Genomic DNA, 113,484 nt, shown 5'->3' on the forward strand with positions numbered 1-113,484 from the left:
GAACAGTTCCTCATCGGGCGCTGGAGCGAGGGACGTTTCCTCGAACTTCGGGAGCGCTCCAAGGAAGGGCCCGGCCGATTGCTCGCGGTGGCGGTGACCGATGTCGTGGAAGACGCGCTGTCCGCAGTCTATACCTTCTACGAGCCCGAGGCCGCCTTCCGCGGGCTGGGCACGCTGGCGATCCTCAAGCAGATCGAATGGGCGCGCCGGGAAGGGCGCGACCACCTGTACCTGGGCTACTGGATTGGCGGACACGGCAAGATGGATTACAAGAAGCGGTTCCGCCCGCTGGAGGGCTTTGACGGCCGTGCCTGGCGCGACCTCGATTTCGGAGACACTGCATGAAGCTGCCGCTTCGTCCGCCTTGCCTGGCCCCGTCGAACACCCGGTTCCGGAAGGCACTCGCCCCGCTGGCCATGCTGGTGGGGACGGTACTCCTGTCGGGCTGCCTGCGGGTGGCGGTGCACGGCGACCCGGAGGCCTACATGGACAATGCCGACAGCCCCCCCGGACAGGCCCTGCGCGTGGCGACCTACAACACGTCGCTGTATGAGAATGAGGCCGGCGGCCTGGTGCGCCGGCTTGCCGCACAGGATCCGGAGGCGCGCCGCATCGCGGCCCTCCTGCAGCGCACGCGGCCGGACGTCGTGCTGCTCAACGAATTCGACTACGACGCCAATGGGCGGGCGGCCGACCTGTTCCAGCGCGACTACCTCGAAGTCGCCCAACCGGGAGGCGGAGAACCACTGAGTTACCGGTATCGCTACCTCGCCCCCGTCAACACCGGCGTGCCCAGCGGGCTCGACCTGGACGGCAACGGCGAGGTCGGCGGCGCCGGTCGCGAACGTGGCAACGATGCCTGGGGCTACGGGTTGCACCCGGGGCAATACGGCATGCTGGTGCTATCGCGCCATCCGATCGACGAAGCGGGAGTTCGCACCTTCCAGCAGCTTCGCTGGAGTGCCATGCCTGGCGCACGTCGCCCGGTGGATCCGGTGACGGGCGCATCTTGGTATCCGGAACCGGTGTGGAGCCAGCTGAGGCTGTCGTCGAAATCACACTGGGACGTGCCGATCCGCAGTCCCTTGGGCACGGTGCACCTGCTGGCCGCCCACCCGACGCCGCCGGTCTTCGATGGTCCCGAGAACCGCAATGGCCTGCGCAACGCGGACGAGATCCGCCTGTGGGCCGAGTACATCGATCCCGCCCCGGCCCCGTGGATCTGCGACGACCGGGGACGCTGCGGTGGACTGGCGGAAGACGCGTCGTTCGTGGTGGCGGGTGACTACAACGCCGACCCCTCCGACGGCGACGGCGTAGCCGGTGCGATGGCCCAGCTGCTCGATCACCCTCGGGTCAATGCCGGCTTCGTGCCGCGCAGCGAGGGTGCGGTGCAGCGGGCAGCCGAACGGAGCGTGCCCCGGGACGGTGACGTGGCCGCCCATACCGGGGATTTCGGGCCGAAGGCAGGCACCCTGCGGCTGGACTACGTGCTGCCCTCGGCGGATCTGCAGGTGGTCGACGGCGGCGTTTTCTGGCCGCGCCCGGACCAACCAGAGGCCGCGATCGCCGGTGCCAGCGACCACCACCTGGTCTGGCTGGACCTCAAGCGCCCGGAGTAGCCTCGGGGTCCGGCACCACGGGCTTGCCGTCCGAAGCCTGTCGGGTCGACTCCACCGCGATGCGCGGGCCGAAGCCGAACGACTCGTCGCTGCGCGCGGACACCACCATGCGCACCATGCTGGTGGGTACCATCAGCTCGAGCTCGACCGCGGCACCGGAGGTGGTGCGGCCGTCCAGGACCATCTTCGCCAGTGCACCGCCGGTGTCGACGTTGCGGCAGATCACGTGGGCGCCGTCTCCTTCGCCCTGGAGGTAGGGCTTGATCGCCTCCCCCAACGCTTCGATGGCCTGGGGGAAAAAGAAGATCGCGTAACCGTTGTTGTCCATCAATGACTCCGTGTGGGGCTGCGCTATCGCAGCTCGATGTGCAGGCATGCGGCGGCGTCACGCGCTTTCCGCCTGGCCTGCTCGATGTCGTCGCCCAGCGCCAGCGTCACCGCGACCCGGCGCTGCCCGTCGACGCCAGGCTTCCCGAACAGGCGCAGTTGCGTATCGGGCTCCTGCAGCGCGGCATCCACGCCCGAGAAGATGGGCACCCCTTGGCCGCGGGCCAGTACCGCACAGGAGGCGGCCGGGCCGAGCGAGCGAATCGCCGGGATCGGCAGCCCGAGGATCGCGCGGGCATGCAGTGCGAACTCGCTCAGGTCCTGCCCCGCCAGGGTCACCAGGCCGGTGTCATGCGGCCGGGGCGATACCTCGCTGAACCAGACCTCGTCGCCGCGGATGAAGAACTCCATCCCGAACACGCCCCAGCCGCCGAGATCATCGGCCACCCGGCGCGCAATGTCGCGGGCCCGTTCCAACGCCAGGGCGGACATCGGTTGCGGCTGCCAGCTCTCGCGGTAGTCACCGTCTTCCTGGGTATGGCCGATGGGTTCGCAGAAGCTGGTGCCGCCAGCGTGGCGCACGGTGAGCAGGGTGATCTCGTAGTCGAAGTCCACGAAACCTTCGACGATGGCCCGGCCCGCGCCGGCCCGCCCCCCGCTCTGCGCGTACGCCCAGGCCGCATCGATCTCTCCACTGCTTCGCACCGTCGACTGGCCCTTGCCCGACGAGGACATCACCGGCTTGACCACGCAGGGCAGGCCGATCGCCTCGACCGCTTCGCGGTAGTCCTCCAGCGTGTCCACGAACCGGTACGGGGAAGTCGGCAGCCCCAGCGTCTCCGCGACCAGCCGCCGGATCCCTTCACGATCCATGGTCAGGCGGGCTGCACGCGCGGTGGGGATGATCCGGACATCGCTGCCACGCTGGGCGAATTCACGCTCCAGTGCCACCAGGGTCTCGGTATGGATGGCTTCGATCTCGGGCACGATCAGCGCGGGCCGCTCGGCGGCGACCAAAGCACGCACCGCTGCACCGTCGAGCATGTCGAGCACGTGGCTACGGTGGGCAACCTGCATCGCAGGGGCATTGGCGTAGCGATCGGCCGCGATCACTTCGGCGCCGAAACGCTGCAGCTCCAGCGCGACTTCCTTGCCGAGCTCGCCCGAGCCGAGCAGCAATACGCGGAAGCCATGGGGAGACAGTGGAGTGCCGATGGTGACCATGGAGCGCCGGAGGATGAAGGAAGCCCACAGTCTAACTTCCGTGCCCGCACCGGCGGCTGTCCATGCACGGCGACCCCGTGCCATCCTTCCGCCATGCTCCGCTCCAACCACCCGGTGATCCGCTCTGCTGGCCGCGCCATGGCCACGGGCCTGTTGATCCTGGCGGCCGCCTGCACGCAGCCGGTCGAGGAGGAGCGCCTGCCCGAACCCCGCCTGGAGGGCGTGCTGCTGGACATGCAGCTCAGCGAGGTCAGCGGGCTTGCCGCCTCCCGGCAACATGAAGGCATCGTCTGGCTGCACGACGATGGCGACAACCCTGCGCGGCTTTTCGCGGTGAATACCTCCGGACGCCGCGTCGCCACTTTCGGCATCGACGGCGTCACCAAGACGGATTGGGAAGACATCGCAGCGTTCGAGCTTGAGGGCCGTCATTACCTGCTGCTGGCCGACACTGGCGACAACGGCGGACTCCGGCGCACCCTGCAACTGCACGTGATCGAAGAGCCCGGCAGCTTGACCAATGCCCGCCTCACGCCGGCCTGGTCGCTTGCTTTCCGCTGGCCGGACGGTGCCCGCGACTGCGAAGCCGTGGCGGTCGATGCCGAACGGGGCGAAATCCTGCTGGTATCCAAGAAACGCGAGCCACCGGAGCTGTTCACGCTCCCCCTGCGCCCCGGGAGCCAGCGATTGCTGACCGCGCGCCCTGCAGGCTTGCTCGCGGGTGTGCCCAACCCAACACCGGGGCCGGACGGCGGGCAGCCATCCGGCCGCTCCCGCTACGATGCCCAGGTGACCGCCGCGTCGGTCTCGCCGGATCGTCTTACGCTCGCGGTGATGACCTATCGGCACCTGCTGCTCTATTCCCGCGAACCGGGCGCGAACTGGACCTCCGCCGTCGAGTCGCAACCGGCCACCAGCGAGCTGCCCTGGCTCCCCCAGGCCGAGGCGCTGGGCTGGTCCGCCGACGGTAGTGCCCTGTACGCCACCGGCGAGTTCATCCCGGCACCGCTGTATCGGATACCGGCGCAGCCAGCCGACTGAACGGCGTCTCCTTGCTCCGCCTGCGCGCGAGCGGGACAATGGCCCACTTGCCGTCCGATGCCGTATTGATGATCGATCCGCAACAATTCCCCCGCCTGTCCCGCATCGATCTGCCGGCCGACCTGCGCCAGTTCCCGCAGGAGGAGCTGACCGCCGTCGCCGACGAGCTGCGTGGATACCTGATCGAACAGGTCGCCCAGTCCGGCGGCCATTTCGGCGCGGGCCTGGGCGTGATCGAGTTGACGGTCGCACTGCACTGGCTTTACGAGACCCCCCGCGATCGCCTGGTCTGGGATGTCGGCCACCAGACCTATCCGCACAAGATCCTCACCGGACGCCGCGACACCATCCGCACCGTCAAGCAGAAGGACGGCGTCGCCCCGTTCCCCAAGCGGGAAGAATCCGAATACGACACCTTCGGCGTCGGCCACAGCTCCACCAGCATCTCCGCCGCGCTCGGCATGGCCATTGCCAGCGCACGCGCCGGCGACGACCGCAAGGTGGTGGCGGTGATCGGCGACGGCGCAATGACCGCCGGCATGGCGTTCGAGGCGCTGAACCACGCAGGTGGCATGGATCCGGAGCCGAACCTGCTGGTGGTCCTCAACGACAACCAGATGTCGATTTCCGAGAACGTTGGCGGGTTGACCCAGATGCTCGGACGCCTCACCGGGAGCCGCACCCTCAACGCGCTGCGCGAAGGGGGCAAGAAGCTGCTGGGCGACAAGAACAAGCCCGCGGCCCGGTTCGTGCGGCGCTGGGAGGAGCACTGGAAGGGCATGTTCGTGCCCTCCACCCTGTTCGAAGAGATGGGCTTCCACTACACCGGTCCCATCGACGGGCATGACATGGACGCGCTCGTCGCAACGCTCAAGACCCTGAAGGGACTGGGCGGACCGCAGCTGCTCCACATCATCACCACCAAGGGCAAGGGCTACGAGCTGGCCGAGGGGGACCAGATCGGCTACCACGCCGTGGGTCCGTTCGACCCCACCCGTGGACTGGTCAGCAAGCCGAGCGTCAAGAAACCCACCTACACCGATGTCTTCGGCGATTGGCTCTGTGACATGGCCGCGGCGGACGAGACGCTGCTGGGCATCACCCCGGCCATGCGCGAGGGCTCGGGCCTGGTGCGCTTCAGCCGGGAATACCCGGATCGCTATTTCGACGTCGCCATTGCCGAACAGCACGCGGTGACGCTGGCGGCCGGCATGGCTTGCGAGGGCGCCAAGCCGGTCTGCGCGATCTACTCGACCTTCCTGCAGCGCGGTTACGACCAGCTGGTCCACGACGTGGCCCTGCAGGAGCTCGACGTCCTGTTCGCGATCGACCGCGGCGGCGTGGTGGGGCCCGATGGCGCGACCCACGCCGGCAACCTCGACCTCAGCTACCTGCGCTGCGTCCCCAACATGGTGGTCATGGCCCCGGCGGACGAGAACGAATGCAGGCAGATGCTGTCCACCGGCTTCCGGTTCAACGGCCCGGCGGCAGTGCGCTATCCCCGCGGAACCGGCCCGGGCGTTGAGGTCCGGCCTGCGCTGGACGTACTGCCCATCGGCAAGGCGGAGGTCCGCCGATCCGGCGGCCCGATCGCCCTGCTCGCCTTCGGCGCGCTGGTGCCGGCTGCCGAACAGGTCGCCGAGGAACTCGGGCTGACGGTGGTCAACATGCGCTTCGTCAAGCCGCTGGATCGGGAGTTGCTGTTGGAGCTGGCGAAGAGCCACGAGGGTTTCGCGACGCTCGAAGACAATGTCGTCGCCGGTGGCGCGGGCTCGGGCGTCGCCGAGCTGCTGTCGGCGGAAGGCATCGTGCTGCCAGTCCTGCACCTGGGCCTGCCAGATGTATTCCAGCACCATGGCAGCCGGGAACAACTGCTGGCAGAGGCAGGCCTGGACGCAGCAGGCATCCGGGCGTCGCTGGTGGCGCGCTGGCCGCGGCTGCTCGAGTCCCCGACGACGCGAAGCGTCGCCAGCTGAGACCGCCATCGCGTACAGCCGTGGCGCCACAAACAGAAACGCCTGGCTTGGAGGCCAGGCGTTCTGCATCTTGATTGGTCGGGACGGCCGGATTTGAACCGACGACCACCTGTCCCCCAGACAGGTGCGCTACCAGGCTGCGCTACGCCCCGAATGTCTTGCTGCCCACCTTGCGGCGGGCGGTGAGTATAGCCGACTTGCGCGCCGACCGGCACCTGCCGGACGGCCGTTTTCTATCGCTTGAGCAACTGCAGGACTTCTTCCAGCTCCATGCGCACCTGCTTGATGATCTGCGAGCTCAGGGCCGATTCGTCACGGCCCGCCTCGCCCTCCAGCCGCAGGCGCGCGCCACCGATGGTGTAGCCCTGCTCGTACAGCAGTCCGCGGATCTGGCGCACCATCAACACCTCGTGGCGCTGGTAGTAGCGTCGGTTGCCGCGTCGCTTGACCGGGTTGAGCGTCGGGAACTCCGTCTCCCAGTAGCGGAGCACGTGCGGCTTGACGTCGCACAGCTCACTGACTTCACCGATGGTGAAATAGCGTTTGGCCGGGATCGGCGGAAGCTCGCGGTTGCTGCCGGGATCAAGCATGTCCGGCACCGCCATAGGCTTCCACGCGTTCCTTCAGCTTCTGGCCCGGACGAAAGGTCACCACCGTGCGCGCGGAAATCGGGATTTCCTCGCCGGTCTTGGGGTTACGGCCGGGGCGCTGGTTCTTGCGACGCAGGTCGAAGTTGCCGAACCCCGACAGTTTCACCTGACGGCCGCTCTCCAGCGCCTGGCGCAGGGAGTCGAAAAACGCATCGACGAATTCCTTCGCCTCGCGCTTGTTCAGCCCTACTTCGTCGAAAAGTCGCTCGGCCATCTCGGCCTTGGTCAATGCCATCGCCCTGTTCCTTCCATCCACTACGTGCCGACCCGGTCTAGCAGGCCGGTCGCCCTGTCATCCGCGGATCGTAGCCCCGTGCTCGCGCTGCAACGCGGCGGTCACCGAGGCCACCACCGCATCCACATCGGCGTCGGTCAGGGTGCGCGATTCTTCCTGCAGAATCAAGCCCATAGCGAGACTCTTGCACCCGGTTTCCACGCCTTTACCCTGGTACACGTCGAACAGCACCAGGTCGCGCAGGATCGATCCGGCGGCGCCTCGTACGCAGCCTGCGAGCTGCCCCCAGGACACCGCCTGCGGCACCACGAAGGCGAGGTCGCGCCGCACCGAAGGATATTTGGAACGGTTCCCGGCCTTCGGCAGCGGACGCGCCAGAAGCGGCACGAGGTCCGCTTCGAACACCACCACCCCGGTGTCGATCTCCAGTGCCTTCAGCAGGCGCGGGTGCAGCTCCGCCACCCACCCAATCCGGACCTCCTGACCGCCATCCACCCGGAACACCTCCGCGCACCGCCCCGGATGCGCCCACGGCGCCTGCGCCGGGCGACACTCCAGTTCGGCGCGGGCAAGCGCGGCCAGGCTGGACAGGTCGCCCAGCAGGTCGTGGAAGCCGACCGAGCGCTCGTCGCCGTCCCACTGCTCGCCCCTGGCAGTGCCGCTGGCCACCGCGGCGACCCGCGGAACATGGCTGAACCCATCCGCGGTACGGGCGAAGACATTACCGAGCTCGAACAGCCGCACCCGGGACTGCTGGCGAGCTGCATTGCGGCCGAGTGCGGCGACCAGGCCCGGCAACAGCGACGTGCGCATCACCCCGAGTTCCGCACTGAGCGGATTCGCCAGTGGCACCACGCCCTTCTCCAGCCCCCAATCGGCCAGCAGCGCGCTGTCGACGAACGCGTAATTGATGGTTTCCAGGAAGCCTCGGGAGGCGAGGTGGCGGCGGGCAGTGCCTTCCCCGACCCGGGTCTCGCTGGGCACCTGCAACGGCGCCGCCCCGGCCGGGAGCTGGACCGGGATCGCGTCGTAACCGTGGATGCGGGCGACCTCCTCGATCAGGTCCTCCTCGATCGCCAGGTCGAAGCGGCGGCTGGGAGGCGTGACCAGCCAACCGTCGGCGTTGGTCTCCACCGCCAGGCCGAGCGCGCCGAGGATGCGGGAAATATCCGCATCAGCGATCGTCATCCCGAGCACACGCGCCACGCGGGCCCGGCGCAGCAGGATCGGCGCGGGCGCCGACAGGTGTTCCGCCAGCTCCGTTTCGACCACAGGACCTGGCAGGCCACCAGCGGCCTCCATGATCAACCGGGTGGCATATTCGATCGCTTCGCGCGGCAGCCTGGGATCCACCCCGCGTTCGAAGCGGTGGGCGGCGTCGGTATGCAAGCCGAGCCGGCGGCTGCGGCCGGCGATCGCGGCCGGCGCGAAATGCGCCGCTTCCAGGAAGATGTCGCGGCTTTCGCCGGTCACCCGCGTGTCGAACCCGCCCATGATGCCCGCGAGCGCGACCGGCCGGTCGGCATCGGTGACCAGCAGGAACTGCTCGTCCAGCGCCACCTCGCGCCCGTCCAGCAACTTCAGCGATTCGCCTGCGCGTGCGCGGCGTACGCCGACCGGACCGGAAAGCGCTGCCCTGTCAAAGGCGTGCATCGGCTGGCCCAGCTCGAGCATCACGTACTGGGTCACATCGACAAGCAGCGAAACCGGCCGGACGCCACTGCGGCGCAGGCGTTCGGCCATCCAGGCGGGAGTCGCCGCGGCAGCGTCCACGCCCTGGATCACACGCCCGCAGTACCGAGGCGCATCGACGCCGGCAGACAACTCGATCGCCAGTGCGGCATCGTTGGCAGGCGCCACGGGCTCCACCTCGAACGGCACCACGGCACCTCCAGTCGCCGCAGCCACGTCGAAAGCGATGCCGCGGATCCCGAAGCAGTCGGCGCGGTTGGGGGTGAGCTTGATCTCGATGCTGGCATCCGGGAGCCCGAGCACCTCGACCACCGGTTGCCCCGCGGCGGCATCGGCCGGGAGTTCGAGCAATCCCGAACCATCGCTGTCGATGCCCAGTTCACGGGCCGAACAGAGCATGCCGAAGGACTCGACGCCGCGGAGCTTGGCCGGCTTGATCTTCATGCCGCCCGGGAGCACCGCGCCCACGGTGGCCAATGGCGCTACCAGCCCGGCACGGGCGTTCGGCGCCCCGCATACGATCTGGACGGTGCCCGCCGCGCCGGCATCGACCTCGCAGATCTGCAGGCGGTCCGCTTCCGGATGCGGCGAGGCCTTGATGATCCGGCCCGCGACGACGCCATCCAGGGACTCGCCCAGTGCGGTGACCTCTTCGACCTCGAGGCCGATGGCCGTGAGGGTGGCGACCAGTTGGTCGCGGCTGGCGGCGGTCGGGATGTGCTGGCGAAGCCAGTTCTCTGAAAACTTCATCTGTTCGGTCCAGGCAGGTCAGGCGAACTGGCGCAGGAAACGCACGTCGTTGTCGAAGAAGCTGCGCAGGTCGTCGACGCCGTAGCGCAGCATCGCGAAGCGCTCGACACCCAGACCGAACGCGAAGCCGGTGTGGCGCTCCGGGTCGATGCCGACGTTGCGCAACACGTTCGGGTGCACCATCCCGCAGCCCAGAACCTCGAGCCAGCGGGTGCTGCCGTCCGGCTGCTGCCAGGCGATGTCGACCTCGGCGGAGGGTTCGGTGAAGGGAAAATAGCTGGGACGGAAGCGCATCTCGAAATCGCGCTCGAAGAAGGCGCGCACGAGCTCCGCCAGCGTGCCCTTCAGGTCCGCGAAGCTGGCGTGCTCGTCCACCAGCAGGCCCTCGATCTGGTGGAACATCGGGGTGTGGGTCTGGTCGCTGTCGCTGCGGTAGACCTTGCCGGCGGCGATCATGCGCAGGGGCGGCGTGCCGCCCCGGGCCAGCAGGTCCTGCATGTAGCGCACCTGCACGCCCGAGGTGTGGGTGCGCAACAGGTGGCGGCCCGCTTCGCCCCCGGCAGCGGGAGCATCGACGTAGAAGGTGTCGTGCATGGCCCGGGCGGGGTGGTGCGGCGGGAAGTTGAGCGCCTCGAAGTTGTGCCAGTCGTCCTCGATTTCCGGGCCGTCGGAGAGCTCGAAGCCGAGGCGGGCGAAAATGTCGACGATGCGCTCGAGCGTCCGCGTGACCGGGTGGAGGCCGCCGCGTGCCGCATCGATGCCCGGCAGGGTGACATCGATGGTTTCGGCCGCGAGCCGCGCGTCCAGCGCTGCGGATTCCAGCGAGGCCTTGCGCTCCGACAGCGCCTGCGACAGCGTGTCGCGGGCGCGGTTGATGGCCTCGCCGGCCGCCTTGCGCTGGTCGGCCGGGAGCGTGCCGAGTTGTTTGAGCTGCGCGGTGACGGTGCCGGACTTGCCGAGCAGCGCCACCCGCAATGCCTCGATCGCCTGCGGCGAATCGGCGGCTTCGATGTCGGCCAGCGCCTGGGCGGCCAGTGCTTCGATGTCACTCATGCTGGAGTTCCTGTCACAGCCACAATCGGTCGGGCCCTTGTAGGAGCGGCTTCAGCCGCGATCGGATGTGCGATCGACTGCGCCGGTTTCAGCTCGCGGCTGAAGCCGCTCCTACAGATGCAGATCTGCTGGCCCCAAAAACGAACATGGGGAAGGACTTGCGCCCTTCCCCATGCGTGTACTTCGTTGTCCGACCGCGATCCGCCGGGAAACCGGCGGCCGCGATGCGACACCTTACGCTGCGAGCGCGCCCTTGGCCTTTTCGGTCAGCGCGGCAAAACCCGCCGCATCGTGCACGGCGATATCCGCCAGCACCTTGCGGTCCAGGGTGATGCCGGCCTTCATCAGGCCGTTCATGAAGCGGCTGTAGCTGATGCCGTTGGCGCGGGATGCGGCGTTGATACGCGCGATCCACAGCGAACGGAAATTGCGCTTCTTCTGCTTGCGGCCGATGTAGGCGTACTGCAACGCCTTCGTGACCGCCTGCTTGGCGACGCGGAAGACCTTGCGACGGGCGTGGTAGTAGCCCTTGGCCTGCTTCAGGATCTTCTTGTGGCGCCGACGCGCCTGTACACCACGTTTGACTCGTGCCATGTCTCAGTCCTCCTCAGGCGTACGGCAGCATGCGGGCGATACGGCCTGCATCCTCGGGACGGACGTGGTTCGTCTGCCGGAGGTTGCGCTTCCGCTTGGTCGCCTTCTTGGTGAGGATGTGGCTACGGTTGGCGTGGCCGCACTTGAACTTGCCGGATGCGGTCTTGCGAAAACGCTTGGCCGCCCCGCGATGGGTCTTGATCTTGGGCATTGCGAATGTCCTTTCGGGTTCTTGTCACTGGCCTGGGCGGTGGCTGCGCCACACTTTCCGTCCTGCCCGTGCCGGCTTGTAAGTCGTTGATCCAGAAGGAATCCGCGACAGGTCCTGGCAATACGTGAAACACCCCGGCGAACCGGGCCGGCCATTATGCCGGTGCGGGAGGGCTGCGTGCAACTCGTTGGCTCGGGCGCGCTGTGGCGTTGCGTCCCCGGCTGCCGTTGTAGGAGCGGCTTCAGCCGCGATCGTGGAGCCGGCGCGAGCGACCGGTCATATGTTCGCGGCTGAAGCCGCTCCTACAAAAGCATGGGGAGGCGCGGCAAAGCCTCCCACATGGAAAAGGCGCCTTTCGGCGCCTTTCCGGGACTGCGCGCAAAACGGGCACTCAGGTCTTCTTCTTCGGGGCGATCATCATCACCATCTGCCGCCCTTCCAGGCGCGGGCGGGACTCGATGACGATGTCTTCGCCAAGGTCGGCCTCGATCCGGCCGGCCATCTCGCGACCCAGCTCCTGGTGGCTCATCTCGCGGCCACGGAAGCGGATGTTGACCTTGATCTTGTCGCCTTCCTCCAGGAAGCCGCGCATCTTGCGCAGCTTGATCTGGTAGTCGCCCTCATCAGTGACGGGACGGAACTTCACTTCCTTGATCTCGACCTGCTTCTGCTTCTTCTTGGCCGCATTGGCCTTCTTCTGCAGGTCGAAGATGTACTTGCCGAAGTCCATCACCCGGCAGACCGGCGGGTCGCCATGGGGCTGGATTTCGACCAGGTCGAGTCCTTCTTCCTGGGCAAGGCTCAGGGCTTCGTCGCGGGACAGTACGCCGACCATCTCGCCGTCGCTGCCGATCACGCGCACCTTGGGTACACGGATCTCCTGATTCTTGCGGTTCCGCTTTTCGGGGGTACTGATATTGCAATCTCCGTTGTCGAACGTGCCGCCCGCTGGGCGCGGACGGGGCTGTATCTAACCTGCTTGATCTGGACCTACATTGCCTCAGGCGGCGTTTTCATCGCGTAAACGCGTGGCGAATTCCGAGACCGGCATCGATCCGAGATCCTCCCCTCCACGCGAACGCACCGCCACGTGCCCGTTTTCCTTCTCGCGGTCACCGACCACCAGCAGGTACGGCACGCGCTGAAGCGTGTGCTCGCGAATCTTATAGCCGATCTTTTCGTTGCGCAAATCAGCCTGGACCCGGAACCCTTGATCTGCAAGGGATTTCCGCACCTGCTCCACCCAGTCGGCCTGCGCATCGGTGATGTTGGCCACCACCGCCTGCACCGGCGCCAGCCAGGCCGGGAACTGGCCGGCGTGGTGCTCGATCAGGATGCCGATGAAACGCTCCATGGAGCCAACGATGGCGCGGTGCAGCATGACGGGGTGGCGCTTCTGGCTGTGCTCGTCCACGTATTCCGCGCCCAGCCGGCCCGGCATCATGAAATCGACCTGCATCGTGCCCAGCTGCCACGTACGTCCGATCGCGTCGCGCAGGTGGTACTCGATCTTGGGGCCATAGAAGGCACCCTCGCCCGGCAGCTCTTCCCATTCCACGCCCGCCGACCGGAGGGCCGACCGCAAGGCGTCCTCGGCCTTGTCCCAGGTGGCGTCGTCGCCCAGGCGGGGCTCGGGGCGCAGCGCCAGCTTGACCTGCACGTCGGTGAACCCGAAATCGGCGTACACCTTCATCGCCTGCTGGTGGAAGGCGGTGACCTCCGGCTCCACCTGCCCTTCCGTGCAGAACACGTGGCCGTCGTCCTGGGTGAAGCCGCGCACGCGCAGGATGCCGTGCAGCGCGCCCGACGGCTCGTTGCGATGGCAGGCGCCGAACTCGCCATAGCGAATGGGGAGATCGCGGTAGCTGTGCAGGCCGTGGTTGAACACCTGCACATGGCCCGGGCAGTTCATCGGCTTCAGCGCGTAGGTGCGCTTCTCCGACTCGGTGAAGAACATGTTCTCCTTGTAGTTGTCCCAGTGGCCGGACTTCTGCCACAGGGTCACGTCGAGGATCTGCGGGCAGCGCACCTCGTCGTAGCCGGAGTCGCGGTAGACCTTGCGCATGTACTGCTCGACCACCTGCCAGATCGACCACCCTTTCGGGTGCCAGAAGATCAGGCCCGGGGCTTCTTCCTGCAGGTGGAAGAGATCCTGCTGCTTGGCGATCTTGCGATGGTCGCGCTTCTCGGCCTCCTCCAGCTGGTTCAGGTAGGCCTTCAACTCCTTGTCGTTGAGCCAGGCGGTGCCATAGATGCGGCTGAGCATCTGGTTGTTGTGATCGCCTCGCCAATAGGCGCCGGCGACCTTCATCAGCTTGAAGGCGCGAAGTTTGTCGGTGGAAGGCACGTGCGGTCCGCGGCACAGGTCGGTGAACTCGCCCTGGCTGTACAGCGACAGGTCCTCGTCGGCCGGGATCGACTCGATGATCTCGGCCTTGTAGTGCTCGCCGATGCCCTTGAAGAATTTCACCGCCTCGTCGCGCGATTTGACGCTGCGGCTGACCGGCTGGGCTTCCTTGACGATCTTCTTCATCTCTTCTTCGATCGCCGGCAGGTCCTCGGGTGTGAAGGGACGCTCGAAGGCGAAGTCGTAGTAGAAGCCGTTGTCGATCACCGGGCCGATCGTGACCTGGGCCGCGGGATGCAGGCGCTGCACGGCCTGGGCCAGCAGGTGCGCGGTGGAATGGCGCAGGACCTCCAGCGCGTCGGGGTGCTTGTCGGTGACGATCTCGAGCGAAACGTCGCGATCGATGCGGAAGCCGGTGTCCACGAGCTTGCCGTCGACCTTGCCCGCCAGCGCGGCCTTGGCGAGGCCGGGACCGATCGAGGCGGCGACCTCGCCGACGGAGACGGGGGCTTCGAATTCACGGCGGGAGCCGTCGGGAAGGGTGATCGCGATCATGGGCGTGGTGTCTTGGCTTTACGTAGGAGCGGCTTCAGCCGCGATTGGATAATCGGTCGCTTGTACGGCCCACGGATCGCGGCTGAAGCCGCTCCTACAAGGAAAAGAAGAAGCGCGGGCTGCACAAACAAAGGCGCCACGAGGGCGCCTGCGCAATGCGGAAGCCTCGGGCGGAGTCAGCGATGGGCGGTGGTAGTGTCCATGTCGCACGCTCGGCCGGCGGTGTTGCCGCGGGCCACCTCGGGTTTCAGGCCCAGCCGGTTGCTGCGCCACGTGGCCATAATAGTGGACCAGCGGGATGCGAAGTCAATTCGGGTGGCGTCCTAGTCCCGCTCCACCATCTTGAAGAAGCGGCTGCGTTTTCCGTCGGCAGTCTGCTCCTGGTACAGGAACGCCAGGTCGTCGTCCTCGAACCTCTCGAAGAACTCGTCCCAGCTGATTCGCTTCAGGGCCGGGTCGTCGCGGAACGAAATCCGCAACAGCGCGATTTCGTCACCATCTTCATCCACGCCCTTGGCGCTCACGGGGACACCGTCGCGGGCCTCGGCCCAACGCCGGATCTCCTCATGGTTGATCGTCGTTTTCGCTTCGTGCTTCGCTGTCATCCGCCGCCTCCGGAGCCCATCGCCGGGCTGATTGTTTCACAGCGGATTCCGGCGGCGCATGCATTTCCGTGACGAGGGCACACCGTACATGGTGGACGGTCGCACCGGTTACCGCAAAAGCAAACGGCGGGACCCGAAGGCCCCGCCGCTGGCGTGGATGTGGTGGGCGGTACAGGGTTCGAACCTGTGACCCCTACCATGTCAAGGTAGTGCTCTACCGCTGAGCTAACCGCCCTTTCGCCATGACAACCCGGCGAGAGGCCGCGCAGTTTATCCCGGCACGGGGCCGCCGGCAATAGCCGGGTTACCCTGCGAAACCCTGCTCCTTGAGCTTGTTCAGCTGGTCACGTACCGAGGCGGCCTGTTCGAACTCCAGGTCGCGGGCGTGCTGGTACATCTGCTGCTCGAGCTTCTTGATGCGGGCGGAGAGTTGGGCGGGGCTGAGTGCTGCGTATTCGGCGGCTTCCTCGGCGGCCTTGCGGGCCTTGCCGCGGCCCTTCAACGCGTCGGGGTCGACCCGGGCGCCTTCCATGATGTCCACCACCGGCCGGTTGATCGACGCCGGCGTGATTCCGTGCTCGGTGTTGTACTCGACCTGCTTGGCCCGGCGCCGGTCGGTCTCCTCGATCGCCTTCTGCATCGAATTGGTGATGCGGTCGGCGTACAGGATGGCCTTGCCTCGCACATTGCGGGCCGCGCGGCCGATGGTCTGGATCAGCGAGCCGGCCGACCGCAGGAAGCCTTCCTTATCCGCGTCGAGGATCGCCACCAGCGACACCTCGGGCATGTCCAGTCCCTCGCGCAGCAGGTTGATGCCGACCAGCACGTCGAACTTGCCCAGGCGCAGGTCACGGATGATCTCCACGCGCTCGACCGTGTCGATGTCCGAATGCAGGTAACGCACCCGCACGCCGTGCTCGCCCAGGTACTCGGTGAGGTTCTCGGCCATGCGCTTGGTGAGCGTGGTGATCAGCACGCGGTCGCCCATGGCGGTGCGCTTGCTGATCTCGCCCAGCACGTCGTCGACCTGCGTGGCCACGGGACGGATCTCGACTTCGGGATCGATCAACCCGGTGGGGCGCACCACCAGCTCGGTGATCTCGCCTTCCGAATGTTTGAGCTCGTAAGGCCCGGGCGTCGCGGACACGAAGATGGTCCGTGGCGAGCGCCCTTCCCACTCCTCGAACTTCAGCGGCCGGTTGTCCAGCGCCGACGGCAGCCGGAAACCGAATTCCACCAGTGTTTCCTTGCGCGAGCGGTCGCCCTTGTACATGGCTCCGACCTGCGGAACCGTCACGTGCGACTCGTCGCACACCAGCAGCGCGTCCGGCGGCAGGTAATCGAACAGGCACGGCGGCGGCTCGCCCGGCATATGACCGGTGAGGTGGCGGCTGTAGTTCTCCACGCCGTTGCAATAGCCCACCTCGGCCAGCATTTCCAGGTCGAACTGGGTGCGCTGGGCCAGGCGCTGGGCCTCGACCAGCTTGTTCTGCGCGTACAGTTGCTCCAGCCGCACCTTCAGCTCGTCCTTGATCGCATCGACCGCGTCGAGCACCGTCCGCCGCGTTGTCACGTAGTGCGACTTCGGATAGATGGTGTAGCGCTGCAGCTTGCGCAGGCTCTCGCCGGTCAGCGGGTCGAACAGGCTGACGTTCTCGATCTCGCCATCGAACAGCTCGATTCGCACCGCCTCCATTTCGGACTCGGCCGGGTGCACGTCGATCACTTCGCCGCGCACCCGGTAGGTGCCCCGGCGCAGCTCCGTGTCGTTGCGGCTGTACTGCATCTCGGTGAGGCGCCGGATCAGCTCGCGCTGGTCGATCCGCTCGCCCTTCACCATGTGCAGGACCATCCGGAAGTACTCGTTGGGGTCGCCCAGGCCATAGATCGCCGAAACCGTGCAGACGATGATGCAGTCACGCCGCTCCAGCAGTGCCTTGGTCGCCGACAGCCGCATCTGCTCGATGTGCTCGTTCACCGAACTGTCCTTCTCGATGAAGGTGTCCGATGACGCCACGTAGGCCTCGGGCTGGTAGTAGTCGTAATAGCTGACGAAGTACTCCACCGCATTGTTCGGGAAGAACGACTTGAACTCACCGTACAGCTGGGCCGCCAGCGTCTTGTTCGGCGCCATCACCAGGGTCGGCTTCTGCACCTGCTGGATGACGTTGGCGATGGTGTAGGTCTTGCCCGAACCGGTCACGCCCAGCAGGGTCTGGTGGGCCAGGCCGTTCTCGAATCCGGCCACTAGCTTCTCGATCGCCTGCGGCTGGTCGCCCGCAGGGGAGTACGACGAGACGAGGTGGAAGGTACCTTCGGTCGGCGGCGCGGGAATGTGGCTGTCGTTCATCGGGTCGCGGCGGGGGCAGAACCCCCAGTGTAGGGCGACTGGGTGGATGGGGGCGCGCGTGGGGAAACCCTACCCCCGCGCGGGCCGTTGGCGGATCGCCGTTCATCGCGCGTGCGGCCAAGCTGCGCCGGTCCCGAAAGGAATCGGAGTCATCCATGCCCACGCCCCGGCGCCACGGCTTCACCCTGGTCGAGCTCATGGCCACCCTCGCGGTCCTGGTGACCCTGCTCACCCTCGGAGTGCCGGCGTTTGCCGGTCTCCAGCAACGCATCCGCGTGGCCACGACCTTCCACCTGTTGAGCGCCTCCCTCGCCAGCGCCCGGATCGCGGCGGTGAAGCACGGAGGCGCCGTGGCCGTCTGTCCCAGCAGCGATGGCCGGACCTGCCGCGGAAATACCATCTGGGACGACGGCTGGATCCTGTTCCGGGACCCTGCCAACGCTGGCCGGCCCTTGGCCGCCGACGATGTACTGCAGGTGTTCGACGGGGTCGGGGGCGGCCTGGCCCTCCGCAGCACCCGCGGTCGCGTCCGGGTGAGGTTCACCCCCGACGGATGGGCCTACGGCAGCAACATCAGCATCCGCCTGTGCGACGTACGGGGCGAGCGGCGGCATCTGGGCAGCGTCGTGGTCAACAATGCGGGCCGCACCCGCAGCGAGCGCCTGGAGGCTACGGCCTGCCCGTTCTGATGCGCTGGAGGCTTGACCGGGCCGCCCCAGCGCTTACAATGCGCATCCCCGCCCGAATAGCTCAGCTGGTTAGAGCACTTGACTGTTAATCAGGGGGTCGTTGGTTCGAGTCCAACTTCGGGCGCCAAGATCATAAGAAAAAGGCCTGCATCGCTGCAGGCCTTTTTTGTTATGCCGGATTCTTTCCCTACCAGCACTCGCTAGCCGTGCCGACAGAATCCTTCGCGCCTGTGTGGGTAAGGGTCATCGCCCCGCATTTATCACTCGCTTGCGGCCCACCGGCCACTGGGGTTGCCGTAATCGTATAGGTGCGGGCAGCTTGGTTAGCCAGCCCGAATGCGTAATGAGGAGCCAAATCTCCTGTGCATTCGGTCTGGGGCAGGCCCGTCCCAGCATACGTCAGGTTAGTGGTGTAGAAGCGCTCCATGAACTGGGCCATCTCGATCGCACACCCGGCCGCCGCATTGCGCCGCGTCTTCATCACGTGGTTCTGGTAGCTCGGGATCGCGATGGCCGCGAGGATCGCGACCACGGCGACCACGATCATCAGCTCGATGAGCGTGAAGCCCCGCGCGACAGGGTGGCGCGGGTAAAAGGTGGGCGCAGCGGGATTGGTCATCATCTGGTTCCTCATTGTTCATCGCCTCTGCATTTCGCGCCACGAGATGCGCCCGGATGCGCTGGGAACGCCTGTCGGGGTGTCCTCGGGAGGACCACCAGCCGAACCGCCAGCAGCGAGATAACCGGTTCCTGCGCCATTATCGATTAGGACCGCATCGGTCACCATGCCCAATCCCAGATCGATGGAGCCGACAGGATTGCCACCAACCTGGTCGTTGCTGGGATTACCATCACCATCGAGGTCGAAAAAGTGCTCACCCACACTCGCGCCGGTGAATGCATTGAGCGCGTTGATGTAGCCACGTCCTCCGGGTACGCAGGGGTCTTGGCTTGGGATGATGCTCGATGTGAGCAGCACCGAAGCCATTACCTGTGGGTTACCGATCACGCGCTCGCCTTCCGCCTGACTCGACGGTGGCGTGAGCATATCGATGAACCAGCCACGCTTGTTTACCCCAATACTGTCCACGGCGGTCTCAAAGCTCCGCACCGGGGTGCCATCCGCGGCCGCACCAGTGGTCTCGATAGATCGCTCCACCAGCCCATTGGCATCACCTTGGCCGTCGTTCTGGGCACGGGTGCCGATGGCAGCGTTATCGTCGATGATGCCGTACATGGATTGGATGCTGAGGTTTGGCGAACCATCGTTGTTCCACAGGTCGTCTTCGTTGAGCAAGCGACCAGTGCCGAAGAATATCCAGCGGCGGTAGGTCACTGGATCGATACCAATCGACACTCCACCCGTGATCGGCTGGGGGTTGCCCGAGGCATCCGTGGCCGTGAACAGCGGTTGGGGATTGTTGCCACCAATCGCGACGTCCCATTGGCTCTTGTTGGTATGTGACAGGTCGAACTTCCACAGATTCCCCTTCTGGTCGCCGGCGTAAAGCAGGTCAACATCCCCGTCGCCATCGGAGTCCCAACCACGGGGTGCGGACAAGCCGTTGTCGCCGCCGACCCCGGTGTCGACCTTCTTGACTGCGCCATTGTCCACATTGATAACCCACAGAACTGCGCGACCATTGGTGCTGTTGATGCCATTGCCAAAGATCGCGCTCACGCTGCCGTCGTTCAACTTGGCGATGATTGGTGCGCCGGTCACCAAGCCCATGTCGCCATCACCTGCCGTATCGAAAAGCACGTCCGTGGCATTGAAACCGCCCGGATTGGATACGTCGAGGGCAAATACGCCCTTTCCGCCTCGTCCGAGGGTGCCTACCAACAGGTCCCGTCCATTCGGATGGGTGGCTGTCTGCGTCAAGGCGCGATCGGAAACGACCACGGGACCATCCACGAAATACCGATGCTCGTAATCGAGCGCTGCCAGCTCCTTCAATTCGGACATATCCACACCACGCGGCACATACGCGAAGCGTTCCCGCCCGTTGGTGCCGTTGAATGCGTGCAACATGCCGTCGTTGGCACCGACGTACACGGTGTCGGTCGGCGCAGCGTAGTAAGGAGAACTATGGATGATGTCGCCCAGCAGCGACGACCGCGCCCGCAGGTCGCCGTTGTTGTTGGTGGTCTCACCGGAATCGTCACCCTTGATGTAGTCCGCGTAACTGTGGCCGTTGGAGCTACTGCCAAGCTCAGATTGCTGCGTCGCGGTCGGGAAGGATCCCTTTGCGCCCGTCGAGTCCGTCGTGTAGATGCGGCGATCACCCCAGTCAGGCAGCTGTTCTGATGCCTCCCAGACGGGGCTGAGCGAATTCACCCCCGAGCTGGTGACAGGGTACGCAATCAACTCGCCGCTCCAGTCCCCGCTCAGATACCTGGCTTGGAATAGCTTGGTGTCGCTTCCGACGGACGTGCTGCTGGCTGCGACGTTCGAGGCTGAACTGGTGCGATTGGCAATTACACCAAGCGCATCCTTGAGCCCTTCGGCGAAAGCCGCAGGATCGGCGGCGGCCACGAACTCTCCGCGACCGTTGACTGCCGCATGCAGCAGGTCGTCGATCCGCGCGGGATTGCTCGAGTGGGGGTTCGGCCACGACGCATAATCCACGGGAACATCGTCGACGCTGTCAAACCCGGTGCTGCCACTAAGACCGATCGAAAGGCTGAACGTTACCATGTGCTGCCAGAAGGCCGGATTGGCGACCGACACCGGCACGACGTTCTCCATCCCCGGCCGCAGGTCGGACTTCCAGTACCGCATCGCCACGTCGGCAAGTGTGTCTGACTGATTGTCCTGATATGGAGCGGCTGGCTGATAGCTGTATATCCGGCCTGCGGATCCATCGGGATTGTCGGGAGCGCGATGCTCATCGCCCGCCGTATTGTCCGCATTTCCCACTGAGCTCGGTGAGCCGCCATTCCAGTAGCCATCGCTCGTGAGGATGGAGAAGTTCTGCCGGCACTGGAACTGCTCGCCCTGAGCATTCAAGTCCCCGCCGTACGGGCCATCGACAGCACTGCTACTAAAATAGTCGCCCGCACTCTGCAGAGCACGCCTCAGGGGGGTCGTCGAGGAGCTGCGAGCGCCAAACAGTCGACCGAACCAGGTCTCCCGGTTGTCCCCGCGGAATAGACCGTTGTCGGAACCCACCGGAATATCAAGCTTGTCCCTGCCCCAGATCGTTGTGAATCCAACCCGGTACCTATCTTCCGGCAAACCGCCGAACGCTTCGCTCGCCCCGGCTTTGGCCGCCTTCATCCGCGTGCGATGGTAGGAGAACCAAGTGGCGTAGTTGTTGCGCTCGTCCTGTTCCGACCGACGAGGCTTCCCACCACTGCGCGAAGGAGTCTGCCGCACCTCGTTCCCTGTCCCGTCCTGATCCGATCGGATGATCTGGAGGTTCGACTTGATGGTGAAGCGATAGTAATTATCGGCGTTGTTCAGATACGTGGTGTCGGTACGGGTGAGATCCTTGGGCACAAAGAATACCTGGTCTCCTCCGCAAATCTCGATATCGGAATCATTCTCGCGAGAGGTACCACAGCTATGCATGTTCGAAAGGTCGATCGGCTGGGAAGCATAAACAGCATCCGCCAAGGCCTCTCCATACGACGTACCTTCGCTTTGGCGGCTCCCAGTCCAGTCCATCCATGCGCGGTAGTCGATGTCAGGGTTGTAGTACAGAACATTGTGGACGTACGACTTGTCCTGGATCCTGTCACTGAACTGGTTGGAACGGCGCTCCGCCGGCATGGCCGGATAGCTCATTGAACCCGAGTCATCCAGGATGAACAGGATATTGGGAGGAATGCCGTTGCCGGAGCTGGGTGGCACCGGCGGCACTTCGACAGCCGCGTGAACCGGCATAGCCATCAGCGTCGCGAGCGCGACAACCAACACTTGGGAGAACGTATTGCGCGGCTTCGGCCGGGTGGTCATGGTGGACTTCATGTCGTTCTCCGATCAGGTTCCGGCAAAGCTGGACTGCAGGACGACGAATGCACGGCCGTCTCCAGCATTACTACGGGCGGTAATGCGATAACGCGGCTTCATGCATGCCGGGTGGCGGGGAATCAGCCGGTCACACATGGCCCAACTGGGCGCTTCGCCCATGTATTCGACGAAGTACTGGGGCGTCCCCACCTTGTCGACCGGCAGTGCGTCCACCCAACCATTGAAGTTGGGGTTGTCCGCGCGTTCCGGCACGCCTTCGGCCGGTATCGGCGTGGAGCACAATCCGTCAGCGCAACCCCCGCCGGCTGCGGGGAACGAGGCCACGATTCCCGGCGCGCGCAGGCGGTTCTCGGCGTGTCGCAGCGCGGCTTCTGCAGCCTGAAAGCTCAGGCTGCGGTCATACATGTTGGCGCTCATGCGCTCTTCCATCAGGGTACCGCGCAGGCTCGCCAGGCCCAGCAGCGTCATCATCAGCAGCAGGACGAGCACCACGATGAGGGCTGCACCCCGTTGCGGTGCGGGAAGTCGACCATGTTGATTGTTCATAGCGTCCTGTTCCGAAGGTTCACGACGTGCTCGATGTCACGCTGCAACGCCTGCCCGTCCGTACCTTCCCGACCGGGGCCTTCCACCTGCAGCGCAATCTTCGCCGCGACGACCTGCGACCAGTCGAGTCCCGCGGCGGCCGGGACGTAGTTCACGCTGCCGTTGAGCAGATACTCGACCTGCATGTCCTGCACACCTTCGGCGATCTCTTCCGACTGTCCCGCGGGATTACCCTTGTCCATGGCGACACGGTAGAGCGAGCGCCCGCCGCGGCCGTTGTCGGCAACGAACCAGCGTGCGGCCTCGAGCTTTGCGACCACCGAGTTGGGTGCATAGGACTTCGGCGTTCCGTTGCCGCCGTCGCAGATGAGGGGCACTCCAAGTCCCTTGGTGCAGTTCCCGCCACCCGTGTTGTGCCCGATCGTCATGCTCGAGGGATTGCCGGTCACCTGGAAGATCGACCCCTGCGTGTAGTCGCAGACAATGAGGATGTCACCGGTCTCGAACCCATGGTCGCTGGTGTTGACCTTCAGGTTCGCCGCATTCGGGTTGGAAGCGGTGTCGATAACAACTCCCCCGTTTGTGGCAGAGAGTAGATCGATCGCGTCGGTTCCCGCCGCCGTCCCGGCCAACGCACCGTTTTCGTAACCGACAACGCCATTGCCCAAGTCGGACCACCAGGTGGATCCGACGCTAAGCACATTGACGATCGGCACCCCGTTCGAGCACGCATTGCCCCCAGCCTCGCGCACCTCGCGTGCCATCAGCTCGAATGCAGCCCGCGCATTCTCCTGAACCCGGGAGAGACTCTCGGTGGCACGGTAGGTCCGCTGGTTGGACAGGAAGGCGCCGACCGCGCTGCCCACCACGAGCAAACCGAGCAGCATCGCAATCATCAGTTCGATCAGGCTGAGGCCGCGCTGGAAAGAACGCCGCGCCCGCCGTTCCGGCAGCGACCCGATGGGGAAAGCGCTCATATACGGGTCTCCGTGCTGAATTCCTGCTGCGCTTCGCCTTCAAGCCCGCGCACATCGTTCCAGCGCACGGTGATGGTGCAGTACTGCGTCGCGAGCACGCACTGGATCTGACCGCAGGCATCCGCACCCATCCCCCCTGTCTGCATAGATGTCAGCCAGCGCGCGACGTCTCGTTGAGCCAGAGTGCCGGCGTCGGGGTCCCCGGCGGCGCACTGCATGCCGCCGGTGTCGTACTGACCTGCCCGCGCGGCCACCAAGTTGGCACGCATCGAGTCGAGAATGCCGTAGGTATGGATCACCGCTTGGCTGCGCTCGAGCGAGCTTTGGCTGTTCTTCAGCGCCGTGGCCTGTAGCGCGGCGATGCCGAGCAGGCCGACGGCGAAAACGAGCACGGCGATCATGACTTCGACAAGGCCAACGCCTTTCTGCAGCGCGGCAGCGCAGCGTGGGGTGATCATTTGTTGCGCTCCTTGCACTTCTTCTTCTCCTCCTTGTCCTTAATCTTCGCGCAGTCGCTGTTTCCCGGACCTCGGCCGTCTCCGTCGTCGTCCCCGCTGTCGTCGTCGTTTCCGGGATCCCCTCCGCCCGTGTCACCACCACCGCCCGCGTCGCCGCCGCCCGTGCCGCCTCCACCAGTGCCGCCTCCACCAGTATCGCCGCCGCCCGTGCCGCCGCCGGCAGAACCACCATCGTTGCCGCCACCAGCTCCAGAGCCACTGCCAGCGCCGCCGGGGGTTCCGCCGGCACCGCCGCCGCTTCCGTTCCCATTGCCGCCGCCGTTGTTCCCACCGTTCCCGTTCCCGCCGCCCGGACCACCGCCGCCACCGGCGACGGGAGGCACGGCTGCCCCGGCCGCGGCATTGGCCGGGACGATGCAGTTGCCACCGCCATCGGAAGGCGATGTGGAGAAACGGCTACCCGAGGCAATCGATACGAAACGGATGTTCTCCTCCGGGCGCTCGGTGGGAATGCAGACCGCGAGGGTGCCGTTCATCAGTGCACCCGCTGCCGTGTAGGCGCGGCCATCGGAGCGGAAGGCAATCGGGTTGCCACCAATGTTGCCGCTCGCCAGCACCTGCACGGGGGCGCGGGTCTCGCCAGTGCGGACGGTCTCATCGACCGCACCGTCCTGGTTGGTATCTACGCGAACCAGCCATTGGGACCAGTCATTCCCGCCGCAGGTCGCGCCATCCGCGCTCGCGCATACTTCCGTGCGGGCGTTGAGCCTGACCGCCTCCATGCGCGCCGACTGGAACGAGCCCACCAGTTCATTGGCGGCACTCGTCAACCGGTTGCTGTTCGCGATGGCCGTGAAGCTCGGCGTGGCAATGGCCAACAGCACGGCAGCCACCGCGATGGTGACCATGAGCTCCACCAGCGTGAACCCGGCCGGTCCGGCAGGCCACTTACGGCCTCGCGCAGTCTGGAAATGCATGGTTCTTCCCCCCAAGGACGTTGACCGGACCTTAACTTGGCTGTTCCCGTGACATCCACTGATGGCCGACCAGCGGACGGGTCCGGGGCATGAATGGCCCCGTGCGCTGGCCTGTCCGGGAGGGCATCATGGTGATCCACTCGCCAACGCCGTGCCGGATGCACAATTCCGAGAGGTCACCGCTCCCCCTTGATGCCCTGTGGCAGGCACGGGCAATCCTTTGGGCGATGCTTGCCGGCGAGTGCCTTGCGCTCGTCCTGGCGCTGGCCCCGGGGACGACGGGCGACCGCTGGATGGTGTTCGGACTCGGGTCGCTCGCCATCCAATGGGTCTCGCTGCTCACCCTCGGCGCCCTCTACCTGCTGCGGAATCAGCTCGACCGCCTCCCGCGCCAGAATGTCGGGTGGCTGGCCATCCTCCTCCTGCTCTCCAACGCCTGGCTGGTCGTGGGAGCCGCACGGTTGTTGTCCGGAGCCGCGTGGCCGATGCAGTCTGCTGAGTGGGGAGAATTGCTGCTGAGGGTGACCGGCATCGTTCTGGCGGTGGGCCTGCTGGGCCTGGCGGCCCTCCACAACCACTGGCGTGGCCGGATGCATGCGGTCAGGGCGAAGCAGGCAGAACTGCAGGCACTGCAGGCCCGCATCCGCCCTCACTTCCTGTTCAATACCCTCAACACCGGTGCAGCGCTGGTCCACCAGCGCCCCGGGGAAGCCGAGCGCCTGCTCCTGGACCTCGCCGACCTGTTCCGCGCCGCCCTGGCCGGGCCGCGCGAGATTCCCTTGGCGGAGGAACTGGCGCTCGCCCAGCGCTACCTGGAGATCGAGGCGCTGCGCTTCGGCGACCGGCTGGTGGTGCGCTGGGAATTGCCGAAGGACCTGCCCGATGTCAGAGTTCCATCGCTTTCGATCCAGCCGCTGGTTGAAAACGCCATACGCCACGGCGTCGAACGCATGGCCCACGGGGATATCGAGGTCACGGTTTCCACCACACCGGACATCGTGCTGGTACGCATCAGCAACCCGTTGCCCGAAGACGAACACGGCGTTTCGCACGGGCACCAGATCGGGCTGAACGCGTCGCAGGTGCGAATCCACGCACTCACCGGCGGGCGTGGCCGCGTCCACACCGGAATCAGCGACGGCCGCTACATCGCCACCGTCCGCCTACCGATCGAAACCGGTCAGGCCACCACGCGGTAGCAGGGCTTGTAGTCGCCGGCGATCTTCATGCGCCGCTGCTCCACGAAGGCACGCAGCAGCGCGTCCAGCGAAGCCATCATGTCCGGGTCCCCGTGGATCTCGAACGGACCGCGCTCCTCGATCCGGCGCAGGCCCTCTTCCTTGACGTTGCCGGCGACGATGCCGGAGAAGGCGCGGCGCAGATCGGCGGCCAGCTCGTGGGCAAGCCGCCCCTGGTGCAGGTCGAGACCCGCCATGGCCTCGTGCGTGGGATCGAAGGGACGCTGGAACTCCAGCGGAATGTTGATCGACCAGTTGAAGAAGAACGAGTCGCGTTGCGCGATGCGGTGTCCACGGACCTTGCGGATGCCGTCCGCCATCAGCCGCGCGGCTTCGACCGGGTCGCCGATGACGATCTCGTAGCGCTCCGCGGCACCGTCGCCCAGGGTCAGGCGGATGAAGCGGTCGATCTGCTCGAAGTAGGGTGCGGCGGACGTCGGCCCGGTCAGCACCAGGGGGAACGGAACGCCACGGTTCTCCTCGCGCAGCAGGATGCCCAGCAGATAAAGGATCTCCTCTGCGGTGCCCACGCCACCCGGGAACACGATGATCCCGTGGCCAAGCCGTACGAAGGCTTCAAGGCGCTTCTCGATGTCCGGCATGATCACCAGGTGGTTGACGATCGGATTCGGCGACTCGGCCGCGATGATGCCCGGCTCGGTCACGCCGATGTAGCGCATGCGGCGCTTGCGCTGCTTGGCATGGGCGATGGTGGCGCCCTTCATCGGCCCCTTCATCGCGCCCGGTCCGCACCCGGTGCAGATATCGAGGCCGCGCAACCCGAGCTCGTAGCCGACCTCCTTGGTGTAGAGGTATTCCTCGCGGTTGATCGAATGGCCGCCCCAGCAGACCACCAGGTTCGGCTCGACCGGCTCGAGCACTCGGGCATTGCGCAGCAGCCCGAACACGGAGTCGGTGATGCCTTCGCTGCTGGACAGGTCACGGGAGCCGCCCTCCCCCAGCTCGATGGCACGGTAGGCGAGGTCGCGCACGACGGCCGCAAGCAGCTCAGCCACGCCGCGGATGATCTCGCCATCGACAAAGGCCATTGCTGGAGCGTGATGCAGATCGATGCGCACGCCGCGATCCTGCTGGTGCACCTGGATATCGAAGTCCGGATACAGCTCCTGCGCGGCCCGGGGATCGTCCGAGGCGCTGCCACTGGTCAGGACCGCGAGCGCGCACCGGCGCAGGAGGTCGTGCATGCCACCGGCGGATGCATCTGCAAGCTCTGCGACTTCGGCGCGCGACAGGATGTCCAGGCCGCCGCGGGGGTGGATGCTGGCATCGACCGTGGGGAGCCGGGCGTTGGAAGGAGCGTTCATCTGGAGGGTGTTCCTGTCATTGTCCGTTTCAGCCGATCGACTTTAGAGGGCTTGCGGGCAAAAGAAAACGGCCGGGTCGCCCCGGCCGTTTCCGTGTTGCGGCGTAACGTGGATCAGAACTCGTAACGCAGGGTCAGCAGCACCGACCAGCGCGAGACCAGGCGCGAAGGATTGCGCGAGTCGGCATCGTAGGTGTTGAGCTCCTGCCAGGACGGGTTATCGTCCGTGCCCAGATTGTAGACATAGCTGCCGTCGGCGTTGATCCCGCCCAGGCGCGCCAGGTAGCGGGTGTCGAAGCCGTCAATCTGCTTGGTCAGTCCCCAGTCCTTGTTGAGCATATTGAGGAAGTTGTAGATGTCCAGGCGGATGATCGACTTGTGGTCGGCGGAGAAGCCCGGAAGCTCCTGCTGGATGCCCAGATCGAGCTGGTTGACCCACGGCATGTTGTCGGCATTGCGACCGGCGATCTGGCCACGCTGCCCCTGCAGGTGCGGATTGTTCGCGATGAACTCGTGGAACGCCGCGATCTGATCCGGCGTCGCCGAGCCGTAGCTCACGTTCGGGTCGTTGACCAGCGGAATGTATGCCGGATCCTGGAAGATGCCGTCGCCATTCAGGTCGCCGTCGACCAGCCACGTGTACGGAAGTCCATCACGACCGTTGTAGTAGGCGGTGATGCTGGTCTTGTAGTCGCCGAAGAACGCGCGCTCCCAGCCCAGCGAAGCCTTGATCGAGTTCTCGATGGCACGGCTGGCCGGGGTAGCGATCTCCTGGTTCGGATTGACGCGGGAGACGTACTGGTAGCTGGACCACGCCTGCGAGCTGGCGTCCGAACCCACTTCCTCGGCATCCGTATAGGTATAGCTGAGGCTGCCGAACCAGTTGTTGGACATCGGCTTGTTCAGCGAGAAGGTCACCGAGTTCGAGAAGCCCTCGTCGGTGTTGCCCAGCACGGTGGACTGGTTGCTGAAGCCAGGGTTGCGGCCGCAGTTCTTGTTCGAGCTCGAGGTCGAACCGCCGATGTCGCACCAGTAGCTGAGGCGACCGTCGGCCATCACGCCAGTCGGCGCATCGTAATAGCCGGTAGCCGGGTTGTACGCACCGATGTTGATCGCCTGGTAGAAAGCGGCATCACGCGCGCGGATGGACTGCAGCTCGACCGAACCCACCAGTCCGTACCACGGCAGCTCGCGGTCGTAACCCAGGCTGGCCTTCCAAACGGTTGGCAGCTTGAAGTCGGGATCGATGGTGTCGATCGCGAAACCACGGCCGCCATCGGGCACGTTCTGGTTGTACGGGTCCGGGCTGAACGGGGTCTCCGCCGGATCATCCGACTGGTAGGACAGCAGGGTCACGCCGTTGTTCTGGTACGGGTTGCCCAGCCACACGAACGGCGGCACGCTCTGGAACGCACCGATACCGCCGCGCAGCTGCGAGTAACGCTCGGTGTCGAAGCTGTAGTTGAACGATACGCGCGGCAGGATGACGCGGTTGTCGGAGCCCAGCTTGTAGGCGTTCGAGTACCCAAAAGCTTCTTCGAAGCCGGGTGCTTCTTCCGGCGCCTCGTCGGCCTTGGGGATGTTGACGCGCACGCCGTAGGTCAGCGACAGCTGGTCGTTGACCTGCCAGGTGTCCTGCAGGAACGGGCTGATCTGGGTGTAGACCAGCGCTGCGGCGATGTCATCGACCTCGTATCCCGGGGCCGGCGTGCGCAGGTCATAGCGGTAGTAGTTGCCGTTCTCGAAATCCTCGACGCTGGCGAACCGGTAAGAGCCGTGGAGGTCGCGGCCGTACAGGTTGAAGACGTCGTGGCGCAGGTAGTCCAGACCACCCTTGATGACATGGTCACCAGCGTAATAGGTGCCGGAGATGGTCGCGGCCAAGCGCTCGGTGTTGATCTGGTTCTCGTGGCGATTGTTGTCTTCGCCGATGAAGATCGAGCCGCCGTTGGCGGTCTCCACTTCCACTTCCGGCTGGTTGACGGCGTTGCCGTTGACCTGGTCGAAGGTCTGGTGGCTGAGCTTCACCTCGGTGGAGAAGTCCATGGTCCAGTCACTGAACAACTGCAGCGAGGTGTTCTTGGTGATGTTGTCGATGTCGTACCAGTGGCTGGTCAGCACGACGTTTTCGGCGAAATCATCGTACGGCGACGGACGGAATTCCTCGGTCTGCTGGTAGGTCAGGCTGGCGCGGTGGTTGTCGTTGATGTTCCAGTCAATCTTGCCGAGGTACCGCTTGTTGTCGAGGTTGACGCCAGTTGCGCCATACTGGCCAGGCTGCAGGCCCAGCTCATTGGCGATGCGGATCGCCTCCTGGACCTCGGTGGTGGTGACGTTGCCGTTTGCAACGCCGTCGGAAGAAGACTCTCCACCGAAGTTCTTGATGGTCTGCTCTTCATACGAGACGAAGAAGAACAGCTTGTCCTTGACGAGCGGCCCGCCAATCGTGGCACCGGCGGTGGTGTCGGTATCGAACAGCGCGTAATCCTCGCCGTCGCGGTCGCCGACCATGTTCTCGGCGTCCTTGTAGACGTAGTACGCAGAGCCGTGGAACTCGTTGGTACCGGACTTGGTGACGGCGTTGATGGTCGCGCCGACAGTGTCGGAGGCGACGTCGTAGTCGGACACCTTCAGGTCGTAGGCGGCAATGGTGTCGACCGAGATCGGCGAGCCGGTGTAGGGCATGCCGTTGGCGTTGAGGCCGAACGGGTCGCCCTGCGACAGGCCATCGACGGAGATGGTGTTGAAGCGGTTGTTCACGCCCGCGACCGAGATCGCGCCGGATGCCTGGTCGGTGACCTGGATGCGCGGATCAAGACGGGCGATGTCGTCGACGGAACGGCTGCTCTGCGGCGCCAGTTCCAGCTGACGGCCGGCAACCGAGGTGCCAACGCCCTTGTTGTCCGGATTGAAGGTCGCTACCAGGCGCGTGCCGGTGACGGCAACCGTTCCGAGGGTGGTTGCGTCGCCCGTCTGCAGCTGGGCATCGACGTTGCTGACCTGGTTGAGCGCCAGGTAGACACCCTCTTCCGTATCGGTACCCGCGCCTTCCTTCGTCACGGTAATGGAGTACGGGCCACCCACGCGCAGGCCGCGCGCGTTGTAGCGACCCTCGGCATCCGTCACCGCACGGCTGACCGTACCCGATTCGGTGTGGACGATGGTCACCTCTGCACCGGCGACGGGCTGGCCGTCGGACCCGACGACCTGGCCACCCACACCGGCGGAGGTGTTCTGGGCGAACGCGGGAGCAGTGGCGAGAGCGACGAGCAGACCGAGCGTGAGCCTGGACATGCGGGCGCGGCTGGGGTGATTCATGGCGAAGGGCCTCGGGATTGGAATGGCACTGATCCCGGGGCAAGCCTGCAGCCGGCCACCGGGCACGTCGGACACGACAAACCGGCGCCTGACGCCGGTTAACGTGAGTTTAACACGACGCAATACTAATGCGGATGGTTGACGGATTTGTTACAGCTGAGGCCTTGTCCGACCCCGCCGCCGTTAGCATCCGTCCAGTCCGGGGTCGCTATCGCGACAATCCGGTGACAGTCAGGCAGGCGCCAGCTGCAGGTAGCTCGCCAGCCCGTCCATGAACATCTGGACCGAAATCGCCACAAGCAACATGCCCATCAGCCGCTCCACCGCAGTCAGGGCCCGGCGGCCCAGCCACTTGTAGAGGATCGTGGCCGAAAACAGGATCGCCGCGGTGGCCCCCCAGGCGATCAACAGGGCGATGCTCCACTCCCCCAGCCGGTTCGGCTCGTTGCTGCCCATCAGCATCACTGCCGCCATTCCGGAGGGACCTGCCACCAGCGGGATCGCCATGGGGACGATGAATGGTTCACCGTCGGGGATCTCGCCCATCAGGCCTTCCGGAGGCGGGAAGATCATCCTGATCCCGATCAGGAACAGGACAATGCCGCCCGCAATCGAGACCGACTCCTGGCGCAGGTGCATGACTTCCAGTGCGTACTTCCCCCCCCACAGGAACGCCATTAGCACGCCCAGGGCGATCAGCAGTTCCCGGGCGAGCACGATCCGCTGGCGCTCAGGGGGGAGCGTACGCAGCAGGCTGAGGAAGATCGGGATGTTCCCCAGCGGGTCCAGGATCAGGAACAGCAGCAGCGCGGCCGAGGCGATTGTCACCTCCATGCGTCACCCGCCCCGGGCATCCAGACCTGCCCACGATGTGCCGCGCCCGCAGGGGACAGCAACTCGACGCAGGCGGCCCCGAACTCTTCCGGCGAGCGCGCCGTCGGATCCGCATCATCGGCGTAAGCCCGCGCGCGCAGTGCCGTCCGCATCGGCCCCGGACACAGGCCGGCGATGCGGACCGGCGAATTGGCCAGCTCGGCGTGCAGCATGCGCACCAGCCCGGCGAGCCCGTGGTGGGAGATGCCGTATCCGCCCCAGAAGGGCTTGCCGACGCGTGCCAGGTCGTCGACGGCGAACACCACGGAAGCGTCCGCGGCCTTCGACAGCAACGGCAGGCACGCCTGGGTCAGCCACCACGGCGCCGTCAGGTTGACGTGGATCGCGCGCGCGAAGGCCCCCGGGTCGGTGTGCATCAACGGCGTCAGGCCGCGGAACTCGGCCACGCAGTGCATCAGGCCATCGAGCCGGCCGAGTTCGGACTCGATACTGGCCGGCACCTGGGCGTGATCATCCGGCGTCGCACCCTCCAGATCCATCGGGTACAGAAGAGGCTCGAGGCCCTCGGCGGCCACCGCGTCGTACACCCGGTTCAAGCGCGGCACCTTGCGCCCCAGCAGCACCACGCGCGCTCCTGCACGGGCGCACGCAAGGGCCGCAGCGTTGCCGAGGCCGCCGCTCGCACCCGTGACCAGGACCACCCGCCCTGCCAGCGCTCCCGGGGAGCCGGCCACTGCATCGTTCGCCGGAGGGGCGTTCACTGCGCCTGCGTTTCGCTGACGATACGCGCCAGCTCACCGGAATCGAACAGCTCCATGGTGATATCGCAACCCCCGATCAGCTCGCCGTTGATGAACAACTGCGGGAAGGTCGGCCAGTTCGAGTACCGCGGCAGGTTCGCCCGGACCTCGGGATCCTCCAGCACGTTCACCGTGTGCACGGGGTCGGCGCCGGCGCTCTTGAGGGCCTGCACGGCGCGGCTGGAAAAGCCGCACATCGGGAACTGCGCCGTTCCCTTCATGAACAATACGATCGGGTGGTTGTCCACCTCGGACTGGATCCGCTCGATCACGGACATTGCACAGCTCCTGGGATTGCGTGTCCCGGCCGCTACACAGCCGGTGAACCTGACGGGGGATACAATGGGGATTGTAATCGAGCCAGCCCATCAAGGAGTCCGCCATGGCCATAGAACTGCCTCCCCTCCCCTACGACCGCACCGCGCTGGAGCCGCACATCTCCGCCGAGACCCTCGACTACCACCACGGCAAGCACCACAAGGCCTACGTCGACAATCTCAACAAGATGATCGAGGGCACCGAGTTCGCCGACATGCCGCTGGTGGACATCATCCGGAAGTCGCAGGGCGGCATGTTCAACAATGCGGCACAGGTCTGGAACCACACCTTCTTCTGGAACTGCATGGCGCCCAACGGCGGCGGCGAACCGACCGGCAAGGTGCTCGAAGGCATCAACGCAGCGTTTGGCGACTTTGCCAAGTTCAAGGAACAGTTCACCGAAACGGCGGTCAAGACCTTCGGCTCCGGTTGGGCCTGGCTCGTCCAGCGGCCCGACGGCGCATTGGCGCTGGTGAGCACTTCCAATGCCAACACGCCGCTGACCGGCGAAGACACGCCGCTGCTCACCTGTGATGTCTGGGAGCACGCGTACTACATCGACTACCGCAATGCGCGGCCGAAGTACGTCGAATCGTTCTGGAACCTGGTCAATTGGGAATTCGTCGCTTCCAACATGAAGTGACCTGACCGTCCGGTCCCGTAGAAACGGCCGGCACTGCCGGCCGTTTCCGTGTGCGGATCACGCTCCGCGCAGGCGCGCCACTACCGGATCGACCTGGCCGCCCCGTCCCAGCGCCCGTCCCGTCGACTCCAGAGCCGCCACCAGTCCCTCCGGCGTCGGGGCGCGCAGCGTGGCGTGGCCAACCTTCCGGCCGGGCCGGGAGGTCTTGCCGTAGTCGTGCCAGTGCCCGCCCGCCTGCGCCAGCAACATCGCCGGATCCGGCATCTCGCCGATCCAGTTGAGCATGCAGGCATGCCCGACCATGCGCGTGTCGCCCAGCGGCAGGCCGAGGACCGCGCGCAGGTGGTTCTCGAACTGGCTCGTTTCGCTGCCCTCGATGGTCCAGTGACCCGAGTTGTGCACGCGCGGCGCCAGCTCATTGGCCAACAACCCGCCGTCCCGACAGAACAGCTCGAGCGCGAAGACCCCGACGTAGTCCATGGCCTCGGCCAGCCGGCGCGCGTGCTCGATGGCGGTGCGGGCAAGTCCCCCTTCCACCGCCGCCGGTGCCAGGCTGGCCGACAACACACCGTCGACGTGCCAGTTCTCGGTCAGTGGCCAGGCGACAAAGCCTCCGTCGCGCGCACGCGCGGCGACCACGCTCAACTCCCGCTCGAATGGAACGAAGGCTTCGAGGATCAATCCCACCGACGCCGCCTGCGGCCCCAGTGCTTCCCACGCGGCCTGCGCGTCCGCGGCGACCCGGATCCGGAACTGCCCCTTGCCGTCGTAGCCAAGCCGCCGCGTCTTCAGGATGGACGGCGCTCCGACTTCGGCGATGGCCGCCTCCAGCTCTTCACGACTGTCGACCGTGGCGAATGCGGGCACCGGAATGCCGAGATCGCGGAACAACGTCTTCTCGGCCAGCCGATCCTGGGCGATGGCCAAGGCACGCGGGTTCGGGAATACCGGCACCCGATCGGCCAGCCACCGTGCCGACTCCGCCGGGACGTTCTCGAAATCGAAAGTGGCCACGTCGACGCGTGAGGCGAACTCACCCAGCGCCTGTTCGTCCCGATAGTCGCCCACCACCATCGGCGCGAACTGTCCGGCGCAGGCTTCCGCCGAGGTGTCCATCACCAGGAACCGCAGCCCCAGCGGCGCGCCGGCCAGCGCCATCATGCGGGCCAGCTGCCCCCCGCCCAGGATCCCGACAGTGGTCATGTGCGCGGGTCGTCGTTGCTGGCGACATCGTCGGTCTGCTTCGCGCGGAAAGCAGCCAGCGAAGCACCGATGTCGTGATGGTCCGCCGCCAGCATCGCTGCGGCGAACAGCGCCGCATTGGCTGCCCCGGCGTTGCCGATCGCGAAGGTCGCCACCGGGATCCCGGCCGGCATCTGCACGATCGACAACAGCGAGTCCATACCGTTGAGGGCGCGGCTCTGTACCGGCACGCCAAGGACCGGCACCTGGGTCTTCGCCGCGAGCATGCCCGGCAGGTGCGCGGCGCCACCGGCACCAGCGATGATCGCGCGCAGGCCGCGACCGGCCGCGCCGGCCGCATATTCGAAGAGGACGTCGGGCGTACGGTGCGCCGATACCACCCGCACCTCGTGGGGCACGCCGAGCGCTTCCAGTCGTGCGGCAGCGTGCTGCATGGTCTCCCAATCCGAGCGGGAGCCCATCACGATGCCGACCAGCGGGGCCTGCGCGGTGTCTGTCATGGTTCGAGCCTGCGGCAAAACGGTATTCTACCCGCCGGCAAGCCAGAGGCCTCCACCCCCATGGATCGAAAACTGCTCGACCTGCTCGTCTGCCCCGCCACCCGCCAGCCGCTTTCGATCCTCGACAGGGCTGGCCTGGATGCCCTCAACGAAGCCATCGATGCCGGGACTGTCCTCCGGGCCGACGGCGGCCGGCAGGCTGGGCACCTCGGCGAGGCACTGGTGACGCGGGACCGCAAGCACGTCTACCGCATCGACGACGGCATTCCCGTACTCCTTGCCGAGGAGGCGATCGCGACCTCGCAGGTCGAGCGGTTCAGCCGGTCGTGAGCGACACCTTCGATCCACCGCTGCAGGCCGTTGTCGACGATGTGGCGCAGGCGCTGGCCGAGGACATCGGCATCGGGGACGCCACCGCCGCATTGCTCCCGGACGAGGCAGACGACGCCTACCTGCTGTGCAAGGAAGACGCGGTGGTCTGCGGACGGCCGTGGTTTGACGCCTGTCACCGCGCGCTCGACCCCGAGGTCGCGATTGAATGGCATGTCCGGGAAGGCCAGCGCGTCACTGCCGGCACGGTGCTGGCCACCCTCCACGGTCGCTCCCGCGCGCTGGTGAGCGCCGAGCGCGCCTCTCTCAACTTCATGCAGACCCTGTCGGCCACCGCCACTTCGACGGCGGCGCACGTGGACGCCGTGCAGGGGACGCGGGCGCGCATCCTGGACACGCGCAAGACCATCCCGGGCCTGCGCCAGGCACAGAAGTACGCGGTGCGGGTGGGCGGAGGCAGCAACCACCGCATGGGCCTCTACGACGCGGTCATGCTGAAGGAGAACCACATTCGCGCGGCGGGTTCATTGACCGCGGCGGCGGAGGCGGCCAGGGCCATGCACCCGGCGCTGCCCCTGATCGTCGAGGTGGAGTCGCTGGAGCAGTTGCGCGAGGCACTGGATGTCGGGTGCGACCGGATCCTCGTGGACGACTTCCCGGCGGCGATGCGGCGGCAGGCGGTGGCCATCACGGCCGCGCATGCCCGTCCGGTTCCGCTCGAAGTATCCGGTGGCGTGGATCTGACCGGCTTGCGGGCGATCGCGGAGGACGGGGTGGACTGCATCTCGATCGGGGCGCTGACCAAGCACGTGCGCGCGATCGACATGTCGCTCAAGCTCGGACCGGCACCGGTGGGGCCCGGCTGAAGTCAGGCAGACAGCCACCACGCCAGTGCGGACACCGCCGTTGCTGCACCCACCCACGCGACGGCAGGCAGCCGCCGCCACCCCCGACGCGGCGGGGGAGCCTCTTCCCGCTTCGGGCCGGCGGGGCCCGACAAGCGGAACCTGAGGGTGTCGAAGGACACTTCGTCGCCATCGCGCAGCTCCGCGCGCAGCACGCGTGAACCATTGACGTAGCTGCCGTTGGTCGAGCCCAGATCCTCCAGTTGCACACCCTCGGAGGTCGGGACCAGCCGCGCGTGCTTCCGCGACAGCCCCTCTTCATCCATCCGCAACCCACACTCCTCCGATCTCCCCACCACTACGGGGCCCAGCAGCGGGAAAGTACGCCCGGCGACGCTGCCGTCGACCCCACGCAACATGAAGCGTGGCAGCACCGCCCGGACCGCCGTGGCACCGGGGTCGTCATTGGCAGCGCTCCTCGTGCAGTCGTCGAGCACCGTCCGCCGCGCCGCAGCGTTGGCATCCAGCTCGACCAGCTTCGCCCGTACCTCGTGGAATGCAACGGTGTCACCCGGCCGCAAGGCCATCACGCCCTCCACCCGACGACCGTTGACGCTGACTTCGGTCCCTGCGCTCGCGGACAGCATCACACCCTGCCCCGTCACATGGAGCTGGCAGTGCTCGGGGCGCACGCCCGGTTGGTCAAGCACGATGCTGGCGCCAGGACCGGAGCCGATGCGATTGACGCCGGCACCCAGCAGGACCTGCGGATGCTCGCCATCGGGAAATACCAGTTTCATGAGTGCTTCCCCCTGAAAGCAGCCTGGCCATTGCGCGGGAAGACCCGTGCCTCCACATTATGCCGATGCCGACCCTCTTGATCGTGATGATTGTCGCAGCCGCCGGGTTCGCCTTCTGGAGCGCGGGACGGGCTGCCGCCGAGCGCGCCGAAGCGCTGGGACGCGAGGCGTGCCGCAGCGCCGGCGTGCAGTGGCTGGACCAGACCGTACATGCCATCGGGCTGCGGCCGGTCCGGCTGGAGAACGGCTGGCTAGGCTGGGAGCGCACGTTCCGGTTCGACTACTCCCGTGACGGCGAAGACCGCCACGCGGGTCGGCTGGTGCTGCGGGGGGACCGGCTGTTGTCGCTGACGGGCCCGCTGGCCACCGTCGACCGGCTCAAGTAAGGCGAGGCCGCCGAACTACTTGACGATGCGGAGATGCCCGCCGCGCCGGGGAGCCGGGTCATCCGGACCGTCGTCGTCGCCATCCGCATCGGTACCCGTGCCGTCGCCGTCGGAATCGGGTACCGCGCTCAGGTTCGGGCGATCGTCCTGGACGGCAGTGCCGTCGCGCTGCGCGCCTTCGTCGGGAATATCGTCGGGCAGTGCCATGCCCTGCCCGGTCTCCCTGGCGTAGATCGCCAGAACAGCGCCCACCGGAACATTCACCGACTGGCTGACCCCCCCGAACCGGGCGCTGAAGCTGATCATCTCGTTGGTCATCTCAAGCCCCGACACGGCCCGCTGCGCGACATTGAGAACGATCCTGCCCTCTTTCACCGCCTGCTGTGGAACCTGCACCCCCGGACGGGAGGCATCGACCAGCAGGTGGGGGGTCATGCCGTTGTCGGCGATCCATTCGTACAGCGCCCGCAACAGGTACGGGCGATGACTGGTCATCGGGCTTTCGTCTTCCATCATGCCTTCAGTCTAGACCAACGCTCCACGCGCCCCGGTCAGGCCGGGATATCGCGCAGCCGGCGCTCCTGCTCGGTGAGGCTCCGGGTGAAGCCGGGGTTGCGGAAGATGCGGTTGCCATAGTCCTCGATGGACTTCCCGTCCTTGGGCAACGGCACCCCGAGGGCCGGCAGACGCCAGATGATCGGCGCCATCGCGCAGTCGGCGAGGCTCATCTCGGAGTTGAGGAAGAACTTGTACGCCTTGAACAGCGGGACCGAAGCCGTCAGCAGCTCCTTCAGACGCTTGCGCCCCGCCTCCGCTTGGCTCTTGTTGCCGAGCTGGATGGCCTGGACCTGCGGGACCCAGTCATGCTCCAGCCTGAGCATCGCAAGCCTGAGGCGCGCGCGCGACAGCGGATCCACCGGCATCAGCGGGGGGTGCGGGTAGCGTTCGTCAAGATATTCGCTGACCACGCTGGCCGCATACAGGACGAGGTCACGCTCGACCAGCGTCGGCACCGAGTGGTACGGATTGAGATCGACCAGGTCCTCGGGCGGGTTCTGCGGGTCGACCGGGATGAGGTCGTAGGTGACGCCCTTGGCCGCCAGCACCAGCCGGACCCTGTGGCACAGCACGCAGTCGGTGGAAGAAAACAGTGTCAGGGCATTACGCATACGTGGACTCGCCGCCATGGTCGACCTCTCCCTGCGCCCGGAACCGCCGGTCGCAAAACGCCGTCCACCCAACGCAGACGGTCGTCACGGCCTCGAGCAGCGCCTCGCCGGGCGACGTTGCCGGCACCCTTGCGCAGACCCGGCCCACACCAGGGCCGGGCGTTGGCGGTCGAAACCGCCAGGCTACTTCACGTCGCGCCAATACTCGCTCTTCAACAGCCAGGCGAGGAAAGTGAACGCCGCAAGGAACAGGATGACCCACACGCCGATGCTCTGGCGTTTGAGGGCGGCCGGTTCACCGGCGTACTCGAGGAAAGCTGTGATGTCCCTGACCGACTGGTCGAAAACCTGCGGCTCCACATTGCCCGGATCGGTCACACGGAGTCCGACCACCGGGCGCTCCGCCGTGTCCGGATCGGGTGCGCCGAACTCGGCGTGCTGGAGCCCCTGCATCTCCCACAACGGGTTGGGCATGGAAACGTTCGGGAACAGCTGGTTGTTCCAGCCGAGCGGACGGGACTCGTCCAGGTAGAAGGACTTGAGATACGTGTAGATCCAGTCGCTGCCACGCACCCGGGAGATCAGCGACAGGTCCGGCGGCATCTTGCCGAACCACGCATCACCGTCTTCCTCACGCATAGATACGTGGATCTGTTCGCCGAACTTCGCCCCGGTGAAGTTGAGGTTGTCCATCACCTCTTCCTCGGTCAGGCCGAGATCCTCGGCCATCCGGGAGTAGCGAAGGTACTTCAGCGAGTGGCACCCGGCGCAGTAGTTCATGTACAGCTTGGCGCCGCGCTGCAGCGAAGCCTGGTCGGTCAGGTCGACGCCTGCCTGCTGCAGGTCGCCACCGGAGGCGGCCAGGGCGGAGGCCGAAACCAGCAGGCCGGCGGCGAAAGTGGCGAGCCTGGACAGCACGCGGCTGCGCGCGCGGAGGAGCTTGGACTTAGTCATGCATCGTCACCCGTTCCGGCACCGGCTTGGTCTTGTCGATCTTGGTCCACAGCGGCATCGTGATGAAGAAGGCGAAATAGAAGAAGGTCAGGAAGCGGCCGATGATCGTTTCCACCGGGTCCGTACCCGGGCCGGCACCGATCTTGCCCAGCCACACGAAGCAGACCACCAGCACGGCCAGCATGGCCTTGGTGATCCAGCCGCGGTAGCGGACCGAATGCACCTTGCTGCGATCCAGCCACGGCACCGCGAACAGGATCGCGATCGCACCGAACATCACCAGCACGCCACCAAGCTTGTCGGGGATCACGCGCAACATCGCGTAATAAGGCGTGTAGTACCAGACCGGCTTGATGTGCTCCGGCGTCACCAGGCGGTTGGCCTCGGTGAAGTTGTCGTGTTCCAGGAACCACCCGCCCAGCGCCGGCGCGAAGAAGATGATGAACGCGGCCAGCAGCAGGAAGAAGCCGACATACACCATGTCCTTCACGGTGTAGTACGGATGGAACGGGATGCCGTCGGCCGGGCCCGTCGGCGACCAGCGGTTGCCCTTCGGACCCTTCTTGATCTCCACGCCCTGCGGATTGTTGGAACCCACTTCGTGCAGAGCGCCCAGGTGCAGGACCACGAGCAGCAGCAGCACCAGCGGCATGGCGATCACGTGCAGCGCAAAGAAGCGGTTGAGCGTCGCGTCCCCGGGCAGGTAGTCACCCATGATCCACTCGGTCAACCCGTTGCCGATCACCGGGATCGCGCCGAACAGCGAAATGATCACCTTGGCGCCCCAGAACGACATCTGGCCCCAGGGCAGCACGTAGCCCATGAAGGCCTCGGCCATCAACACCAGGTAGATCAGCATGCCGAGGATCCACACCAGCTCGCGCGGCTTGCGGTAGGAGCCGTACATGATCCCGCGGAACATGTGGATGTAGACCACCACGAAGAACAGCGAAGCGCCGGTGGAGTGCATGTAGCGGATGAGCCAACCCCACTCCACGTCGCGCATGATGTACTCGACCGAGGCGAAGGCTTCCGCGGCGCTCGGCTTGTAGTGCATCGTGAGGAAGATGCCGGTCAGGATCTGGTTGACCAGGGCCACCAACGAAAGGACGCCGAAGATGTACCAGATGTTGAAGTTCTTCGGCGCGTAGTACTCGGACATGTGCTTGCGGTACATCGGCGCCAGCGCCGGTGCCCGCTCGTTGACCCAGTCCATCGCGCCCGTCGTGGCGCGTGTGAAGATGTTCGCCATGGCTTAAGCGACTCCCTGCGGATCGACGCCGATCACGATGGTGTTGTCGTCGACGTAGTGGTGCGGAGGCACGACCAGGTTGGTCGGCGCGGGGACGCCCTCGTAGACGCGGCCGGACATGTCGAACTTGGACTTGTGGCACGGGCAGAAGTAACCACCCTTCCAGTTCGCATCGAACGGCTCGGGCCGGATCTCGGCCTTCATCTCCGGCGAGCAGCCCAGGTGCGTACACAGCCCCACCAGCACCGACACTTCCGGCTTGATCGAGCGCAGCTCCGGGTTGCTGCCCAGCACGTAGGCGGGCTGCTGCTCCGGATTCTCGGACATTGGATCGCGCAGCTGGTCGTCCAGCGTCGGCAGAATCTGCAACGCCTGCTGGGACCTGCGCACGATCCAGATCGGCTGGCCACGCCACTCGTGGACCAGGCGCTGACCTTCTTCCAGGGCGCTGATGTCGACGGTGATCGGCGCGCCGGCCAGCTTCGCCCGCTCGCTGGGGCTCCACGACTTGATGAACGGCACGGCGACAAAGCCGGCGCCGACCGCGCCGACCACGGCGGTGGTCGCGGTCAGGAATCGACGGCGGCCCGTGTTGACGGGCTCGTGGTGAGGATCATTGACCCCTTGGTTGGCCATCCGGCACTCCGCAGAAAAGCTGTAATCGAAGTTTCACCACACAGACCGGCACGCTGGCGACGGCTGGCGGCTCAAAAGACGGGGAAGTGTAACGGAACGGTGAACGAACCGACAATCCGGATGCCTCCGCTCGTCCGCTACTGGGCGCTGCGATAGCGGTCCGCGAGGATGCCGACGCGCTCCACGTAGCGCTGGGTTTCGCTGAAGGGGGGCACGCCCTTGTACTTGTCGACGTTGCCTTCACCGGCGTTGTACCCGGCGGCGGCAAGGGTGAGGTTGCCGTCGAAGCGCTTCAGCAGCCACGCGAGGTACTCCACGCCGCCGTGGATGTTCTGCTTGGCGTCGAATGCATTGGTGACACCGAACCGCCTCGCCGTTGCCGGCATCAACTGCATCAGGCCCTGCGCCCCGACCCTGGACAGCGCGTTGGGGTTGAAGGCGGACTCTGCATGGACGATGGCACGCACTACCGCTTCGTCGACACCGTACTTGGCTGCGGCCGCTGCGATCTCCTCGCGGTAGGCGCTGGTATTGAGGCGCACGTTGGAGAAGTTGACGCCGGGCTTGGATCCGCAGGCGTAACAGGTCTCCAGGAAGCTGTAGCTGATGGTCCGGATTGGGGTGGCGCTGGCCGAGCGGGCCGGCCGCGAGCTGGTGTAGTGGCGCACGCCGTCCTTGATGTAGGAGTACACCTGCCCCTGGACCAGGCGGGAACCCGCACTGCCCGGGGCCACCGGCTTGATCGGGGCGGCGTTGGTCATGGCCGACCCCGCCGGCGCACTCCCGGAGGTGCTGATGATCGTCGGGGAGCCGGCACTGCTCGGGGCGGACACCACCCCACCCACTGCACCTTTGGGCGCGGGAGGCGATGCGGGCGTACTGGCAGGACCAGCCGAATATTGGCTGACCGCGCTGCACTTGGCGCCGGGCACCCGCTTGCTCACATAGCTGCGACTGCCGTCGGCACTGTCGCAGCGGTATATGGTGCCGCCCACCGCGGGTGCGGCAGCCAGCAGGCAGGCAAGTCCGAAGATTGCGATACCCCCCCTCATGGGCGCGAGTGTCCCCTATCCGGCTGCGGCTTGCCAAGTCCTGTGTGACGTAACGCGGCACCCCGTCACCATTCCCGCCCCGCCAGCCCAGCCGCTAGACTGCCGCCTGGAGACACCGCACCCCTCCGGCACGGATTAACCGCCGCCCCACCCGGACCCGATATGACCGACACCCTCGCACCACCCCCGCCCACGCGCGCTGGCGCCCGCGGCAAGCTGTTCATCCAGACCCACGGCTGCCAGATGAACGAGTACGATTCGGCGAAGATGGCCGACGTTCTGGCCGCCTCGGACGGGCTGGAACTGACCACGAACGTCGAAGAAGCCGACGTGATCCTGGTCAACACCTGTTCCATCCGCGAAAAAGCACAGGACAAGGTCTTCAGCCAGCTTGGCCGCTGGAAATCGCTCAAACAGGGCGGAAAGCCGGTGCTGATCGGCGTAGGTGGCTGCGTGGCGAGCCAGGAAGGCGCTGCCATCGTCAAGCGTGCGCCCTATGTCGATCTGGTGTTCGGCCCCCAGACCCTGCATCGCCTCCCGGAGCTGATCAGGGAAAGACGCGAGTCGGGCCAGCCGCAGGTCGACATCAGTTTCCCCGAGATCGAGAAATTCGACCGGCTCCCCGAGCCGCGCGCCGAAGGGCCCAGCGCGTTCGTGTCGATCATGGAGGGCTGCAGCAAGTACTGCAGCTTCTGCGTGGTGCCGTACACCCGCGGCGAAGAAGTGAGCCGGCCGTTCGAGGACGTGCTGGTGGAGGTGGCCCAACTGGCCGCTCAAGGCGTGCGGGAGATCAACCTGCTGGGACAGAACGTCAACGCCTACCGCGGGCCGATCGACGGCGAAAGCGTGGCCGACCTGGGCCTGCTGATCCGGACCATCGCGGAAATCGAAGGCATCGACCGGATCCGCTTCACCACTTCGCACCCATTGGAGTTCTCGGACTCGCTGGTGGAGGCCTACCGGGACGTGCCGGAGCTGGCGAACTACCTGCACCTGCCGGTGCAATCGGGTTCGGACCGGGTCCTGAGTGCGATGAAGCGCGGGTACACGGCGCTGGAATTCAAGCAGAAGATCCGCAAGCTGCGGGCGGTGCGTCCGGACATCTCGATCAGCTCCGACTTCATCGTCGGCTTTCCCGGTGAAACCGCGACCGACTTCGAGAAGACCATGAAGCTGATCGAGGACGTCGGCTTCGACCAGTCCTTCTCGTTCATCTATTCGCGCCGCCCCGGGACCCCCGCCGCCGATCTGGAGGACGAGGTCACCAGCGAGGAGAAGCACGCCCGGCTCTCCCGCCTGCAGACGACCATCAACGAGAACGCGCGGAAGATCAGCGACTCGATGGTCGGCAGCGTGCAGCGGGTGCTGGTGGAAGGTCCGTCGCGCAAGGATGCGAACGAGTTGACCGGCAAGACCGAGAACATGCGCTCGGTGAACTTCGCCGGCCACCCGCGGCTGGTCGGGCAGTTCGTGGATGTCGTAATCACCGAAGCGCTCAGCAACTCGCTGCGTGGTCGCGTAGCGGGCGTGGACTCCGCGTAGCCCTCTCCCGCCCGGAGGTGAGACTTGGCGCCCCCTGACAGCCTGCTACGACGCTGCGCCCTGGGCCTGTGGTTCTGCGCGATCTCGGCGCTCGGCCTGCTGAGGTTTTTCGCCTACCTGGCCGATGACACGGGCGCCGGGCCCGGCCATGTCGGCTGGACCTGGTTCGGCGGCAGCGTGGTCATGGCGGTGGTGGGCCTGGTGCTGCTGGTGCGCGCGCTCAGGGGCTGAGCCCCATGCAACGACGCCGGCACTGGGCCGGCGTCGCATGACACAAGAAGGTGCGAAGTCAGAACGGCACTACGCTGACGTCGTCCACCTGGAAGCCGACTCCCGCATCCGGTCCCATCACGTGCAGGGACACCGAGTGCAGGGTGCCGACCGGCTCGATCCGGAAGCTGCCCGAAAGTGCCGTCCAGCTCGTGCTGTCCGCGGCTGCCCAGGCAATGCGCTGCCAATCATGGCCACTGTCGTCGTGCACCAGTACCCACAGCGAAACGGGCTCGTTACGGCCGGTGACCTTCACCTGGGCGTCCGCACGATAATCGACGCCGGCCTCAAGCCCCACGAGTTCCTGCCTCACGTCGTCGTACCAGGCGGTGCGCTCGGACAACCGCAGGCTGCGGCTGCTGTCGAAGCCCTCCGCCGCCACGCCGATGCGCCCACCGTATGTCCGTGCCCAGGAAGTCGCGTTGCCGCTCTCGAAGTCGCCGTTGCGGACCAGGTTGCCCGAGGCATCGTCGTCACCGCCGACCGGGGCGACGCGCACGCTGTCGGCATAGAACGCGACGCCTGCGGCGGGTCCGTATACGAGCAGCCGCACGCGGCTCCCGGCGGGCACCTGGTGGGTGAAACGGCCATCGATCTCGGTCCAGCCGTTGGTCACCCCGAAGCGACCGAGGTCCACGTAGCTCTGCCCACCGTTGACCTCCAGCACCACCCGGGCGGTATCGCTGGACTTGCCCTGCAGCCGCATCCAGAGGCTGAAATCGTACTCGGCCCCCGTCTGCAGCTTTCCGGTGAGCTCCTGGGCGATCCCGGATGCATAGGAGCTGCGACTGGCGACGGCCACGCCCTGCTTGCCGCCGTGCCGCCGCTGGCTGCTGAGCGACAGGCTGCCACCGTGGACGCCGGCCCAGGCATCCAGGCTGCCCTCGAAACTGGGATTGGTTACCACGTTGCTCCCCTGCGGAGGCACCGGCAGCTCGGGGTCGGGCGTGGGATCGGGGTTGGGATCCGTTCGCGACGGCCGATAGTCGGGATACTGGTTGGCCATGAGTCCCAGCGAGCGTGCCGCATCGGCGGTGGATGCGTTGCCGCAGGCCGAACCGTTGCAGCTCTGGCGCGGATTCGAAAAGCGATAGACGTAGTTGGTGTTGAACAGGTACGCGTACGCCATCAGGGTGGCGAATGAGTAGTCCACTCCGTAGCCCATGCCATAGGTGTGGTGGCCGCCGGAGGTGTCACCCTGCCTGCGGCTGTGCATCAGCCCCATGTTGTGGCCCAGCTCATGGGTGAAGGTGAGGTAGCCGCAATCGATCGCGGAGCTGCTATAGGCCATGTTCTTGGACTGCGGGGTGATCACCCCGCCGCTGCTCTGTCCAAGCCAGCCGACCCCGCACAGGCCGCCGGGCGCCATGTTGAGCAGCCCGACGAAGTCGGCACCATGGTCGTCCCGCAGTGCATGGATCGCGTTGTCGTAATACGTGATCTGGTTCAGCGCGGTATTGCCGGTATAGCGGTAGCTGGAATTGTTGCTCTGCACGCTGTGGACCAACCGAAGGCGGATGTCCACGTCACTGGTCTGGTAGGCCTGGTTCGACTGCGCGATGTACTGGTTGAGCCGGGTTTCGATGTTGCCGCCGTACTGGGCCGCTTCGGGGGTGTAGACGTACATGATGTCGACGACGTTTTCGGCAGCCGCGGTGCCGGCAAGTACGGTGCCGACCAGTGCCAGCGCGAGTACCGCCGGTCGACGGGAGCCACGGCGGGCGGTCGGGCAAGGGATGTCCATATCGGTTGATCCTTCGGTTTCGGGGGAGGAATGGCCGGCCGCGAAGCCGGCGCGGAGAGACACCGCCGGGTTTGCCGGCGGCTGGGAGAAGACATACGACGCGGCGCGGCGAGGCGCCACGCAGCGGCGCTGGCCCGGTCAGTAGCCGCCTGGCGGCGCAGCCGAATCAGCGGGGTCGGGCACCAGCACGTCAGGCTGGTCGAAGTCCTGGTGGCGACGCAGGGTATTGACGTTGGCGATCCAGCCCATCCGTCCTTCGGCTTCCAGGCTGTAGGTGCCGCTGCTGGTGCTGATGTTGCCGAAGCTGGAATCCGCACCCTGGGTAAAGACCGCCGGCAGGGAATCCCCATCGACATCAAGCACGTGGCCGAACCATGACTTGTCCCCGTTTGGATGGACCTGGACATCGTCGACCCGGATGGTATGGATCTTGCCGTCGTCCGGGGTACGCAGCGTCAGCCGGGAGCCCACCGCGAGGTCAGACAGCGCGCGCCGGTTGAACTCCACGTAGGTGCGGTCATCGACGCCGAAAGGCAGCTTCCCGGCGAAGTGCGCCTTCACCTCTGGATCGGGGACATAGAGGGTATCCGGAGCCAGCCCGGTGGCATACTCCGGCGGATCGACCGGATCCACCGGTGGCAGCCCTTCGGGAATCGGCGGCGCGCCTGCACCTGGAGCAGTGGCATCCGTGGTTCCGCCGTTCGCGCGGGAGCGGCTCCCACTCGAGCCAACCTCGCTCGCGACGGGATCGCCAGCATCACGCGGTCTCTCGGTATCGGGTGCATCGGGAATATGCGCGGGGGCCCTGACGAAAAAGGCACCGGCGGCAACGATGGAAACGGTCGCGACGACGAAGGCGCCCCTGCGCCAATTGGAATGCGTCATGCAGGTCTTGCTCCCTGTATCCGGTCCGTGGACAACGTACAACTCCGAGGCCCCATTCTAGGGGCCGCGTCCAGGGCGGACGTTTGACCGACGTCCCGGTTTTTCCGCACCCCGGCGTAGGGTGCGCGGACACTCAACGCGTCACGGCCGCTGGTAGACCGCCTCTCCGTCGACCCAGGTCGACAGCACCTGGAGCTCGTCCAGTTGCGCCGGATCGATCGCCAATGGGTCCTGCGCGAGCAGCACGAAATCGGCGCGCTTGCCGACGGCGAGGCTGCCGACGCGGTCCTCTGCGAAGCCGGCGTATGCGGCATCCCGGGTGAAGCCGCGCAAGGATTCCCACGCGGTGAGCTTCTCCTGCGGGAGCCAGCCCCCTTCCGGCATGCCCTGTGCATCGGTGCGGGTGGCGGCCGCATACAGACCCAGGCGCGGGTCGACCGATTCGACCGGGAAGTCCGACCCCAGGGCGAGACGTGCCCCGGCATCGCGCAGCTTGCGCCACGCGTAGGCCCACTGGATGCGTTCGGGGCCGGTACGCTCGGCCGCCCATGGCATGTCGGACGTCGCATGGGTGGGCTGCATCGAGGCGATCACGCCCAGTGGCGCGAACCGGGGGATGTCAGGACCGGTGAGGATCTGCGCATGTTCGATCCGCCAGCGGTGATCGCTTTCGGCGTCGCTGCCCAGGACCTGTTCGAAGGCATCGAGTACGACGCGGTTGCCACGGTCCCCGATCGCATGGGTGGCGACCTGGACATCGCATTCCTTGGCCCGTGCCGCCACGTCCACCAGTTGACCGGGCGTCATCAGCAGCAGGCCGTCATTGCCCGAGTCATCGCTGTAGTCCTCGATCAAGGCCGCACCGCGGCTGCCGAGTGCGCCGTCGATGTAGAGTTTCACGGCGCGCATCTGCAGCCTGCCGCCGGGATGCATATACGTACCGTTGTCGCACAGCCACGCCAGCGCGTCGCTGTCGCCATCGGCCATCGCGTGGATGCGCAACGGCATGTCACCGCGGTCGGCCAACGCCTGGTAGGCACGTAATTGTTCCAGCGAGACCCCGGCATCATGGACGCCGGTCAGCCCGTGCTCGACCGCCATTTCCATGCCGAGGGAAAGCGCCCGCTCGGTGTCGGCCGCGTCCATCGATGGCAGCGCCGACTCGACCAGCGGCATCGCGCCATCGACGAATATGCCGGTCGCAGCACCACCTGCCTCGCGCACGATGCGGCCGCCCTCGGGCTGCCATTCGCCAGCCAGGTCCCGCCCCGATTTCGCCGCCGCTGCTTCCATCGCCGCGCTGTTCGCCCAGCCGGCGTGGCCGTCGATGCGGGTCAGCCAGACCGGGCGGTCCGGAAAGGCGGCGTCGAGGTCGGCTGCGGTCGGAAACGACCGTTCCGGCCAGTCGTTCTGGTCCCACCCGCGACCGACCAGCCATTCGCCTTCCGGCAGGTCGGCAGCGAAGGCACGCAGCCGCTCCACCACCTCCTGCTTGCTGGCGCTGCCGACCAGGTCGGCCTGCATCCGCGTCATGCCAAGACCCGCGACGTGTCCGTGGGCGTCGATCAGGCCTGGCACCACCGTCGCCCCGGCGAAGTCGAGGCGCTCGGCATCGGGGTAACGCCGCAGCAATTCGCTGCGCCCGCCCAGCGCGAGGATCTCGCCGTCTTCGTCGAAGGCCAGCGCCTCCACCTCCGGCTGCACGGCATCCATGGTGTGGATACGCCCCGCCGCCAGTACCGTCACGTCCGCTGCCATCGCCTGGCACGACAGCGCCAGCCCGACCGCCACACCCAACACTCCCGTGGTCCTGCGCATGTACGGCCCGCCATCGCTCGAAGGTCGGGACACTTTGCGAAAACCCCGCGCCGGGCGCAAGCTGGCCCCTCCCCCCTGCAGCCTCCTGCACCGATGGCCTCACGCACGACTTCCGAATTCACCCTCGATCCGCCCGACGCCGAACGCCTCGCCAACCTCAACGGTCCCTTCGAAGGGCACCTGCGCATGATCGAACTGCGCACCGGCGTGGAAATATCGAGCCGCGGCAATGTCTACCGTCTCACCGGGCCCAAGGCCATGGTCGGGAAGACCGAAACGCTGCTGCGCGGTCTCTGGGGCGATGCCGACAACGAGACGCTGGATGAACCTGCGATCCACCTCGCCCTGGCGGGGATCGACCCGCCGCCCGGAAAGGATGGGGACTACGAACCGCAGGAGGTCGCCATCCGCGTCAAGCGCGGCACCATCCGCGGCCGCGGCCAGAACCAGGCGCGCTACCTGCACGCCATCGCCACCCACGACATCAACTTCGGCATCGGCCCGGCCGGTACCGGCAAGACCTTCCTGGCCGTCGCCAGCGCGGTCGAGGCGCTCAACGAGTCCCGCGTGCAACGGCTGGTGCTGGTGCGTCCTGCGGTCGAGGCCGGGGAGAAGCTGGGCTTCCTGCCGGGCGATCTCACCCAGAAGGTCGATCCCTACCTGCGCCCGCTCTACGACGCGCTGTACGAGATGTTCGGCGTGGAAAAGGTGGTCAAGCTGCTGGAGAAGAACGTCATCGAGATCGCCCCGCTGGCTTACATGCGCGGGCGCACGCTCAACGACGCGTACGTGATCCTCGACGAGGCGCAGAACACCACCATCGAGCAGATGAAGATGTTCCTGACCCGCATCGGTTACGGGAGCACCGCGGTCGTCACCGGCGACCTCACCCAGATCGACCTGCCCAAGCACCAGAAGTCCGGGCTGAAGGACGCGCTGGACGTGCTGCGCAACGTCGATGGCATCAGCTTCACGTTCTTCGAGGCACGCGACGTCGTCCGCCACCCGCTGGTCGCCAGGATCGTCAACGCCTACGACGCGCGTGACGAGCAGGACGGCCAGACCGGCCCCAACACCTGAGCTGCGCACCGCGATGACCCTCGGCCCCGCCCGTCTCGACGTCTCGATCAGCTACGGGGTCCCGCGCGCCGGCGTCCCGGCCGCCGTCAGTTTCCGCCGCTGGGTCGCGGCAGCACTGGACGGCCGCATCCGCGAGGCCGACCTCGCCATCCGCCTGGTGGATGCCAAGGAGGGGCGTGCGTTCAACCGCCACTACCGCGGCAAGGACTACGCGACCAACGTCCTCAGCTTCCCGGCCGACCTGCCGGAAGGGGTGCAGCTTCCGCTGCTGGGTGACCTGGTGATCTGCACCCCGGTGGTGGCCCGGGAAGCGCGTGAACAGGGCAAGTCCCTGAACGAGCACTACGCCCACCTGACGGTGCACGGCGTGCTGCACCTGCTCGGCTGGGACCACGAGGACGACACGGAAGCCGAGTGCATGGAGCAGCTGGAGCGCGAAATCCTGGCCACGATGGGTATCGCGGACCCTTACCTGCCGGGCGGCTGATCACGCACCCGGGCCACGGCGATGCGCTAGACTCGTCCCGACGCCCTTCCCCCCGGGCGTATCCATGAATGCACCAATGTCCGAGGACGACAGTAGTACCCCAACATACGCAGCCACGGCCGACGCGCCCGAGCGCGCTTCCGAGAAGCGCCGCTCCTGGCTGGACCGCATCAGCTCCGCACTTTCCGGCGAGCCGACCACCCGCGAGGACCTGGTCGAACTGCTTCGCGATGCACAGGCCGACGGCCTCATCGCCGCCGACACCCTGACCATGATGGAAGGCGCGATCGCCGTTTCCGACCTCACCGTCGGCGACGTCATGATCCCGCGCTCGCAGATGGTCGCCCTGCCCGCCGAAGCGCCATTCCTGGATCTGATGAGGCTGGTGGTCGAGTCGGGCCACTCGCGCTTCCCGGTACACGGCGAGGACAAGGACGAGATCCTCGGCATCCTGCTGGCCAAGGACCTGCTGCGCGGCGTCGTCGCCGACAACGGCCCGGCCAGCGTGCACGCCCTGCTCCGCCCGGCGGTCCTGATCCCCGAATCTAAGCGGCTGGACATCCTGCTGCGCGAGTTCCGGCAGTCAAGAAACCACATGGCGATCGTCATCGACGAGCACGGCGGGGTGGCCGGCCTGCTCACCATCGAAGACGTGCTCGAGCAGATCGTCGGCGAGATCGACGACGAGCACGACGACGCCGAGGATCCCAACGCCCTGATCGCCGCCCAGGCGGATGGCCAGTTCGTGGTGGATGCCCTGACGCCGATCGAGGACTTCAACGAGCGCTTCGGTGCCGACTTCGACGATGACGAGTACGACACCATCGGCGGCCTGGTCACCGCCGCCATCGGCCACCTGCCCGAAGCCGGCGAGGAACTGACCCTGGACCGTTTCGTGTTCCGCGTGTCCGGCGCCGATGCCCGGCGCGTGCACGCATTCCATGTCAGCGTACTGGGCGAGCTGGAACATGCCTGAGCGCCGCGGCCGCACGGCGCGGCTGCTGCTGGCCCTGGCGCTCTGGACCTGGAGTTGCGTCGCCTTCGCCGCGCCCCGCATCGGCGTGGTGACGATGCAACCGGGGGAGATATTCTTCGAGCGCTTCGGCCACAACGCGATCGTGGTGGCCGATCCTGTCGACGGCAGCGTCACCTCGTACAACTTCGGCTTCTTCGACCCCACCGAAGAGGATTTCATCGCCCGCTTCGTGCGCGGCGACATGCGCTACCGGCTGGTTGCGCTACCGCTTGAGCAGGACCTCGAGTACTACCGCGATGTCGGACGCGGCGTGTCGCTGCAGTGGCTGGACCTGGACGCACGTGATGCCTCCGAACTCGCCGCGGCACTCGCCGAGAATGCCCGGCCGGAAAACGCCCATTACGGCTACGACTACTTCCTGGACAACTGCTCCACGCGGGTCCGCGATGCGCTGGACCGTGCGCTGGGCGGGCGCCTGCACCAGCAGCTCGATACCCGGCGCGCCACCACGTTCCGCAGCGAATCGACCCGTCTCGCCTCCCCCGACTTCTGGATGTGGCTGGGGTTTGACATCGGCCTGGGGCCTGCCGCGGACGTACCACTCGATGGGTGGGCCGAAGCCTTCGTGCCAATGCGCCTGGAGGACGAGCTCGCGGCAGCGGTAAACCGGCAGGGGCGCCCGCTGGTGGTGGATCAGCGGTTGCTGATTCCCCACCGGTTGCCACCGGAACCGGAGATGGCCGGGACGCCGCGACCATGGTGGCCGTGGTTGCTGGCCGGCCTTGGCCTCGCGGCGGTGGTCGTGGGCGCGGGTGCCCGCCTCCGCCGGACGTGGGCCACGGTTGCCTTCAGTTTCTGGCTGGTGTCGGGCCTGCTCTCGGCGCTGATGCTCTTCATCTGGTTCGGGACCGCGCACGAGTTCGGCTGGGCAAATCGCAACCTGCTCCTGTTCAGCCCGTTCGGGTGGCTGCTGTTGCCGGCGGCCTGGCGGGTCCTGAGGCGCGGGACACCGGCGCGCTGGTCGACGTGGCTGGCGTGGGTGGTGGCCGCAGGCTCGGCATGTGCGCTGGTGATGTACTGGCTGGAACCGTTTCCGCAGCGACACCTGCACTGGATCGTCGCGATCCTGCCGGTCCAGCTTGCTTTGGCCTGGACGCTCCAATCAATCCGGGGGCATGGCACCATCCGCCGATGACCAGCTCCAGCCTTCCCAGCGGTGTGGTGAACTGTGCCGCCTATGATCGATCGGGCCAGCGCAGCGACATCAGCATCGATGCGATCAGCGACGTCCTCGACGCCGATGACGGCAGCTTCGTCTGGCTCGGCCTCTACGAACCTGACGAGGCGCTGCTCGACAAGCTGCAGGAGGAGTTCGGCCTGCACGACCTCGCGGTGGAGGATGCCCATCACGCCCACCAGCGGCCCAAGATCGAGACGTACGGGCAATCCCTGTTCATCGCCATCCATACCGCACAGCTGGTGGGTACCCGGATCCAGTTCGGCGAGACCCACCTGTTCGTCGGCCAGCACTACCTGGTCACCGTTCGCCACGGTGCTTCCACCACCTACGAAGCGGCCCGCGCACGCATGGAGCGCGAGCCGGAGTTGCTGGCGCATGGCCCGGCCGCCGCCCTGTACGCGGTGCTCGACATGGCCGTCGACCGTTTCGCACCGATCGTGGATGAATTCGGGGCAGTGCTGAATTCGCTCGAGCAGGACATTTTTGCCGACGACTACCGCAAGCAGACCGTCAAGAAGCTGTACGACCTCAAGCGCGAACTCACCCGGCTCCGCATGGCCGCAGCCCCCCTCCAGGACATCCTGGCCCAGCTCACCCGCGCGCGGGGCGACCTGATCGGCGAGGAGATCCAGCTGTACCTGCGCGATGTCCATGACCACGTGGTCCGGGTCAACGAGACTACCGACACGCTGCGCGAGATGCTGACCGCGGCGGTCAGCGTGAACCTCGCACTGGTGACGGTGAGGCAGGGCGAGATCGTCAAGCGACTCGGCGCCTGGGCCGCACTGCTGGCGGCCCCCACGCTGGTGGCAAGCTGGTACGGCATGAACTTCGTGCACATGCCGGAGTTGCAGGGGCGCTGGGCCTACGGGGTGCTGGTTGCCGCGGTGGGTGGCGTGGTCCTGTGGCTGCACCGCATGTTCAGGCGCGCGGGGTGGTTGTAGGCGCGTCGCGGCTGGCCGCTCCCGCGGCATCGCGCAGTCGGCCGGCGAACGCGGCCAAGGCTTCGACCCCCACGACCTCCGCCGCCTGAAGCCCAGCCTCCTCGATCGGCAAGTCAGGAAGCGCCTCCACCAGTTGCTGCAGGTAGACCTGCTCCTGCCGTGCCCTGGCAGCCATGAATTCGCCGGCATCCTCCGGCGAACGCTTGTTGACCACCAGCCCGCCGACGGTGACTCCGGCGCGCCTGAGCTGCGCGTGGAGTTCAATCGTTTCCATGACCGGCAGGCGCTCGGCTACCAGCACGATCACGAAGGCGGTGACGGCCGGGTCCCCCAGTACCGCACGCAGGTGGACGAAACGATGGCGACGCCGGTCGAGCAGTTCACGGACCTGCCCGTCGCGATCCCCCCGCCCTCCCGTGGCTCCGGTATTGCCCACGACCCGGCTGCCCACCCCGTCGTCCCCGCCGATCCGCCGCAGGACGTCGCCGAACCGGCCCGCCCGTTCCTGCCGGTGCATCAGGCCCTCGACCCATGCCGACATCATCTCCGGCAGTGCCATCAACCGCGCGGTATGGCCTGAAGGCGCGGTGTCGAACACCAGCAGGTCGTATTCCTGCAATCCCTCCTCCACTGTCTGCGCGATGCGCTCGAGCAGCGCCGCCTCGTGCATGCCGGGCGTGTCCATCGACAGCGCCATGTGCTTGTCCACCTCCCCGGCGAGGTGCGCAGGCATGAGGCGTCGAAGCGCCGTCCCGACCTCGTCGAGATGCTGGCGCGCCGTCTGCTCCGGGTCCAGCTCGACCCCGTCGAGGTTGGGTGCGAGCCGCACCCTGCTCGGCCCGATGTCCCGCCCGAACAGGTGCCCCAGGTTGTGCGCCGGGTCGGTCGATACCAGCAGCACGCGCCGGCCTTCGCTGGCCATCCCGATGGCGGTGGCCGCCGCCACCGTTGTCTTGCCGACGCCGCCTTTCCCGCCGATGAAGAGGACCCGGCGGTCGCGGGCGAGGTTCAACAACACCCGACGTGGTCCAGCGGCGAACGCTCCATGCCCATGCGGCGGTGCCAGTCGTGGAATCGCTCGTACATCACCGGCATCAGCTCCAGCGTGTAGCAGCCGGCGGGGTTGGGGACACCCAGCGATTCGGCGAACACCAGCAGCATGAACAGGTCCTCCTCGTCGCGGCGGGCGCGGGCGAAGGTTCGCCTGTAGGGGGCGACGTAGAACTCGCGCAGGCCCGCCGAGAGGCGGGACAGCCGCGAGGATCCACGCTTGTGCGTCGACGGCCCCATCACCCCTCCGGCCGGACCGTCGCCACTGCATCCGCGCCGCGGCGCATCGCGATGAATGCTTCCAGCGCCACCCACAGGGCCGCCACCAGGATCACGATGTCCATGCCCAGCAACAGCCAGTTGCCTTCGCGGTAGAACGTGCCCAGTTGGACCACCAGCGCGAGTACCGACATCACCAGCAGGAACACCAGCGGCACCGCCGTGACCCACACGGGGCGGCGCAACTTGATCAGCATCACCGAGAGGATCGAGAGGGTCAGGCCCGCCAGCAGCTGGTTGGTGGTCCCGAACAGCGGCCAGATCAGCATGCCGCCGGACCCGTCGCCGCCGGCACTGAAGGTCAACGCCACGCAGAACACCAGCGCAGCCAGGGTCGCCGCGACGCTCCCCTGCAGCGCGCGCACGCCCGCGATCTGGGCGGCTTCCTGCACCACGTAGCGCTGCAGCCGCAGCCCGGTATCCATGGTGGTAGCGGCAAACAGGATCGCCATCACCGCCAGGATGGTGCTGCCCAGCCCCGGATCCAGCCCGAGCCCGTTGGCCAGGATGTTGCCACCCCCGGCGACGAAGGCATTGACGCCGCCAGCGCCGAACTTGGTGTAGACCGCTTCCCATTCACCCAGGGTGGCGAAACCGGCCGCGCAGCAGATGATCGCCGCGAGCGCAAGCATGCCCTCGCCCACCGCCCCGAAGTAACCGACGAAGCGCGCGTCGGTTTCCTTGTCGAGCTGCTTGGAGCTGGTGCCCGAAGCGACCAGGCCATGGAAGCCACTGATGGCACCGCAGGCGATGGTGACGAACAGCAGTGGCACGATGCCGGGCGTCCCCTCCGGCACCGCATCGTTGAACGCCGGTGCGACGATCTCGGGCCCGGAGAACAGCGTGGCCGCGTACAGCAGGCCCAGACCGATGAACAACTGCAAGCCGTTGATGTAGTCGCGCGGCTGCAGCAGCACCCACACGGGGAGCAGGGATGCTATGCCGGCGTAGGTGAACAGCAGGATGATCCACTGCGCCTTCGGAGCCAGCCCGAACACCGACTCCGGCAGGGTGATGGGGAACGCCTGCCCCAGGAAGATGGCGCCGTACAACAGGACGACGCCGATGATCGAGGGCCAAAGCAACCCGACCTTGTAGCGGTAGATCGCCTGGCCGATGAACAACGCGACCACGATCGCCGACCAGGTCGGGATCACCGCTGCAGGCGTCGCCACCAGCAGGTTGGAGATGACCACCGCAAAGGCGGTGTTGACCATCAGCAGCAACAGGAAGATCACCACCAGGAACAGGTTGCGCGCCCGCGATCCGATGACGCTGCCGGTGAGCGTGCCGATCGACTGCCCCTTGTTGCGCACGCTGGCCCACAACGCGCCCATGTCGTGCAGGCCGGCGAAGAACACCGTGCCCAGCGTCACCCAGAGGAAGGCGGGGGCCCAGCCCCAGATGACGGCGATGGCGGGACCGACGATCGGGGCTGCACCGGCAACCGAGGTGAAGTGGTGCCCCCACAGCACGAACTTGTTGGTGGGCACGAAGTCGACGTCGTCGCGCAACTCGTGGGCCGGGGTGCGGAAGCTGGCCTGGAGCCTGAAGATCCGGTTGGCGAGGAAGGATGAATAGAGGAAGAAGCCCAGCGCCATCATGGCCAGGCCGACCAGCATCAGCAGGATGGAACTCACGGCACCCCTCCTCTCGCGCCGGCGGGAGGCCGGCACTGGAGTCCCGAGAATGTAACCCCCGCGGCCGGATTGGAAGTGGAGCGGGCGTCGCCTCGACTAAAGTCGAAGATGCTTCAGGTCGCCATCGCCTGCAGCAGCAGCCCCGTCATGTAGGCGAAATACGTCCCCAGTGCATAGCCCATGACCGCCAGCAGGACACCGACCGGCGCCAGCGCGGGATGGAACGCCGAGGCGACCACGGGCGCCGAGGCGGCCCCACCGATGTTCGCCTGCGAGCCCACCGCCATGAAGAACAGCGGTGCCCGGATGAGCTTGGCCACGCCGAGCATCAGCCCCGCGTGCACGCTGATCCAGATCAGCCCGAGCAGGAACAGCCACGGACGGTCCAGCAACGCGCCCAGGTCCATGTGCATGCCGATGGTCGCCACCAGCACGTAGAGCATCGCCGAGCCGATCCTCGAGGCGCCCACCCCTTCCAGCCGGCGGGCCGGGGTGAAGCTCAGTGCCAGCCCCACGGTGGTGGCGATCAGGACGATCCAGAAGAACCTCGAGTCCAGGCTGTAGTCCTGCAGCCGCCACTCCGCCGGCAGGCTGGTGATCCACGCCACCAGGGGCTCGGCCAGCGCGTGCGCCAGCCCGGTCGCACCGAGACCGACCGCCAGCACCACCATCAGGTCCGGCAAGGTCGGGATGCGTGAGTGCTGGGCCTGGTAGGCCTCGATGCGGCGCTTGAGGTCGTCGATGGCGGTGGTGTCCGCGCGGGTCCAGCGGTCGAAGGCGTTGGCGCGGGCGGCCAGCAGCAGCAACACCGCCATCCAGACATTTGCCACCAGCACGTCCACGGCGACGAACTGGCCGAACAGGGTCGTCTCGACCTCGAAGACTTCTTTCATCGCGGCCTGGTTGGCGCCACCGCCGATCCAGCTGCCTGCCACGGTGGTCATCCCGCGCCACGTCTCCCCGGCGACCGCCTCGGGCTGGATGATGCCCATCGCGAGGAATGCCACGACCGCCCCGAGCATCACGCCGACGGTACCGGTCAGGAACATGATCACCGCCCGCGGCCCGAGCCGCAGTACCGCGCCAAGATCGATGGCGATGCACAGCAGCACCAGCGAGCTCGGCAACAGGTAATCGCGCGCCATCGGATACAACCCCGAGGCGTTGCCGTCGATCAATCCGATGCTGTGGTAGACCGACGGCAGCAGATAGCACATCAGCAGCGCGGGCACGTAGCTGTAGAACTTCTGCCAGAAGCCCGAAGGCCGCGACGCGGTCCAGAAGACGGCGCCCAGCGTGATCGCCAGCAGGCCGAGCACGGTGGCATCGTTGGTGATCAACGCGGTCGATGCGGGTACGGACATCGGGGACTCCGGCAATGCTTCGGGGGTGCGGCGGGCCTGCCTGCCGCGTGGCGGCCGCTACTGGCCGAGGTGCTGCTCGAGCCAGTCGTTGACGGTCTCGTGCCATTGCACGCTGTTGGCCGGCTTCAGTACCCAGTGGTTCTCGTCGGGGAAATACAGGAACTTCGACTCGATACCCTGCCGCTGCAAGGCCGTGAATGCCGCCAGCCCCTGGCTCACCGGGATCCGGAAATCCTTCTCGCCGTGGATGACCAGCATCGGCACGCGCCACTTGTCGACATGGCGGCTGGGATTGAAGCGCTGGTAGTTCTCCGGCACCTCCCACGGCGTGCCTCCGTTCTCCCACTCGGTGAACCACAGCTCTTCGGTCGCGAAGCCCATCATCCAAGTGTCGAAGACGCCATCATGGTTGACCAGGCACTTCCATGGCTCGTTCCAGTTGCCTGCGATCCAGTTGACCATGTAGCCGCCGTAACTGGCACCCAGCGCGCAGGCGTTGTCGCCGTCCAGGAACGGGTACTGCTGCTGCGCGGCCCTCCATCCCTTCTGCAGGTCCTCCAGTGGGCGGTCGCCCCAGTGCTGGCTGATGGCGTCGGTGAACGCCTGTCCATAGCCGGTGGAACCATGGAAGTCGATCATGACCACCGCATAGCCCTGCCCGGCGTAGGTCTGCGGATTCCAGCGATAGCTCCAGCCGTTGCCGAAACTGCCCTGGGGCCCACCGTGGATGAGGAACGCCACCGGATACTTGCGGCCCTCCTCGTAATTCCAGGGCTTGACCACGTACCCGTGCACGGTGTCCTCGTTCCAGCCCTTGAACGTGAACTGTTCGAACTCGCCGAAACCGACGCCGGGCAACATCTCCCCCGCCGACGGCGTGATCTCGCGGAGAGGCGCGCCGTTGATCCCACCGACCATCACCTGTGGCCCGGTGGCGAGGCTGGCGCGGGTGAAGGCAAGCGTGCCGTCCTGCAGGTCCACGGACCCGATGCTGCCGTCGCCGATCAGCCGGGTGACACCGCCGCTGTCGACATGGACCGCGACCAGCGGGTACTCGCCCGTGTCCTGCGCGGTGACGTAGAGGGTTTCCCCGTCTTCGGACACCACGATGCTGCTGGCCGACCGGTCCCAGTCGGGTGCGATCTCGCGCTGTTCGCCACTGGCCAGGTCGAGCGCCATCAGGCCGAAGCGGTCCGCCTCGAAGCCCGGACGCTTCATCGCGCGATAGAACAGCGTCCGGCCATCGGGCGAGAAAACAGCGCCGGTGTCCCACGCAGGGTTCGCGGCGGTGAGGTTTCGCGAGGCGCCTTTTCCATCCGCGCTGGCGAGCCAGAGGTCGAAGTTGGTCGACCACGGCTCGTCCGGCCCCGCGTCGCGGGCGCTGAACACGATGGAGCGCCCATCCGGCGACCAGGTGTATTCACTGCTGTCCCCGAAAGGTCGCGAGGGCACGTCTCCCGACACGTCCGTGGCCAAGGCCGTGGCATCGCCCACCATGCCCTTGCCGGATGGGATATCCGCCACGAACAGCCGGTTCATGCGACCGTCGCGCCACGCATCCCAGTGGCGCACGAACATCCGGTCGTAGACGACGCCGGTGGAACTACTCGTCTCCTGGTCCTGCAACCGCTTGCTGGTGCATGCGAGGTCGCCGTCGCACCCGGGAAAGGCGGCCACGTTGATCGCCACCCGGGACCCATCGGGCGAGACCCGGTATCCCTCGACATCGACCGGGAAGTCGGTCAGGCGCCGCGGCGTGCCTCCATCCAGCGGAATCGAGTACAGCTGCGAACTGCCGGACTTGCCGCTCAGGAAGTACACGGACCGGCCATCGGGCGAGAACGCCGGGGAGTTCACGTTCCAGTCCACCGGTGTCAGCCGCACCGGGGGTGCGGCGTCACGGGCGACCAGGTTTTCCAGCCAGAGGCTGGTCGTACTGGTGTTCGCCTCCAGGTCCACGCTGCGGCGCGCGAAGACGACCATGCGGCCGTCGGGCGAAAGCGTCGGAGAAGAGTAGCGGTCCATGGCCGCCAGATCGGCCGGCTGCAATCCACGGGTATCGTCCTGCGCCCGGGCGGGCGCGGACGGCACGGCGAGAACCGCCAGCAGCGGAAGCACGGCAAGGCACGCTTTCATCGAAGTTGACCCCGGGATGAACGAAACTTCGATGTTATGCGCTGGATGGCTAGCGGGCCAGCGTCACTCGGCTGCGATTCCACCCCCCTCACAAACAAAGAGCCCCTCGATGAGGGGCTCTCGCTTTTGCGCGGCAACAGGCGATCAGAACGGAATGTCGTCGTCCGCGAAATCACTGCCGAAGTCGTTCGACTTGGCCGGCGGCGCTTCCTTGCGGGGCGCCTCCTGGCGCGGAGCCGGGCGCGAGGGACGTTCGCTGCGCCCACCACCGCCACCGCCTGCGCCGCCACCCTCACCGCCGCCGCCGAGCATCTGCATCTCGTCGGCAACGATGTCGGTGAAGTACTTCTCGACCCCGTCCTGGCCGGTGAACTTGTCGTAGCGGATCGAACCCTCGATGTAGACCTGGCGACCCTTGCGCAGGTACTCGCCGGCGATCTCGCCAAGCTTGCCGAACAGCTTCACCCGGTGCCATTCGGTGCGCTCCTGGGTGTTGCCTTCGCGATCCTTGCGCACGCTGGTGGTGGCCAGGCTGAGGGTGGTCACGGCCATGCCGCCCTGGGTGTACTTGGTCTCGGGGTCGTTGCCGAGGTTGCCGACGAGGATCACCTTGTTTACGCCACGTGCCATGAGTCTGGTTCCTGTCCGGTGGTCTGGGTCGCCACGCTGGCGACGGACGGGCCAGTATACCCACCGGGTCCGGCGCCCGTTGTCGGACCATCCCCCGTCCGCGGGTAGGTCGCCCGGCACGCATCACGCAACGCAACATGACTCCCGGCCAAACGGAGAGTACGGTCGGCCGTGAACGTACTCCGGCGTAGGGAAGCGCATGCCGGGCCAACCGCAACCTTGCCAGTGCGCAAGGAACTTGCACCAGGGTTGCCTGCGACTTGGGAGGGATACCGTGATACGCCAAGCCCTGTTCCTTGTGTCAGCACTTGCCACCGCCCCCGCGCTGGCTTCCACCGGGGTTGCCTTCGTCCATGGGACGGGCAGCCAGACCAACGCCGCCGGCGACTACTGGACCACCGCCAACATCAACTCGATCCGGCAAGGCCTGCCGGATGCCAACAACTACGTCGTCATCAACTGCGACTTCACCCGGTACATGTGGGAGCCCGCGGCCGCCGGTTGCCTGGCGGGGCAGTTGCAGCAGTTCATCGCCAGCAAGGGCATCACCGACCTGGTGGTGCTGACCCACAGCAACGGCGGCAACGTCATGCGCTGGATCATGTCCAACCCGACCTGGGACAGCCGCTACCCCGGCATCATCAACAGGGTCCGCTGGGTCAACGCGCTGGCACCGTCCTCGGCCGGTACGCCGTTGGCCGATGCCGTCATTGCCGGCAACGCCTTCGAAAGCGCACTGGGCTGGCTGCTGGGTTACCAGAACGATGCGGTGCGCATGCAACAGGTGAGCTGGATGGCGAGCTACAACGCCAACTGGCTGTACGGCACCAGCGGACGTCCCTCGTTGCCGCGCAACTTCTACAACGTCGTCGGGACGGACGTCGCGTCCATGCCCTTCAGCTCGAACGCCACCTGCGGCGGCTACGCCCAGAGTGTCGGGCTGGAGTTCACCCAGAACTGGCTTTCCTCCTGCTCGGACGGGTTCCTGGAATGCGGCAGCCAGCAGGCGGCCGGCATCACCTGGTTCCGCGACCACCAGCGCACCAGCAGTGGCCGGGTGCTCAACCACAACCAGAGCCGGCGCGACTGCTTCGGCCTGGACGTGATCCTGCGCAACGACCTTTGAGGAGCCCGACCATGAGGACAACGACCATCCACACGCTGTGCCTGTCCATCGGCTTCGCGCTTGCCACGGGCCCGGTGTTTGCACAGGAAGCATCCGCAAGCGAACCGTCCCACCCGCTGGCCGCCTCACCCGCCGACCAGAAGGTCGCCGTGCTGGCGAAGGACGCCCCGGCCAACCCGCCAGGCATCGAGCGCGAGCCGGTGCGCTTTTCCTGGGCGATCGACTCCAGCACCACCCTTGATGCCCCCCAGCCTTTCACCGCCACCAGCCGCGATTACTGGACCACGGTGGATGCAAGGGAATTGGCGCGCGGCCATACCGTCCACACGACGCGTCCCGGTGCCATGGTGCTGGTGAGTCCGGAACGCGGCGCTGCCGCCGCCGTGCAGCCGTCGGACATGCGCATCCTCCGGGGCGGCCGCGTGCTGGACCCGGCCACCGCGACGGATCGCAACGCCCCTGCGAGCGAGCTGCGGGCAGCCACCGGCGCGCCCTTCGCCGCGGGTTCGCTGGGCTTCCGCCTCCGCCCGGAACTCGGTGCGGGCCGATTCGACATCCAGGTACCCGACGCACGCGGGCGCTACGTGGTGCACGTCCACGAGCCCGACAGCCCGTACGCGCTGAAGCTGGTCAATCCGGATACCACCAAGCTCACCGGGGATTCGGTATCGATCGACGCCGAGCTGGTCGCCCCCGCCGGGACACCGCCGCTGCAACGACTGGGCGGGCTGCTGACCGCGCCCGACGGGCGGACCTTCGACCTGACCCCGGTCCGCACTGCCGGAGGCTATCGCCTGCAGGCCCAGCTGCCACGGCAGGCGTCGTCGCAACCCGGCCTGTGGGAAGCCCATGCGTTCGCCGTGGGCGAAGCCGCGGGGGAGCCGCTGCTGCGGGATGCGAAGGTTGCGCTGGAAGTCACCGCACCCACGGCGAGGTTGGGCGGCAGTTACGCCGTCACCACCGGCCCGGACGGGCTGGAAGTCACCGTGCCGCTGCAGGTCGCGAGCGAGGGCCGCTACGAGGTCCGCACCGTGCTCCATGGCACCGACGCTTCGGGGTCACTGCGCCCGGCGGCGGTCGGCCATTCCGCGGACTGGCTCCGTCCTGGCCGGCAGGCGCTGACGCTGGAGTTCGCGCCGGAGCTCTATCGCGGGCTCACGGCGCCCTTCGAGTTGCGCCAGTTGAGCCTGGGTGACCAGGGCCGCCACGGGCGGCTGGAGTACCGTGAGAATGCGGCGCGGCTGGAGGCGCGGGACCTGCGCACCGGCACTACCCGATGAAGCGGTAGGACGGAAGCATCCACACCGGCCCTCGGCGGCAGACCGCCGGAGGGCCGGCTTCCTAGCCTCTATAATCGGCCGTCCCCCGACGCCGGTTCCTGCATGCACGCCTCCGCCAGACCCCTCGCGCTCCCCGACCTGACCGCCATCCAGTCCCTGGCTCGGGACGACATGCAGGCGGTGGACACGCTGATCCGGGACCGGCTCGCGTCCGACGTGGTGCTGATCAACCAGGTCGCGGAGTACATCATCGGTGCGGGTGGCAAGCGCCTGCGCCCGATGCTGCTGTTGCTGGCGGCCGGCGCGTTGGGCCACCACGGGCCGCGCGCGCACCAGCTCGCTGCGGTGGTGGAGTTCATCCACACCTCCACGTTGCTGCACGACGACGTCGTCGACGAGTCCGACCTCCGACGTGGCCGCAAGACCGCCAACGCCGTCTGGGGCAATGCCGCCAGCGTGCTGGTCGGCGACTTCCTGTATTCGCGCAGTTTCCAGATGATGGTCGAGCTGGACAGCATGCCGGTGATGCAGATCCTCGCCGACACCACCAACCGGATCGCCGAAGGCGAGGTGCTGCAACTGCTGCATGTCCGCAATGCGGATACCGACGAGGCCGCTTACCTGCGCGTGATCGAACGCAAGACGGCGGTGCTGTTCGCCGCCGCCACCCGGCTGGGCGCGCTGTTGGCCGGTGCCGACGAGGCGACCCAGCAGCGCATGCATGACTATGGGCTCCACCTGGGGCACGCGTTCCAGATCGCCGACGACGTGCTCGATTACGCCTCGGATGCGCAGACCCTGGGCAAGAACCTCGGCGACGACCTGGCCGAAGGCAAGGCCACCTTGCCACTTATCCACGCGATCGGCCGAGCCGACCAGGCAACCGCGGCGAAGCTGCGCGAGGCGATCGAACAGGGCGATGCCGACGCCCTGCCCGAGGTACTGGCCGCCATCCAGGCCACCGGCGGGCTGGAGTACAGCCGCCAGCGCGCACGGGATTTCGCGCTACGGGCGAACGAGGCGCTGGACGGGCTGGAGGAGAACGAGCACATCGCCGCGCTGCGCGGGCTGGTGGAGTACGCGATCAGCCGGGATCACTGACCGCGTGCGCCTCAGCGGGAGACGGCTGCTCCGCTGAACCGCTCTTCCAGGAAGTCCTCCATCATTTCGTAGGCACGCGTGGCGGCGCGTTCGTCGTAGACGCAGCCCGGCGGGTGGTTGGCTTCCGGCTCGGCGAAGCAGTGCACCGCTCCGCTGAAGTTGACGAACTGCCAGTCGGCGCCGGCGGCGTCCATCTCACGCTCGAACGCGGCGATGTCCTCGTCGCTCACGCCCCGATCGTCAGCGCCATTGAGCACCAGGATCGAGGTGTCCACCGCATCGTCCCCTGCCGGGAGCGGCGTGGAGAGTCCCCCGTGGAAACTGACGACACCAGCGATGTCGCTGCCCGCGCGCGCCAGCTCGAGCACGCTGGTCCCGCCGAAGCAGAAGCCGATCGCGGCGATGGCATCGGCATCAACGGGTGCGCCACCGGCCTGCGCCCGCAGGACTTCCACCGCCTTGGAGACGCGGTTCCGCAGCAGTTCGCGATCGTCGCGCAGCTCGCCCGAGATCTTGGCGGCCTCCTCGCGGTCCGCCGGCCTGTTGTCCTTGCCGTAAACGTCGGCCACCAACACCACGTAGTCGTCCCCGGCGATCCGCTTGGCGTTCTCCACCGAGGCGCCGGTCACACCCATCCAGTTCGGCACCATCACCACGCCCGGCCGCTTGATCGAATTCGCATCGTCGTAGACCAGTACGCCGCTGAAGGCAGTGCCATCCATCTCCCACTCCACCGTCTCGGTCTGGACCGCCGCGAATGCAGGGGCGGCGAGCAACATCAACGACATCGATACTGCGAGGCGGCGCATGCTCATGACGGCGGTTCCCGGTGATGGAAAGACGCCGTCGAGAGTAGCGTGTCGCCGTGAAGGCGACGGATTCAATGGATGCCCAGCCCCTGGATGGTGCTGATCGCATCGGGGTCGAAGCCGGCGAGGCTGGCGAAATGGCGACCGCGCTCGACGTAGTCGCGATAGGGGCCGAAGCTCGGCGCGCCGGGAGACAGCAACAGGACCCCATCACCGCCCAACGCCTCGCGCGCCTGCTCCACCGCATCCGCGAGATCGGCTGCCGCGCACAGGCGGTAGGAGCCTCGCCCCTCCAGCAACCGGTGGATGCGCGGGCCGTTGGCGCCCATCGTCACCACCGCCAGCGGCGAGCGAGCGGCCAGCGCATCGGCGGTTCCACTCCAGTCGACCCCGCGGTCATGGCCTCCGACCAGCAACGCGATGCGCCGCTCGCCGAAGCACTCGAGCGCCGCCAGCGTCGCGTGCGGCGTGGTGCTGATGGAATCATTGACCCAGGTGGTGCCATCGCGTTGTCCCAGCACCTGCAGGCGGTGGGGTAACGGCAGGAACGATGCCGCGTGCGGTGCCAGTGCGACGCCATCGTGGCCCATGGCCTCCAGCGCCGTGAGCACGGCACAGAGATTGCCCCGGTTGTGGCGCCCCGGCAGTGGCAGGCTGGAGGTGTCCATCACCTCGCGATCGGCGCGGTACAGCACGTCGCCGCGCAGGTGCCAGCCGCGCCGGTCCCCGAACCAGAGGGTTTCGCTGTCGGGCAGCGACAGCGCCGTCAGCCGCGGGTCGTTCGCGTTCAGTACCGCCACGCGCGGGCGAGCACCGGTGAGCAACTGCAGCTTGTCGCTGATGTAGCGCGCTTCGCTGCCGTGCCAGTCCAGGTGCTCGGGGAAAATGTTGAGGGCGACCGCCACCTCCGGCCGTGCGCCGCTGGCCGCGACATCACCGGTCTGGTAGCTCGAGAGCTCGATTGCCCACGCCTGCGGCTCCACCGGCGGGTCGAGCAGCTCGAGCAGCGGCATGCCGATGTTGCCGGCCAGCGCGGTGCGCGTGCCCCCCGCCCTGAGCAGGTGCGCCAGCAGCGCGGTGGTGGTGCTCTTGCCCTTGGTCCCGGTGACGCAGATGGTGGACGCAACCACCCCGTCCTCGCCGGCGCGTTCGCCGAACCACATCGCGGTGCCGCCGATGAACCGGGTTCCGCGATCCGCGGCGACGAGCGCCTCGGGCCGGTACGGGCTGATGCCCGGCGACTTCACCACGACGTCGAAGCTCGACAGGCGATCCGCATCCGGTGCGCCTTCCGGCGCCAGCCACGAATCACCCAGGGCATGCGCCTCCGCGGCCTCGTCCGGAGTGCAGAACAGGGTCAGCGGCAACTCCGGCAAGCGAGAGCGCAGGGCCCGCCATGCCGCACGTCCTTCCCTGCCCCACCCCCACAGGGCGACGCGCTGGCCCTCAAGCTGTGAGATGCGCACGCAGCCGTTCCCACAAGGCAGGCGGAATGCCTTGCTCGTCATCGAGTACCAGCAGCGGTGCGATCTCCAGCTCGGCGGGATCGAGCAACGGCTGGATCTCCCTCGCGAACCGCTTCACCAAAGCATCCTCGCGCCACTCCGGGCGGCCGGCCAATGCCGCCATCGCGGCGCGTGATTCGCGGGCCTCGCCCACGCACTCGAATGGTTTGTGGTCGCGGTATTCCAGCAGCGCGTCGTAGCCTGCGGTCTGCGCCGGGTCGTCCAGCAGGTTGCGGCCAAAGATGCCCACCAGTCGCGGCTTGCTCATGAAAGGTGCCAGCGCCAGGAATACGAAGTGGCACTTGGGGCAGACGCCGCACCAGCGGTTGACCGGGCGCTCGCCCAGGATATGGAAGTTGCGGTTGCAACTGGAAAAATGCGCGTCGTAGCGGTCGCTGCGGGTGAACTGGCGCGCCACCGCGAGTTCGCTCAGCGGGCGAAGCAGCGAGTAGTAGCGCAGGTCCGCCGCCACGCGCCCCGACACGTGCGCCGCGAACGCCTGTTCGAACGCCCAGCCCTTGGACCACTGGTGGTTGACCTCGCCGGTGCCTTCGATCTGGCTGCCGTAACTGGCCGAACGCTCGTTGGAGAACACGACCTGGTCGTGTCCGAGCACCAGCGCGGCCAGCACCAGGATCGCCGAATTGACCGCCGTCACCGGGATGTGGCCGTTCCACGCGCCCTGCCGGTTGTACTCGAACAGTTGAGGGGCCAGCGCACGGCCGATGTTCAGCGTCGGCAGCCCGGTCCGTTCCGCACAGGCCTTGATCAGCTGCGAGCCGCCAATCCAGCTGACCGTCTGCTGCACGTCCAGCGCGCGCAGCGCCTCGATGCTGACCAGCGAGTCCTTGCCGCCACCGATCGCGACGATGGCATGCCCGTCGAGCCCCGCCGCCGGGGCGACGCCGGCTTCGCCCGAATGCGGGAAGCGGATGCGGCCATGCAGGTCGAGCCCGTTGCGATAGGCGAACTCGCCCAGGCCGTTGAGATAGACCGTCTCCAGCAGGGCGGCGGTGGCCTCGTCGATCACGTAACCATCGATCGAGATGGTGTCCGGCACGGCCGCCTTGTAGTAACTGACGCCGGCGATCAGGTGCAGTAGGCGCAGCGCCCGCTCAACCGCCGACAGGCGTGCATCGTCCAGGTCGAACGGCGCGCCCGGCACGGTGACTGTCTCCACCAGCTCCGGCCCCTGGTCGAAGGCATATACCAGCTGCGCGACGCCGGTGGCGGAATCGAACCCGCAACGCACGAAGCGGAACGTCTTGATGGCATCCCGGTTGAAACGCCAGGTGTCCTGACTCATTCGATGATGTCCTCTGCCGGCAATGCCCGCAGGTTGTAGGTGTTGGCCATGACCATGCCGTAGGCCCCGGCGTCGGCGACCAGCAGGATGTCGCCCTCGGCGGTGGCCGTCGGCAACAGGCGGTTGCGACCCAGCACGTCTCCGGTCTCGCAGATCGGCCCGACCACGTCGAAGGCGGCGGTATCCGCGTCGTCGAGGCGGCTGAGGTTATGGATGCCGTGCCAGGCTTCGTACACCGCCGGCCGCATCAGGGCGTTCATGCCGGCATTCGCCCCCACCCGCACGATGCCGTCCTTCTCCACCACCTGGGTGGCCGACAGCAACAACACGCCGGACTCCGCCACCAGGTAGCGTCCCGGCTCGATCACCAGTCCGTAGCGTGGGTAGGCCGCCTTGATCTCGTCGAGCCCGTTGCGCCAGGCGACCAGGTCGAAATGCTGCGCATCGGGCGTATATGGCACGCCCAGGCCGCCGCCGATGTCGATGGTTTCCACGGTGCCGACCGCGTCGGCAAGGCCTGCCAGGTTGGCGTAGACCTCCCGCCAATGCAGGGGGTCGTCGATGCCGCTGCCGAGGTGGGCGTGCAGGCCGCTGATGCGCACGTCCAGCGAACGCGCGAGCGCGAGGAAGGCGTCGAACTTCGCCAGCGGCAGGCCGAACTTGGCTGCGGCGCCGCCGGTCTTGACCTTCTCGTGGTGGCCTTCGCCCCGGCCAAGGTCGAGCCGCAGCCACACGGTGCGCCCGCGGAACAGTTCCGGCCAGCGCTGCAAGGCCTCGAGGTTGTCGATGGTGACAGCCACGCCGCGATCGAAGGCGTGCTCGTACTCACCGCGCGGCGCGAAGCTCGGCGTAAACAGCACCCGCTGCGGCGAGAGCTCGGGCAGCACACCGAATACGTGGTCCAGCTCGCCGCGGGACACACACTCCAAACCGAAGCCTTCGGTGGTCACGGCATGCAGGATCGCCGGGTGGGGATTGGCCTTGATGGCGAAGAAGCAGCGATCCACCGCGTCACTTGCGAGCAGGCCACGTGCGCGCTCGCGCACCGTCGCCAGGTCGTAGACGTAACGCGGCGTGCCGGCGCCTGCCATCTCGAGCAGGCGCTCGCGCCGCCCCACCCACCAGGGTTGCGGCCGCTGCACCGGCCCGAAGGTGATCTCCTTCCAGCTCGGGCCGAACACGCTGGCATCGAGTACCGGCATGGCGCCGCCGCGGATCAGCTCGGCGTGCAGCAAAGGCAGCAGCCCGTCGGCATCGGCCTCGTCGATCACGAAGGTCAGGTTGAGGTCGTTCGACGATTGCGAGATCAGGTGCACGCGCTCGCGGCCGAACGCCGCCCAGATATCGGACAGGCGGTGCAGCAACGAGCGCATGCCGCGGCCGACCAGGGTGATGGCGGCGCAGGGCACGATCACCTTCACCCGGCAGATCTCGCCCAGGTCGGCAGCCAGCGCCTCGAGCACGTTGGTGGTCACCAGGTTCTCGCTGGGGTCGAGCGAGATGGTGACGTTGGTTTCGGAGGAACCGATCAGGTCCACCGAGAGGCCGTGGCGACGGAAGCGCTCGAAGATATCGGCCAGGAAGCCGACCTGCTGCCACATCCCGATGCTCTCCATCGACACCAGCACCACGCCGTCGCGCCGGCTGATCGCCTTGACCCCCGGCACCGTGGCGGCACTGGAATCAATGCGCGTGCCCGGCAGGTCGGGCCGCGCGGTATCGAGGATCGCCATCGGCACGCCGGCATGGCGGCACGGGCCGATCGAGCGTGGGTGCAGCACCTTGGCGCCGGTGGTGGCGATTTCCTGAGCCTCGGCGTAATCAAGCCGGGCCAGCAGGCGGGCATCAGGCACCTCGCGCGGGTTGGCGCTGAACATGCCCGGCACGTCGGTCCAGATCTCGACCCGCCGCGCACCGAGCAGCGCGCCGAGGCAGGCGGCTGATGTATCCGAGCCGCCCCGACCGAGCACCGCGGTACCGCCGTCCTCGTGCCGGGCAATGAAGCCCTGGGTCAGCAGCATCCGTGCCGGTTGCGCCGCAAAACGCTCGACGAAGCCCGGCGCGGCCTCACGGTTGCAGTTCACCGCCAGCCGTCCTGCCCAGGCGCTCTGGTTCGGCAACGCGACGGCCTGCAGCCAGTCGCGCGCATCGCACCAACCGAAATCCAGCCCGCTGGCGTGCAGGTAATGGGCGCCGAGCGTCGAGGACAGCAGCTCGCCCTGCGCCAGTACTTCCGCCTGCCAGTCGAGCGGGCGGCTCGCGGCCCTAGGATCCGAAGCCAACCCCTGCAGAGCTCCGAGCCGTTCGCCCAGCACACTGGCCGGATCGAGCCCCAACTCCCGGCAGAAGCCTTCGTGACGCTGCACCAGCGCGTGGACGCGGCCGCCAACATCATCGCCATTGGCGATCGCCTGCAACTCGTTGGTGACGCCCGACAGCGCCGAGACCACCACCAGCACGCGACACTGTTCTTCCTGCGCGCGTTTGGCGGCGATGCGTCCGATGGTGTCCCAGCGGCCACGTTGCGACACCGACGTGCCGCCGAACTTCAGTACCACCCAACCCGCTGCCTGTGCCACCACGTGACCTCGCGCTAACCGAACGCCGCCGCAAAACCTCTAGAATCCCGCCCCTCCGGATGCGTCCCTGCGAACCGCAGCGCGCTGTCGGTCCTCCTGCACGGGGGATGGGCATGAAGGACCGATTCTAGTCGAACCGACCCCCGGCGCGACGCCAAGGAACCCCATCTACGATGACGCTTCGCCGCTACCTGCAGTTGGATGTTTTCGCCGACCGGCCCGGCGCCGGCAATCCACTGGCGGTGGTGCTCGACAGCGAGGGCCTGGACGACGGCGACATGCAGGCGATCGCGCGTTGGAACCGCAGGCCGGAGACGACCTTCGTATTCGCGCCGACCGACGCCTCCGCGGACTACCGGGTCCGCATGTTCAGTCCGACCCGCGAGGTGCCCTTCGCCGGCCATCCCAGCGTCGGCACCGCGTATGCGCTGCTGGAGGCGGACATGGTCAAGGTCCGCGATGGCCGGCTGGTGCAGGAAGGCGCGGTCGGCCTGTTGCCGCTCGCCATCGAGGGCGAAGGGCCCGGCCGCCGCGTCGCCGTGCGGGTACCGCGGGCGCAGGTCGTCGAGGTGGGCGATCCGGCGAGTGCCGGACTGCAAGCGGCCTTGAAGGGTCTCGCGCCAGGCCACCTGCCGCCGGCGTTGATGGATGGCGGCCGCCGCTGGTGGGTGGCGGAGGTGGCGGACGAGGAAAGCCTGCGCTCCGCCCGCCCCGACTGGCCGGCCATCGCGGCACTCGCGGCCAGCACGAAATCCATGGGCGTGTGCGCCTACGCCCGCACCCGCGATGGTGGCGACCATGACCTGGCGGTGCGTGCATTCGTCGGCGCAGGCGAGCCTTTCGAGGATGCCGCCTCCGGTGCGGCGAACGCCACGCTGGCGGCCTGGCTGGCCCACAACGATGCCCTGCCGGGGACGGGCGGCCGCTACGTGGCCAGCCAGGGCCGCGAGGTCGGCTTCGATGCCCGGCTGCACCTGCGGGTCGACGACGAAGGCGACATCTGGTCGGGCGGGCAATCGTGCTTGGTGGTCCGCGGGCACATCGACTGGTAGCCGCGCCCGCGGACCCTGGGTTCGAACCGCTAGCGCGGCGGAACTGCGCGCGCTCAGCCCTTGAGCGTCGCCTCAAGCTTCATCGGCACCGACGACAGCGCCTTCGATACCGGGCAGTTGTCCTTGGCGTCGCGCGCCAGTTCCTGGAAACGGGCGTCATCGATGCCGGGCACCTCGGCCTCCAGCACCAACCGGATCTGGGACAGCGACGGGCCACCCTCGGTGGACAGGTCGACCTCGGCGCGCGTATCCAGCCGCTCGGCCGGATGCCCGGCTTCGGCGAGCTGGTTGGACAGGAACATCGTGAAGCAACCGGCATGGGCGGCGGCGATGAGCTCCTCGGGGTTGGTGCCCTTCTCGTCACCGAAGCGGCTGTTGAAGCCATAGGCGGTCTTGTCCATCAGTCCGCTGGCTGGGGTGCTGAGCTGCCCGCGGCCGCTCTTGAGGTCGCCTTCCCAGTGTGCGGTGGCGTGGCGTGAAATGCCCATGTGCTTCTCCTTGGCTGTGTGGGGAGCGCGCACGATAGTCCGCCGGGTGTTACCGGGACGTGCGCCCGGGCTTGACCGGACCTGCGCCCGGCGCGAGTCTGGCGTTCCGGCCCCGCGCCGGCCTCCCGCCATGACCGCCCGCCGAGCGCTCCGCTCGGGCGCCCAGCGCGGACAGCCATGACGGCCTTCCACCCTTCGCACGGGAGAAGTCCGCTCATGTCCCATTCCACTTCAGATATCCGCAACGTGGCCCTCGCAGGCCACGCCGCCGCCGGCAAGACCACCCTGTTCGAAGCCCTGCTGCACGCCGGCGGCGCCATCCAGTCGGCAGGCAGCGTCGAACGCGGCAACACCGTGTCCGATTTCGATCCGGTCGAGCGACAGCGCGGTCATTCGCTCGACATCGCGATCGCCTCCGTCGACCACGATGGCATGCACCTCAACCTGGTCGATACCCCGGGCTATCCCGAGTTCCGCGGTCCCGCCCTGTCGGCACTGGCGGCGGTGGAGACCGTCGCCGTGGTCGTGGACGCCGGGAGCGGCGTCGACCACGGCACCCGGCGGATGATGGAGCACGCTGCAACGCGCGGGCTCTGCCGGGTGCTGGTGGTCAACAAGATCGACCAGGCACCGGACCTGGCCACCGTCCTGGACGATATCCGCACCTCGCTGGGCGCCCATTGCCTGCCGCTGAACCTGCCCGCCCACGGCGGCACGACGGTGGTGGACTGCCTCGGCAACAGCGAAGGTGACAGCGACCTGGGGCCGGTCGCGGACTGGCACCAGCGCATCATCGACCAGGTGGTGGAGGTGAGCGAGACCGTCATGGAACGCTACCTCGACCTGGGCGAACAGAGCCTGTCGGGACAGGAGCTGCACGATGCCTTCGAGCAGTGCCTGCGCGAAGGCCACCTGGTACCCGTGCTGTTCTGCTCGGCGCGCAGCGGAGCCGGGATACGGGAGATGCTGAATGTCGCGGACAGGTGGTTTCCCAACCCCGGCGAAGCCAATGCCCCGCCGTTCGAAAAAGGCCCCGGGCGGGAGCGTATCCAGGCGGTGCCGGATGCGGATGCACACGTCATCGCGGATGTGTTCAAGATCATCCATGACCCGTTCGTCGGCAAGCTCGGCGTGTTCCGGGTCTACCAGGGCACGGTGCGGCGCGACAGCCAGCTCTTCATCGACGACGGCCGCAAGCCATTCAAGGTGGGCCACCTGTTCCGGCTGCAGGGGAAGGACCATGTCGAGATCGACCGCGCGATACCGGGCGACATCGCGGCGGTCGCCAAGGTCGAGGAGCTGCATTTCGACGCGGTGCTGCACGACAGCCACGACGAGGACCAGATCCACCTCTCGCCGCTGGCGTTCCCCAAGCCGATGTTCGGCCTTGCGGTCGAAGCGTCGCGCCGGGGACAGGAGCAGAAGCTCGCCACGGCCCTTCGCAAGCTCGCCGACGAGGACCCGTGCTTCCAGGTCGAGCACGAGGAGGAGACCAACGAAACCATCGTCCGCGGCCTGTCGGACCTGCACCTGCGGATCCAGCTCGACCGCCTGCGCGACCGCCACGGCATCGAAGTCGGGACCCACCCGCCGCGCATCGCCTATCGCGAAACCATCGGAGCCACCGCGGAGGGCCACCACCGGCACAAGAAGCAGACCGGCGGCGCCGGCCAATTCGGCGAGGTCTTCCTGCGCGTCGAGCCGCTCCCGCGCGGCGGCGGCTTCGACTTCGTGGATGCGGTCAAGGGTGGTGCGATCCCCGGGCAGTTCCTGCCCGCGGTGGAGAAAGGCGTGCGGCAGGCGATGAAGGAAGGTGCCGTCGCCGGCTACCCGATGCAGGACCTGCGGGTGGTGGTGCATGACGGCAAGCACCACAGCGTCGACAGCAAGGAAGTGGCCTTCATCGCGGCAGGCAGGCGCGCGTTCCTCGACGCGGTGGCCAGGGCACGACCGCAGGTGCTGGAGCCGGTCGTCGACCTGGAGGTGAGCGTTCCCGAGCAGTACGTCGGCGATATCAGCGGCGGCCTGGCGGGCAGGCGCGCCAGGATCAGCGGCACGGACCGGGGGCGATCGGGCGGCATCGTGCTGAAGGCACAGGTACCGCTGTCGGAACTGGACGGCTACGCGACCGAACTCAAGTCGGCCACGGCCGGGCTGGGACGCTACTCGCTGGATTTCAGCCACTACGAGCCGGTGCCTGCCCAGCTGCAGAAACAGCTGGTCGCCGAATTCGTGCCCGGGGCGAACGAGGACTGACACCGCCGCCGCGACACCGCGGGCTAGACGGATGCCTTGACGCATCCGTGTCGGGGAGCATGGCTAGGCTGTAACACATGGCCGAACCCGCAGCACCTGCCCGACGCACGCCTGCCGCCCTGAGGCTGCTTGCGAACCTGCTGTTGCTGCTGGGCTTGGCACTGGCCGGCTGGTGGGCGTGGCAGCAGCCGTTCATGGCGAGCCCCCGGATGTGGTGGGAGATCTCGCGCGCCGATCCGCCAGCCTCCCTGCCGATGCCGGTCGATGGCGTGGCCGCCGGGGACATCGCCGACACCTGGGGCGCAGCGCGCGGGTCGGGCCGGTCCCATGAAGGCGTGGATATCTTCGCGGCCAGGGGGACAGCGGTACGCAGTACCACGCGCGGCGTGGTCAGTGCGGTGCGCGATGGCGGACTGGGCGGCAAACAGGTATGGGTGCTCGGCCCCGGCATGGAACGGCATTACTACGCGCACCTCGACGGCTGGGCCGAAGGGCTCGCCGAGCGCGACGTGGTATTCCCGGGCGACGTGCTCGGCCAGGTCGGCACCAGTGGCAATGCCAAGGGCACGCCACCACACCTGCACTACGGCATCTACGGCGCGGGCGGAGCGCTGGATCCCCTGCCACGGCTACGCGCGCCGGCCGGACACGACACGGAAGCAGCATCCGCGCGCTAGGATCGACCGTCCAGCCCTGACCCCACGTTCACCCGGACTGCGTACCGTCATCCCCGCCCCCGTACAGGATCGAACATGCGCAAGGCTCCACTCTTACTACTGGGACTCCTGGCCACGCTGGTCCTGGCCGGCTGTTCCACGTTGTCGGCGATGGGAGCCCTGCTGGGCAGCCAGGTCACCTTCACCCAGCCACAGCTGCAACGGGCGCTGGACCGGAACTTCCCGAAGGACTACGAACAACTGGGCGGTACCGTCGCGCTGCGCCTCGGCCAGCCGAGCCTGTCGATCCCCCACGACAGCAGCCGGCTGCGGCTGCAGTTCGAAGTGGGCCTGATGGCAGGCGGCCGCGCCGTCGGGCAGCCGGGTACCTTCGCATTGAGCAGCGGGCTCCGCTTCGATCCCCGGACCCGCGGGCTGCACCTGCAGGACCCGACCATCGAGTCGGTCGACATCCCCGCATGGGGCGGCGCGCTGGACGTGCCTTCGCGCGAGCTGCTGAGCCAGTGGCTGACCGATTACACACGACAGGAGCCCGTCTACGTGCTGGATGAGAGCCTGCTGCAGCGCATCGGCTCAGACCGCATCGCTTCGACAGGCATCCGGCGTGGCGTCGTGGTCCTGGACCTGGAGCGCTGACATGCGTGTTCCCGGCCTTGTCCTCGTCCTTTTCCTGGCGGCCTGTTCGGACCCCGAAGCCGTCACCCGGGATCCGGACGCCCACGCCACCGACAGCGCGCCGCTGCCCGCGCCGGAGGATGCCCGCGGCGGGGTGACCGGCATGCCCGAGCCGGGTGAACCGGGCCCGCGTGGCATCGCGCTGTCCGAACGCGGCGACGAGGCGGATGTGGAGCCGCTGTTCGAGCTGGAAGACGGCACCGGCCCGGATGGGCAGGCCCTGCCGTCCCCCGACGGGACGGCCGTCATCATCGGCGGGGACGGCGATGCGGAGGCACCGGGAATGGTCGCCGCTGACGGTACCGGTTTCGTGGATGACGTCGGCTACGCCCCGCCACCACCCGCTGGCGCGGATCCGGCCGCCGCGGGCACGGTCGTACAGTCCTACTACGGCGCCATCGACTCCGGCGACCATGCCACCGCCCATGGGTTGTGGGCGGACGGCGGGCGTGCCAGCGGCCAGTCGCTCGAGCAGTTCAGGGATGGCTTCAGCCGCACCAGCGGGATCTCGGTCGAGATCACGGGCCAGCCGGAAGCTTCCGGCGGCGACCGCGCCCGTGTACCCGTGGCAGTCGCCAGTACCACCGACAGCGGCGAGGTGCGCCGGTTCGCCGGGACCTACACGCTGTCCCGCGAGGGTGACGGCGACTGGCGCATCGTGGCGGCCGACCTTCGCGAAGTGCAGCACTGACCACGGTGCCAGACGGGATCATCGCTACGTCGGCCCCGGCCGATGCCATGCCGCCGCGCATCGTGCTCGACACCAACGTCTGGCTCGACCTGCTGGTGTTCGACAACCCACGCCGGGCGGAGCTGCGCGAAGCGATGCACCTGGGCGAGGTGCTTGCCGTCACCAACGCGGCCTGCCGGGAAGAGTGGATACGGGTGCTGCGCTACCCGATCCTGCGGCTGGATCCACCCGCTATCGAATCGCTGGAACAGGCGTTCGACGCGATCGCCCATGACTGGTCGGCAGCGGGCACCGAGGAACCCGGTCTGCCACGCTGCAGCGACCCCGACGACCAGAAGTTCCTGCAGCTCGCGCACGATGCGGGCGCCCGCTGGCTGCTCAGCCGCGACCGCGCGGTGCTGGCGCTCGCCCGCCGCTGCCGTCGCGAGGGCCGGTTCGCGATCCTGCCGCCGGAAGCCTGGCCCTCCCCGGCTGGAACCTCATAGCTCGAAGCGGTAGCTCAGCTTGACCAGCAGTTGCTCGCTGTCGCGCAGGTGGAAGCTCTCGCCCAGCTGGCGGTCCGGATCCACCGAGAACTCGTCGAACATGTAGCCGCCGCGTCCGTACACCACGTAGAGATCGGACAGGGGTGCCAGCATGTAGCGGTAGCGCACCTGGAAACCCATGTTGCGCAGGCTGAAGTCGTCTACCTGGTGGTCGCCAACCGGTTCGACCACCGTCGCCCGCCGGTCCGGGCCGACCACCACCGCCTCCTGCAATTGCGCATCCAGCCGATCGCCTGCAGTTTCACCCGCAGCTCCTGGCGCTGCCCGATGCTCCAGGCCAGGCCGGCATCGAATTGCAGGTAGCGCTGCTCGAACCGCCCGACCAGGTTGTCGCGCTGCCAGACCAGCCAGTCCGGCGTGTATTCGGCGTAGGCGCCAACGAAGGCGTTGAGCGAGTCGCTGAAGTAGTAGGTCGGCTGGAACTGGACGCTGTAGCCGACCTTGTCGTTTCCGGCCAACCCGCCGCTTCCGGCCCACAGGTCGACTTCCCAGCTCCAGTCGGCCTTGCGCGGCCGGAACCGCTCCCAGGACAGGCTGAAGTTGCCCGGACGATGGAGCGCATGCCCGCCCCGTGTCAGCAGGTCGTCGTGGGCGGGCGCATTGAGGTTGAGCTGCAGGTACTCGTTGCCGCCGTCGCGGCGGTCACTCTGCCGGATCAGCCGAAGCTGGCGCTGCAGGCGCAGGCCGTCGTCGTTGTCCATCCCGATGATCCGGCCGCGGTAATCATGGGACGCGTAGGCCGACGCCTCGGGCTGGTTGGCCATCCGGCGGCTGAGTTGCCAGTGGCCGTAGTTGAGGTTGTTGCGAGAGAGGTAGCCGAAGTCGTTGACCTGCAGGTCGTCACCGAAGTGCATGGCGAGCCACTGCTGGCGCCAGCCATCGCCCATTTCGTAGTCGACCACGGTGGTGGCACCGCTGCCGCGGGTGGTGGTGCCATCCTGTTCGATGTCGCTGCCGACCATGGTGCTGGTGACGGTCAGCGAATCGGTCGGCTGCCAGCGATGATCGACCCCGAGTACCCTCGCCTCCCGGTCCAGCCACGGGCGTAGCACCTGCGTCGCCAGCAGGCCGATGTTCTGCCGCGCGAAGTCGTGGTTGAGCCGCAGTGCGCGGAAGGAACGTCCCGCATCGCCCTCCTCCTCGGCCGCCATCAGGCCGTAGTTCATGCCGCCGAGGCTGCCGTTGAGCTTGACCGCGGCGTCGATGCTGGCCGCACCACTGCCGTCATCGGCCAGTCCGCCCACGCGCCGGGTGTAGATCAACTGGCTGTTGTCGAGCAGCATCCCGAAGTTGAAGATGCCCTGGTTCTCGGTGAAGAACGGACGCTTGTCGCTGAAGAAGGTTTCCTCGGCGCCGAAGTTCACCACCAGGTCGTCGCTCTCGACCTGGCCGAAGTCGGGGTTGATCGTCGCGGTCAGCTGGGTCTGTCCGTTGGGTTTCCAGAAGATGTCGGCACCGGCATCGAACTCGCTGTCCCCGCCGATGTTGTCGTGCACGCCCACCACGTACGGCGTCACCGCCAGCAGCGACTGGCTGAAGGCGGGCAACTCGACCCGGTTGAACTCCGATAGGAAGCGCGGCCGCACCCAGCTCGCCGTTGGCCACGCCACGCGCTCGCCGGTGGAGCCGATCACGCGGTCCAGGTAGAGGCCGATGGTGCGGGTGCCGCCATCGGCCTTGCGCATCGGCGCGATGTACCACGGGATCAGGAACTCGGCGCTCCAGCCCGCTTCATCTTCCATCGATGCGTACTGCCAGTTGCCGTCCCAGTCGTTGTTGAAGTTGCCCTCGTTGGTCACGACCTCGTCGGCAATACCGCCTGCCAGGGTGATCATGAAGTCGTAGCCGGTGCGGCCGTCACCGTCGAAATCGACGATCACGTTGACCCGGTCCAGCTGCCCGCCCTCGTCGCGACGCGTGCGCTGGCGGGTGCGCTCCACGCCCGGCGGCTGGATGTTGCGGAAGGCCACCGCCAGCCCCTCGGGCGTCGATTTGACCCACGCCTCGGTCGGATACGGCGAGGCCTCCAGCGACAGCGGTTGGGTCAGGCGGAAATCGGTGATGTGCCGGGCACCCTCCCATTCCACCGGATCGATCCTGCCGTCGACCTCGATGGCTGCGGCCGGCAGGGCCACCAGGGCCGGTAGCAGGAGGGCGACCGGGGACAGGCGCATTCGGCGGCTCGGTGCGGGATGGCCGGGCAGACTACCGGCATCCGGCCGGGCAGCCGAATGGCGGAAGTCATGTAAACCGGCGGGGGCCCGCCCGCATCGGGCGCTGCGAGGGCCGGCCTGTAGGAGCGGCTTCAGCCGCGATTCGACCCACGGATACCGTGGCAGGAGCAGACGAGAGGGGGCTCCACCGGATTGGGATCCTGTTCCCCGGATCACGATCGCGGCTGAAGCCGCTCCTACAGAAGCCCGGCCAAGCGCACTCCTCCGCCCGCTACTGCATATGCCAGCCGTGGCTGACCACGAAGCTCTGGCCGGTCAGCGCCGCCGTAGGGAACTCGGCAAGGAAGCGCACGCACTGCGCCACGTCCTCGACGGTGGTGAAAATGCCATCGACGGTGTTGCCCAGCATCACCCGGCTCACCACTTCCTCTTCGCTGATACCCAGCTCGCGCGCCTGCTCGGGGATCTGCCGGTCCACCAGCGGCGTGCGCACGAATCCCGGACAGACCACGTGGCTGCGCACGCCGTGCTTCGCACCTTCCTTGGCCAGCGTGCGCGACAGCCCCAGCAGGCCGTGCTTGGCGGTCACGTAGGGCGCCTTCAGGGGCGAAGCCTGGTGGGAGTGCACCGAGCCCATGTAGACCACGGTGCCGCGGCCCTTCGCATACATGTGCGGCAATGCGGCGCGGGAGGTCAGGAACGCGCCGTCCAGGTGGATGGCGAGCATCTTCTTCCAGTCCGCGTAGCTGAACTCGTGGATCGGATTGACGATCTGGATGCCGGCATTCGACACCAGGATGTCCAGCCCGCCAAGCGCCTCCACCACACGGGCGGTACCGTCATTGACCGCGGCTTCGTCGGTCACGTCCATGGCCACGCCGATCGCGCGTCCACCCGCCTGCTCGATCTCTGCGGCAACCGCGTTGGCGCCATCGGGATTGATGTCGGCGATCGCGACCGCGGCGCCGGCACGCGCCAGCTCGAAGGCGATTTCCCTGCCGATGCCGCTGGCGGCGCCGGTGACGAGGGCGACCTGGCCGGTGATGGGGGTCATGGGGAGCTCCGCTGCAAGGGTCTGCCGCCGATGTTACCGGCGGGCGGGGGACGGATGCGGGCACCGCCCCTGCACCTTGGTCCAATAGGCCCGGCCCCACCCGCTTCTGTAGGAGCGGCTTCAGCCGCGATCGGAAGTCGGCGGCCCCATGAAGGGTCGGATCGCGGCTGAAGCCGCTCCTACAAGTGCCCAGCCCCGAGACGCGCGCTAACCGCGGGCTCAGGCCTTCTTCTTGCGCTTGGGCTGCAGCATGGTGCCGGTGCAGTCCTTCGCGCCGCAGCGGCACTCCCAGATCTTCTTCATTCGCGGCGTGTGCGCTTCGGCCAGGGTGATGCCGTAGTTGTAGGACAGCTCCTCGCCGGGCTTGATGTTGCGAATCGCCTCGATGAACACCCGGTCCTTGCGGCGGTCCTCGCCATCGTGTTCTTCCATCACCGCTTCGCAGTTGGGCTTGCAACTGTGGTTGATCCAGCGCGCGATGCCGCCTTCGTAGTTGGCGTCGATGACGTATTCGTCGTTGAGCGTGAACAGGAAGGTGTGCCCGGAATCAGCGTCGCCGGTGTCGCCCGCGTCGACGTCTTCATGGGTGCGGCGGCGGCCCTTGTACTCGATGATGCGCTCCCCTTTGGCGATCGGTTCGAGGGCGAATACACCGTTGCCATGGATGGCGGAGCGACGGGCGGCGACTTTACGCGGCATGCGGATTTTCCAGCAGGAGTGATGCCGCATTGTGCCGGATGCGCCCGCTGGCGAGACGGCGCCCCGTGGACGAGGCGGATGAATCGCCCTGCGCCACCCTGCTTGGCCCGGCCGGCGATAATCCGTACAATTCCGGTACGAATTAGGGCCTCCCCATGCTGAGAGTCACCAAACTCACCGATTACGCCACGGTCGTGCTGACCGTGCTGGCTGCCGATCCGGAGTCGGTGCTGAGTGCCTCCGAGCTGGCCGAGCGTGCCGGCCTGGAGACGCCCACCGTCAGCAAGCTGCTCAAGCCCCTGGCCCAGGCGGGCCTGGTGGACGGCTTCCGGGGCGCCAACGGCGGCTACAAGCTGGCCCGCGCCGCCGACGCGATTGGCCTGATCGAGATCGTCGAGGCGATGGAAGGCCCGCTTGCGATGACCGAATGCAGCATCCACACGGGCAACTGCGCGATCGAAGGCCAGTGCGGCGTACGCGCCAACTGGCGGCGCATCAACGATGTGGTGGTGGATGCACTGCGCGGGGTGACGCTCGCGCAGATGCTGGCACCGCCCCAGCCGCCCGGCCCGACACCACCCGACCCGAAGCGCATCCACATGCGCCTCGCCAACGCATAACCAGAGAGTAGGCAGCCCCCATGGCCACCGAAGTCACCCCTTCCATCTCCGGCCCCCTGTCGCCGGCCCCGGTCACGCCCTTGCGCGATGCGCCGATCGCCAACGAGGCGATCCACGCGCAGTTGGGCCGCAAGTACGAAGCCGGGTTCATCACCGACATCGAGTCCGACAGCCTGCCCCCGGGGCTGGACGAGGACACCATCCGCGCGCTTTCCGCCAAGAAGGAAGAGCCCGAGTGGATGACCGAGTGGCGGCTGGAGGCGTACCGGCACTGGCAGACCATGCCGATGCCGCACTGGGCCAAGCTCAACATCGAGCCGATCGACTTCCAGGCCTTGAGCTACTACTCCGCGCCCAAGGGCCCGAAGTACCAGTCGCTCGACGAGGTCCCGCAGGAACTGCTGGATACCTACGACAAGCTCGGCGTGCCGCTGCACGAGCGGGCGAAGCTGGCCGGCGTGGCGGTCGATGCGGTGTTCGATTCGGTCTCGGTCGGCACCACCTTCCGCAAGGAGCTGGCCGAGAAGGGCGTGATCTTCTGTTCGATGTCGGAGGCCATCAAGGACCATCCGGAACTGGTACGCCAGTACCTGGGCAGCGTGGTGCCGGTGGGCGACAACTTCTTCGCCGCGCTGAACTCGGCGGTGTTCTCCGATGGGAGCTTCGTGTTCATCCCGGCCGGGGTGAAGTGCCCGATGGAGCTGAGCACCTACTTCCGCATCAACGCCGGCCATACGGGCCAGTTCGAGCGCACCCTGATCATCTGCGAGGACCGCGCGCAGGTGTCCTACCTGGAAGGCTGCACCGCGCCGATGCGCGACGAGAACCAGCTGCATGCGGCGGTGGTCGAGTTGGTCGCGCTGGAAGACGCCGACATCAAGTACTCGACCGTGCAGAACTGGTATCCCGGCGACGAGAACGGCGTCGGCGGCATCTACAACTTCGTGACCAAGCGCGGCGAGTGCCGTGGCGCGCGCAGCAAGATCCACTGGACCCAGGTCGAGACCGGTTCGGCCATCACCTGGAAGTACCCGTCCTGCGTGCTGATCGGCGACGACTCCACCGGCGAGTTCCACTCCGTCGCGCTGACCCACCACCGCCAGCAGGCGGATACCGGCACCAAGATGATCCACGTCGGCAAGCGCACCAAGAGCAAGATCATCAGCAAGGGCATCAGTGCCGGCCGCGGCCAGAACACTTACCGCGGGCTGGTGAAGGTGGCGCCGGGCGCCGACGGCGCGCGCAACTACACCCAGTGCGACTCGCTGCTGATCGGCAAGAAGTGCGGCGCCCACACCTTCCCCTACATCGAGGTGAAGAACCCCAGCGCCACCGTCGAGCACGAGGCCACCACCTCGAAGATCAGCGACGACCAACTGTTCTACTGCCGCACGCGCGGCATCGGCGAAGAGGACGCGGTGTCGATGATCGTCGACGGCTTCTGCAAGCAGGTCTTCCGCGAGCTGCCGATGGAATTCGCCGTCGAAGCCAAGAAGCTGCTGGACGTGAGCCTGGAAGGCTCGGTCGGCTGATAGTCATCGCGCCGCTCTTCCTGTAGGAGCGGCTTCAGCCGCGATCTGGAACCGGACGTGCCACCAGCCATCCGATCGCGGCTGAAGCCGCTCCTACAAAAATTCGAACAACACCACCCGCTTGCGGGACACGGGAACAACATCATGCTGAAGATCGACAACCTCCACGCCTCCGTCGGCGGCAAAGAGATTCTCAAGGGCTTGTCGCTGGAACTGCAGCCAGGCCGCGTCCACGCGATCATGGGGCCCAACGGCGCCGGCAAGTCGACGCTGGGCAACATCATCGCCGGCCGCGAGGGCTACGAGGTCACCGAAGGCAGCATCACCTTCCAGGGCCAGGACCTGCTGGGGCTGGAGCCGGAAGAGCGTGCCGCCGCCGGCGTCTTCCTGGCGTTCCAGTACCCGGTCGAGATCCCCGGGGTGAACAACACCTACTTCCTGCGGACCGCGCTCAACGCGCAGCGCCGGGCGCGCGGCGAGCAGGAACTGGATTCGATGCAGTTCCTGAAGCTGGTGCGCGAGAAGCTGGCAGTCCTGCATCTCAGGGACGAGCTGCTGCACCGCGCGGTCAACGAAGGCTTCAGTGGCGGCGAGAAGAAGCGCAACGAAATCTTCCAGCTGGCGCTGCTGGAGCCGAAACTCGCCATCCTCGACGAGACCGACTCCGGCCTGGACATCGATGCGCTCAAGGCGGTCGCCGAAGGCGTCAACGCCTTGCGCTCGCCGGAGCGGGCGTTCCTGGTGATCACCCATTACCAGCGCCTGCTGGACTACATCACGCCCGACGAAGTCCACGTGCTGGCCGACGGTCGCATCGTCGAGACCGGCGGCCCGGAGCTGGCCCGCGAACTGGAACAGCACGGCTACGAGTGGATCAAGGACCGCGTCAGCCCGGAGGCCACCGCCTGATGAGCGCGCTGCTCGACTCCCTCGCATCCGGCTTCGGCGACCTGCCCCTGCGCGAGGCCGCGGGGCTGGGTCCTGCCCGGCAAGCCGCACTGGACGCGGCATTGCAGGACGGGCTGCCGCACGCACGCGTGGAGGCGTGGAAGTACACGCCACTGCGCGCGCTGGAGCGCCGCCCCTTCGCCGCGGCGCATTCCACCGCGTTCGATCCGGCGCTGCTGGCGGACATTCCCGCGCCCCGCATCGTCTTCGTCAATGGCCGGCACGACGCGGGCGCCTCGGACCTGTCCGGGCTGCCTGCCGGTGTCACGCTGCGGCCGCTGTCGGAAGTGCTGGCCAACGGCAGCGCCCGTGACGCGAACTTCCTCGCACGGCGGTTCGAACGTGCCGACGAGGTCTTCGCCAAGGTCAACGCGGCGCTGGCGACCGAGGGCGTGGTACTCAAGGCCGACGCCACGCCGCGCGACGCGACAGCGATCCACCTGGTCTTCATTGGTGCGGCCGCCGACAGTGACCAGGCCTGGCACCTGCGCCACCTCGTTGACCTCGCGGCCGACGCGAGCCTGGCACTGGTCGAACACCACCTCGGCAGTGGCGATCACCGGCACATGGCCAATGGCCTGATGCACGTGCACCTGGGCCAGCGCGCGCGGCTGTCGCATGCCCGGGTACAGTCCGAGTCGCAGGGCGCGACGCTGCTCACGCGCACCGATGCCGTCCAGGCCAGCGGCTCCGAGTACCGCCGGCTGGACCTGGAGCTCGGCGGCGGGTTGTCGAGGCACGAGCTCAACGTCGCCCAGCAGGGCACCGCCGCCCGGCTTCATGCCAATGGCGTGCTGCTGGCCGATGGTCGCCGTCACCTCGACACCCGCCTGGGCATCGACCACGCCGCACGCGAGGGCCAGTGCGAACTGGTCTGGCGCGGGCTCGGCGCCGGGCGCTCGCGGGCGGTCTTCCATGGCGGGATCCTCATCCGCGAAGGCGCGGACGACACCAACGCCATGCTGTCCAACAAGAACCTGCTGCTCGACGCCGGCGCCGAGATCGACACCCAGCCGGTGCTGGTCATCCATGCCGACGAGGTCCAGGCCGCGCACGGCGCCACCGTTGGCCAGATCGACCCGACCGCCCTGTTCTACCTGCGCTCGCGCGGACTGCCGGCGGAACAGGCGCGGGCGATGCTGACCGCCGCGTTCTGCCGCGAAACGCTGACGGTGATCGAAGACGAGCGCGCCCGCGGCATCCTCGGCGCCCGGCTCGATGCCGCGCTGGCACGGGTGCAGGCAGGATGAGCTCGGCCGATACCGCCACCCCGGGTGCGTCTCCCGTGGACTGGGCGCGCATCCGAGGCGACTTCCCACTGCTCTCCCGCCAGGTGCACGGCAAGCCGCTGGTTTACCTCGATTCCGCCAACACCGGCCAGAAGCCGGCGGTGGTGATCGAAGCGGTGGACGACTTCTTCCGCAACCACAACGCCAACGTCAGCCGGGCGGTGCATGCACTGGGCGCCGAGGCGACCGAGGCCTACGAAGGCGCGCGCACGAAGCTGGCGCGGTTCCTCAACGTACGACCGAACGAACTGGTGCTGTGCAGCGGCACCACCTTCGCCATCAACCTCGTCGCGTATTCGTGGGCGCTACCGCGGTTGAAGGCCGGCGACGTGATCGTGGTGACCCGGATGGAGCACCACGCCAACATCGTGCCCTGGCAGTTGGTGGCAGAGCGCACCGGCGCCACCATCAAGGTGGCCGAGCTGGACGATAACGGCGACCTCGACCTGGATGCGTTGCACGCGCTGCTCACTCCGGAGGTAAAGCTGCTGGCGCTGGCGCATGTCTCCAACGTGCTCGGGACCGTCAATCCCGTCCGCGAGATCTGCAAGGCCGCCCGCAAGCGCGGCATCACCACCGTGGTCGACGGCTCGCAGGCCGCACCGCACCGGGTGGTCGACATCGCCTCGATCGGCTGCGACTTCTACGCGATCACCGGCCACAAAATGGCCGGGCCCACCGGTACCGGCGCGCTGTGGGCGCGCCGCGAGCACCTTGAGTCGATGCCGCCGTTCCTGGGCGGTGGCGAGATGATCAAGGAAGTCTGTTTCGAGGGCACGGTCTACAACGATCCGCCGCACAAGTTCGAAGCCGGCACGCCCAACATCGCGGGGTTCATCGGGCTGGGCGCGGCGGTCGATTACCTGTCGGCGGTTGGCATGGATCACATCGAAGCACGCGAACAGGCCCTGCTCGCCTACGCCACCGAGCGCATGGACCAGGTGCAAGGCCTGCGCATCTTTGGCCGCGCGCGGGAAAAGGCCGCGGTGGTGAGCTTCCTGATCGAAGGGGCGCACTCCCATGACCTCGCCACCCTGCTCGACCTGGAAGGCGTCGCCATCCGCTCGGGCCAGCATTGCGCCCATCCGCTGATGCAGTATTTCGGGGTGCCGGCCACCTGCCGCGCCTCGTTCGCCTTCTACAACACGTTCGAGGAGATCGATGCGTTCATCGCTGCCCTCGACAAGGTCCGCCGCCTGCTCGCATGAACCACGACCTGCGCTTCCGCCCCGCCACGCTCGATGATGTCGGAGCGCTGGTCGAACTGATCGAATCGGCCTACCGCGGCGATGCCAGCCGCGCGGGCTGGACCACCGAAGCCGACCTGCTCGATGGGCGCCGCACCGGCCCGGAGGACGTCACGGCCTGCATCGTCAAGCCGAAAAGCCTGATGCTGCTGGCAGTGGATGAGCCAGGCGCCGACATCCTCGCCTGTGCCCACATCGCCATCGAAGACGGCGCCGGCTACTTCGGCATGTTCTCGGTGCGGCCGGGACTGCAGGGCAACGGCGTCGGCAAGGCCCTGCTAGCGGAGGCCGAGCGCATCGCCGGGGAGCAGTGGGAACTGCCTTCGATGCGGATGACGGTGATCGACCTGCGCAATGAGCTCATCGCCTTCTACGAACGCCGTGGCTACCGTCGCACCGGTGTGCATAAGCCGTTCCCCTACGGCGATGAGCGCTTCGGCATCCCCCGCCGCGGCGACCTGCGCTTCGAGGTGCTGGAGAAGCCGCTGTTGTCCTCCGAGGGGATTTCCCAGGGGTTGTCCCCCAAGGGGACTTCCTTCGGGGCGTAGGAGCGGCTTCAGCCGCGATCATGCAGCGGAACGGGCAAACAGACATCCATCGCGGCTGAAGCCGCTCCTACAGGGACATCGAGGTTCACATGACCGACTGGGTCCGCGTCTGCACCACCGCCGAGCTGTTGCCGGGGGAATCGACGGTCGCCTGGGATGGGGACACACCGATCATGGTGTTCAACCTCGACGGCGACTTCCACGCCCTGGAAGACCGTTGCAGCCATGAGGACTTCGAGCTGTCAGCCGGCGAGTTCGATCCGGGCAGCGGCACCATCGAGTGCACCCTGCACGGTGCCCGCTTCGATGTCCGTAACGGCAGCGCCCTGTGCGCGCCGGCCTATACCGGCGTGCCCAAGTTCCCGGTAAAGGTGGAAGACGGCGTGGTCTGGACCCGCGACGACCGCTGAGGCGGTTCATCGGCGTCGATCCCGGGCCGCACGCCGCGCGCCTCCCGCTTCACCCCCCTACGCCCACGATTCAGAAGCCCCCGGTTGCTGCACACGTTGCGCCGCGACAGCGGACGGCTGCGCCCGATCGCTACGGATGGTGTTGCGAATCATTCTTGTTTGCGTTTAAATGAACAGGCGCCCCGGCGTCGACCGCTCTCTCCCCCGGTCGATGTCGGGGCGCGAATGATTCCCCCACCCCTGGCGCGCGGGCCGCTCCGCAGGCGCCACCGGATATAGGCAAATGGACATGGCCATCAAGAGCCGCAAGCACCCCCTTCCCCGCACCACCACGGGACGCTCCCTCACCGCCGCCACGCTGCTGACCAGCCTCACCCTGGGCGCACCGGCCACGGTCCTGGCCGAGACGTCGGGTGGCCCCGCCGCCGAGGCCCAGGCGACGACCCTGGACGGTGTCCACGTGGAGGGACACCGGGTGAAGCGCTACTCGGGCCAGTCGGCCTCGCCCAAGTTCAACCAGCCACTGGTCGACACCACCCGCACCCTCAGCGTGATCGGCAGCGACCTGTTCAACGAGCAGGGCGCGACCACCCTCACCGAGGCACTGCGCAACAGCCCCGGCGTCAGCACGTTCTACGTCGGCGAAAATGGCAACACCACCACCGGCGATGCGGTCTACCTCCGCGGCTTCGACACCTCAGGCAGCATCTTTGTCGACGGCGTGCGCGACCTGGGTTCGGTATCGCGCGACGTGTTCAACCTCGAGCAGATCGAGGTCGCCAAGGGCCCGGCCGGTACCGACTACGGCCGCACCGCGCCGACGGGCGCCATCAACCTGGTCAGCAAGCGCGCCTCCATGGTGGGTCGCAACTCGGCCACCGCCTCCTACGGCAGCGGCGACCACAAACGCCTCACTGGCGACTGGAACCACGTGTTTGCCTCCGGCACCGCTTTCCGCCTCAACCTGATGGCGCAGGACAGTGGCGTCCCGGGCCGCGACGTGGTGGAAAACAAGCGGTGGGGCGTGGCTCCGGCGCTCGCGTTCGGGCTGGACAGCGCGACCCGCGTCTACCTTGAGATGCTGCACGTCCAGCACGAGAACATTCCCGATGGCGGCCTGCCGACAATCGGACTGCCGGCCTATTCCTCCCCGGACCCCGACCGGCCCGCCATCGGCACCGCCCCGGCAGTCGACCCGGAGAACTTCTACGGAACGCTGGCGGACCATGACGACGTCACCGCCGACATGGTCACCGTGCGGGTCGAGCATGACTTCACCGACGGCGCGCGCCTGATCAACACCACCCGCTGGGGCCGCACCGAGCAGGACTACATGCTGACCGCCTTCATGGGCTCGGCGACGAACCTCGGTACGCCGGACATCAACGACCCCGCCAGCTGGACGATCACCCGCAACCTGCCGACGTTCAAGGACCAGCGCAACCGGATCCTGACCAACCAGACCCACCTCGACCTGGCGGTGGACGCGGGCGGCGCGCAGCACGACATCACCACCGGACTGGAGCTGATCCGGGAAGAGCTGGAGACGCATGGCGTCGGCGTGGTGGGTGGCACTGCATGGCCCGACGCCAATCTCTACGACCCCGATCCGGCCGTGGTGGGGCTGGCATGGGCCGGGACCGGCGCACACGGCGAAGGGCGCACCGACACGGCAGCGCTGTATGCGTTCGACACCATCACCCTCAACGACCGTTGGCAGGTCAACGGCGGCCTGCGGATCGACCACTACACCACCGAGTACAGCAGCCTGGTGCCCTGTGGGGGCCGGCGTGGCCCGGACTGCGGCGGCGCAGACGATGGCACCATCGTCCCCGGCGTCGACGCGGAGACCTCCGACACCCTCTTCAACTGGAAGCTCGGCGCGCTGTACAAGCCGGCCGACAACGGCAGCATCTACGCCAACTACGCGATCTCCCAGCAGCCACCGGGCGGTGGGAGCCTGGAACTCAGCGATCGCGCCAACAGTGCCGACAACCCGGCGTTCGACCCGCAGAAGGCGAAGACCGCCGAGGTCGGAACCAAGTGGCAGTTCGCAGGCGACGCGCTGCTGCTGACCGCCGCGCTCTACGACACCGAAATCACCAACGAGATCGTCCAGGACCCCACCGACCAGACCTACTACCAGAACGGGCGCAAGCGGGTCCGCGGCGTGGAGCTGGGTGCCGTGGGTCGGATCAGCGACGCCTGGATGGTGTCCGCCGGCTTCACGACCATGGATACCGAGGTGGTCGAGGGGCCGACCGTTTCCACCGACGGCTCGACCGACCTGGCCTACACGCCCGACCACGCCTTCACCGCGTGGAGCACCTACAGGTTCGACAACGGCCTGACCGTGGGCGGCGGCGCGCGCTACTCGGGTGAGCTGAAGCGCGGCAACGACGGTGCCGTGGGAACTCCGGCCTACACAGAGGACTATTGGGTCGTGGATGCCGTGGCCAGCTACGCCTTCAACCCGGATTTCGAGCTGCGCCTGAACCTCTACAACCTGTTGGACGAGGACTATGTCGCGGCGATCAACAAGAGCGGCTACCGCTATACGCCCGGCGCGCCCCGCTCGGCGATGTTGACCGCCAGCTTCCGGTTCTGACGCAATGTTGCTGCACGTTCCCGGCATCCTCGACAGCAGCCAGGTGGCGCGCTTCCGCCAGGCGCTGGATGCAGCCGACTGGGGCGACGGTCGCCAGACCGTCGGCCCGCAAGGTGCCGAGGTGAAGCACAACCTGCAGTTGCCCGAGGACTCGCGGCTGCGGAATGAACTGGGCGGGGCGGTGCTGTCCGCACTCGCCGCCAGCCCCCTGTATTTCTCCGCCGTGCTTCCTGCACGGACCCTGCCGCCCCGCTTCAACCGCTACGAAGGGGGCGGCCAGTACGGCTTCCACGTGGATGGCGCGGTGATGTCGCTGGCAGTGCCTGAGGGCGCGCCGGCGGTCAACCTGCGCACGGATGTCTCCTGCACGCTGTTCCTGTGTGAGCCCGACGAGTACGACGGCGGGGAACTGGTGATCCACGACACCTATGGCGAGCACGACGTGAAGCTGCCCGCCGGAGACCTGCTCGTCTATCCCTCGAGCAGCCTGCACCGGGTCGCACCGGTCACGCGCGGCACCCGCCTGGCGTCTTTCTTCTGGGTCCAGAGCCTGGTGCGCGACGACAACCAGCGGCAGACCCTGTTCGAACTCGATGGTGCCATCCAGGCGCTGACCGCCTCGGGTGCCGACCGTGACGCCGTGCTGCGGCTGACCGGTGTCTACCACAACCTCCTGCGGCGCTGGGCCGAGACCTGAGCCCACCACCGCACCCCGCACCCCTTTTTCCACCTTGGCGAATCCGATGATGTCTTCCCACACCCGCTTCCCGTGCCGCACCCTACTGGCGCTCGCGCTGCCGCTGGCCATCGCCCTGCCGGCCCATGCCGACGAGGCCACCGCAAGCGCCGCCACCGATCTCGATGCCGTGGTGGTCACCGCCGCCGGCTTCGAGCAGATGGTGCGGGAAGCGCCGGCCAGCATCACCGTCATCACCCGGGAGGAGCTGGAATCCAAGCCGGTCCATGGCCTGGCCGACGTGCTGGTGGACGTCGAAGGCGTGGATGTCGGCGTGGGCGTGGACAAGACCGGCGCGCCGCAGATCAGCCTGCGCGGCATGCCGTCGGACTACACGCTGGTGCTGATCGACGGACGCCGGCAGAACACCTCGGGCAACGTCGCGCCGAATAACTTCGGCAGCACGGCGAACAACTTCATCCCGCCGATGTCGGCGATCGAGCGCATCGAGATCATCCGCGGCCCGATGTCGACGCTGTACGGATCCGACGCGATGGGCGGCGTGGTCAACATCATCACCCGCAAGGTCGGCACCGTCTGGGGCGGCTCAGCCGGCGTGGAGACCACCCGGCAGGAGCATGACGATTTCGGCGATCTGTACGGTGCCAATTTCTACCTGGACGGCCCGCTGGTCGAAGACCTGCTCGGGTTGTCGGTCCGCGGCGGCTGGTTCAAGCGCGACGAGGCGGACATCGCCTACCAGACCGTCGACGGCGACGAGATCGTCCCCTGGATGGGTGCCAACCCCGTCACCTACGACAACCACAACGTCGGCGCCCGACTGACGCTGACACCGACCATGGACCACGACCTCTGGCTCGACGTGGTGAGCAACCGCCAGAAGTACGACAACAGTGAAGGCCAGATGGGCACGCTCGGCGCCGGTGGCTACGCGGAGGCGCTGCGCTTCAACCGCGACCAGGCCACGCTGGCCTGGGACGCTCGCTTCGGCTTCGGAAGCCTGGAGACCAGCATCCAGCAGAGCACCACCGAGACCATCGGGCGACTGCTCCCGGCCGGCACCGACGGCGCCGGCGGTCCGCGCACGCTGGAGAACGAGAACCGGGTGTTCGACACCAAGCTCGTCACCAACCTCGGCGCCCACAAGCTCACGGTCGGCGGCCAGTTCCTGGATGCCGAGCTGATCGATGCCGTCGCCCCGGCGCCGTTCGAATTCGAGCAGTGGGCGCTGTTCGCCGAGAACGAATGGCGCATCGGCGACGCCCTGAACCTCACCCTTGGCGCCCGCCACGATGACCACAGCATCTTCGGCAGCCACCTCAGTCCGCGCGCCTACCTGGTCTGGAACGCCAGCCAGTCGTGGGTATTCAAGGGCGGGTACAGCGAAGGCTACCGCTCGCCGAACGTCGAGGACCTGACGCCGGGCATCAAGGGTTTCGGCGGCCAGGGCACCATCCCGCTGCTGGGCACGCCGGACCTGCAGCCCGAGACCAGCGCCACCACCGAGCTCGGCGTCTACTACGCCGCCAACGGCTTCAGCGCCAACCTCACGCTGTTCAACAACGACTTCGAGGACAAGATCGCCCGCGGCACGCCGATCCCCAACTGCGCCTATGGCCTGACGCAGGACGAGTACGAATCCAGCGACTTCAGCGGCGTCGATTGCTTCGATGCCGGCTTCTTTCCGCGTGCCCCCACCTTCGGCCAGAGCGTGAACATCGACGAGGCGGTCACCCGCGGCGCCGAGTTCGCCGTGCACGTGCCGTTCTCGGACGCCTGGGACCTGGGCCTCAACTACACCCACACCGACAGCGAACAGAAGAGCGGCGACAACGCGGGCGAGCCGCTGACCAACACGCCGCGGCACCTGCTCAACGCCAGCCTCAACTGGCAGGCCACCGACGCCCTGGACCTGTACCTGCGCGGCGAATACCGCAGCGAGCGCTACCGCGGTGCCGGCCCGGCCCAGGAGCACCTGGGGGACTACAAGCCCTACTCCCAGTACCACCTTGGCGGGCGCTACGACCTCACCGACAACGTGAGCATCAACGCAGCGATCTACAACCTGTTCGACAAGGACTTCGTGGACTACCTGCCGTACGACAACAACGGCGAGCTCGCCTACGCGAACACCCGCAGCACCAGCGAAGCCGGGCGCCGCTTGTGGGTCTCCCTGAATGTCGATTTCTGATGGCCAGCCAATTGCGATTGATTCTCATTGGATATAGGCTCTAGCGCCCTCGACCCGTCGAATCCATGCCTGCCGACGTGACATCCGCTTCAAGTGCCACCGGCTCACCGGGCGCCAATCGCGCCTGGTGGCTGAAAACCCTGCACCGGTGGCACTGGATGAGCGCGGCGGCGAGCCTGGCGGCCTTGCTGGTCTTCTCGGCCACCGGCATCACGCTGAACCACGCCTCGCAGATCGAGGCCGAGCCCCGGGTGGTGAACACGACGGACGAGCTGCCGGCCAGCGTGCTCCGCCCGTTGGCAGGCGAACACGGGGAAGCCGCGCCGCTGCCGCCATCGGTGGCGGAGTGGTTCTCGCGGGAGATGGACATCCACGCGGGGGGCCGCGGCGCGGAGTGGTCGGAGGACGAGGTGTACGTGTCGCTGCCCCGCCCGGGCGGCGATGCCTGGCTTGCCATCGACCGCACCACCGGAGAGTTCGAGTACGAGCGCACCGACCGGGGCTGGATCGCCTGGCTCAACGACCTGCACAAGGGCCGCAACACCGGTACCGCCTGGCGCTGGTTCATCGACATCTTCGCCGTCGCCTGCCTGCTGTTCGCGCTCACCGGCCTGTGGCTGCTCCAGCTGCACGCCCGCCAGCGCGGCAAGACCTGGCCGATGGTGGCCCTCGGCCTGGCCTTTCCGGCCCTGCTGATCATCCTTTTCATGCATTGACCCCGGAGTTGCCAGAGATGATCCGATCCGCCCGCCTCCTCCCCCGCGCCGGCCTGTTGCTCGCGCTGCTGCTTCCGGCCTCGCTGCCGGCCGCCGGGCTCGATGTCACCCTCGAGATCCCGCGGCTCAACGTCGCCGAGTACCACCGCCCTTACGTGGCGGTGTGGATCGAGCGTCCCGACCACTCCGTCGCCGCCAACCTCGCGGTCTGGTACGACGACGACATGAAAGGCGATGAAGGCACCAAGTGGCTCAAGGACATGCGCCAGTGGTGGCGCCGCAGCGGCCGCACGCTGACCATGCCGGTCGACGGCGTCAGCGGCGCGACCCGCCCGGTGGGCCAGCACCAGTTGCGCTTCGATTCGGCCAAGGCGCCCCTGAAGGGACTGGCGCCCGGCAAGTACGAGCTGATCGTCGAAGCCGCCCGCGAGGTCGGTGGCCGCGAGGTGGTGCGCATTCCCTTCCAGTGGCCGGCGGCATCGGCCCAGCAGCTCAAGGCCAGCGGCGACAGCGAACTGGGCGAAGTCCGCCTCTCGCTCAAGCCCTGAGCCCCGGCCCCGATCTCCCGACCCGATCTCCCGACAAGGAAAGAACCATGAACCTGCGCATCGCCGCGATCGCCACCGCCCTGACGCTTGCCGTCGCTCCCGCCGCCCACGCCCACAAGCTGTGGATGAAGCCTTCCGCCACCGTGTTCTCCGACACCGGCGCCTGGGTCACCGTGGACGCGGCGGTGTCCAACGACCTGTTCTACTTCAACCACGTACCGCTGCGCCTGGACGGGCTGCAGATCACCGCGCCCGATGGCAGCAAGGTCGAACCGCAGAACCCGGCGACCGGCAAGTTCCGCAGCGTGTTCGACGTCGAGCTCGCGCAGGAAGGCACCTACAAGCTGGCCCTGGTCAACCGCGGCATGTTCGCGCGCTACAAGCTCGACGGCGAGGACAAGCGCTGGCGCGGCAGCGCGGAGGCATTCGAGGCCGAGTTGCCGGCGGGTGCGACCGATGTCGAGGCGTCGCAGAGCCTGGGGCGGGTGGAAACCTTCGCCACGGTGGGCTCCCCCACCACCACCGTGTTCGAAACCACCGGCGAGGGCATCGAGCTGGTGCCGGTGACGCATCCCAACGACCTGTACGCCGGCGAGACCGCCGAGTTCCGCCTGCTGGTGGATGGCGAGCCGATCAGCGGGATGGAAATCGAGGTGGTGCCGGGCGGCACCCGCTACCGTGACCAGCAGGACGAGCAACGCCTGACCACGGACGCCGATGGCCGCTTCGAGGTCACCTGGCCGGAGGCCGGCATGTACTGGCTCGAGACCACCCATGCCGACCAGAAGACCACGCTGCCGCAGGCCAACGAACGCCGCCTCAGCTACGTCGCCACCTTCGAAGTCCTTCCGCTCTGAACATGTCCCGCCCGCTGGCCATCGTCGTGCTCCTGCTGGGCCTGCTCCCGCTGGGCGTGATGCTGTCGCCGCGGGCGGTGGCGACGCCCCTGCAGCTACTGTCCGGCGAGACCATGGGTACGACGTGGTCGGTCACCCTGCAGGCCGATGTCGAAGCCCTGCCCGGCTTGCGCGACGGCATCGAACAACGCCTGGACACGGTCGTCGCGCAGATGAGCACCTGGGAAGCCGGTTCGGATCTCAGCCGGTACAACCGGGCCGCGCCCGGAACCGCGCATGCACTGCCGAGCGAGCTTCGAGAAGTCGTCGACGCTGCGCTGCAGGTTTCGCGGGCCAGCGATGGCGCCTTCGATCCGACGATCGGGCCGCTGGTGGAGCTGTGGGGCTTCGGCCCCGACGGCGCCAGCGACGGGAATGGCGTGCCTGGGGCGGAGACGCTTGCGCAGATGCGTGGCCGAATCGGCTGGGGGAAGCTCGTCTTCGATTCCGAGGGCCGCTTGATCCAGCCCGGCCGCCTGGAACTCGATCTTTCCGCCATCGCCAAGGGCTTCGCGGTGGACGAGGTGGCGCGGTACCTCGGCGCCAACGGCGTACCTGCATTCCTGGTGGAGATCGGCGGCGAGCTGCGCGGCCAAGGCCGCAAGCCCGACGGCAGCGCCTGGCGGATCGCGGTGGAGCAGCCTGCACCGGATGACACCACCCTCGACGACACCACCCTGGTGGTGAAGCTGGAAGACCTGGCCATCGCCACGTCCGGTGACTACCGGCGCATGTTCGAACGCGAAGGCCGCCGCTATTCGCACACCATCGACCCGCGCACCGGCGAGCCGGTACAGCACGCACTGGCGTCGGTCACGGTGCTGCACGACGAATCGATGATGGCCGACGCCTGGGCGACTGCGTTGACGGTCATGGGGCCCGATGCGGGCTGGGATTTCGCCATGCGCAACGACCTGGCGGCGCTGCTGGTGTGGCATGACGGCAACGGATTCGCCAGCCGGATGACGCCGGCTTTCGAACGCCGCCTGTTGCCGCAGTGAAGCCGGTCGCCCGCAACCGCCGGTTCGATGCCGGAACGATGGCGGATGCCGGGGTGCTGCTGGCATTGCTGGTGCTCGCGTTTGCGCTGGCAACCTGGCAATCCGAGCCCTTCTCCTGGCCATCCGTCGACGGTTCCCGTTGGTGGGCTGCCAGCGGGATCGCCGCGGGTTATGCCGCATTCGTGGGCGCCGTATGGCTGATGCGCCACCGTCGGCGGACGGCCGCGCTGCAGGGCATGCCCGCCGCTGTCGATGGCGCCGCTGTCGACTGGCTCGTCGTGCATGCCAGCCAGACGGGGCAGGCGGAAGCGCTCGCCCTGCAGACCGCCCAGGCCCTCCAGGCCGGCGGCAGACAGGTGGCCCTCTCTCCCCTCGCCCGCCTGTCCTCCCGTGATCTGGGAGCGGCGCGCCACGCGCTGTTCGTGGTCAGCACCACGGGCGAGGGCGACGCGCCGGACGCGGCGGGGAGCTTCATGTCCCGGCCCGGCCTGCACGACCTGCGGCTCGGCCATCTTGAATACGGACTGCTGGCGCTCGGCGACCGCGACTACGCGCAATTCTGTGCATTCGGCCATCGCTTCGATGGCTGGCTGCGACAGGCGGGCGCGCGGGCGTTGTTCGACCTGGTCGAGGTCGACGACGGCGACCCCGGTGCGCTTCGGCACTGGCAGTACCACCTGGGCCAGATCCTCGGGGCTGCGCAGCTGGACTGGACCGCACCGGACTACCGGCCGTGGCGCCTGGCGCAACGCGTGCACCTCAATCCCGGCAGCCCGGGCGGACCCGCATTCGACCTGCAACTGGTCCCCCCGGGCGACGCTTCGATGCCGGAGTGGCAGGCCGGCGACATCGCCGAGATCGGTCCCCGCAACAGCAACGCGTCCGTCGGGGACTGGCTGGCAGCGGTGGGTGCGGACCCGGAAGCGATGGTCCCCATCGACGGCGGGCGCACCTCCCTGCGCGCACTGGCGGCACGCAGCCGGCTGCCCTCCGCCGCCACGGTCGCGGGCATGGATCCCCCGGAGATCGCCGGGACCCTGGAGCCACTGGCCCATCGCGAGTATTCGATCGCCTCCACCCCGGCGGAAGACCGCCTGCGCCTGCTGGTCCGGCAGGTCCAGATGCAGGACGGCAAGCTCGGCGTGGGCAGTGGCTGGCTGACGCAACATGCCGACATCGAAGCCAGCATCGACCTGCGGATCCGCCGCAACAGCAGCTTCCACCCGCCGGCCGATGATCGGCCGATGATCCTGATCGGCAACGGCACCGGCATCGCCGGGCTGCGGGCGCTGCTCAGCGCGCGCATCGCCGCCGGCCACCACCGCAACTGGCTGCTGTTCGGCGAGCGCACCCGCGCCCACGACTACCACTACCGCGCGGACATCGAGGCCTGGCAGCGCGCCGGCGGTATCGAGCGGGTCGACCTCGCCTTCTCGCGCGACCAGGCCGAACGCCGGTACGTGCAGCACCTGCTGGGCGAAAATGCCGAAGCGCTGCGGCAGTGGCTCGCTTCGGGAGCGGCGGTGTTCGTCTGCGGGAGCCTGGAAGGCATGGCGCCCGCGGTGGATGCCGCGCTCAGGGAGATCGTCGGCGCGGAGGCGCTGGCCGGCATGGCTGCCGACGGCCGCTACTGCCGCGACGTCTACTAGTCGCTGGCCGCGTCCGGCAGCGGGGACTTCGGCGCCAGCCGCATCACCAGCAGCTCGCCCGCGCCTTCGATGACGTGGCGCAGCCGTTCGCTGCCGCCGAGGATGGCGCTATCGCCCTGCTGCATCGGCGGCAACCCGGAGTCATCGGCAAACCGCGCATGCCCCGCCATCAGGTGTACCGCCCAGCGATGGCCGGGATCGGCGAAGATCACCATCGGCCCCACCAGCGGCCGGTGCCACAGCTCGGCCTCGACCCGGTCGCGCCGCCACATCAGGTTGAAGTCGTGCGTCGGGCCGTCCAGCAGCCGACCGGTCACGGCGCGCTCGCCGGCAAACCGGTGGCGGTCATGCGGCGGTTTCAGCTCCACCACGCCGTCGTCGAAACACAGCGAAAGACCGTTGCCGGACAACAACACCAGCTCCCGGTCGATGCCTTCAAAGGTGGAAAAATCCGCATCCTGCTCGATCTCGGCGATCGACAACCGCCAGTCCCAGTCCTCGCCCGCTCCGCTGCGGTGGATCTCGCGCGTCCATCCCAGCTGGTTGCGCCAGCGCTCGCGGCGGTATTCGTTGGCGGGGATGACGAACGAGCCGGACGCTGCGGGCATGGGGCCACTCGGGAGTCGGGAAACACCAGTCTAGCGGCCGGCCCCACAGGTTGCCGCCCGCCGCGGTTCCTTCCGTGGCGGGCGGCGCACATCCGTGTTCCAGGGTTCTTTCCCTGATCGTCCTGCGGGGCGTCCTGCCCCGGTACTACCTGCCCCTTCAGCGCTTGCTGGTGGCCTTGGCGGCGGAGCCGACCACGATGCGCTCGCGGTTCTTCTCGATCGTCTTCAGGCCGACGCCCTTCACCAGCGCGAGCTCCTCGGCGCTGCGGAACGCGCCATTGGCCTCGCGGTAGTCGACGATGGCCTGGGCCTTGGACGGGCCGATGTTGAGCAGCGCGGCGTCGATGGTGGCCGCATCGGCGGTGTTGATGTCCACCTGCTCGGCGGCGAAGGCCGGGCCGACCAGCATCAGTGCAAGCACCAGCGACTGTGCGATTCGTGCGAAAGACTTCATGGGGACTCCTGTGATGGTTGCGGACCTGAAGCCGTTGAGGCGGTGTCCGTCCGGCGTCCTGCCGGTGGAACAAGTCTCCGCCCGGCGGCCGGCCGCGCCCATCGACTTCCGCCCCGCCGCGTCCCGGGCGGATGCCGCACCGCGGGGTAGGAAAAGTCCGATCACGGGCCCGGCGTTACAATCGCTGGCTCCCCCATATCGAGGCCCCTCCATGGATTCCAGCACGATCGACCCGTCGCCCATCGAGCGCTTCGTTGCCGACAAGTGGGACGAGGAAATCGTCCCGCGCCTCGTCGAGTACATCCGCATCCCGAACAAGTCGCCCATGTTCGACCCGGACTGGGTCGCGAACGGTTACATGGAGGAGGCCGTCAAGCTGATGGAAGACTGGGCGCGCGCCCAGGACATCCCCGGCATGCAGCTCGAGGTGGTCCGGCTGGAGGGGCGGACGCCGCTCATCTTCATCGAGATCCCGGCCGCCAACGGTGGCAGCGACGAAGACGCCGTGCTGCTGTACGGCCACCTGGACAAGCAGCCGGAGATGACCGGCTGGGACGACGACCTCGGCCCGTGGAAGCCGGTCCTGCGCGACGACAAGCTGTATGGCCGTGGTGGTGCCGACGACGGCTACGCGATCTTCGGCTCGCTCACCTCGATCATGGCCCTGCAACGCGAGGGCCTGCCGCATTCACGCTGCGTGATCCTCATCGAGGCCTGCGAGGAGTCCGGCAGCTACGACCTGCCCGCCTACGTCGACCACCTGTCGGACCGCATCGGCAAGCCGTCGCTGGTGGTCTGCCTGGACTCGGGCTGCGGCAACTACGAGCAACTGTGGTGCACCACCTCGCTGCGCGGCCTGGCCGGCGGCAACTTCGTGGTGAAGGTGCTGGACGAGGGCGTGCACTCCGGCGATGCCTCCGGCGTGGTGCCCTCCAGCTTCCGCTTGCTGCGGCAGTTGCTGTCGCGGCTGGAGGACGAGAAGACCGGACGCATCGTAGTGGAAGACCTGCACGTGGAAGTACCGGCCGAGCGCCTCGAGCAGGCGCAGCAGGCCGCCAAGGTGCTGGGCAACGAGATCTTCGACAAGTTCCCGTTGCTCGACGGCATGACACCAATGGCGGACGACCTCTCCGAACTCGTGCTCAACCGCACCTGGCGCCCGGCGCTGTCGGTCACCGGCATCGACGGCATGCCGTCGCTGGACTCGGCCGGCAACGTGCTGCGCCCGCATACCGCGGTGAAGCTCTCGCTGCGGCTGCCGCCTACGCTGGACGGCAAGCGCGCCGGCGAAGTGCTCAAGCGCACCCTGCTGGACAACCCGCCCAACGGCGCCCACGTGTCGCTGGAGCTGGAGAAGTCCTCGACCGGCTGGAACGCCCCGGCACAGTCGCCCTGGCTGACCCGCGCCATCGACGAAGCCAGCCAGGCCTTCTTCGACAAGCCGGCGATGTACATGGGCGAAGGCGGGTCGATTCCGTTCATGGGCATGCTCGGCGAGAAGTTCCCGGGGGCGCAGTTCATGATCACCGGCGTGCTCGGGCCGCACTCCAATGCCCACGGCCCCAACGAGTTCCTGCACATCCCGATGGGCAAGCGCGTCACCGCCTGTGTCGCCCACGTGCTGCATGCCCACCACCGGGCATCCGCGGCAGGCGAGACCACGGGCGTGGGCGCCGCGGCCAGTACGCAGGAACGCGGGGAGCACGGCTGCTGCTGACCCGGCCACGGCCGTTTGCCACCCATCCGACCCCGGCTCCTGCCGGGGTTCTTCGTTTCCGCGCCCGCAGGCGCATGAGCCCATAACCACCCATCCTTTCCGCACGGCGACGGCCATCCATAGGCTCACGGGCAGCTTCCCGCGAGTCTTCCGATGTCCGCCACCGCACCCGCCGCGCCACCCGCGCCGCTGCCGCCCGACAAGACCGAACTGCTCCAGCGCCTGACCGAAGGGCTGGATGCCAACGGGTTGTGGTGGCTGTCGGGCTACGCGGCCGGCCGCGCCAGTGGTATCGCCGCGCCGCTGCCGGGTACCGATGCCCCGCCCTCGCAGCAGGCGCAACCGGCGACGGTGGTCTACGGCAGCCAGACCGGCAACGCCAAGCGGATCGGCGAAGCGCTGGCGCGGAAGCTCGAAGCCGATGGCGTTCCGGCGCGCCTGCTCCGGGCCGACCGCTACCCGACCCGGGAGCTGAAGGACGAGCGGCAGATGTTCCTCGTCTTCAGCACCCAGGGCGACGGTGAGCCCTCGGACGATGCGCGGGCACTGGTCGAGTTCATCCTCGGCAAGCGCGCGCCGAAGCTCCCGGGGCTCCACTTCGCGGTGCTGGGACTTGGCGATTCCAGCTATCCGGAGTTCTGCGCGATCGGCAGGCAACTGGACGAGCGGCTCGAATCACTGGGCGCGACGCGCATGTTCGCGCGTGCCGATGCCGACCTGGACATCGAGACGGTGTCCGATCCCTGGCTGCAGCAGGCCAATGCCGCTGCGCGCGAATCCCTGCCGGCACGACCGCCGCGCGCAACGGTCACCACCCTGCATCCCGCGCCACCGGCGTTCGGGCGGGACCGGCCGTTCCCTTCCCCTGTGCTGGCGAACCTGCCGCTCACCGCCCCGGCGGGCCCGCGCCACCGCAGCGACCGCGACATCCGCCACCTGGAGCTGTCGCTGGAAGGGTCCGGCCTCAGCTACGAACCGGGCGATGCACTGGGCGTGTGGCCGGAGAACCCGCCCGCACTGGTCGAAGCGGTGCTGGACACGCTGAGCCTGGATGGCGACAGCGTCGTCGGACACGGCGGTACCGAGCTGCCCCTGCACCAGTGGCTGTCCCGGAAGCTGGAGCTCACCCGCCTGACCCGGCCATTCCTCGCCCGCCATGCCGAGCTCAGTGGAAGCGAGGCGCTGCAGAACCTGCTGCAACCCGCCGGAGCCAGCGGACTGTCCACCTTGCTCGCCACGCACCAGACGATCGACCTGTTGCAGGCCCACCCGGCGCACTGGACGCCCGAAGCGCTGGTCGCCGCCCTGCGTCCGTTGGCGCCCCGTCTCTACTCCATCGCCTCCAGCCAGAAGGAAGTGGGCGAAGAGGCGCACCTCACCGTCGCCCACGTCGACTATCGGCTGGAGGGCCAGCAGCGTTGGGGCGCGGCCTCGCACTTCCTCGCCGGCCGGTCGGACGAGGGCGCGGTACCGGTCTACATCGAAGCCAACGAGCGCTTCCGGCTGCCCGCTGACCCGGCACGGGACATCGTCATGATCGGACCCGGCACCGGCGTCGCGCCGTTCCGCGGGTTCCTGCAGGACCGCACGGCGACCGGCGCATCGGGACGCAACTGGCTGGTGTTCGGCAACCCACACCTCCGCACCGATTTCCTCTACCAGACCGAGTGGCAGCAGGCACTGCGCGATGGCCGGCTGGACCGGCTGGACCTGGCGTTCTCGCGCGACCAGGCCGAGAAGGTCTACGTGCAGCAGCGGCTGCTGGAACAGGGCCGCCGGTTGCACGAATGGATCGAAGGCGGCGCCCACGTCTACGTGTGCGGCGACGCCAGCCGGATGGCCCGGGACGTACACGAGGCACTGACCGTCGCCATCGCCACCCACGGCGGGCTGTCCCGGGAGGACGCCGCCGCCCGACTCGAAGAGATGCAGCAACAGGGCCGCTACGCCCGGGACGTGTACTGATGGGCAGCCATTCCGTCGAAGACATCAAGCGCGCCAGCCGTGGCCTGCGCGGCAGCCTGGTGGCGTCGCTCGCCGACTCGGCCACCGGCGGCCTGCGCGAGGACGACCTGGTGCTGATCAAGCTGCACGGCAGCTACCAGCAGGACGACCGCGACCTGCGCGAGGCCCGGCGCCAGGCACGGCTGGAACCGGCGCACAGCTTCATGATCCGGACCCGCACGCCCGGTGGCGTGGTCACCCCCCGGCAGTGGCTCCAGCTCGACGCGATCGCGACCACCTATGCCGAGCGCGGGCTGCGCATCACCACCCGGCAGGCCTTCCAGTTCCACGGCGTCATCAAGTCGGACCTGAAGAAGACCATGCAGGCGATCAACGCCGCGATGATCGACACCATCGCCGCCTGCGGGGACGTCACCCGCAACATCGCGGTGGCCGCCAATCCGCAGGTCTCCGCGGTGCATGCGCGGGTACACGCAGACGCCGCGGGGCTGTCGACGCACCTGCTGCCACGCACGCGTGCCTACCACGAGATCTGGCTGGACGAGCAACCGGTGGTGGCTGCGCCTGCGGAGGATGAGCCGATCTACGGGCAGACCTACCTGCCGCGCAAGTTCAAGATCGGCTTCGCGGTCCCGCCACGGAACGACGTCGACGTCTTCTCCCAGGACCTGGGCTTCATCGCCATCGTCGAGGACGGCGCACTGGTCGGCTACAACGCGACCATCGGTGGCGGCATGGGCATGACCCATGGCGACCCGGACACCTACCCCCGCCTGGGGGACGTGCTGGGCTTCCTGGAGCCATCGCAACTGGTCGTGTTCGCCGAGGCGGTGGTGACCACGCAGCGCGACTTCGGCAACCGCCAGGCCCGCAAGCGCGCGCGGCTGAAATACACCGTCGACGACCACGGCCTGGACACCATCCGCGCCGAGATCGAACGGCGCGCGGGTTTCGCACTTGCGCCGGCGCGTGCCTTCGGCTTCGAACACAACGGCGACCGCTTCGGCTGGACCGAAGGCGAGGACGGCCGCGGCCACCTGACACTCCGCATCGTCGCCGGACGGATCGTCGATGGCGAGGGCGTCACCCACCTGACCGGCCTGCGCGAAATCGCCGCCGAGCTGGAGGCGGTGGACGGGGCGGAATTCCGCATGACGCCCAACCAGAACCTGACGATCGCCAACATCCCGCCGGAGTTGCGCGCGTCGATCGATGCCCGCGTCGCCCGCCATGGCCTGGACGGGCATCGCAGCGCCTCGCCGTTGCGCCTCAACGCGCTTGCCTGCGTTGCGCTGCCGACGTGCGGGCTGGCGATGGCCGAAGCCGAGCGGTACCTGCCGCGCCTGCTGGACGAGGTGGAAGGACTGCTGGGACGCCACGGCCTGCTCGATGCACCCATCCACCTGCGCATCAGCGGTTGCCCGAACGGCTGCTCCCGACCGTATCTCGGCGAGATCGCGCTGGTCGGCAAGGCGCCCGGCCGATACAACCTGATGCTCGGAGCGGACCACCGCGGGCAACGGCTCAATACCCTGTATCGGGAAAACATCGACGAGGCCGCGATCCTGGAAGCGCTGGATCCACTGCTGGCCCGCTACGCGACAGAGCGCGGCACCACGCCCCATGGCACGGAAGGCTTCGGCGACTTCCTGCTGCGCACCGGCGTCGTGGCGCCGCCGGCACGTCGGATCGACATCGAGGTGACGGCATGAGGCCTCCCTCCCTTCCCGATCCCGGTGCTCCGCGCGCGCTGCGCGAACTCAACCACTGGCTGACCGGACGCACCGCCGCCGAGCGCGTGGCATGGGCGCTGGCGCACGCACCGGGCCGGCATGCGCTGTCGTCGAGTTTCGGTGCCCAGGCGGCGGTCTCGCTGCACATGGTGACCCGGCAGGCGCCCGAGGTTCCCGTGCTGCTGGTCGATACCGGCTACCTGTTCCCGCAGACCCACGCCTTCATCGCGCAGATGACCGAGCGCCTGCGGCTGAACCTCCAGGTCTACCGGCCCCGACCGGCCGATGCGTGGGACAGCGAAGCCGTGGCGCGGCTGGAGGCGATGGGCGTGGAGGGCCTGGACCGCTACAACCGCGTGCACAAGGTCGAGCCGATGCGGCGTGGCCTGGCGGAGCTTGGCGTCGGCACCTGGATCGCCGGCCTGCGCCGCAGCCAGTCCGCGAGCCGTTCGGAGCTGGACATCCTGCAGGTCCAGGATGGTCGCTGGAAGCTTCACCCGCTGGCGGACTGGGGCGACCGCGAGGTCTGGCAGTATCTCCAGCGCCACCAGCTGCCCTACCACCCGCTCTGGCACGACGGCTACGTCTCCATCGGCGACGTGCACTCCACCCGCAGGCTGGAGCCCGGGATGCGCGAAGAGGACACCCGGTTCTTCGGGCTCAAGCGCGAGTGCGGGCTGCATGTCGACGACGGTGCCGGGAGCAGCGCCGAAGAGGCGGCATAGCCACCCCGGCGGCGCTCAGCTGGTGATCGACTGGCTCAGCTCGATCCAGCCGGGCGCAACGGGCCAATCGGCCTGCTGGTTGCCTTCCACCACCCGGCGCAGGTCACGGCGGTCGATCTGCGGCGCCACCTCACGCAGCAGGTCCAGCGCGTAGTCGCGCAACACCCGGGCACGCGGAATCACCGCCCAGGTGGTGCACTCGGGCAGGCTCGGGGGTGCCGGCAGGTCGCGCAGGTCACCGTCCAGACCCGCCCCGATCGCCATTTCGGCCAGCACGCCGACGCCCAGCCCGGCGCGGACGTAGGTCTTGATCAGGTCGGCGTCGCGCGCAGTCATCGCCAGTTGCGGCTCGAAACCCGCGGCCGTGAATGCCCGTCGCAGCGAAGACTCCGGCCGCACCGACGATTCATAGCTCACCAGCGGATACCGGGACAGCTCGGCCAGCGTCGGCGCGCGGTCCAGCCCCGCCAATGCGTGGTTGCCGGGGACCAGCACCCGGCGCCGCCAACGGAACAGCGGGACCGCGATGCCGCCCTCGGGCATCTGCCCGGCGGTGCTGAGCACGGCCATGTCGGCGGCGCCGTGGGCCAGCTGGGGCAGCACTTCGCCATCGGCCACCGGCTCCAGGTGCACGCTCACCTGCGGATAGTCGCGCTTGACCCGAGCGATCGCCGCGGGCAGCACGTGCCGGGCCTGGGTGTGGGTGGTGACCAGCACCAGACGCCCGACGTGCTCGCCACGCTCGTTCGCGGCCAAGCTGCGGATGTTGCCAGCCTCCTCCAGGATGCGGCGCGCATGCGCCAGCACCCGCTCACCGGCGGGCGCCACCGAATCCAGGCTCCGCCCCTTGCGCACGAACAGCTGGAAACCGAGCTCGTCCTCCAGTTGCTTGAGCTGCTTGGACAGGCCCGGCTGGGTGGCATGTACGCGCTCGGCAGCGACGGTGATGTTCAACCCGGCGTCGGCAATGGCGACGAGGTAGCGGAGCTGTGTAAGGGTCATGGCGGCGCCATTGTATCGCTTGATTCGGATGGATGGATTTATACCGCGCACGGCCCGTCCGGTGGACCGGCTCCTTATGCCATCGCGGCATGTGGGCAGGCGTCGCCACCATTTCCCCGGCCGATGACGCCCCGGTAGCGTCGGTGGCCCATTATCCGGCCAGCCGACCACCATGACCGCGCGCCCACCCACGCCCCCCCTGTTCCCGATGTTCGCGGACCTCCGCGACCGGGATGTGCTCGTGGTGGGTGGGGGCACAGTAGCGCGACGCAAGGTGGCGGCGCTGCTCGACTCCGGTGCCCGGGTGACGGTCGGCGCGCCGGCACTCGAACCTGAGCTGGCGCGGTGGGCGCGCAAGGGCCGCATCACCCATCGGAGCGGCCGTTTCGAGCCGCACTGGCTGGACCGGGTCTGGCTGGCGATTGCCGCCACGGACGAAGCATCCACCAACGAGGCGGTCGCCGCGGCGGGCGAAGCGCGCCGGGTATGGGTCAACGTGGTCGACGAGGCGGCGCTGTCGACCTTCCAGGTTCCGGCCAGGATCGAGCGCGGGCCGTTGCAGTTGGCCATCTCCAGTGGTGGTGCGGCGCCGATGCTAGCGCGTGCGCTGCGGGAGCGGCTGGAGCGGCAGTTGGACCCGTCACTGGGAAGCCTCGCCGAATTCCTGTCGCTGCACCGGCGCCGCATCCGTGCCCGGTTTGCCCACATGGGTGCGCGCCGGCGCTTCTTCGACCAGGTCCTGTCCGGGCCATTGCCGGACCTGTTGCGGCGCGGCCGCCTGGATGAAGCCACGCACACGCTGGAGCAGGCGCTCGCCGGCGGCGACACCGGCACCCGCGGTTCGGTGGTGCTGGTGGGCGCCGGCCCGGGCGACCCGGGCCTGCTGACACTGCGTGCCCTCAGGGTGCTCAACGAGGCCGACGTGATCCTCCACGACCGGCTGGTCGGCGCCGGGGTGCTGGCGCTGGCGCGCCGGGATGCGGAGCTGGTGGAAGTCGGCAAGCAGGCCGGCAACCATCACGCCACGCAGGACCAGATCCATGCGCTGATGCTGGAACATGCCCGCGCTGGACGCCGGGTGGTGCGCCTGAAGGGCGGTGACCCGTTCGTGTTCGGCCGCGGCGGTGAGGAGCTGCAATTCCTTCGCGGATACGGCATCGATTACGAAGTGGTCCCTGGCATCACCGCGGCCCTGGCTTGCGCCGCCTACGCCGGGATCCCCTTGACCCACCGCGACCATGCGCAGTCGGTGCGGCTGCTGACGGCCCACTGCAGCGGCTCGCGCGATGCGCTGGACTGGAAGGCGTTGGCCGCCGACCGCCAAACCCTCGCGATCTACATGGGCGTGGCCGGGCTGGAGGACTTCAGCGCGCGCCTGATCGCGCACGGACGGGCACCCTCCACCCCGGTCGCGATCATCGAAAACGGCTCGCTCCCCCAGCAGCGGGTAATTGCCACCACCCTGGCCTCCGCCGCCAATGCCGCGCGCACCCACGCCGTCGAATCACCAGCGCTGCTGATCATCGGCGAAGTGGCGGCGCTGGCCGGACAACTGCACTGGTTCGGCGTACCGCCGCGGGTCGGCCCGGCGCCGTCAGCGGACATCCCCCGCGCCGCCTGAGGCAGCGCGCAATCCTTTTTTCCGGAGCACGACATGGCCATTCACGACAGCATCCTCGACACCATCGGCTCGACCCCGATCATCAAGCTCAACCGGGTCGCCCCATCGCATGTGTCGCTCTACGCCAAGATCGAGGCGTTCAACCCCGGCGGATCGGTCAAGGACCGCCTGGCGCTGGCGATCATCCTCGATGCCGAGCGCAGCGGCGCGCTGAAGCCGGGACAGACCGTGGTGGAGGCGACCTCCGGCAATACCGGCATCGCCCTGGCCATGGTCTGTGCCGCACGCGGATATCCGTTCGTCGCGGTGATGACCGAGACCTTCTCGATCGAACGCCGCAAGCTGATGCGCGCATACGGCGCGCGGGTGATCCTGACACCGGCGGCCGAACGTGGCACCGGCATGGTGCGCAAGGCGGCCGAACTGGCCGAGCGCCATGGCTGGTTCCTGGCCCGGCAGTTCGAGAACCCGGCCAACCCCGCCTGGCATCGCAACACCACCGCACCGGAGATCCTGCGGGATTTTGCCGGCCGCCGGCTCGACCACTTCGTCAGCGGCTGGGGCACCGGCGGCACGCTGACCGGCGTCGGCCAGGTGTTGAAGACGGCACGGCCGGAGTTGCGGGTGGTGGCCGCCGAGCCTGCCGGCGCCGCGCTGCTGACCGGCACCGAGTGGCAGCCCCACAAGATCCAGGGCTGGACACCGGATTTCATTCCTGCGGTGCTGGACCGCTCGGTGGTCGACGACATCCGCCGGGTGGACGAGCTCGCCGCGCGCGATACCGCACGCCGCCTGGCGTCCGAGGAAGGCATCTTCGTCGGTCTGTCGGCCGGGGCCACCGTGGCCGCAGCCCTGCAGGTCGCGGAACAGGCCGCGCAAGGCACCGTGCTGCTGGCGATGCTGCCCGACACCGGCGAGCGCTATCTGTCGACGTTCCTGTTCGAAGGCGTTGCCGATGGCTCGGACGACGAGTGGCTGGCTTCGCTGGATGCGGCCGTGGCGGCCTGAGCGGCCGGCGATTCCCGCGCGGACATCGGCTCGCTACCCTGTTCGCCTGCGGACGCCGCGTCCGGGAGAGCCCATGATCCAGCCCGCCCCTCAATCCGGCGACCACGCCGACACCGATCACACCGACGAAGCCCGGGCACAGGCGCGCCTGGACTGGGCCCGGTCCGCGACCGCGGATGCCAACCTGCACCTCGAGCGCGCGTCCGCCGATGCGGGCTTCCGCAGCTATTGGCGGGCAACCAGCCCCACTGCGGCGTCGGGCCACAGCCGGATCGTCATGGACTCTCCACCCGCGCTGGAGGACGTACGCCCCTGGCTGCGAATGCACGAACTTCTGGACCGTGGCGGCGTACGCGTCCCCCGCATCCTCGCCGCCGATCCGGAGGCCGGTTTCCTGCTGCTGGAGGACCTCGGCGCCCACACCTACCTGCACGTAATCGATGCCGAGAACGCCGACGCCATGATGGCCGGCGCCATCGACCAGCTGCTGAAGCTGCAGGCGATCGAATGCCCGGCCGACCTGCCGACCTACGACCAGCCGATGCTCCAGCGCGAGCTGCGCCTGTTCGACCAGTGGTTCCTCGGCGAGCACCTGGGCGTGGCGCTGTCCGATGAGGAGTCACTAGCGCTGGCGGCCATCTACGAGCACCTGGTCGAGGCGGCGCTGGCGCAGCCGCGGGTGCTGGTGCACCGCGACTACATGCCGCGCAACCTGATGCCGGCCGCCGACGGCCCGGCCGTGCTCGATTTCCAGGACGCCGTGCTGGGCCCGGTCGCCTACGACCCGACCAGCCTGTTCAAGGACGCCTTCCTGAGCTGGCCGGCAGCGCGCGTTGCAGAGTGGCTTGGGCGCTACCACGCACGCGCACACGAGGCAGGGCTGCCGGTGCCGGGCCTGCAGCAGTTCCTGCTCGACGCCGAGCTGATCGGCGTACAGCGCCACCTCAAGGTGCTGGGCATCTTCGCCCGCCTGCACCACCGCGATGGCAAACCGAAGTACCTGGCCGACGCGCCACGTTTCCTCGCCTACCTCGACGAGGTGGTGCCGCGCCATGCCGCGCTCACGCCACTGATGCCGATCCTGGAACGGCATGTGAGGCCGGCACTGGCGGGACGCGCATGAAGGCACTGGTGCTGGCCGCTGGACTTGGCGAGCGCATGCGCCCGCTCACGGAGCACACGCCCAAGCCACTGCTGGCGGCGGGTGGAAAACCGCTGGTCGAGTGGCACCTGGAGAAACTGGCCGCCATCGGCGTGCGCGAGGTGGTGCTCAATATCAGCTGGCTGGCCGGGCGCTTTCCGGAAGTACTCGGTGATGGCGAGCGCTGGGGCCTGCGGCTGCACCATGCCTACGAAGGCCCGACGCCGCTCGAAACCGGGGGCGGCATGCTCCGGGCGTTGCCCCTGCTCGCGGGACCGGATGGATCGGACGAACCTTTCATTGCGGTCAACGGTGACATCTGGACCGACTACGACTTCAGCCGCCTTCCGCGCCAGCCCGCTGGAACGGCGCACCTGGTGCTGGTCGACAACCCCGCGCAACACCCCGGCGGTGATTTCGTGCTGGGCGCCGAGGGCCGGCTGGTCGAGAACGGTGCGCCTCGGCTCACCTTCGCCGGCATCGGCGTCTACCGGCCGTCGCTGTTCGAACGATGGCGGGAGGTGGTGGGTGACGCCGAGGGCGCCCACGACGACCCACCACGCTTCAAGCTCGCACCGCTTTTGCGGGAGGGGATCTTGCGCGGCACGGTGGGCGGCGAACACCACCGCGGCCAGTGGACCGATGTCGGTACGCCGCAGCGTCTCGCCGAACTGGACGCGCGCCTGGGCCGGGCAGCCGGGGAATAACCCTCAGGCGCCGAGGACCTGGCGCAGGAATGGCACCGTGATCCGACGCTGCGCCGCCAGCGAAGCCCGGTCCAGTTGGTCCAGCAGCGCCGCCAGCCCGGCGAGGTCGCGCCCGACCCTGCGCAGCAGCCAACCGAGTGCCGGTTCTTCCAGCACCCAACCACGGCGCCTGGCCCGTTGGCGCAGCACCTCTCGCCGTCCGCCATCGTCGAGCGGCTGCAGGCTTACCCGGGTGCATTGCGACAAGCGCGAGCGCAGGTCCGGCAACTGCAGTCCGAGACCATCGGGCGCGGCCTGCGCGGCATAGACCAGGCGGCTGCCCGCGGCGCGGGCCCGGTTGTGGGTATCGAACAGTGCGATCTCGTCGTCGGCGCAGCCGGCGATGGCCTCGAGTCCGTCGAGTGCGATGAGGTCATTGCCCTCCAGCGCTTCCAGTGCTTCACGCAAGCGCCCCGCCGCGGTGGCGAGCGGCAGGTAGGCCGCACGTCGCCCCGCCGCATCCGCGGCGGCACAGGCGCCGAGCATCAGGTGGGTCTTGCCGGTCCCCGGCGCCCCCGACAGGTACAGCCAGTCCCCTTCGCCGCCGATCGCCAGCGCCCGCAACTGCTCGACCGCGCCCGGAGGCGCATCGACGAACGTGTCCAGCCGCTGGTCGGCCGGATAGCGCAGCGCCAGCGGCAACTGCGCGACCGGCGGTGCGCCCGGCGTCCGCCCCGGGGTCGTGGGTTTCACTCCGCCTCCGGCTCCCGCGGGTAGCCGCTGCCCTCGTCCATGAGGATCGACGGGTGCGTACCCGCGTACAGGCGGCTGTGCGTGTAGCGGTCCTGCGCGTAGTGCAGCAGCACGTTGGCCACCGCCGCCACCGGCAACGCCAGCAGCATGCCGAGGAAACCGAACAGCTGTCCGCCGGCGAGCACGGCGAAGATCACCGCGACCGGATGCAGGCCGATGCGGTCTCCGACGAGCTTCGGCGTCAGCCAGTAGCTCTCGATCACCTGGCCAAGCCCGAACACCACCAGCACGCCGGCCACGTGTTTCCAGTCGCCGAACTGCACCAGCGCCGCGATGCAGCCCAGGATGATGCCGCTGGCTGGGCCGACATACGGAATGAAGGTCAGCAGGCCGGCGATGATGCCGATCAGGATGCCCAAGTCCAGCCCGACCAGCCACAGACCCAGGCCGTACATCACCCCGAGGATCAGCATCACCAGGAACTGGCCGCGCAGGAAACCGCCCAGTACCGCGCTGGAGGACTCGGCCAGGCGGCTGACGGTGGCGAGATGGTCGCGCGGGATCAGCGAAGCCACGCGGTCGACCAGCTGGTCCCAGTCGCGCAGGAAGAAGAACGTGATGACCGGCAGCAGCGCGACGTTGGCGACCAGCGCCAGCAGGGCGAAGCCCGAGCGCGACATGTAGCCCAGCAGGGTGCTGGCGAAGCCACCGGCGCGCTCCCAGTTGGACCGGATCAGCTCGCCCAGCCGGTCGAAATCGAGCCAGGAAGCGATCTCCAGCCCGGTCCGTGCCTCGACCCACGGCATCGCGGTCGTCACCAGCCAGTCCCGGTAGCTCGGGAACGACGCCACCAGTGTGGCGATCTGGTCTTCGATCATCGGTACCAGCAGGACCAGGGCCAATATCACCAGCAGGCTCATTGCGGTGAAAACGAGCGCGACGGCCACGTTGCGCGAGCGGCCGGAGCGTTCCAGCCGGTCCACCAGCGGGTCGCCCAGCCAGGCCAGCAGCGCGGCCAGCACGAACGGGGTGAGGATCGGCGCCAACAGCCACAGCAGCCAGAACAGCAGGAAGGCGAACGCCGCCCACTGCAGGCGCTTCAGGAACCGGGCGATGTCCTCGAGCGGACCGCTGCCTTCCATCAGTAGAGCCTGTAGGTCGGCTGGCCTTCGATGCTCTCGATGCTGGACAACACGTCATCCCCCTGCACCATGCGATCGAAGCCGGCGATGCCCGACACCAGGTCCAGCTCGAACTCGACGCCTTCGGCCCCCGCGCGCACCGGCGTGATCCCGCGGACCACCGGCACCCGTTGCAGGTAGGCCGACAGCCGCATGTAGTCGCTGGCGCTGTCGAGCCCCTCGAAGGCGACGCGATACGCGCCGGGCTGGGCATCGGGGCCGCGGTCGGGCCGCTTGGCGTAGCGGGCCATCAATGCATCGGCCGCACCGTCGGCGCCGGTGGCCATGACCTGGCGCGCGTTGGTCCCGGTTTCGGTCCAGCGCGACAACACGGTGCCGTTGTCGACGAAGGTCCAGTCAATGCGCCAGCCGCCGCCTTCCCGACGCATCTTGCCGATCAGCTGCATCGGCGGGCTGTAGCGCTGCGAGGCGCGTGCCACCGCGGACGTGTCGCCGCGCCAGATCGCGCCCACCGTCGCCTGCTCCGCCGCGCTGCCGTTGGGCATGCCGAGGCGGAAACCACGCTGCTTGGCGCGATCCAGGGTGGAACGTGCGGCCTCGGCCTGCGGCAGGCCGACCAGGCGGGGGCCACTACCGTCATCGATGGCGAGCCACAGCACCGGCTTGGGGCGGGGCTCCGGCCAGATCGCCAGGCCCATGCCGGCGACGAGGTTGTCCACCATGTCGCGGTTGAAGTGCACCACCAGCACCGTGTCGAAGCTCGGGGCGCCGCTGGCGGAGACGCCCTCGTCCTGGCGATAGTCGTAGCGCTCCACGTACTCCTCGGCGCGGCGGAGCTCGGCGCCAATGCCGGGGGTGGAGGCGGCGTTGCGGTCGCCGGTCAACTTGCCCAGTACCTGCGCCAGTGCGCGGGCGAAGGCGGGATTTCGCTCGGCGGCGCTCTGGCTGTTGACCTCGACTTCCGCCGCGTACTGGCCGGAAGCGCTGGCGCGGCTGCCCTCGACGCGCTGCGCGGATGCACTGCCATGGGCCAGCAGCAGGAGGAGCGCCACCACGGATGCCAGCAGCCACGGCCCGGCCACGTGAGAGATCCGCCTGGCCACGGCCCGGCGGTCGTTGCGCCCGATTGCCCACCCGTTTGCGCGCGTCATCTCGATCCCGCTGTTGAGGTAATTGCGAAATGGTGCCGCACGGGGGGCTGCGCGTCCATTCGCATGGGCCCGCCGGAGCCCGCGGCTGCTAAAATCGCGGGCTTCCCGTGCCAGCGAGGCAGCCGTGACCGCCACCCCCTCCGACTCCACCCCGCTGACCTACCGCGATGCGGGCGTCGACATCGATGCCGGCAACGAGCTGGTCGAACGCATCAAGCCGCTGGTCAAGCGCAGCTTCCGGCCCGAGGTGATGGGCGGCCTGGGCGGGTTCGGCGCCCTGTTCGACCTCTCCGGCAAGTACCGCGAGCCGGTGCTGGTT

The 113,484-nt window shown here is 67.6% G+C and carries 105 protein-coding genes, 3 tRNA genes and 1 pseudogene (2 of these 109 running past the window's edge); 51 read left to right on the top strand and 58 right to left on the bottom strand.

What is annotated here, in order from left to right; all coding sequences use genetic code 11:
* On the top strand, positions 1-345 hold the 3' end of the coding sequence (locus B5D37_RS05035; protein ID WP_078757614.1) for an arginyltransferase. 408 nt of this gene lie to the left of the window's left edge; the window shows 345 of its 753 coding nt (coding positions 409-753); its start codon lies off the left edge, out of view; it ends in the stop codon at positions 343-345.
* Positions 342-1,622 (top strand): endonuclease/exonuclease/phosphatase family protein, encoded by a 1,281-nt coding sequence (locus B5D37_RS05040; protein WP_425478031.1) that lies wholly within the window; start codon positions 342-344, stop codon positions 1,620-1,622. The genes B5D37_RS05035 and B5D37_RS05040 overlap by 4 nt, the downstream gene beginning before the upstream one ends.
* Here B5D37_RS05040 and B5D37_RS05045 read toward each other — a convergent pair.
* Both B5D37_RS05045 and purT read right to left on the bottom strand, forming a co-directional pair.
* On the bottom strand, positions 1,606-1,950 hold the full coding sequence (locus tag B5D37_RS05045) for a hypothetical protein (RefSeq protein WP_078757615.1): 345 nt from the start codon (positions 1,948-1,950) through the stop codon (positions 1,606-1,608). The two genes, B5D37_RS05040 and B5D37_RS05045, sit on opposite strands and share 17 nt — an antisense overlap.
* A gap of 23 nt (positions 1,951-1,973) precedes the next feature.
* A complete protein-coding gene (purT, locus tag B5D37_RS05050; protein WP_078757616.1) occupies positions 1,974-3,173 on the bottom strand; it encodes a formate-dependent phosphoribosylglycinamide formyltransferase in 1,200 nt (399 codons plus the stop codon).
* Positions 3,174-3,266: 93 nt separating this feature from the next.
* Between purT and B5D37_RS05055 the strand changes: the two genes are divergently transcribed.
* Both B5D37_RS05055 and dxs read left to right on the top strand, forming a co-directional pair.
* On the top strand, positions 3,267-4,214 hold the full coding sequence (locus B5D37_RS05055; protein WP_078757617.1) for a hypothetical protein: 948 nt from the start codon (positions 3,267-3,269) through the stop codon (positions 4,212-4,214).
* A 68-nt stretch (positions 4,215-4,282) separates the two neighbouring features.
* Positions 4,283-6,190 (top strand): 1-deoxy-D-xylulose-5-phosphate synthase, encoded by a 1,908-nt coding sequence (dxs, locus tag B5D37_RS05060; protein WP_078757744.1) that lies wholly within the window; start codon positions 4,283-4,285, stop codon positions 6,188-6,190.
* Between the two features lie 75 nt (positions 6,191-6,265).
* Here the strand turns inward: dxs and B5D37_RS05065 are convergent.
* From B5D37_RS05065 to uvrB, 12 genes are all read right to left on the bottom strand, one after another.
* A tRNA-Pro gene (locus tag B5D37_RS05065) sits at positions 6,266-6,342 on the bottom strand.
* Positions 6,343-6,423: 81 nt separating this feature from the next.
* Positions 6,424-6,780, bottom strand: coding sequence for a MerR family transcriptional regulator (locus tag B5D37_RS05070; protein ID WP_078757745.1), 357 nt, complete (start codon positions 6,778-6,780; stop codon positions 6,424-6,426).
* Positions 6,773-7,075: an integration host factor subunit alpha gene (locus tag B5D37_RS05075; RefSeq protein ID WP_078757618.1), complete on the bottom strand. Its 303-nt coding sequence runs from the start codon at positions 7,073-7,075 to the stop codon at positions 6,773-6,775. Before B5D37_RS05075 ends, B5D37_RS05070 begins: the two co-directional genes overlap by 8 nt.
* A 57-nt stretch (positions 7,076-7,132) precedes the next feature.
* Positions 7,133-9,517, bottom strand: coding sequence for a phenylalanine--tRNA ligase subunit beta (gene pheT, locus B5D37_RS05080; RefSeq protein WP_078757619.1), 2,385 nt, complete (start codon positions 9,515-9,517; stop codon positions 7,133-7,135).
* A gap of 18 nt (positions 9,518-9,535) precedes the next feature.
* Entirely contained in the window at positions 9,536-10,570 is a 1,035-nt protein-coding gene (gene pheS, locus B5D37_RS05085) for a phenylalanine--tRNA ligase subunit alpha (RefSeq protein WP_078757620.1), read from the bottom strand.
* Positions 10,571-10,804: 234 nt separating this feature from the next.
* Entirely contained in the window at positions 10,805-11,164 is a 360-nt protein-coding gene (gene rplT / locus B5D37_RS05090; protein ID WP_078757621.1) for a 50S ribosomal protein L20, read from the bottom strand.
* Between the two features lie 13 nt (positions 11,165-11,177).
* Positions 11,178-11,375 carry a 50S ribosomal protein L35 gene (gene rpmI, locus B5D37_RS05095; RefSeq protein ID WP_078757622.1) on the bottom strand — a complete coding sequence of 66 codons (198 nt, stop codon included), beginning with the start codon at positions 11,373-11,375 and terminating at the stop codon, positions 11,178-11,180.
* Between the two features lie 391 nt (positions 11,376-11,766).
* The gene (infC, locus tag B5D37_RS05100) at positions 11,767-12,291 is read right to left on the bottom strand and encodes a translation initiation factor IF-3 (RefSeq protein ID WP_200809196.1); all 525 of its coding nucleotides are present in this window, start codon (positions 12,289-12,291) and stop codon (positions 11,767-11,769) included.
* A gap of 84 nt (positions 12,292-12,375) precedes the next feature.
* On the bottom strand, positions 12,376-14,277 hold the full coding sequence (gene thrS / locus B5D37_RS05105) for a threonine--tRNA ligase (RefSeq protein WP_078757624.1): 1,902 nt from the start codon (positions 14,275-14,277) through the stop codon (positions 12,376-12,378).
* A gap of 323 nt (positions 14,278-14,600) precedes the next feature.
* A complete protein-coding gene (locus tag B5D37_RS05110) occupies positions 14,601-14,882 on the bottom strand; it encodes a hypothetical protein (protein WP_078757625.1) in 282 nt (93 codons plus the stop codon).
* Between the two features lie 160 nt (positions 14,883-15,042).
* Positions 15,043-15,117 (bottom strand) — tRNA-Val (locus B5D37_RS05115).
* A gap of 69 nt (positions 15,118-15,186) precedes the next feature.
* Positions 15,187-17,232, bottom strand: a complete 2,046-nt coding sequence (gene uvrB / locus B5D37_RS05120; RefSeq protein WP_078757626.1) for an excinuclease ABC subunit UvrB — start codon at positions 17,230-17,232, stop codon at positions 15,187-15,189.
* 155 nt (positions 17,233-17,387) lie between these two features.
* Here uvrB and B5D37_RS05125 point away from each other — a divergent pair, with 155 nt between their 5' ends.
* Complete coding sequence (locus B5D37_RS05125) at positions 17,388-17,921, top strand: GspH/FimT family pseudopilin (protein WP_078757746.1); 534 nt, start codon at positions 17,388-17,390, stop codon at positions 17,919-17,921.
* A 50-nt stretch (positions 17,922-17,971) separates the two neighbouring features.
* Positions 17,972-18,048, top strand: a tRNA-Asn gene (locus B5D37_RS05130).
* Between the two features lie 60 nt (positions 18,049-18,108).
* Here the strand turns inward: B5D37_RS05130 and B5D37_RS05135 are convergent.
* From B5D37_RS05135 to B5D37_RS14915, 6 genes are read right to left on the bottom strand one after another with little or no spacing between them, the layout of a single operon-like run.
* Positions 18,109-18,540 (bottom strand): type IV pilin protein, encoded by a 432-nt coding sequence (locus tag B5D37_RS05135; protein ID WP_078757747.1) that lies wholly within the window; start codon positions 18,538-18,540, stop codon positions 18,109-18,111.
* Positions 18,541-18,558: 18 nt separating this feature from the next.
* Entirely contained in the window at positions 18,559-21,894 is a 3,336-nt protein-coding gene (locus tag B5D37_RS05140; RefSeq protein ID WP_143814153.1) for a pilus assembly protein, read from the bottom strand.
* A gap of 12 nt (positions 21,895-21,906) precedes the next feature.
* A complete protein-coding gene (locus tag B5D37_RS05145) occupies positions 21,907-22,443 on the bottom strand; it encodes a pilus assembly PilX family protein (RefSeq protein ID WP_078757627.1) in 537 nt (178 codons plus the stop codon).
* Positions 22,440-23,420, bottom strand: a complete 981-nt coding sequence (locus B5D37_RS05150) for a PilW family protein (protein ID WP_078757628.1) — start codon at positions 23,418-23,420, stop codon at positions 22,440-22,442. Before B5D37_RS05150 ends, B5D37_RS05145 begins: the two co-directional genes overlap by 4 nt.
* Positions 23,417-23,878 (bottom strand): type IV pilus modification protein PilV, encoded by a 462-nt coding sequence (gene pilV, locus B5D37_RS05155; protein WP_078757629.1) that lies wholly within the window; start codon positions 23,876-23,878, stop codon positions 23,417-23,419. The genes B5D37_RS05150 and pilV overlap by 4 nt, the downstream gene beginning before the upstream one ends.
* On the bottom strand, positions 23,875-24,855 hold the full coding sequence (locus B5D37_RS14915; RefSeq protein WP_200809191.1) for a GspH/FimT family pseudopilin: 981 nt from the start codon (positions 24,853-24,855) through the stop codon (positions 23,875-23,877). The genes pilV and B5D37_RS14915 overlap by 4 nt, the downstream gene beginning before the upstream one ends.
* Positions 24,856-25,013: 158 nt before the next feature.
* On the opposite strand from B5D37_RS14915, the gene B5D37_RS05165 reads away from it, so the two are divergent.
* Positions 25,014-26,054 (top strand): sensor histidine kinase, encoded by a 1,041-nt coding sequence (locus tag B5D37_RS05165; RefSeq protein WP_078757630.1) that lies wholly within the window; start codon positions 25,014-25,016, stop codon positions 26,052-26,054.
* Here B5D37_RS05165 and ppnN read toward each other — a convergent pair.
* The 5 genes from ppnN to grxD all read right to left on the bottom strand — a co-directional run bounded on the left by ppnN (position 26,036) and on the right by grxD (position 32,647).
* The gene (gene ppnN, locus B5D37_RS05170) at positions 26,036-27,418 is read right to left on the bottom strand and encodes a nucleotide 5'-monophosphate nucleosidase PpnN (RefSeq protein ID WP_078757631.1); all 1,383 of its coding nucleotides are present in this window, start codon (positions 27,416-27,418) and stop codon (positions 26,036-26,038) included. The genes B5D37_RS05165 and ppnN overlap by 19 nt on opposite strands.
* A gap of 113 nt (positions 27,419-27,531) precedes the next feature.
* Positions 27,532-30,735 (bottom strand): TonB-dependent receptor, encoded by a 3,204-nt coding sequence (locus tag B5D37_RS05175; protein ID WP_078757632.1) that lies wholly within the window; start codon positions 30,733-30,735, stop codon positions 27,532-27,534.
* A 231-nt stretch (positions 30,736-30,966) separates the two neighbouring features.
* On the bottom strand, positions 30,967-31,563 hold the full coding sequence (locus tag B5D37_RS05180) for a YhgN family NAAT transporter (protein WP_078757749.1): 597 nt from the start codon (positions 31,561-31,563) through the stop codon (positions 30,967-30,969).
* Positions 31,560-32,330, bottom strand: coding sequence for an SDR family NAD(P)-dependent oxidoreductase (locus B5D37_RS05185; protein ID WP_078757633.1), 771 nt, complete (start codon positions 32,328-32,330; stop codon positions 31,560-31,562). Before B5D37_RS05185 ends, B5D37_RS05180 begins: the two co-directional genes overlap by 4 nt.
* Complete coding sequence (gene grxD, locus B5D37_RS05190) at positions 32,327-32,647, bottom strand: Grx4 family monothiol glutaredoxin (protein WP_078757634.1); 321 nt, start codon at positions 32,645-32,647, stop codon at positions 32,327-32,329. The genes B5D37_RS05185 and grxD overlap by 4 nt, the downstream gene beginning before the upstream one ends.
* A 104-nt stretch (positions 32,648-32,751) precedes the next feature.
* Here grxD and B5D37_RS05195 point away from each other — a divergent pair, with 104 nt between their 5' ends.
* Positions 32,752-33,330, top strand: a complete 579-nt coding sequence (locus B5D37_RS05195; RefSeq protein ID WP_078757635.1) for a superoxide dismutase — start codon at positions 32,752-32,754, stop codon at positions 33,328-33,330.
* Between the two features lie 57 nt (positions 33,331-33,387).
* Here B5D37_RS05195 and B5D37_RS05200 read toward each other — a convergent pair whose 3' ends face one another.
* Together B5D37_RS05200 and purE are read right to left on the bottom strand one after the other, a co-directional pair.
* Entirely contained in the window at positions 33,388-34,533 is a 1,146-nt protein-coding gene (locus B5D37_RS05200; protein ID WP_078757636.1) for a 5-(carboxyamino)imidazole ribonucleotide synthase, read from the bottom strand.
* Entirely contained in the window at positions 34,530-35,033 is a 504-nt protein-coding gene (gene purE / locus B5D37_RS05205) for a 5-(carboxyamino)imidazole ribonucleotide mutase (protein WP_078757637.1), read from the bottom strand. Before purE ends, B5D37_RS05200 begins: the two co-directional genes overlap by 4 nt.
* A gap of 60 nt (positions 35,034-35,093) precedes the next feature.
* Between purE and B5D37_RS05210 the strand changes: the two genes are divergently transcribed.
* Both B5D37_RS05210 and nadC read left to right on the top strand, forming a co-directional pair.
* Positions 35,094-35,363, top strand: a complete 270-nt coding sequence (locus B5D37_RS05210; protein ID WP_078757638.1) for a Trm112 family protein — start codon at positions 35,094-35,096, stop codon at positions 35,361-35,363.
* Positions 35,360-36,229 (top strand): carboxylating nicotinate-nucleotide diphosphorylase, encoded by an 870-nt coding sequence (gene nadC / locus B5D37_RS05215; protein WP_078757639.1) that lies wholly within the window; start codon positions 35,360-35,362, stop codon positions 36,227-36,229. Before B5D37_RS05210 ends, nadC begins: the two co-directional genes overlap by 4 nt.
* Positions 36,230-36,231: 2 nt before the next feature.
* Here the strand turns inward: nadC and B5D37_RS05220 are convergent, their stop codons facing one another.
* Positions 36,232-37,008 (bottom strand): FHA domain-containing protein, encoded by a 777-nt coding sequence (locus tag B5D37_RS05220; protein WP_078757640.1) that lies wholly within the window; start codon positions 37,006-37,008, stop codon positions 36,232-36,234.
* A 65-nt stretch (positions 37,009-37,073) separates the two neighbouring features.
* Between B5D37_RS05220 and B5D37_RS05225 the strand changes: the two genes are divergently transcribed.
* Complete coding sequence (locus tag B5D37_RS05225; RefSeq protein WP_078757750.1) at positions 37,074-37,394, top strand: DUF3301 domain-containing protein; 321 nt, start codon at positions 37,074-37,076, stop codon at positions 37,392-37,394.
* A gap of 15 nt (positions 37,395-37,409) precedes the next feature.
* Here the strand turns inward: B5D37_RS05225 and B5D37_RS05230 are convergent, their stop codons facing one another.
* The 6 genes from B5D37_RS05230 to B5D37_RS05255 all read right to left on the bottom strand — a co-directional run bounded on the left by B5D37_RS05230 (position 37,410) and on the right by B5D37_RS05255 (position 42,457).
* Positions 37,410-37,910, bottom strand: a complete 501-nt coding sequence (locus tag B5D37_RS05230) for a ClpXP protease specificity-enhancing factor (protein ID WP_078757641.1) — start codon at positions 37,908-37,910, stop codon at positions 37,410-37,412.
* Between the two features lie 35 nt (positions 37,911-37,945).
* Complete coding sequence (locus B5D37_RS05235) at positions 37,946-38,581, bottom strand: glutathione S-transferase N-terminal domain-containing protein (RefSeq protein ID WP_078757642.1); 636 nt, start codon at positions 38,579-38,581, stop codon at positions 37,946-37,948.
* 165 nt (positions 38,582-38,746) lie between these two features.
* A complete protein-coding gene (locus B5D37_RS05240; RefSeq protein ID WP_078757643.1) occupies positions 38,747-39,517 on the bottom strand; it encodes a cytochrome c1 in 771 nt (256 codons plus the stop codon).
* Positions 39,510-40,769: a cytochrome b gene (locus tag B5D37_RS05245; RefSeq protein WP_078757644.1), complete on the bottom strand. Its 1,260-nt coding sequence runs from the start codon at positions 40,767-40,769 to the stop codon at positions 39,510-39,512. Before B5D37_RS05245 ends, B5D37_RS05240 begins: the two co-directional genes overlap by 8 nt.
* Positions 40,770-40,772: 3 nt before the next feature.
* Entirely contained in the window at positions 40,773-41,405 is a 633-nt protein-coding gene (gene petA / locus B5D37_RS05250; protein WP_078757645.1) for a ubiquinol-cytochrome c reductase iron-sulfur subunit, read from the bottom strand.
* Positions 41,406-41,542: 137 nt separating this feature from the next.
* Complete coding sequence (locus B5D37_RS05255) at positions 41,543-42,457, bottom strand: lytic transglycosylase domain-containing protein (RefSeq protein WP_078757646.1); 915 nt, start codon at positions 42,455-42,457, stop codon at positions 41,543-41,545.
* A gap of 162 nt (positions 42,458-42,619) precedes the next feature.
* Between B5D37_RS05255 and miaB the strand changes: the two genes are divergently transcribed.
* Positions 42,620-43,999 carry a tRNA (N6-isopentenyl adenosine(37)-C2)-methylthiotransferase MiaB gene (gene miaB, locus B5D37_RS05260; RefSeq protein WP_078757647.1) on the top strand — a complete coding sequence of 460 codons (1,380 nt, stop codon included), beginning with the start codon at positions 42,620-42,622 and terminating at the stop codon, positions 43,997-43,999.
* 24 nt (positions 44,000-44,023) lie between these two features.
* A complete protein-coding gene (locus B5D37_RS05265; RefSeq protein ID WP_078757648.1) occupies positions 44,024-44,230 on the top strand; it encodes a hypothetical protein in 207 nt (68 codons plus the stop codon).
* A gap of 58 nt (positions 44,231-44,288) precedes the next feature.
* On the opposite strand, the gene B5D37_RS05270 is transcribed toward B5D37_RS05265, so the two are convergent.
* From B5D37_RS05270 to B5D37_RS05280, 3 genes are all read right to left on the bottom strand, one after another.
* Positions 44,289-46,013 (bottom strand): carbohydrate binding domain-containing protein, encoded by a 1,725-nt coding sequence (locus B5D37_RS05270; protein WP_078757649.1) that lies wholly within the window; start codon positions 46,011-46,013, stop codon positions 44,289-44,291.
* A gap of 138 nt (positions 46,014-46,151) precedes the next feature.
* Positions 46,152-46,898, bottom strand: a complete 747-nt coding sequence (locus B5D37_RS05275; protein WP_143814154.1) for a hypothetical protein — start codon at positions 46,896-46,898, stop codon at positions 46,152-46,154.
* A gap of 141 nt (positions 46,899-47,039) precedes the next feature.
* A complete protein-coding gene (locus tag B5D37_RS05280) occupies positions 47,040-48,716 on the bottom strand; it encodes an amidohydrolase (protein WP_078757651.1) in 1,677 nt (558 codons plus the stop codon).
* Between the two features lie 93 nt (positions 48,717-48,809).
* Between B5D37_RS05280 and B5D37_RS05285 the strand changes: the two genes are divergently transcribed.
* From B5D37_RS05285 to B5D37_RS05305, 5 genes are all read left to right on the top strand, one after another.
* A complete protein-coding gene (locus tag B5D37_RS05285; protein ID WP_078757652.1) occupies positions 48,810-49,796 on the top strand; it encodes a PhoH family protein in 987 nt (328 codons plus the stop codon).
* Between the two features lie 13 nt (positions 49,797-49,809).
* Positions 49,810-50,283 carry an rRNA maturation RNase YbeY gene (gene ybeY / locus B5D37_RS05290; RefSeq protein ID WP_078757653.1) on the top strand — a complete coding sequence of 158 codons (474 nt, stop codon included), beginning with the start codon at positions 49,810-49,812 and terminating at the stop codon, positions 50,281-50,283.
* A 76-nt stretch (positions 50,284-50,359) separates the two neighbouring features.
* Entirely contained in the window at positions 50,360-51,259 is a 900-nt protein-coding gene (locus tag B5D37_RS05295; protein ID WP_078757654.1) for a CorC family transporter, read from the top strand.
* Positions 51,252-52,454 carry a lipoprotein N-acyltransferase Lnb domain-containing protein gene (locus tag B5D37_RS05300; RefSeq protein ID WP_078757655.1) on the top strand — a complete coding sequence of 401 codons (1,203 nt, stop codon included), beginning with the start codon at positions 51,252-51,254 and terminating at the stop codon, positions 52,452-52,454. The genes B5D37_RS05295 and B5D37_RS05300 overlap by 8 nt, the downstream gene beginning before the upstream one ends.
* Positions 52,451-53,443, top strand: a complete 993-nt coding sequence (locus B5D37_RS05305) for a magnesium and cobalt transport protein CorA (RefSeq protein WP_078757656.1) — start codon at positions 52,451-52,453, stop codon at positions 53,441-53,443. The genes B5D37_RS05300 and B5D37_RS05305 overlap by 4 nt, the downstream gene beginning before the upstream one ends.
* On the opposite strand, the gene B5D37_RS05310 is transcribed toward B5D37_RS05305, so the two are convergent.
* The 6 genes from B5D37_RS05310 to ssb all read right to left on the bottom strand — a co-directional run bounded on the left by B5D37_RS05310 (position 53,421) and on the right by ssb (position 60,542).
* Positions 53,421-54,461 carry an ArsA family ATPase gene (locus tag B5D37_RS05310; protein WP_078757657.1) on the bottom strand — a complete coding sequence of 347 codons (1,041 nt, stop codon included), beginning with the start codon at positions 54,459-54,461 and terminating at the stop codon, positions 53,421-53,423. The two genes, B5D37_RS05305 and B5D37_RS05310, sit on opposite strands and share 23 nt — an antisense overlap.
* Positions 54,452-54,733: a cory-CC-star protein gene (locus B5D37_RS05315; RefSeq protein WP_078757658.1), complete on the bottom strand. Its 282-nt coding sequence runs from the start codon at positions 54,731-54,733 to the stop codon at positions 54,452-54,454. The genes B5D37_RS05310 and B5D37_RS05315 overlap by 10 nt, the downstream gene beginning before the upstream one ends.
* On the bottom strand, positions 54,733-56,412 hold the full coding sequence (locus B5D37_RS05320) for a carbon starvation CstA family protein (protein WP_078757659.1): 1,680 nt from the start codon (positions 56,410-56,412) through the stop codon (positions 54,733-54,735). The genes B5D37_RS05315 and B5D37_RS05320 overlap by 1 nt, the downstream gene beginning before the upstream one ends.
* 113 nt (positions 56,413-56,525) lie before the next feature.
* Positions 56,526-57,776: a DUF819 family protein gene (locus B5D37_RS05325; protein ID WP_078757660.1), complete on the bottom strand. Its 1,251-nt coding sequence runs from the start codon at positions 57,774-57,776 to the stop codon at positions 56,526-56,528.
* 57 nt (positions 57,777-57,833) lie between these two features.
* Positions 57,834-59,912 (bottom strand): S9 family peptidase, encoded by a 2,079-nt coding sequence (locus B5D37_RS05330; protein WP_078757661.1) that lies wholly within the window; start codon positions 59,910-59,912, stop codon positions 57,834-57,836.
* Between the two features lie 144 nt (positions 59,913-60,056).
* The gene (ssb, locus tag B5D37_RS05335; RefSeq protein WP_078757662.1) at positions 60,057-60,542 is read right to left on the bottom strand and encodes a single-stranded DNA-binding protein; all 486 of its coding nucleotides are present in this window, start codon (positions 60,540-60,542) and stop codon (positions 60,057-60,059) included.
* 274 nt (positions 60,543-60,816) lie between these two features.
* Here ssb and B5D37_RS05340 point away from each other — a divergent pair, with 274 nt between their 5' ends.
* The 3 genes from B5D37_RS05340 to B5D37_RS05350 all read left to right on the top strand — a co-directional run bounded on the left by B5D37_RS05340 (position 60,817) and on the right by B5D37_RS05350 (position 64,049).
* Entirely contained in the window at positions 60,817-61,668 is an 852-nt protein-coding gene (locus tag B5D37_RS05340; protein WP_078757663.1) for a hypothetical protein, read from the top strand.
* Between the two features lie 11 nt (positions 61,669-61,679).
* Positions 61,680-62,948 carry a DUF4785 domain-containing protein gene (locus tag B5D37_RS05345; RefSeq protein ID WP_078757664.1) on the top strand — a complete coding sequence of 423 codons (1,269 nt, stop codon included), beginning with the start codon at positions 61,680-61,682 and terminating at the stop codon, positions 62,946-62,948.
* Between the two features lie 102 nt (positions 62,949-63,050).
* The gene (locus B5D37_RS05350) at positions 63,051-64,049 is read left to right on the top strand and encodes a polyprenyl synthetase family protein (RefSeq protein WP_078757665.1); all 999 of its coding nucleotides are present in this window, start codon (positions 63,051-63,053) and stop codon (positions 64,047-64,049) included.
* 11 nt (positions 64,050-64,060) lie between these two features.
* Here the strand turns inward: B5D37_RS05350 and B5D37_RS05355 are convergent, their stop codons facing one another.
* From B5D37_RS05355 to B5D37_RS05370, 4 genes are all read right to left on the bottom strand, one after another.
* Positions 64,061-64,864, bottom strand: coding sequence for a dienelactone hydrolase family protein (locus B5D37_RS05355; protein ID WP_078757666.1), 804 nt, complete (start codon positions 64,862-64,864; stop codon positions 64,061-64,063).
* Positions 64,865-64,929: 65 nt separating this feature from the next.
* Positions 64,930-66,324 (bottom strand): UDP-N-acetylmuramoyl-L-alanine--D-glutamate ligase, encoded by a 1,395-nt coding sequence (gene murD / locus B5D37_RS05360; protein WP_078757667.1) that lies wholly within the window; start codon positions 66,322-66,324, stop codon positions 64,930-64,932.
* Complete coding sequence (gene murL, locus B5D37_RS05365) at positions 66,305-67,669, bottom strand: UDP-N-acetyl-alpha-D-muramoyl-L-alanyl-L-glutamate epimerase (protein WP_078757668.1); 1,365 nt, start codon at positions 67,667-67,669, stop codon at positions 66,305-66,307. Before murL ends, murD begins: the two co-directional genes overlap by 20 nt.
* Positions 67,666-70,251, bottom strand: a complete 2,586-nt coding sequence (locus tag B5D37_RS05370) for a bifunctional aspartate kinase/diaminopimelate decarboxylase (protein ID WP_078757669.1) — start codon at positions 70,249-70,251, stop codon at positions 67,666-67,668. The genes murL and B5D37_RS05370 overlap by 4 nt, the downstream gene beginning before the upstream one ends.
* Positions 70,252-70,421: 170 nt before the next feature.
* Here B5D37_RS05370 and B5D37_RS05375 point away from each other — a divergent pair, with 170 nt between their 5' ends.
* Complete coding sequence (locus B5D37_RS05375) at positions 70,422-71,300, top strand: PhzF family phenazine biosynthesis protein (RefSeq protein WP_078757670.1); 879 nt, start codon at positions 70,422-70,424, stop codon at positions 71,298-71,300.
* A 53-nt stretch (positions 71,301-71,353) separates the two neighbouring features.
* On the opposite strand, the gene B5D37_RS05380 is transcribed toward B5D37_RS05375, so the two are convergent.
* Positions 71,354-71,788, bottom strand: coding sequence for an OsmC family protein (locus B5D37_RS05380; protein ID WP_078757671.1), 435 nt, complete (start codon positions 71,786-71,788; stop codon positions 71,354-71,356).
* Between the two features lie 216 nt (positions 71,789-72,004).
* On the opposite strand from B5D37_RS05380, the gene fusA reads away from it, so the two are divergent.
* From fusA to B5D37_RS05405, 5 genes are all read left to right on the top strand, one after another.
* A complete protein-coding gene (gene fusA, locus B5D37_RS05385; RefSeq protein ID WP_078757672.1) occupies positions 72,005-74,044 on the top strand; it encodes an elongation factor G in 2,040 nt (679 codons plus the stop codon).
* Between the two features lie 77 nt (positions 74,045-74,121).
* The gene (locus B5D37_RS05390; RefSeq protein WP_078757673.1) at positions 74,122-74,721 is read left to right on the top strand and encodes a M23 family metallopeptidase; all 600 of its coding nucleotides are present in this window, start codon (positions 74,122-74,124) and stop codon (positions 74,719-74,721) included.
* A 75-nt stretch (positions 74,722-74,796) separates the two neighbouring features.
* Entirely contained in the window at positions 74,797-75,357 is a 561-nt protein-coding gene (locus B5D37_RS05395; protein ID WP_078757674.1) for a YceB family lipoprotein, read from the top strand.
* Between the two features lies 1 nt (position 75,358).
* Positions 75,359-76,087, top strand: a complete 729-nt coding sequence (locus B5D37_RS05400; RefSeq protein WP_078757675.1) for a Cif family virulence factor — start codon at positions 75,359-75,361, stop codon at positions 76,085-76,087.
* A gap of 47 nt (positions 76,088-76,134) precedes the next feature.
* Complete coding sequence (locus B5D37_RS05405) at positions 76,135-76,572, top strand: putative toxin-antitoxin system toxin component, PIN family (RefSeq protein ID WP_078757676.1); 438 nt, start codon at positions 76,135-76,137, stop codon at positions 76,570-76,572.
* Here B5D37_RS05405 and B5D37_RS15035 read toward each other — a convergent pair.
* The 4 genes from B5D37_RS15035 to B5D37_RS05420 form a co-directional block, all read right to left on the bottom strand.
* On the bottom strand, positions 76,567-76,803 hold the full coding sequence (locus B5D37_RS15035) for a hypothetical protein (protein WP_234987714.1): 237 nt from the start codon (positions 76,801-76,803) through the stop codon (positions 76,567-76,569). The two genes, B5D37_RS05405 and B5D37_RS15035, sit on opposite strands and share 6 nt — an antisense overlap.
* Positions 76,773-78,806 carry a DUF5916 domain-containing protein gene (locus tag B5D37_RS05410; RefSeq protein WP_234987715.1) on the bottom strand — a complete coding sequence of 678 codons (2,034 nt, stop codon included), beginning with the start codon at positions 78,804-78,806 and terminating at the stop codon, positions 76,773-76,775. The genes B5D37_RS15035 and B5D37_RS05410 overlap by 31 nt, the downstream gene beginning before the upstream one ends.
* Before the next feature lie 271 nt (positions 78,807-79,077).
* Positions 79,078-79,860 (bottom strand): 3-hydroxybutyrate dehydrogenase, encoded by a 783-nt coding sequence (locus B5D37_RS05415; protein ID WP_078757677.1) that lies wholly within the window; start codon positions 79,858-79,860, stop codon positions 79,078-79,080.
* Between the two features lie 219 nt (positions 79,861-80,079).
* Positions 80,080-80,559, bottom strand: a complete 480-nt coding sequence (locus tag B5D37_RS05420) for an SET domain-containing protein (protein WP_078757678.1) — start codon at positions 80,557-80,559, stop codon at positions 80,080-80,082.
* Between the two features lie 155 nt (positions 80,560-80,714).
* Between B5D37_RS05420 and B5D37_RS05425 the strand changes: the two genes are divergently transcribed.
* The 15 genes from B5D37_RS05425 (at position 80,715) to B5D37_RS05495 (ending at position 97,459) form a co-directional block, all read left to right on the top strand.
* Entirely contained in the window at positions 80,715-81,179 is a 465-nt protein-coding gene (locus tag B5D37_RS05425; protein ID WP_078757679.1) for an SUF system Fe-S cluster assembly regulator, read from the top strand.
* Positions 81,180-81,199: 20 nt separating this feature from the next.
* Positions 81,200-82,711, top strand: coding sequence for a Fe-S cluster assembly protein SufB (sufB, locus tag B5D37_RS05430; RefSeq protein WP_078757680.1), 1,512 nt, complete (start codon positions 81,200-81,202; stop codon positions 82,709-82,711).
* 144 nt (positions 82,712-82,855) lie between these two features.
* Positions 82,856-83,620, top strand: coding sequence for a Fe-S cluster assembly ATPase SufC (gene sufC, locus B5D37_RS05435; protein WP_078757681.1), 765 nt, complete (start codon positions 82,856-82,858; stop codon positions 83,618-83,620).
* Positions 83,620-84,909: a Fe-S cluster assembly protein SufD gene (gene sufD / locus B5D37_RS05440; protein WP_078757682.1), complete on the top strand. Its 1,290-nt coding sequence runs from the start codon at positions 83,620-83,622 to the stop codon at positions 84,907-84,909. The genes sufC and sufD overlap by 1 nt, the downstream gene beginning before the upstream one ends.
* Entirely contained in the window at positions 84,906-86,156 is a 1,251-nt protein-coding gene (locus tag B5D37_RS05445) for a cysteine desulfurase (RefSeq protein ID WP_078757683.1), read from the top strand. The genes sufD and B5D37_RS05445 overlap by 4 nt, the downstream gene beginning before the upstream one ends.
* A complete protein-coding gene (locus B5D37_RS05450; protein WP_078757684.1) occupies positions 86,153-86,743 on the top strand; it encodes a GNAT family N-acetyltransferase in 591 nt (196 codons plus the stop codon). Before B5D37_RS05445 ends, B5D37_RS05450 begins: the two co-directional genes overlap by 4 nt.
* Before the next feature lie 89 nt (positions 86,744-86,832).
* Positions 86,833-87,153 carry a non-heme iron oxygenase ferredoxin subunit gene (locus B5D37_RS05455; protein ID WP_078757685.1) on the top strand — a complete coding sequence of 107 codons (321 nt, stop codon included), beginning with the start codon at positions 86,833-86,835 and terminating at the stop codon, positions 87,151-87,153.
* Between the two features lie 283 nt (positions 87,154-87,436).
* On the top strand, positions 87,437-89,761 hold the full coding sequence (locus B5D37_RS05460; protein ID WP_327078551.1) for a catecholate siderophore receptor Fiu: 2,325 nt from the start codon (positions 87,437-87,439) through the stop codon (positions 89,759-89,761).
* A gap of 4 nt (positions 89,762-89,765) precedes the next feature.
* On the top strand, positions 89,766-90,458 hold the full coding sequence (locus B5D37_RS05465; RefSeq protein WP_078757687.1) for a Fe2+-dependent dioxygenase: 693 nt from the start codon (positions 89,766-89,768) through the stop codon (positions 90,456-90,458).
* Positions 90,459-90,507: 49 nt separating this feature from the next.
* Positions 90,508-92,649, top strand: coding sequence for a TonB-dependent receptor domain-containing protein (locus tag B5D37_RS05470; RefSeq protein ID WP_078757751.1), 2,142 nt, complete (start codon positions 90,508-90,510; stop codon positions 92,647-92,649).
* 65 nt (positions 92,650-92,714) lie between these two features.
* Positions 92,715-93,365, top strand: a complete 651-nt coding sequence (locus tag B5D37_RS05475) for a PepSY-associated TM helix domain-containing protein (RefSeq protein WP_078757688.1) — start codon at positions 92,715-92,717, stop codon at positions 93,363-93,365.
* 17 nt (positions 93,366-93,382) lie between these two features.
* On the top strand, positions 93,383-93,913 hold the full coding sequence (locus B5D37_RS05480; RefSeq protein ID WP_078757689.1) for a DUF2271 domain-containing protein: 531 nt from the start codon (positions 93,383-93,385) through the stop codon (positions 93,911-93,913).
* A gap of 47 nt (positions 93,914-93,960) precedes the next feature.
* On the top strand, positions 93,961-94,770 hold the full coding sequence (locus B5D37_RS05485; RefSeq protein WP_078757690.1) for a DUF4198 domain-containing protein: 810 nt from the start codon (positions 93,961-93,963) through the stop codon (positions 94,768-94,770).
* Between the two features lie 2 nt (positions 94,771-94,772).
* Complete coding sequence (locus tag B5D37_RS05490; protein WP_078757691.1) at positions 94,773-95,810, top strand: FAD:protein FMN transferase; 1,038 nt, start codon at positions 94,773-94,775, stop codon at positions 95,808-95,810.
* A complete protein-coding gene (locus tag B5D37_RS05495) occupies positions 95,807-97,459 on the top strand; it encodes a flavodoxin domain-containing protein (protein WP_234987716.1) in 1,653 nt (550 codons plus the stop codon). Before B5D37_RS05490 ends, B5D37_RS05495 begins: the two co-directional genes overlap by 4 nt.
* On the opposite strand, the gene B5D37_RS05500 is transcribed toward B5D37_RS05495, so the two are convergent.
* Entirely contained in the window at positions 97,456-98,067 is a 612-nt protein-coding gene (locus B5D37_RS05500) for a HutD/Ves family protein (protein ID WP_078757692.1), read from the bottom strand. The genes B5D37_RS05495 and B5D37_RS05500 overlap by 4 nt on opposite strands.
* A gap of 157 nt (positions 98,068-98,224) precedes the next feature.
* Positions 98,225-98,521 carry a ComEA family DNA-binding protein gene (locus B5D37_RS05505; RefSeq protein ID WP_078757693.1) on the bottom strand — a complete coding sequence of 99 codons (297 nt, stop codon included), beginning with the start codon at positions 98,519-98,521 and terminating at the stop codon, positions 98,225-98,227.
* 211 nt (positions 98,522-98,732) lie between these two features.
* Between B5D37_RS05505 and B5D37_RS05510 the strand changes: the two genes are divergently transcribed.
* The 4 genes from B5D37_RS05510 to B5D37_RS05525 all read left to right on the top strand — a co-directional run bounded on the left by B5D37_RS05510 (position 98,733) and on the right by B5D37_RS05525 (position 104,661).
* Positions 98,733-100,238: a M20 family metallopeptidase gene (locus B5D37_RS05510; protein WP_425478033.1), complete on the top strand. Its 1,506-nt coding sequence runs from the start codon at positions 98,733-98,735 to the stop codon at positions 100,236-100,238.
* 153 nt (positions 100,239-100,391) lie between these two features.
* Positions 100,392-102,203: an assimilatory sulfite reductase (NADPH) flavoprotein subunit gene (locus tag B5D37_RS05515; RefSeq protein ID WP_078757694.1), complete on the top strand. Its 1,812-nt coding sequence runs from the start codon at positions 100,392-100,394 to the stop codon at positions 102,201-102,203.
* Positions 102,203-103,915 carry an assimilatory sulfite reductase (NADPH) hemoprotein subunit gene (gene cysI, locus B5D37_RS05520; protein WP_078757695.1) on the top strand — a complete coding sequence of 571 codons (1,713 nt, stop codon included), beginning with the start codon at positions 102,203-102,205 and terminating at the stop codon, positions 103,913-103,915. The genes B5D37_RS05515 and cysI overlap by 1 nt, the downstream gene beginning before the upstream one ends.
* Positions 103,912-104,661, top strand: coding sequence for a phosphoadenylyl-sulfate reductase (locus B5D37_RS05525; protein WP_078757696.1), 750 nt, complete (start codon positions 103,912-103,914; stop codon positions 104,659-104,661). Before cysI ends, B5D37_RS05525 begins: the two co-directional genes overlap by 4 nt.
* A 15-nt stretch (positions 104,662-104,676) precedes the next feature.
* Here B5D37_RS05525 and B5D37_RS05530 read toward each other — a convergent pair whose 3' ends face one another.
* Positions 104,677-105,663, bottom strand: a complete 987-nt coding sequence (locus tag B5D37_RS05530; RefSeq protein WP_078757697.1) for a LysR family transcriptional regulator — start codon at positions 105,661-105,663, stop codon at positions 104,677-104,679.
* A gap of 172 nt (positions 105,664-105,835) precedes the next feature.
* Between B5D37_RS05530 and cysG the strand changes: the two genes are divergently transcribed.
* The 4 genes from cysG (at position 105,836) to murU (ending at position 110,140) form a co-directional block, all read left to right on the top strand.
* A complete protein-coding gene (gene cysG, locus B5D37_RS05535; protein ID WP_078757698.1) occupies positions 105,836-107,284 on the top strand; it encodes a siroheme synthase CysG in 1,449 nt (482 codons plus the stop codon).
* A gap of 33 nt (positions 107,285-107,317) precedes the next feature.
* Complete coding sequence (gene cysK / locus B5D37_RS05540) at positions 107,318-108,292, top strand: cysteine synthase A (RefSeq protein ID WP_078757699.1); 975 nt, start codon at positions 107,318-107,320, stop codon at positions 108,290-108,292.
* A 73-nt stretch (positions 108,293-108,365) separates the two neighbouring features.
* Positions 108,366-109,415, top strand: coding sequence for an aminoglycoside phosphotransferase family protein (locus B5D37_RS05545; protein ID WP_078757700.1), 1,050 nt, complete (start codon positions 108,366-108,368; stop codon positions 109,413-109,415).
* Complete coding sequence (gene murU, locus B5D37_RS05550) at positions 109,412-110,140, top strand: N-acetylmuramate alpha-1-phosphate uridylyltransferase MurU (protein ID WP_078757701.1); 729 nt, start codon at positions 109,412-109,414, stop codon at positions 110,138-110,140. The genes B5D37_RS05545 and murU overlap by 4 nt, the downstream gene beginning before the upstream one ends.
* A 3-nt stretch (positions 110,141-110,143) precedes the next feature.
* Here murU and hda read toward each other — a convergent pair whose 3' ends face one another.
* From hda to B5D37_RS05565, 3 genes and pseudogenes are all read right to left on the bottom strand, one after another.
* Positions 110,144-110,872 (bottom strand): DnaA regulatory inactivator Hda, encoded by a 729-nt coding sequence (gene hda / locus B5D37_RS05555; RefSeq protein ID WP_078757702.1) that lies wholly within the window; start codon positions 110,870-110,872, stop codon positions 110,144-110,146.
* Positions 110,835-112,014, bottom strand: a pseudogene (locus B5D37_RS05560) (AI-2E family transporter); the annotation flags it as partial. The pseudogene B5D37_RS05560 and the gene hda, both read right to left, overlap by 38 nt.
* A complete protein-coding gene (locus B5D37_RS05565) occupies positions 112,014-113,165 on the bottom strand; it encodes a DUF2066 domain-containing protein (RefSeq protein ID WP_078757704.1) in 1,152 nt (383 codons plus the stop codon). The pseudogene B5D37_RS05560 and the gene B5D37_RS05565, both read right to left, overlap by 1 nt.
* Before the next feature lie 154 nt (positions 113,166-113,319).
* On the opposite strand from B5D37_RS05565, the gene purM reads away from it, so the two are divergent.
* Positions 113,320-113,484: the 5' portion of a phosphoribosylformylglycinamidine cyclo-ligase gene (gene purM / locus B5D37_RS05570; RefSeq protein WP_078757754.1), read on the top strand. The gene runs 861 nt beyond the window's last position; 165 of the gene's 1,026 nt are visible here — the first part of the coding sequence; the start codon lies at positions 113,320-113,322; its stop codon lies beyond the right edge, outside the window.

The sequence above is a fragment of the Lysobacter spongiicola DSM 21749 genome, assembly GCF_900167055.1.
GTDB lineage: Bacteria > Pseudomonadota > Gammaproteobacteria > Xanthomonadales > Xanthomonadaceae > Novilysobacter > Novilysobacter spongiicola.

Coding starts and splice junctions, on each gene's coding strand:
- B5D37_RS05245 (WP_078757644.1), bottom strand. CDS start 40,769: ATGGCGAACATCTTCACACGCGCCACGACGGGCGCGATGGACTGGGTC.
- B5D37_RS05110 (WP_078757625.1), bottom strand. CDS start 14,882: ATGACAGCGAAGCACGAAGCGAAAACGACGATCAACCATGAGGAGATC.
- murU (WP_078757701.1), top strand. CDS start 109,412: ATGAAGGCACTGGTGCTGGCCGCTGGACTTGGCGAGCGCATGCGCCCG.
- ppnN (WP_078757631.1), bottom strand. CDS start 27,418: ATGAACGCTCCTTCCAACGCCCGGCTCCCCACGGTCGATGCCAGCATC.
- B5D37_RS05530 (WP_078757697.1), bottom strand. CDS start 105,663: ATGACCCTTACACAGCTCCGCTACCTCGTCGCCATTGCCGACGCCGGG.
- miaB (WP_078757647.1), top strand. CDS start 42,620: ATGACCGACACCCTCGCACCACCCCCGCCCACGCGCGCTGGCGCCCGC.
- B5D37_RS05275 (WP_143814154.1), bottom strand. CDS start 46,898: ATGACGCATTCCAATTGGCGCAGGGGCGCCTTCGTCGTCGCGACCGTT.
- B5D37_RS05405 (WP_078757676.1), top strand. CDS start 76,135: ATGCCGCCGCGCATCGTGCTCGACACCAACGTCTGGCTCGACCTGCTG.
- B5D37_RS05135 (WP_078757747.1), bottom strand. CDS start 18,540: ATGACCAATCCCGCTGCGCCCACCTTTTACCCGCGCCACCCTGTCGCG.
- pheT (WP_078757619.1), bottom strand. CDS start 9,517: ATGAAGTTTTCAGAGAACTGGCTTCGCCAGCACATCCCGACCGCCGCC.
- B5D37_RS05395 (WP_078757674.1), top strand. CDS start 74,797: ATGCGCAAGGCTCCACTCTTACTACTGGGACTCCTGGCCACGCTGGTC.
- B5D37_RS05510 (WP_425478033.1), top strand. CDS start 98,733: ATGGATTCCAGCACGATCGACCCGTCGCCCATCGAGCGCTTCGTTGCC.
- B5D37_RS05300 (WP_078757655.1), top strand. CDS start 51,252: ATGCCTGAGCGCCGCGGCCGCACGGCGCGGCTGCTGCTGGCCCTGGCG.
- sufB (WP_078757680.1), top strand. CDS start 81,200: ATGGCCACCGAAGTCACCCCTTCCATCTCCGGCCCCCTGTCGCCGGCC.
- cysI (WP_078757695.1), top strand. CDS start 102,203: ATGGGCAGCCATTCCGTCGAAGACATCAAGCGCGCCAGCCGTGGCCTG.
- B5D37_RS05500 (WP_078757692.1), bottom strand. CDS start 98,067: ATGCCCGCAGCGTCCGGCTCGTTCGTCATCCCCGCCAACGAATACCGC.
- B5D37_RS05410 (WP_234987715.1), bottom strand. CDS start 78,806: ATGCGCCTGTCCCCGGTCGCCCTCCTGCTACCGGCCCTGGTGGCCCTG.
- sufD (WP_078757682.1), top strand. CDS start 83,620: ATGAGCGCGCTGCTCGACTCCCTCGCATCCGGCTTCGGCGACCTGCCC.
- B5D37_RS05045 (WP_078757615.1), bottom strand. CDS start 1,950: ATGGACAACAACGGTTACGCGATCTTCTTTTTCCCCCAGGCCATCGAA.
- B5D37_RS05165 (WP_078757630.1), top strand. CDS start 25,014: ATGCACAATTCCGAGAGGTCACCGCTCCCCCTTGATGCCCTGTGGCAG.
- B5D37_RS05480 (WP_078757689.1), top strand. CDS start 93,383: ATGATCCGATCCGCCCGCCTCCTCCCCCGCGCCGGCCTGTTGCTCGCG.
- B5D37_RS05280 (WP_078757651.1), bottom strand. CDS start 48,716: ATGCGCAGGACCACGGGAGTGTTGGGTGTGGCGGTCGGGCTGGCGCTG.
- purE (WP_078757637.1), bottom strand. CDS start 35,033: ATGACAGACACCGCGCAGGCCCCGCTGGTCGGCATCGTGATGGGCTCC.
- B5D37_RS05460 (WP_327078551.1), top strand. CDS start 87,437: ATGGACATGGCCATCAAGAGCCGCAAGCACCCCCTTCCCCGCACCACC.
- rplT (WP_078757621.1), bottom strand. CDS start 11,164: ATGGCACGAGTCAAACGTGGTGTACAGGCGCGTCGGCGCCACAAGAAG.
- B5D37_RS05075 (WP_078757618.1), bottom strand. CDS start 7,075: ATGGCATTGACCAAGGCCGAGATGGCCGAGCGACTTTTCGACGAAGTA.
- pheS (WP_078757620.1), bottom strand. CDS start 10,570: ATGAGTGACATCGAAGCACTGGCCGCCCAGGCGCTGGCCGACATCGAA.
- B5D37_RS05270 (WP_078757649.1), bottom strand. CDS start 46,013: ATGGACATCCCTTGCCCGACCGCCCGCCGTGGCTCCCGTCGACCGGCG.
- B5D37_RS05145 (WP_078757627.1), bottom strand. CDS start 22,443: ATGAACAATCAACATGGTCGACTTCCCGCACCGCAACGGGGTGCAGCC.
- B5D37_RS05325 (WP_078757660.1), bottom strand. CDS start 57,776: ATGTCCGTACCCGCATCGACCGCGTTGATCACCAACGATGCCACCGTG.
- B5D37_RS05490 (WP_078757691.1), top strand. CDS start 94,773: ATGTCCCGCCCGCTGGCCATCGTCGTGCTCCTGCTGGGCCTGCTCCCG.
- rpmI (WP_078757622.1), bottom strand. CDS start 11,375: ATGCCCAAGATCAAGACCCATCGCGGGGCGGCCAAGCGTTTTCGCAAG.
- B5D37_RS05475 (WP_078757688.1), top strand. CDS start 92,715: ATGCCTGCCGACGTGACATCCGCTTCAAGTGCCACCGGCTCACCGGGC.
- murL (WP_078757668.1), bottom strand. CDS start 67,669: ATGAGTCAGGACACCTGGCGTTTCAACCGGGATGCCATCAAGACGTTC.
- pilV (WP_078757629.1), bottom strand. CDS start 23,878: ATGATCACCCCACGCTGCGCTGCCGCGCTGCAGAAAGGCGTTGGCCTT.
- B5D37_RS05210 (WP_078757638.1), top strand. CDS start 35,094: ATGGATCGAAAACTGCTCGACCTGCTCGTCTGCCCCGCCACCCGCCAG.
- B5D37_RS05200 (WP_078757636.1), bottom strand. CDS start 34,533: ATGACCACTGTCGGGATCCTGGGCGGGGGGCAGCTGGCCCGCATGATG.
- B5D37_RS05240 (WP_078757643.1), bottom strand. CDS start 39,517: ATGACTAAGTCCAAGCTCCTCCGCGCGCGCAGCCGCGTGCTGTCCAGG.
- B5D37_RS05470 (WP_078757751.1), top strand. CDS start 90,508: ATGTCTTCCCACACCCGCTTCCCGTGCCGCACCCTACTGGCGCTCGCG.
- B5D37_RS05255 (WP_078757646.1), bottom strand. CDS start 42,457: ATGAGGGGGGGTATCGCAATCTTCGGACTTGCCTGCCTGCTGGCTGCC.
- B5D37_RS05375 (WP_078757670.1), top strand. CDS start 70,422: ATGACGCTTCGCCGCTACCTGCAGTTGGATGTTTTCGCCGACCGGCCC.
- B5D37_RS05465 (WP_078757687.1), top strand. CDS start 89,766: ATGTTGCTGCACGTTCCCGGCATCCTCGACAGCAGCCAGGTGGCGCGC.
- B5D37_RS05055 (WP_078757617.1), top strand. CDS start 3,267: ATGCTCCGCTCCAACCACCCGGTGATCCGCTCTGCTGGCCGCGCCATG.
- B5D37_RS05070 (WP_078757745.1), bottom strand. CDS start 6,780: ATGCTTGATCCCGGCAGCAACCGCGAGCTTCCGCCGATCCCGGCCAAA.
- B5D37_RS05400 (WP_078757675.1), top strand. CDS start 75,359: ATGCGTGTTCCCGGCCTTGTCCTCGTCCTTTTCCTGGCGGCCTGTTCG.
- B5D37_RS05565 (WP_078757704.1), bottom strand. CDS start 113,165: ATGACGCGCGCAAACGGGTGGGCAATCGGGCGCAACGACCGCCGGGCC.
- grxD (WP_078757634.1), bottom strand. CDS start 32,647: ATGTCCGTGATCGAGCGGATCCAGTCCGAGGTGGACAACCACCCGATC.
- ybeY (WP_078757653.1), top strand. CDS start 49,810: ATGACCCTCGGCCCCGCCCGTCTCGACGTCTCGATCAGCTACGGGGTC.
- B5D37_RS05295 (WP_078757654.1), top strand. CDS start 50,360: ATGTCCGAGGACGACAGTAGTACCCCAACATACGCAGCCACGGCCGAC.
- cysK (WP_078757699.1), top strand. CDS start 107,318: ATGGCCATTCACGACAGCATCCTCGACACCATCGGCTCGACCCCGATC.
- B5D37_RS05355 (WP_078757666.1), bottom strand. CDS start 64,864: ATGAGCATGCGCCGCCTCGCAGTATCGATGTCGTTGATGTTGCTCGCC.
- B5D37_RS05305 (WP_078757656.1), top strand. CDS start 52,451: ATGACCAGCTCCAGCCTTCCCAGCGGTGTGGTGAACTGTGCCGCCTAT.
- thrS (WP_078757624.1), bottom strand. CDS start 14,277: ATGATCGCGATCACCCTTCCCGACGGCTCCCGCCGTGAATTCGAAGCC.
- B5D37_RS05515 (WP_078757694.1), top strand. CDS start 100,392: ATGTCCGCCACCGCACCCGCCGCGCCACCCGCGCCGCTGCCGCCCGAC.
- B5D37_RS05315 (WP_078757658.1), bottom strand. CDS start 54,733: ATGGGGCCGTCGACGCACAAGCGTGGATCCTCGCGGCTGTCCCGCCTC.
- B5D37_RS05415 (WP_078757677.1), bottom strand. CDS start 79,860: ATGACCCCCATCACCGGCCAGGTCGCCCTCGTCACCGGCGCCGCCAGC.
- B5D37_RS05425 (WP_078757679.1), top strand. CDS start 80,715: ATGCTGAGAGTCACCAAACTCACCGATTACGCCACGGTCGTGCTGACC.
- petA (WP_078757645.1), bottom strand. CDS start 41,405: ATGGCCAACCAAGGGGTCAATGATCCTCACCACGAGCCCGTCAACACG.
- sufC (WP_078757681.1), top strand. CDS start 82,856: ATGCTGAAGATCGACAACCTCCACGCCTCCGTCGGCGGCAAAGAGATT.
- B5D37_RS05040 (WP_425478031.1), top strand. CDS start 342: ATGAAGCTGCCGCTTCGTCCGCCTTGCCTGGCCCCGTCGAACACCCGG.
- fusA (WP_078757672.1), top strand. CDS start 72,005: ATGTCCCATTCCACTTCAGATATCCGCAACGTGGCCCTCGCAGGCCAC.
- B5D37_RS05350 (WP_078757665.1), top strand. CDS start 63,051: ATGCACGCCTCCGCCAGACCCCTCGCGCTCCCCGACCTGACCGCCATC.
- B5D37_RS05420 (WP_078757678.1), bottom strand. CDS start 80,559: ATGCCGCGTAAAGTCGCCGCCCGTCGCTCCGCCATCCATGGCAACGGT.
- B5D37_RS05485 (WP_078757690.1), top strand. CDS start 93,961: ATGAACCTGCGCATCGCCGCGATCGCCACCGCCCTGACGCTTGCCGTC.
- B5D37_RS05175 (WP_078757632.1), bottom strand. CDS start 30,735: ATGAATCACCCCAGCCGCGCCCGCATGTCCAGGCTCACGCTCGGTCTG.
- B5D37_RS05230 (WP_078757641.1), bottom strand. CDS start 37,910: ATGATGGAAGACGAAAGCCCGATGACCAGTCATCGCCCGTACCTGTTG.
- B5D37_RS05125 (WP_078757746.1), top strand. CDS start 17,388: ATGCCCACGCCCCGGCGCCACGGCTTCACCCTGGTCGAGCTCATGGCC.
- B5D37_RS05140 (WP_143814153.1), bottom strand. CDS start 21,894: ATGAAGTCCACCATGACCACCCGGCCGAAGCCGCGCAATACGTTCTCC.
- purT (WP_078757616.1), bottom strand. CDS start 3,173: ATGGTCACCATCGGCACTCCACTGTCTCCCCATGGCTTCCGCGTATTG.
- uvrB (WP_078757626.1), bottom strand. CDS start 17,232: ATGAACGACAGCCACATTCCCGCGCCGCCGACCGAAGGTACCTTCCAC.
- B5D37_RS05285 (WP_078757652.1), top strand. CDS start 48,810: ATGGCCTCACGCACGACTTCCGAATTCACCCTCGATCCGCCCGACGCC.
- B5D37_RS05545 (WP_078757700.1), top strand. CDS start 108,366: ATGATCCAGCCCGCCCCTCAATCCGGCGACCACGCCGACACCGATCAC.
- B5D37_RS05220 (WP_078757640.1), bottom strand. CDS start 37,008: ATGAAACTGGTATTTCCCGATGGCGAGCATCCGCAGGTCCTGCTGGGT.
- B5D37_RS05345 (WP_078757664.1), top strand. CDS start 61,680: ATGAGGACAACGACCATCCACACGCTGTGCCTGTCCATCGGCTTCGCG.
- B5D37_RS05525 (WP_078757696.1), top strand. CDS start 103,912: ATGAGGCCTCCCTCCCTTCCCGATCCCGGTGCTCCGCGCGCGCTGCGC.
- B5D37_RS05330 (WP_078757661.1), bottom strand. CDS start 59,912: ATGAAAGCGTGCCTTGCCGTGCTTCCGCTGCTGGCGGTTCTCGCCGTG.
- B5D37_RS05225 (WP_078757750.1), top strand. CDS start 37,074: ATGCCGACCCTCTTGATCGTGATGATTGTCGCAGCCGCCGGGTTCGCC.
- B5D37_RS05450 (WP_078757684.1), top strand. CDS start 86,153: ATGAACCACGACCTGCGCTTCCGCCCCGCCACGCTCGATGATGTCGGA.
- B5D37_RS05390 (WP_078757673.1), top strand. CDS start 74,122: ATGGCCGAACCCGCAGCACCTGCCCGACGCACGCCTGCCGCCCTGAGG.
- dxs (WP_078757744.1), top strand. CDS start 4,283: ATGATCGATCCGCAACAATTCCCCCGCCTGTCCCGCATCGATCTGCCG.
- cysG (WP_078757698.1), top strand. CDS start 105,836: ATGACCGCGCGCCCACCCACGCCCCCCCTGTTCCCGATGTTCGCGGAC.
- B5D37_RS05455 (WP_078757685.1), top strand. CDS start 86,833: ATGACCGACTGGGTCCGCGTCTGCACCACCGCCGAGCTGTTGCCGGGG.
- B5D37_RS05380 (WP_078757671.1), bottom strand. CDS start 71,788: ATGGGCATTTCACGCCACGCCACCGCACACTGGGAAGGCGACCTCAAG.
- B5D37_RS05150 (WP_078757628.1), bottom strand. CDS start 23,420: ATGAGCGCTTTCCCCATCGGGTCGCTGCCGGAACGGCGGGCGCGGCGT.
- B5D37_RS05195 (WP_078757635.1), top strand. CDS start 32,752: ATGGCCATAGAACTGCCTCCCCTCCCCTACGACCGCACCGCGCTGGAG.
- B5D37_RS14915 (WP_200809191.1), bottom strand. CDS start 24,855: ATGCATTTCCAGACTGCGCGAGGCCGTAAGTGGCCTGCCGGACCGGCC.
- B5D37_RS05445 (WP_078757683.1), top strand. CDS start 84,906: ATGAGCTCGGCCGATACCGCCACCCCGGGTGCGTCTCCCGTGGACTGG.
- B5D37_RS05505 (WP_078757693.1), bottom strand. CDS start 98,521: ATGAAGTCTTTCGCACGAATCGCACAGTCGCTGGTGCTTGCACTGATG.
- B5D37_RS05235 (WP_078757642.1), bottom strand. CDS start 38,581: ATGGCGGCGAGTCCACGTATGCGTAATGCCCTGACACTGTTTTCTTCC.
- ssb (WP_078757662.1), bottom strand. CDS start 60,542: ATGGCACGTGGCGTAAACAAGGTGATCCTCGTCGGCAACCTCGGCAAC.